Here is an 82854-nt window from a genome sequence, read left to right as displayed (position 1 = left end):
GCGCGGGGGTTTTGGGGGGGGGGGGGGGGGGGGGCGCCCCCGCGGGGGGGGGGGGGGGGGGGGGTGGGGGGGGGCCCCCCGGTTGGGGGGGGGGGGGGGGGGGGGGGCGGTGGCCCCCCCCCCCCCCCCCCCTTGCCAGGAGACGGGATACGTCGCTGACGGTGAGGTCGACATCTCGGCTACGTACCGACACTCATGAAGGTTTCGACATCGCGGCGTCTTCACTCGACCGGGGCACGCGTGTCACCAACGTACAGGGACGGGGCTTGTGTGATGTCGTGATCAATCAGATGCTCGCATGAGATCGCCGAACGAGATCAACAAAGACACAGAGTTCGAGTCCGGCCGAGGTTTGCGGAAACGGCTCCGGAGGCCGCTTGAGTCCTGGGCAACGCGGCAGGTCACGGCCCTGTGCCTGGCTGGTTAGGCGGGACGAGTCCAGGGATAGTCCAGTGACCGGTGAGTCTTGTCAGCCGAGTCCGTGCATTCGTGTGGCACTTGATCGGCTGGCCAGGCCAGGTCACTATGAGGAGCTTGGCGTGTCACGGCTGCGCAACAGACCAGACGCCCGATGCCGGCGATCGCAACTCTGTGGCTGTGCATATCGACGTCAACAGCCTCATCAATATCGGCGGCACGCTCGCGTCCGTCGCACTCGGTGCGGGGCTGACCGCCGCCATCAACTCCCGCGTGGCCGCTCGTACCGAAGCCAAGCAGGACCGAGACACCCTCGGTGCTCAGTTCGACGCCTTGGTGCTCGCCGTCGCCGGACTCCGCGCAGCGGTCGAGGCGGACCACGTCCTTTGGAGCGGATGGAAGGAGCAGGCACGCACCTTCCTCCTGGCGACGGTGACCGGTCTCGCCCCGGCTGCGTTCGTCAAGGGCTCCGACCGCCGCGAGGTCGCCGCCGCGCTCGGTGGCGCTGGCTGGTTCCTGGCCTACGAACGGCACCAATCGAGGATGGCCACGGCCGGCATAACCCCGAAGCTCGAAGCAGTCATAGCTGCCGCCGCTCCGCTTGGACGACATCCCAGCAGTGCAGTTGTCGACGCCTCCGACAGACTCGTGGCGGCCGCCTTCAGCTATCACGAGTCGCGTGACTCTCAGCACTTCGACTCAGCGGTCGCCGACTTCGGAAACGCGGTGCGCGCTGTGCTTCACCCCGCCCCGCAGCGGCGTCTCTCGCGGCGCCGGAGCGGTCAGTAATGTCGGGCCAAACTGCCGCATACGCTGATCACGAGCCCTCGAAAATGGTAGACGTATGAGGGACGCGTACCCGTGCGCCATAAGGGAAAGAACCTCGGCACGCCGCCCAGACATCGCCTCAAGGCGGACCTGTACATCTTCTCCAGTGCAGAAGGGAGCGCAGTGAAGTCGGTGAGGTGGTTCTTCGAGGAGTTCACGTTCAAGGGACTGCTGCTCATCCCGGCCGCGATCCTGGTGGTCGCTGCGTTCGCGGCTGTGGTCATGTTGGTGTCACCAGGTGACGGTCCACGGCCAACGAACTCACCCACCTCCACGAGCGACGCCCCTGCTTGGGGGTGCGCCGAAGACCCTGAGACAGGTGATGTGGGTGACTGCTGGGAGTTGAGTACACCGTAGTTCAGGTGTTGACCCTTGGCGACGTAACCGTCGAAGTCGCCTGGTACCGGCAGCAGTTCGACTGACGCGCTGCGGCGCTTGCAGAGACCATGCAGGAACGCTGCGGACGTTGTCACGCGTTACTGGTAAGGCGATATCCGAATAGCGGTAGGTCGCGCGATTTAGGAAGAAGGAATTTGTCGGCAGTGGTTGCTGCCTGATCGATACCCAAAGAGAGCTTTAAAGGGGAAGACTGTGCATCTGGTCCTGCTGGTTGGTGCAGTGTTGCTGTTAATATCGGGCATTTTCCTGCAGATGTGGTCGGTGCGGCCTGCGCGGATCGGAGCGCAATACGCGTTGCAACTCCCGGCCGTACTCCTCTATGCACTAGGAGCGGCGATGCTCCTCTTTGTATCATTTCCCGATTCGGTATCCGAAGGTCGCGCGGTTGGATTCACCCTAGGCGGGGCGGCAGGATTCGTAGGGTTCTTCATGATCTGCGCTTTCGCTTGGCTCTCCAAGACTCGAAATCTCGACATGCTTGAGAAGAAAATGGGAGAGCTCGAGAAGGAGAACAGGTCATTAAGCAGGAAAGTCTCCACCAGGAATGACCAGACTACTCACGAGACGCCTCTTCGCCACGAACGGGTACTTTATCAACTAAATGAGATGAAGCGGCGGGGAATCGGCTTTATAACCGGAGATCTAATCAGCGTAACCGGAGTTGACGTATGGGTTAACTCGGAAAATACCCGCATGGAAATGTCCCGAGTGACTGAACCGACGATCTCTGCGACAGTGCGTTTCCTAGGAGCACAGAAAGACCAGTATGGCGAAGTAGTTGCCGACGTAATCGCAGATCAACTTGCCAGTCTGATGGCAGATAAAGCGCGTGTGGCGGCTGGGCAGGTACTAGTGACCACTCCTGGCAGCATCGCCGACTCGCATGACGTGAAAAGGCTACTTCATGTAGCTGCCGTTGAGGGGGAACCGGGCCAAGGTTACCGTCCTGTGCAGAGTATCGAAAACTGCGTTAGATCTGTTCTCTCTGAAATCGATCGATTGAATCACAACGGGGAGAAGCTCCGGTCTGTAGTATTTCCCCTTCTTGGCACGGGAGGTGGAAACAGCGACTTTCCTTACACTGCCCAGGTGATGGTTACTGCCTGCGTGGACTATCTACTGAACCATCGCGGATCGGAACTCCATACGATCTACCTGCTGGCCCATACAGGCGCGCACGTGGTCGCGTGTGAGGAAGCCCTGGAAGCGGACTCCAGGCTAGCCCGACGGTGAGACTGTCCTGTCTGGCGATCTGTCGATGGCACAACGTAGCTGCAGATGTCTGTGCTTCGGCCGGACAGCAAGCGCGATGCCTGCTAGCCGGTGTCCCGCCTACATGCCCTTAGCGCTGCCTGGGACGCTACTCTCTGGGTATGCCCATCAGTGAGCATCTCCTCTTGCAGAACTTTGGCGCAGCTGCCCTTGCTGGCAATGCTGCGCTGTTCGTTGGCGCCGGTCTCTCGCGGGCAGCGGGACATGTTGACTGGAATGGCCTACTAAAAGCGCCAAGAACCACGGCAAAGATTCCCGCCTCACTTACAGACTTGCCTTTGGCCGCCCAGTACTTCGTGCAGTCGGTACCTGGAGGAAGGGAGGCGCTGGAGCAGCACATTTTGAATGAACTAGCCTCTGCTGACGCGTCGCCAACCCAGGGACATGCTGAGATTGCCAAGATCCCTGTCTCTGAGATTTGGACTACCAACTACGACTGGCTAATTGAGCAGTCAACGCCGGACGTCCGTGTGATTGCCAAGGACGACGACTTGCTCGAGCGCTCCGTTGGCGGGATGCGAGTCACAAAGATGCACGGCAGTCTGGTGCCGGGACCACCTGTACGTTGGGCATCCCTGCCGGTTATCACGCGCAAAGACTATGAACAGTACGAATACACGCACCCGCGAATTTGGGCGTCCCTTACTGCAACGTACCTGACTCGCTCGATCCTATTCCTAGGTTTTAGTTTCACGGATCCCAACGTAGAAGTGTTGCTTCGGCTGGCAAGAACGCGTGTGAACCTTGGAGCACCAGAACACTTCACTGTTCTCAAGCGTCCCACGAACCGAAGCGAGTTGGCGCTCTACGGACATCAGGTGGCTGATCTTGAGAAGTCGGGCGTGGCGGTTGTGGAGATTGAAGACTTCGCCGACCTCAACCCTTTGCTAAGCCGGTTGGCTCAGAGGACCCGAGACTCGTGGCTGTTCGTTTCTGGAAGTGCCACCGATGAACTAGAACGGCACAAACATGACGAGCTCCTTGGCTATGAATTGGTGGAGTCAGCAGTTGAGGTGGTTTCTCTTGCTGGTCAGGCAGGCATGAACGTGTCGTTTGCTCTGGGGCGAACCCTCAAGGCGGAGGGACGATATGATCCTGCGCGTATGCGTTTCTTTTTCCGTCAGCGAGATAGTGCTGTGCCCGAGTTGCCGCAACGTATGGGGACGGCTACTTTTACAGAGTTTAAAGTGGAGAGACTCCGAGAGGAAGTTATCTCGAATTGTCGGGCATTGGTCATCCTTGGCGGGGGAGAGCGCACGAAGATCGAGGCACAGTGTGCCGCCGCGTACAAGGTTCCGGTAATCCCGATCGCGGCTTCCGGGGGAGCGGCGCGAGCTATCTGGGAAGAACTTTCGACAGATGCTTCTTACGTGGGTTCGGCGAACAGCCTCTTCACGCAAACTGACTGGAACCTGCTCGCTGATTCGGACTCTAGGGTTGCCATTAGGGCGGCCAAGCGCATGATTTTGCATGCGATGTTCTTGGGGGACTTGTCAGATCCTAGTGGTAGTGTGGGCGCATGATGGAATTCTCCGCCGCGCAGGCATTTCTGATGGCTGCTTCAGAAGTAGTTCCCGCTGACGCACGTGATCTTTCCTCTCTTCTTCAAGAGTATCCTTCACTGGAAGCATTTTCTGATTCCGAGATCCTGCCGGCCGGTCGGCTCGGATATCTTGCTGAGTATGTAAAGAATAGCGTTGATGGGCATAGGGTCGCTTTCTGGGAGCGGAGGCTGCGTGAACTAGCGGTCACGAATCCGTCTGTTCGTATGCTAACGGTTCTAGACACTGATTACCCACGAAACCTCAAGGCCGCATATGACAAGCCACCATTTATCTTCACTCGTGGAACTGTTCTTGCAGCAGATCAAAGTGCCGTGGCGATCGTTGGAAGTCGTCGCACGTCGCCTAGCGTTATAACCGCGGCCGCCACCATCGCGTCGGAGCTAGCCTCGAATGGGCAAACCGTGGTATCTGGACTGGCTCTCGGAGTCGATGCCGCAGCGCACGAGGGAGCCCTCGCAGGAAAAGGCCGGACCGTCGCAGTGCTTGGGCACGGGATTGATCAGGTACAGCCGGCCAGTAACCGGAGGCTGGCGGAAGCAGTGGCGGCGAACGGGTCCTTGATCTCCCAGTTTCGGCCGTTTTCTCCGCCGACATCGAGTAGCTTCCCTCTCCGGAACGCTGTGATCAGCGCTCTGGCGAAGGTAAGCCTGATCATGGATGCAGCGAAGAGAAGCGGCACACGTTCTGAAGCGGACGCGTCCCTTAGGCAGGGCCGACCAGTACTGCTCTGGGCACCCGCACTAGCTGATCAAGAATGGGCTCAGGATTTCGCCAGACAGGACAACGTGTCCATGGTAGAAAGTTGCGATGAAGTTATCGCGGCTATCGGGGGTGGCAACAATGGCGAACAGCTCGAGTTTCCAGAATGATGCGAACGACGAAGACATCGCGCACCATCTAGTGCAGCCTTCGATGGGGGGAGCCGGTGTCTGCCCGTATTGTCGGAGCTGGGCTAACTTGGCTAGCGGTGAATGCCACAACTGTCGGGACGTGAAGGTCGCACTTGGTGAGATTTGGCAGGTGCTTCCTATTTCCCTTTATGTGAAGCCTTCGGAGCTTCGCGATTGGCTTAAGTTCTACAAACCGAGCGGCGGGGATAGATACGACCCGTCCTATGGAATCAAGCTGACTCAAATTCTCGCAAGATTCTTCGATGCGCAAATGTCTAACATCGAGGCTACCTGGGGCCCTATCGATGGTATTTGCGTAGTCCCTTCAACGAAAGGCGTAGTGCCGCACCCTCTTTGTCGAGTGTATGAGCGTACGAACGTCGGTCTGCCTCTAGTGGAGGTTTTGGTACGCGGTAAAGGCCCCTTGCGACACCGCTTCGCGCATCGAGATGGGTTCGACTGCACCTCTCAGGGTGCCGGACATAAAATCTTGCTGCTCGACGACGTTTACACAACTGGCGCTACAGCGCAGAGCGCTGCCTATGCCCTTAAGTCTGCCGGCTACGAGGTTCCCGGGATCCTGACGATTGCGCGACGCATCAATCCGGACTTTACTCCCCAGGTCCGTTCCCTGTGGGAGAGGTGCTCAGCTGATGAATTCGACTTCAATGGCAAATTCATCTAGAACTGGTTTCAATGGGTGCTCAAGTCGACTGATGCGGTGCGGAGTTGAGCTGACCTGCGCTGATGTGCGCGCTGCCTGTCGGCACTTGTCGACGTCGGCCACTGCCGGACGGCCCAGAGACGGCCCAGCGCTGATCCTCGCGAACCGCTCGCTTGGCCGCCGGGGCTCATCGAAGACGCAGGCGTGAACCTCAGCCGACGACAGCCAGCCACGACGCCGGGCCGGCCAACCGCCCAACATCTCTCCGGGCCACTGAAAGGGCCCGACGGCTGTCGGCGCCTTCTAGTTCCCCTGGGCCGCTATAGGAGGGTCTAGGCCCTTCAGGAGTATCCCAACAGGACGGCTGGAGCCGTCTTAGACATCCTGACTTCATGCATCTGGATCGCGCGACTGTGGCTGTGATCGTCTCCGGTGTCAGTGCTGCCATCGCCCTAGCGAGTGCCACGGCAGCTTGGGCCACGTACCGACGTGTCCGACCCAGGATCAAGGTCCGCGTGGAAAAGTCCGGTCTCGATATGCACTGGAAGCCTGACAAGGTCGCCTACTACCGATTTGGGTGAGGTTCAACAACAAGGGGACTACCCCCATCAAGGTAGAGCGCTTAATCATGGTGTGTGCCCGTAGGGCCTGGAAGTTCAAGCCACCTAAGTACCAGAAGTATCTACGGTTCGAGGCGGCATTGAAGGTGGAGGGCTTGGACGGTGAACGCCACTGGGAACGAGTGCCCGTCCCCGTGCTGTGAAGGAAGGCAAGCATCCGCTCTACGTCCGCTTCAACGCTCAGCTCTCCAACGGTGACATGGTGAAGGGGCGCCGGCGGTGGAGGTTCCCCGAGTTGCACTCTCCGCCGGACGCAGACGAACGATGGCCCGAGACGTACCGTCATCCGTGACCGTTCGAGTGCCCGCCGGGGGCATGGACTGGAACCACGATGTTCCTCAACTAGCGTTCCTGGTTTGGTACCTGGGGCGGTACCCAGCGCACCGCCTATGAACAGGGGAAGAGCTGTCGTCATCTGTCGGCGGTGGCCGCTCTCGGACGGCCCACAGGCGGCCCCGCTCACGGCCCCGAAGAGCCTCCAGCGCTAGCGGCAGGGAGCGCTAACGTTAGCGACCCTGCTAGCGCCAAGAACCGCTGTGACCAGCACGTTAGCGGTTAGCGAGCCATGTAAGCAGACTCCGGAATCGGTCCGTTAGGCGCCTCTGAGCGGGGCACCGCCGGATCGCTACTAGCGGTCGGCTCAGTCGAGGCGGGCGAAGACCACGACTTCACTGCGATTCATGAGGTTGCTGGTTCACGGATCCCATGGCGACCGCACGCGATACTCATGCTCGCCGTCATGACCGAAGTCTCGGCTACACCCGCCTTCGGGACAGAAACTGCCCCAGTTCTTGCGCTTCAATTCGGCGAAACGTGGCCCGTGATCGCAGGGTCCCTCATGCCAATAGGGCTCCAGGCAGTAGAAGACCTCGTCTTTGACGACCCTGCGGGAAAGGCAGCGTGGCGGTGTGCCGCCTGGGTTCCTCCACTCGCATGGCCCTGGATGGCCGAGCCGCAGTTTGCAGTGGTAGGTGCGCTCCTCAAGGACTTCCCGTTTCCTCTGCCACCACTTTGCATTCCGTGGATATGTCGCCAATTCTTCGACTATGCGTAGTCCTTCATTACAGCGTTCCAGGCTCAGATCGAGGGGTTTCCCGGTATGTCCACGACGCAGGCTCTTTTCATCCATGTAAATCACCGGCACGAGGAGATAAGTGATATGGTAGGCAGCCGATATTTCTACGGTAACGCCGCTGAGTCGAAGCTGCCCGCCCGGACGTCAGCCTGTGGCAGTCACCTGCGGCTGGCTCGGTTGCTGTACCTCACTGCTGTCCGGCCATCGGCTCACCTGGCTTGACCGGTCGACCACACCCGCTTCTACTGCTGTCAGCTGCTGACGTCAGAAGAGTGCGTGCCGAGCTTGCTGTAGTAGTCACGGCAGAACGCCACGAGGTCTTCCGCATGAAGCGCGCCGTACTCCTCGGGCGACATCTGCTCGACGGCCTCAATGACATGGTGAGCCGACGTCGAGCGGTACCCCATCGCGCTGTCGTTCTCCGATATCTCCACGGCCCAGTACTTCACCAACGTCGGCGACTCTTGGAAGCTCCTGTACGTGATCGAGTCGCGGAGATCCCAGTCCTTGATCGCGACGTTTAGCCCTTCAGCGAGTGCTTGGCGGCCGTAGTCGATGGCAGCGTCGAGGCTCAAGCTATAGAAGGTCAGGGGGCGGCCATTGGGCTCGCGCGGGATAGCCATACCCGCACCCTAGCGGGCTGCACGAGGTCGGCGGAGCGGCTTTGGGCTGGAGCTGCTTTGGCGCGAGTGATCATGGCCCCGTAAGCTTGCGGCGCGTCGGGCAGTCTGTGGACCTGCCCGGTAAAGCACGACGTTGGGGCCATGATCTTCGAGGCTCGCGCCAAAGTGGCTGCCTAAAGCCGTGGAGCCGACCGCCCCAGCCACGACGTACCCCTTCTCTGACGTCAGGTGGCTGATTGCTGTGCGCGCGGTCCGGGCGTCGGCCGGGCTGGAGCGGGACGAAGGCAGAAGCGCAGGCCCGGCCGGGGGCCGGGCCGCGCGCGGGGAGCGGAGCGAGCCGCCTTGAACCAGTAGAGAGACTTTGAATCATGGCTTGGGTGCTCGGTCGTGACGGCCATCGCTGGCGGGTCCGGCTCTGGCTGCCGTGTGGTGTAGAACCCTCGGTATGGGGAGTGAGCGACGAGAGCTGATGAGGGCGCTTGGGGCACGCCTTCGAGGGCTTCGCACGGAGGCCGGCCTGACGGGTGCTGTTCTGGCGCAGCGTGCCGGCGTGGGGCAACCGACCGTGTCCAAGGTGGAGAACGGACGCATGGTCCCCAGCCTCGACGTGTTGGGGCGCCTGTTGCTCGCTCTCGACCTCGACGAGTCGGCGTCTCGCGAAGTGCGGGAGCTCTTGGTAGCGGTGGAAGCTGCACCTGACGCAGTAGCGGTGGAAGCTGCACCTGACGCAGTCGAGACCAACGAGGAGGTTCCCTCCGGTGCCGTCCTTGATGACGCGGTGCGGTCTGCTCGTCTGGTCCGGTCGTTCCAGTGCGTCGTTCTGCCGGCCATGCTTCAGAGCGCCGAGTACGCCCGGCACGTCTTCGCCAGTGCGCCGTACTCGACGCCGGAAGCCGTCGGTCGCGCTGTCGCTGCTCGTGTCGAGCGGCAGAGCCTCTTGTACGAGCCGGGCCGTGAGTCGGTGTTCGTGTTGACCGAAGCGGTGTTGCGAACCTGGCCGGGGGATCCTTCGCTCATGCTCGCCCAGTTTGACCGGCTGCTCGCTGTCGAGAGTCTGAGCACTGTGCGCCTTGGGGTGATCCCGTGGCGGCGCGCGGTGCCGGTCATGCCTCGGCACGGGTTCACCTTGTGCGACCGGCGGGCGGTCGTTGTGGAAGCCTTCCGCGGTGAGCGAGTCGTCGAGGACTCCGACGAGGTTGCCGCGTACGAGGAGACCTTCCGGCGCTTCGAGGAGGCGGCCGTCTTCGGCCGCGAGGCACGCGAGCTCCTGGTTCGTGTGATGCGGGAGTTCCAGGAGTTGGAGGACTCCACCACTCATTAGAGGAATAATTCCTCAAGATGCCTGGCCTGTCGGTCGCGCGTGGGAATACTCTGCTCGCTGAGTCGTCTAGCCCCCTAGACGAGGAGGAGTGTTTTTTCATGCCCAAAAGCTGGTGCCGGATGTTCCCCGGCTTGACCTGGCAGGTTGCCCAGGCCCGTCACTTCGTCGCCGCGCTGCTGGAGGACGAGACCGCAGAGCTGGTCGACGACGCCGTCCTGGTCGTCGGCGAGCTGGCGGCCAACGCCGTCAAGCACACGCGGAGCGGCTGGTACCGAGGATGGTTCCTCGTGCTCGTCCACTTCGCGGATGACCTGGTTCGTATCGAGGTCGTCGACCAGGGTGGCGACGAGGAACCTATGGTTCGCAGCGTCATCAGGCACGTGGAAGAGGACGGCCGTGGGCTGATGCTGATTGCGGCCTGCGCCAAGAACTGGGGTGTGAAGGACCGACCTTCGGGTGCCCGCTGCGTCTGGGCCGAGCTGGTGCGGACTGGTTCGTGATGGGTGGCTTTCCCGCGGTGATCGGTGGCGGCCTCGCGGGCAGTGGGGGGTGAGCCCCCGGGGAGTGCCTGGGCGTCGGGCCGGCTTCTACGTGATCGGGGTTCATTCAGGCAGGCGACTCCCGCCCATTCCGTCTAGGGCCCTAGACTCCTGGTTACTTCTAGGAGGTGTGGTCATGTCGGACGAGTTGCAGCGGATCATGGCGATCGATGATCCGTACCTGCTCCTGCGTGAGGTCACGACACGGTTGGCCGACGCGCAGCAGGAGGTGACCGAACTCGCCCGGCTCCGCCGTCGTGTCGTTCAGGACCTCCACTCGCAGGGGTTGTCGTACGCGCAGATCGCCGAGAAGGCCGGCCTGAGTCGCGGGCGGATTCACCAGATCCGTCACACGGGCCCGGCGCCCGAGGGTGCGTTCCTCGGTGCGGGCGCCGTCACGGTCGTGACTCCGCTGCGGTGGGACGACCAGAAGAAGCGCCCGGTCGTCGCCATGGCGGACGTGAACTCCGGCAGGCGGCTCGAAGAGCTAGCCAAGTCGTACGGGCTCGACGTCAGCTCTGGCCACGTCCTGGTGAGCGGTGAGGTCGACCTCAACCGTGACGGCCTGGTCGTCGTCTGCGGACCGGGCATGTCCCAGACCATGAGTGACCTCTACGCGCAGGATCCCGTCCTCAGCTGGGAACATCCCGAGAACGAACCGTGGGCGCTGCTGGACCGACGTACCGGCACGGCCTACCGCGCGGGAGCGGACACCGAGCAGCAGCGCCCGCACGATGTCGGATACCTCGGCAGGCTGCCCCGCCCGGACGGCAACGGCTCCGTGCTCGCGATCGCCGGTATCCACACCGCAGGCTCCCTCGGCGTCGTCCAGCTGCTTGCCTCGGACCTGAACACGCTCTGGGGCCAGGTGGGCGAGCATCACTTCTCCACGCTCGTAAGCGTCGAGTACGACCCTGAGACGGACGAGCCTCAGTCCGTGGAACTGCTCACCCCGATCTACCGGCACGACGAGGAGACGACGGCGTGAACGTCGCTCTCGCCTCGCTGTCCGCAGAACCTGGACAGGCGAACGAGGACTTCGCCGCCGCCGCTTCCGGGGTGGCTGTACTGCTGGACGGGGCCGGCGTCGCTGGGGCAGATACCGGGTGCACGCACGGCATCGCCTGGTTCTCCTCAACGCTGGGGGGATTGCTGCTGAGCACCATCACCGCACACCCTGCCCGGCCGCTCGCCGACTGCCTGGCCGACTCGATCCGGGCTGTTCGGTCCTTGCACGAGGACAGCTGCGATCTGTCCTATCGCGCGAGTCCAACCAGCACGGTGGTCGCCGTCCGGGCCGGCGCGGAAGCTCTGGAATACCTAGTGCTCGGCGATTCGACGCTTCTCCTCGCCGACCCGGACGGGAAGACAACCGCGATCACAGACCAGCGCCTGGACGAGGTCGGGAAACGACTTCGCGGTCCGGTCGACGAACTGCCTACCGGCTCACCCGAGCATGCCGCCGCCTTGGCCGACTACCGCGACGCTCTGACGGGGCTCCGTAACCGACCTGGCGGCTTCTGGATCGCCGGACCCGATCCGCGAGCAGCCGGTCACGCCCTCACCGGGACTGTTCCAGTGGCGTCGCTGGCGTCTGCCACGCTGCTCAGCGACGGTGCGACACGGCTCGTCGACTCCTTCGACCTGGACACCTGGGAAGGAACGCTGACTGTTCTCGGTTCATCCGGGCCGGCTGAACTCATCCGCCGCGTACGGGCGGCAGAGCTCGACGACCCCGATGGCCGGCGCTGGCCCCGCGGCAAAGCACAGGATGACGCCACGGTGCTGCACTGGACGTTGTCGTAGCGCTCGGCCGCTATTGCTTGGGCTGGGTGCTCTCCCGCGACTCGCTGATCAGCACTCCGTCGAGTGGTTGGAACGGTGGCAGCCCCAGTCTTCGCCGACATGCGGCGATCCGTTCCAGAGCCCAGGACTGGACTGCGTTCCTGTCCTGAACGATCTGCTGGAGCTCCCGCACCGATCGTTGAGCGTCGTCCATCCACGGGGCGACAGGCTCCTCCTTGAGCGCTGCCGCGAACCGATCCTGCGCCACGGGGGCATCGCCCATGAGTGCCGCAGCGACTCCGGCATGCCATGACTCCCAGAACCATCCGAGCCTGACCGGCTGGGCGATCAAGTGATTCGCTACGGCCTGCAAGTCAGCGAACCTACTGCGGAGCTCCTGCACTTGTGCCCCAGCGCGTGAGGCAAGGTGCTCTGCTTCTCGAGAGAACTGCTCATCGTTGCGGTAGTGCTCGGTCGCTCCCACCCGCTCGCTGACGTTGAACGTGAAGTGGTCCGAGTCTTGCCATAGCCACATGGCCCCGACGTGCAGTCCGCTGCCCTGACTCCATTGAGGCGAGGGGAACTCGACGAACCCCAGCCACCAGCCATGATCGTCTAGCCACAGGCGAGAGCGGCCATGCTGGCGAAGTCCAAGGGGTCGGAGTCGAGCCTTAGCGGCCGCAGCCACGAGCCGCGATGCGGGAGAGGTGGACGCCATGACGGCATTCTCCTCGCCGGTCGTTGCGATCCGCCATGACCCAACCATCTCGTATACCCCCCTAGACAGTTGACGGTCTGTCGGCCTACTGTGGTCGTCAACCCCCCTAGACAGTTAGGGCGGGCCACTCCTCTGCTGTCTAGGGGGGTATTCAGGCCCACGCGGTGTGGCTTGGCCGCACCGCCAACTAAGTGAGGTTCAAGAAATGCGTGTCATCCCCGTAGACGTCTCGGCCGCGACGCTCCTCGTCACCAAGCTGCCCGAGGTCAAGGTGAAGGACCGCCAGACCGGTGAGATCGCCATCGACCCGGTGACCAGCGACCGGCTCATGGTGCTGGAGCTGGTGTTCATCGCGGCGGGCGGTTCGGACATGATCAAGGTCACCGTTCCCGAGAAGGGCATCGGTGAGGGCCTGGTGATGGGAGCTCCGGTCATCTTGCCCGGCCTCATCGCCCGGCCGTGGGAGAGCGAGTTCGGTGGGCGGATGCGTCACGGCATCGCCTACCGCGCGGACGCGGTCATGGTCAACGCCCCGGCTCCGGTGCAGGGCTGAACGCCATGACCGACATCGTCTGGACGCTGACCCTGTGCCTGCTGGCACTCGCCGCCCTGCTGGTCCTGCGCCGCCGCGCACCGGTCGCGTTCTGGTGGCTGGTCGGCTACCCGTTCGTCGCGCTGCGCGTGCTCACCACCTACCGGGCCACGATGGACGCGTGCGGCCTGACGGTCCCGGCGTCGGCCGTCCGTCGGGCCACGGCCCGGATGATTGGGCGGGAGGCGGCCCCCGTCCCGCCTCGGCGGTCGCTGCCGTGGCCGACCGGGTCTGGGCTCGTGATGCGGCTGCGCATGGCGACCGGGCAGGCTCCCGAGGACTTCATGGCCTCGGCCGACCGGCTGCGCCATGCCTGGGCCGCACACGCCGTGCACATCCGTCCGACCAAGCCGGGCTGGCTCGAACTGCGCCTGATCGGCTGGGATGTTCTCTCCGACGTGCAGCCCGCTCGGCGGTGGAAGCAGCGCGGGCCGCTCATCCTTCCGCTGGCGCTTCGTGACGACGGACGGTGGCACGTAAGGGACTTCCGCGCCGTGCCGCATGAACTCATCCTCGGCGCGACGCAGTCCGGCAAGTCCGTGTACCTGCGGAACCTGGTGTGCGGCCTGGCCCGGCAACGGGTCGTGCTCGTCGGGGTCGACTGCAAATGGGGTGTGGAACTGGCTCCGTTCGCACCCCGGTTGTCGGCGCTCGCCGACACTCCGGACCGGGCGAACGAACTCCTTGACGTCCTGCTGGAAGAGATGGAGGCACGGTTCCGTCTGATCGGTCTGTCGTCTGCTGCGGGCCCGGATGCTGTCCTCACCTCGGACGTGTGGGGGCTGCCGGACGAGGTACGGCCGGTGCCGGTCGTGGTCGTCGTGGACGAGGTCGCCGAACTCTTCCTCGCCGCGAACCGCGACGACGAGAAGCGCCGTGACGCCATGGTCACCAAGCTGATCCGCATCGCCCAGCTCGGCCGTGCGGCCGGCATCTATCTCGAAGTGTGCGGGCAGCGCTTCGGCTCCGAGCTGGGTAAGGGCGCGACCATGCTCCGCGCACAGCTCACCGGCCGCATCTGCCACCGCGTCAATGACGAGTCCTCGGCGAACATGGCGCTCGCCGACATCTCCCCGGAAGCGGCGCTCGCCGCCACCTCCATCCCGGCCGAACGGCCCGGCGTCGCGATCGTCGGCGACTCCTCCGGCGGTTGGTCCCGAGCCCGCTCACCGCACCTGTCCCTCGACGAGGCGGCGGCCATCTGCCGTGACACGGCCGCACTTGTGCCTGAATTGCCCCGCCTCGACTCCTTCCGGCCCATCGTCGCCGTGGAGTCCTCCAAGGCGTTCGCCCCGGCCGGCGTGCCTACCGCCCGCCCGGTGACCGAGTAGCCGCACCACCCTCCCCACGGTCGGCGTGACCGCCTCGCGCCAACTCCTTACCCCTCCCATGCCTCGAACAGGAAGGAACCCGAGCCGATGCGCGCCCAGTTGGCCCGTGTGGACGCTGTGATCGTCCAAGCCGTGATCGCGGGTGCCCTGTCCTTCTCGCACCTTCACGACCTTGCCGACGCGGCCGGACAGGGCGGCTGGAAGGCGTGGGCCTATCCCGTCTCCGTCGATCTGCTGCTGGTTGCCGCCTGGCGCCGGATGCGCGAACAGCAGCGCGCCGGGCAACCGGCCGGGGGGCCGCGGCTGTGGTTCCTGATCGCCCTGGCCGCATCCCTCGGGGCCAACATTGCCACTGCCGGGCTCCTCGACTTGGACGACGTCCCCGCGTCGCTCCGCGTCGTGGTGGCCGGCTGGCCCGCCGTCGCCTTCTTCGGCGGAACCCTGCTCGCCCACACACCACGCACCCTGGACGCACCGACGGCCACGGCTACGCCTGAGACGGACACCGAACCGGCCCACGTTACGGCTGCGGTCGACGCGCCCGAACGTGACGCGTTTCCGGCCCTGGTCACCAGCCCGGAGCTCGATCCGGAGTCAGTCGCAAGCCCCGAACCGGTCGCGGCTGTCCCCGTCCCGACGCCCGCCCCGGCCGTCACCCTCCCGCCCGCCCTCATCGACCGCGCCCAGGCCCTGGCCGAGCAACACCGCGCCACGACCGGCCTCGTCGCCGACCCCGACGCCGTCCGCGCCCGCCTCGGCTTGCCTCCGTCCATGACGGCCGCTGTCGCCGCCCACCTCTGAGAAGGGACGAACACCGTGAACCCGCGCTTCCGCAACGTCCGCCGCGTCGGCCCCGTACAGGTCGCCTCCTACATCGCCCGCGGCCGCAACCGCCACCTCGCCGCCTGCACCGCGCCCCGCTGCGACTTCTCCACCGAGTACGACAGCCGCGCCGCCGCCGAACTCGCCGCCCGCACCCACCGCTGCAAGGCCTGACAGGAGACCGCTGCCATGACCGTCCCGCTCTGGTTCGCCGTGCTCGTCGTCGCCGTCCTCGGCATCCAGCTCGCCCGCCCGCCGTGGTGGCTGGTCGCCCTGCTTCTCCTCGGCGGCTACCTCGTCGCTAACAGCGTCCTCGCCCCCGCCGTCGCCACGCTCCTCGACTGACCACGAAGGGACCGCCCGTGTTCACGCCCAAGTACCCCCGCCCGGACACCGCACCGATCCCCACCAGCACGACCACGGCGACCTCCGCCCCGTCGGCCTACCAGCCCACCGCCTACGCGCCCGCCCCGGTACAGGCGGCTCCCGTCTCCAACCGGCCGACGGTCCAACTCACCCCGGGCAGCGTGCTCACCCTCGCCGCCGGCGGGGGAGCCCTGGTCCTGGTCGTCGGCGCGGTCCTCGTCTCGATGCTGCTCGCCGTCGCGATCACAGCGGCTTCCGTGGCCGTCTGTGCGGTCGTCATCCGCTCGATCCTCAAGAGCGACCGGCGCTGACCCCATCTGTGCAGCGTCCCGGCTTGCCCACACTGTCTAGCCCACTGGACAAGCCGGGATGTCCATCCCGAACTTCCGCCCCTTCAAGGAGGAACCCACACATGCGTCCCGAGGCTCCCGCCGGAGCCGTCCGCCAACTGGCAGCCCTCGCCCAGTACGGCGACCTCAGTACCTACGCACACCAGGTTCAGCGGCTCGGCGGCTGTGAGCGGCCCGTACGGATGGAGGGCCACCGCCTCGACGTCCACGCGGCGACCGGTGAAATCGTCCGGGAACTCTTCGACCGCGACCTTCCCGCCGGACAGCTCCTCATCCGGTGCAACAACCGCCGTGCGACCCGCTGCGCGGCCTGCGCCGAGGTCTACCGCAAGGACACGTTCCACCTCGTCACGGCCGGCCTCAGCGGTGGCAAGGGCATCGGCCCGGACGTTGCCCAACACCCCCGCGTCTTCGCCACCTTCACCGCTCCGTCCTTCGGGCCCGTCCACAACCGGCCCGGCGGCGGTCGCTGCCGCTGTGGACGCCTTCACCCGGACGACGACCCCGCCCTCGGCACCCCGCTGAACCCGGAGCGCTACGACTACCGCGACGCCGTCCTCTGGAACGCGCACGCCGGTGCCCTCTGGGCCCGCTTCACCACCTACCTACGTCAACAGCTCGCCTCCCGCGCGGGCATCGGCCGCTCTGAGCTTCGCCATTGCCTCAAGGTGTCGTACGCCAAGGTGGCCGAGTACCAGCGGCGCGGAGCCGTCCACTTTCACGCTGTGATCCGTCTCGATGGTCCGGACGGTGCCGAGGACTCCCCGCCCGTCTGGGCGACGACAGAGCTCCTCAGCGATGCGATCCGCTCTGCTGCACGTCTCGCCGAGACGCCGGGTCCGGTCCTCGACGGCCGCGCCCACACCTTCCGCTTCGGCGAACAGCTCGACATCCGCCCTATCCGCTCGGCGGACTTCACCGGCCCAACCGACCTCAGCAGCCGGGCCGTAGCCGCCTACATCGCCAAGTACGCCACCAAGGGCGCCGAGACTGCGGGAACCCTGGACCGCACCATCCGCAACCCCATCACCGACCTGATCGGCACCGACGTCACCGACCACGCCCGGCAAATGATCCTCACCTGCTGGCACCTCGGAGGACTGCCCGAACTCGAAGAACTCCGGCTGCGCAAGTGGGCCCACATGCTCGGCTTCCGCGGTCACTTCTCCACCAAGTCCCGCGCGTACTCCGTCACCCTGGGCGCCCTTCGCCAGGAACGTGCAGACCACAACGAAGCACTCACCCGCGAACGCGCCGCCCTGGCCGGCCACCCTCTCCCGGACCCGGACACCGTCCTCGTCCTCTCGCACTGGCGCTTCGCCGGTACCGGCCTCACCAAGGCAGAAGCCCTGTTCGCCGCCTCGCGCCCTGCCCCTCACGACGTAGAAGGAGAGCCCGACCATGCGTGATGACGAACTGCTCACCGTCGCCGAGGTGATGGGCCGTCTCAAGCTCGGCCGGTCCACCATCTACGACCTGATCCGTACGCGGCGGCTGCCCTCGGTCACCATCGGCCGTTGCCGACGCATTCCGGCGTCCGCCCTGCGGCACTTCATCGCTGACGAGATGGAGCGTGCCGCCTGATGGCTCTGCGTCGTAGCCGCGGTGATGGTGGCCTGCATTGGGACGAAAAGAGACAGCGTTGGATCGCCACGGCGAACCTCGGTTTCGACCCGAGCGGGAAGCGGATCGTCAAGCGGGGGAGTGGCAAGACTAAGACCGAGGCGAAGAACAAGCTCAAGGAGGTACTGCGGGACCACGAAGACGGCCTCGCCATCGCGCCGACCAACTACACGGTCAAGGACGCGGTGAATGACTGGCTCGCCTACGGCCTGGCGGGCCTCGACCCCAGCACCCTCGCAACGACCACGCTCCTGAGCGAGAAGCACGTCATCCCGTCACTGGGCGCTCGCAAGCTCCGCGACCTCAGCGCGGAGGACGTAGACCGCTGGCTGGCCACCAAGGCGAAGACGCTCAGCACTCGCACCCTCCAGTCGATCCACTCGTACCTGAACCGCGCGGTGAAACGAGCCATGGCGCGAGACAAAGTGAAGCGGAACGTCGTCGAGCTGTGCTCGGTACCCCAGGGTCGAGCCGGGCGGCCGTCCAAGGCGCTCACCTTCGCCCAGGCCGATGCCGTGCTCAAGGGAGCCGAGGGCACCTCGATGCATGCGTACATCGTCCTTGCGCTGCTGACCGGGGCCCGGACCGAGGAACTCCGGGCGCTCACCTGGGATCACGTCTTCCTCAAGGGCAAGCCGGATGCCGACCCGCCGCAGCCTCCACACATCGCCGTGTGGCGCTCCGTCCGCAAAGGCGGCGACACCAAGACCCGGAAGTCCCGGCGCACGCTCGCTCTGCCGGCGCGCTGCGTCGATGCTCTGTGGCAGCAATTCGAAGATCAGGGCTGGGATCGGCTCGCCGCTGACGAGAAGTGGGAGGAACACGGGCTCGTCTTCTCCTCGGCCGTGGGCAAGCCGCTCGACGCCGCCAACGTCCGCCGCGCCTTCCGCCAGGCGCTCAAGGACGTCGACGGGATCGACGCCGACGAGTGGACGCCGCGGGAGCTCCGGCACAGCTTCGTGTCTCTGCTGTCCGACCGTGGCGTCCCGCTGGAGGTGATTTCGCGGCTCGTCGGGCACTCTGGGACAGCTGTGACGGAGGAGGTCTACCGGAAGCAGATCCGGCCCGTCATCGAGACCGGGGCCGTCGCCATGGACGGTATCTTCGGCGCCGATCCGCGGCGGCCGTAGCTGCTGTAGTCACGCAGTCGAGCACTCAGGAATCGATAGTCACGCAGTTAGACACGCAGCAACGCCAGAGGGCCCTTACCGATTCGGTAAGGGCCCTCTGATCTGCAATTCAGCTGTCGGGGTGGCGGGATTTGAACCCACGACCTCTTCGTCCCGAACGAAGCGCGCTGCCAAGCTGCGCTACACCCCGATGTCGCTGCTTGTCCTGCTTGTCGCGGCGACGTCGTTTACTTTAGCCCACTGGTGGCTGGAGACGAAATCCGGTTTTGGCCCGGTGAGTGATCGGGTTAGGGCGGACGTGGTCGAGGGCTACGAGGGCGACCGCGAGGGCGTAGAAGGCCAGCCCGAGCAGGAGGGCGTTGGCCAGGGTGTGCTTGTAGCCGTGGGCCTCGGCGTCGAGGAACGGGTAGAGATAGCGGCCCGGCGTGCCGGCGGTGATCACTTGGGCGCGGGCCAGGGAGAACGCCAGGTAGGCGACGGGGTAGAGCATCCATGTCGCGGCCCGGCGCAGGCGCATCTGGCCCGGCGCCGTCAAGAGCAGCCAGTCGAGGACGGCGGCCACCGGTGTCACCGTGTGCAGGAGGTGGCCGGCGACCGCGTGCCAGCCCGTGGGGGCGGTGTTGGTGTGGGTCACCGAGAAGGGGACGGACGCGTCGGCCAGGAGCAGGTGGTACACCAGGCCGGTGATCACGACGTAGAGGAGCGCCGCCCCCGTCAGGGCCGCGGGGAGCGGTCGGCGGGCGGCCCATGCGCGGCGGGCGGACAGCAGCGTGACCAGGGCCAGCAGGATGTTGCTCTGGATCGCGAAGTGGCTCAGTACCCGCAGCGGGCTGCCGAGCAGGAAGGCGAGGGTCACGCCCGCCGCGGCCGTGCCGGCCAGCAGCAGGCGGAGCGTGGCGGCCAGGGGGCGGCGCACGGGGGCGACCACCGCCGAGGCGGGGACGGAGGAAAGCAGGAGCGCGTGGGTCCGCGGAATCGCAGGCAGATCCGGGAGGTCCCTGGGTATCGGCGCGGTCATGTCCTCACGCTAGGCAAGCGTGACGAAACGGGCGATATGGGTGGGCCGTTCGGGGGACCCGCTGAACAGTCGAGGGGTGGTGCCGGGCGCCCCCTCCAGGCTCCAGAGGGGGCCGGCCGTCTCGGTCAGCCAGTCAGCCGGTCAGCCAGTCAGTCATTCACCCAGTCACGCGTCGCACGTTCGGCGGCCCGCCCGGGTGCCGGCGCGGCCCGCCCCGGGATGTATCCGTCACGCCCGGGGAGGGGAGGCCGGCGTACGGGCGTACTTCCTACGTACTTCCTACTGCTTCTCCACCAGCGTGAGGAGCGTCACCTCCGGCGGGCAGGCGAACCTGATCGGGGTGTAGCGGCTGGCACCGCAGCCCGCGGAGACGTGCAGGTAGGAGGTGCGGCCCTCGGCCGTGTGGGTCGACAGGCCCTTCACGCGGTCCGTGTCGAGGTCGCAGTTGGTGACCAGGGCTCCGTAGAAGGGGATGCACACCTGGCCGCCGTGGGTGTGGCCGGCCAGGATCAGGGGGTAGCCGTCGGCCGCGAAGGGGTCCAGGGCCCGCAGGTACGGGGCGTGCACCACGCCCATCGAGAAGTCGGCCGACGCGGACGGGCCGCCGGCCACCCGGGCGTAGCGGTCGCGCTTGATGTGGGGGTCGTCCAGGCCCGTCAGCTCCACGGACGCGCCCTCGATCTTCAGCGTGCCCCGGGTGTTCGTCAGGTTCAGCCAGCCCGCGGCGTCGAAACCGTCCCGCAGGTCCTCCCACGGGTTGTGGACGACGTTCGTCGCGGGCGGGTTGCCGTTCAGCCCGTGACGGCCCTGGGTCTTCTCGAGGAGGTAGCGGGCGGGGTTGCGCAGCCTGGGCCCGTAGTAGTCGTTGGAGCCGAAGACGTACGCGCCCGGGAACTCCATCAGGGGGCCGAGCGCGTCCAGGGTCTCCGGGACGCCCTCGGGGTCGGACAGGTTGTCGCCCGTGTTGATCACGAAGTCGGGGCGCAGGCCGGCCAGCGAGCGCAGCCAGCGCTGCTTCTTGCGCTGGCCGCCGACCATGTGGATGTCGGAGACGTGCAGCACACGCAGGGGACGCATTCCGGCAGGCAGGACGGGGACGGTGACCCGTCGGAGGCGGAAGGAGCGGGCTTCGAAACCCGCCGCGTACGCCAGACCGGCGGCGCCGGCCGCAGCAAGGGACAGAGGTACTCCGTATCGCGCGCGCATACGTCCATCGTGTCAGACGCCGCCAACCCCCTTCGCCCTGCCGCCCGTTTAATGGGCGGGCGGAGGGACGTCCGCACCTGCGACAATCGGACCCATGACCACGCTCAAGTCGAAGCTGCACGATGACCTCAACGCCGCCATCAAGGAGCGCGACGAGCTCCGCTCCTCGACGCTGCGGCTGACGCTCGCCGCGATCACCAAGGAAGAGGTCGCGGGCAAGGAGAAGCGGGAGCTCTCCGACGACGAGGTCCTCAAGGTGATCACCAAGGAGGCGAAGAAGCGGCGCGAGGCCGCGGACGCCTTCGCGCAGGGTGGTCGCGCCGAGTCGGCCGAGCGGGAGAAGGCGGAGGGCGAGCTCCTCGCCACGTACCTGCCCAAGCAGCTGAGCGACGAGGAGCTGGACGGCATCGTCGCCCAGGCCGTCTCGGAGGCGAGGGCGGGTGGCGCCGAGGGGCCGCGGGCCATGGGCGCCGTCATGAAGATCGTGAACCCGAAGGTGGCCGGTCTGGCGGAGGGCGGCCGGGTCGCCGCCGCCGTCAAGAAGCACCTCGCGGGCTGACGCCTCGCCCAGCCCTCCGGCGGTCTGCCGGGGGCCGCTGTTCAGAGCGCGCGTCCCCTAGGTGCCGTCGGGCGGAAGGTCCCGTGACACGACGAACGGTCCCTGCCCCCCCTGCGAGGGGGGGCAGGGACCGTTCGTCGTGTCCGTCAGCCTTGGGGCCGATCAGCCGCGGCGGCCGCCGTTGCCGTTTCCGTTGGTCTGGCCTCGGAAGAAGCCGCCGCCGCCGTCGCCGGCGGTCGAGTTGCCGCCGTTGGTGTTTCCGCCGTTGGTGAGCAGGCCGCTGAGGAAGCCGCCGTCGTCTCCGTTGCCGCCGTCGTCTCCGGTTCCGCCGGCGGCGTTTCCGTCGCCCTTGCCCTTGTCCTTGTCGCGGTTCTTGTCGGGCGGGTTCGGGATGCTGACGAGGTTGAACTGGCCGGAGTCCTTGCCCTCCAGGGCGCCGGTCATGGCGTCGCGCCAGATCGGGCCGGGGGTGTCGCCGCCGTAGACCTGGTCGTGGAAGCGGCCGCCGATCCAGATGTTCGTCATCTTGACCTTCTGGGTGGCGCTGCCGACCCAGACGGCGCCGGAGAGCTTCGGCGTGTAGCCGACGAACCAGGCGTTCTTGCGGGCGTCCGTCGTACCCGTCTTACCGGCGTTGTCGCGGCCGTCCAGGCCGGCCTGCTGTCCGGTGCCGGAGTCGACCACACCGCTCAGCAGGGTGTTGACGGTGTCCGCGGTCTTCTCGGACATGGCCCGGGCACAGGTGGACTTCGGGACCTCGAGCGACTTCTTCGTGCCGCCCACGATCTGGGTGATCGACTCGATGGCGACGGGGCTGCAGTACATGCCGCGGGAGGCGAAGGCGGCGTAGGCGGTGGCCATCGTCAGGGGGGAGATGCCCTTGGAGCCGAGCGCGATGGCGGGGACCTCGGGCAGCTTGTCGCCGTTGCCCTGGACGACGTGCAGCGCGTCGGTCATCTTCACCACGGGGCACAGACCGATGTCGGAGATCATCTGCACGAAGTAGGTGTTGACCGAGAGTTCCATGGCCTTGCGCAGCTGGAAGGGGCCCTTCTCGGACTCGCTCTCGTTCTCCAGCTTCTCGTTGTTCGTGTTGACCCACGGCTTGCTGCCGCAGGTCTGCACCGGGCTCGGGTACTGCATCTGGTACGGCGACGAGTACTCCTGGTTCGGCGGCCGGCCCTCCTCCAGCGCGGCCGCGGCCACGAACGGCTTGAAGGTCGATCCGGTCGGGAAGCCGAAGTTCGAGCCGCCCATGGAGGAGCCGACGGAGTAGTTGTACTCGGTCTCGTTCTTGCCGTAGCCGTAGGGCTTCGACTGGCCCATGCCGAGGATCTTGCCGGTGCCGGGCTCGACGAGCGTGGCGGCCCCCGCGACCTTGTCCGACTTGTAGACGTGGTCCTTGAGGGAGGCCTGGACGGACTTCTGGGCCTGCGGTTCGAGGGTGGTGCGGATGGTGAGGCCGCCCTGGTTCCAGACCTTCGCCCGCTGCTCCTTGGTCTTGCCGAAGACCGGGTCGCTGAGGAAGACGCGCTCGACGTACTTGCAGAAGAAGCTCGCGCCCTGGACGGCGGTGATGCAGCCGTTCTTCGGCTTCTTGACCTTCAGGCCCAGCGGGGTCTTCTGCGCCTCGGCCGCCTCGGCCTGCGAGATGTCGCCGACCTCGGCCATGCGCGCCAGCACGGTGTTGCGGCGCTTGGTGGCCTCGGCCTCGTCGTTGACCGGGTCGTAGCGGCTGGGCGACTGGACGATGCCGGCCAGCAGGGCCGCCTGCGGCAGGGTGAGGGACCTGGCGTGCGTGGAGAAGTAGCGCTGCGAGGCCGCCTCGACGCCGTAGGCCTGCTCACCGAAGAACGTGATGTTCAGGTAGTTCTCGAGGATCTTCTTCTTGCTGAGCTCTTCCTCGAGCTGGATCGCGTACTTCAGTTCCTTGATCTTGCGGCCGAGGGTCTGCTGCGTGGCCTGGGCGACCTTCGTCGGGTCGTCGCCGGCCTCCTCGATGGCCACGTTCTTCACGAGCTGCTGGGTGAGCGTGGAGGCGCCCTGGGCGACTCCGCTGCTCTGCACGTTCTTGTTGAGCGCGCGCAGGACGCCCTTGAGGTCGACCGCGCCGTGCTCGTAGAAGCGGGAGTCCTCGATCGCGACGATCGCCTTCTGCATGAAGGGCGAGATGTTCTTCAGGTCGACGACCGTGCGGTCACGGGAGTAGACCGTGGCGATCTGGCCGCCCTCGGAGTCGAGGATCGTGGTGCGCTGGCTCAGCGGCGGCGTCTTGAGGTTGACCGGGAGTTCGTCGAACGACTCCACCGATCCCTTCGCGGCCAGGCCCAGCACACCGAACGCGGGCAGGGCGATACCGGCCAGCACCGCTCCCGCGAGCACACTGACACCGAGGAACTTGGCGGCCTGCTGCGTTGGCGACAGACCACCGCCCGAGCGCTTCTTTGGCATGGGGGCAGCCTACGTTCTGATTCGCCGGACACACGTCAATGCCTTGGCCTAAGCTGCTCTCAACTGTCACAGCAGCAGGGCTACGTATCAATACGTCCGGCGACCCCGAATCGTTCCGGATGTTCCCCGGAATCTTTGGTGGGGGCGTGTCCGAATCCGCCTTGTGTGTCACTCGGCGTCCGTTGTGACTCAGCTGAACTGTCCCGTTCGTCGGGTACATCACATATGTCGCGGGCTCACTCCCCCGGGTGATCTGCCGCTTACCCATAGTCCGTTCGGGCCATTCAAGATTGGGCCCGAAGGGGGTGTTGCGCTGTGCCCACCTTCCGTAACGTCCTCAACTGGCGGCGGTGAATATGCCGCTGCCGCCGTGGGGGAGCCTCGATTCGGGAGAGGACGGCGCCGGTATGGGCTGGGTAACCGACTGGAGTGCGCAGGCCGCCTGCCGCACTACCGATCCGGATGAACTGTTCGTTCAGGGAGCAGCGCAGAACAGGGCCAAGGCGGTGTGCACCGGATGCCCGGTACGCACCGAATGTCTGGCGGACGCGCTCGACAACCGCGTCGAGTTCGGCGTGTGGGGAGGCATGACGGAGCGCGAGCGCCGCGCACTGCTGCGCAGGCGTCCGACGGTGACCTCCTGGCGCCGGCTGCTGGAGACGGCGCGTTCGGAGTACGAGCGGGGAGCGGGCATCCTGCCGCTCGACGACGACCAGATGTACGAGAACTACGCGGCGGTGGGCTGAGCACAGCCCCCGCCTCAGGCGCCGGCGGTGTCGGCGGTGCCGGGCAGCTCCGGCCGTTCGGTCGCGAGCCGATCGCCGATGTCCCGCAGACCCGCCAGGTCGTGCACGTCCCCGGGCAGTGCGGCCACCTCGGTCACCGCCACCTCGGGGTGCAGCGCGGTGAAGCGGTCGCGCGTGCGCTGCTCGCGGGAGAGCAGGTGCATGCGTTCCGCGTGCAGTCTCAACAGGCTGGCGGTGAGGTCGTCCACGGCCCGGTCCGCCTCGGCCTCCGCCGTGCCGTCGGAGGCCGCCGACGTCGGCCCGTCGAGGCCCGTCGGCGTCGTCGGCCGGTCCGCGTGGGTGTCCGTGGCGCCGGTGCCGGTCGAGTCCTCGCCGCCGTCCGTGGTCGTGTCGGTGGCCGGGTCCGCGTCGGTGGGGGCGCCGCGATCCGGGCCGGGTGCGGGTGATCCTGAACTGCCGTGCGTGTCGGGAGAGTTACGAAGTCCAGCCTTCCCGGCGTCCTGATCCACAATGCCGGGCTCTTCAAGATTTTCCGCGGCGGCCAGCGCCCGCTCGGCGGACAGCTGGGCGGCGCCGCTGCCGTGGACGCGGTTGAGCACCAGACCGGCCAGCGGCATGTCCTCGGCGGCCAGCCGCTGCACGAAGTAGGCGGCCTCCCGCAGCGCGTCCCGCTCGGGAGCCGCCACCACCAGGAACGCCGTGCCGGGCGCCTGGAGCAGCTTGTACGTGGCGTCCGCGCGCGTGCGGAAGCCGCCGAACATCGAGTCCATCGCCGCCACGAACGTCTGCACGTCCTTCAGCAGCTGGCCGCCGAGCAGTTTGCCCAGCGCGCCCGTCATCATCGACATCCCGACGTTCAGGAACTTCATCCCCGCACGCCCGCCGACCTTCGCCGGCGCGAGCAGGACGCGGATCAGCTTGCCGTCCAGGAACGAGCCGAGCCGCTTGGGCGCGTCCAGGAAGTCCAGCGCCGAACGCGACGGCGGGGTGTCGACGACGATCAGGTCCCACTCGTCCCGCGCGCGGAGCTGCCCGAGCTTCTCCATCGCCATGTACTCCTGCGTGCCCGCGAATCCCGCCGAGAGGGACTGGTAGAACGGGTTCCCCAGGATCGCCGCGGCCCGGTCCGGGTCGGCGTGCGCCTCGACGATCTCGTCGAAGGTGCGCTTCATGTCGAGCATCATCGCGTGCAGTTCGCCGTCCCCCTCGACGCCCTTCACCCGGCGCGGGGTGTTGTCCAGCGAGTCGATGCCCATCGACTGCGCGAGCCGGCGCGCGGGGTCGATGGTGAGGACGACGACCTTGCGGCCGCGCTCGGCCGCCCGGAGCCCCAGGGCCGCCGCCGTCGTCGTCTTGCCGACGCCGCCCGAGCCGCAGCACACCACGATGCGGGTCGTCGGGTCGTCGAGCAGCGGGTCGAGTTCCAGCACGGGCGCGGGGGAGAGCCGGCGCCGGGCGCCTGCCTGGTCGTGGGTCCGGTCCGCACTCATGCGATCCCCTGCTTCCGCAGTTCCGTGGCGAGCTGGTACAGGCCCGCGAGGTCCATGCCCTCGGCGAGCAACGGCAGTTCGTGCGTCGGCAGGTCCAGCTCGCCCAGGACCGCGCGCTGCTCGTGCTCCAGCGCGTACCGCTCCGCGTACTCCTCGGCCTGCTTCAGGAGCGGGTCCACCAGCCGCTCGGCGCGCCCGCCGCGCCGCGCCCCGCCCAGCCCGGCCGTGGACAACGACCGGGCGACAGAAGAACGCGTCACCGTCCGTACGAGTTCCAGGCCGTCCTCGTCCAGCACCTCGGGGCGCACCATGTTGACGATGACCCGCCCCACCGGCAGTTTCGCCGCCCGCAGCTCGGCGATGCCGTCGGCGGTCTCCTGGACGGGCATCTCCTCCAGCAGCGTCACCAGGTGCACGGCCGTCTCCGGCGACTTCAGCACCCGCATCACGGCCTGCGCCTGATTGTGTATCGGGCCGATCCTGGCCAGCCCGGCGACCTCGTCGTTGACGTTCAGGAAGCGGGTGACGCGCCCCGTGGGCGGGGCGTCCATGACGACGTAGTCGTACACGAACCGCCCGTTCTTGTCCTTGCGCCGTACCGCCTCGCAGGCCTTGCCGGTGAGGAGCACGTCCCTCAGTCCCGGCGCGATCGTGGTCGCGAAGTCGATGGCGCCGAGCTTCTTCAGGGCCCGTCCGGCGCCTCCCAGCTTGTAGAACATCTGGAGGTAGTCCAGAAGGGCCAGTTCGGGGTCTATGGCGAGGGCGTACACCTCCCCGCCGCCCGACGCTACGGCGATCTTGCGTTCCTCATAGGGCAGCGCCTCTGTCTCGAAGAGCTGCGCGATGCCCTGCCGGCCCTCCACCTCGACGAGAAGCGTGCGCTTCCCCGCCGTGGCGAGGGCCAGCGCGAGGGCCGCGGCGACCGTCGTCTTGCCGGTCCCGCCCTTGCCGCTGACGACCTGGAGCCTGCTCACGCCTTCGAGCGTAACCAGTCGGCGCCCGGGGCGACCGGGAGGCTGTGGACAACGGGGGCGGCAATCGGCCACATGGCCTGGGGAACGGCCCCTCCCGCGGCAGCGGATAAAGTCGCCCCCATGACCAAGTGGGAATACGCAACCGTGCCGCTGCTCGTCCACGCGACGAAGCAGATTCTGGACACCTGGGGCGAGGACGGCTGGGAGCTCGTCCAGGTCGTGCCCGGGCCGAACAACCCGGAGCAGCTCGTCGCGTACCTGAAGCGGGCGAAGGCGTGAGCGCGGTCGAGGCGAGGCTCGCCGAGCTGGGACTGACCCTGCCGGCGGTCGTGCCGCCGCTGGCGGCCTACCAGCCCGCCGTGCAGTCCGGCCCTTATGTGTACACGGCCGGTCAGCTGCCCATGGTGGACGGCAAGCTGCCGGTCACCGGCAAGGTCGGCGCCGAGGTCACCCCGGAGGAGGCCAAGGAGCTGGCCCGCACCTGCGCGCTGAACGCCCTGGCCGCCGTCAAGTCGGTCGCGGGCGACCTGGACCGCGTCGCGCGCGTGGTGAAGGTCGTCGGCTTCGTGGCGTCGGCCGCGGACTTCACCGGCCAGCCCGCCGTCCTCAACGGCGCGAGCGAGCTGCTGGGCGAGGTCTTCGGCGACAAGGGCGTGCACGCGCGCAGCGCGGTGGGCGTGGCGGTGCTGCCGCTGGACGCGCCGGTGGAGGTCGAGATCCAGGTGGAACTCGCGCCGTAGCGGTACCGGCGGCCCCGACCGGCGCACCTCGGTCGACCGCGGTGTGCTGCGGGCCGCGGAGCGCTGCGGAGAGGCGTGGCGAGCCCCGGGAGCGTCGGAGGATCCGTGGAGGCGTTCCGGGGCCCTCCAGTGGCCACGGGGGGCCTTCGCGCACCGTCACGCGGGTCCCGTGGACGTGCCCTGACCTCGGGTACCTCTCGAACATTCGCGCGCCACGGGATAGCCTCGCGCCCATGGCGAATGGGCAGTGGTTCCCCCAGGACTGGCCGGAACGCATCCGCGCGCTGGCCGACGGCACGCTCACCCCGGTCACCCCGAAGCGTGCGGCCACGGTCATGCTCCTGAAGGACACCGAGAGCGGCCCCGTCGTCCACATGCTGCGCCGACGCGCCTCCATGGCCTTCGCCGCGGGCGCCTACGCCTATCCCGGGGGCGGTGTCGACCCGCGCGACGACGACCGGCACGTCCGCTGGGCCGGCCCCACGCGCGCGTGGTGGGCCGAGCGCCTGGGCGTCGATGAGACGGCGGCCCAGGCGATCGTCTGCGCCGCCGTGCGCGAGACGTACGAGGAGGCCGGTGTCCTGCTCGCGGGGCCGACGGCGAACTCCGTGGTCAGCGACATCACGGGCGCCGACTGGGAGGCGGACCGGGCCGCGGTGGCCGCCCGCGACCTGTCCTTCGCCGAGTTCCTCGACCGGCGCGGTCTGGTGCTGCGCTCCGACCTTCTCGGGGCCTGGACGCGCTGGATCACTCCCGAGTTCGAGTCGCGGCGCTACGACACCTGGTTCTTCGTGGCCGCGCTCCCCGAGGGGCAGCGCACCCGCAACGCCTCCACGGAGGCCGACCGCACGGTGTGGATCCGTCCGACGGACGCGGCGGCCGCGTACGACCGGGGCGAGCTGCTGATGATGCCGCCGACCGTCGCGACGCTGCGCCGGCTCGTCCCGTACGCCACGGCGGCGCAGGCGCTCGCCGCTGCCCCCGACCGCGATCTGAGCCCGGTCCTCGCGCAGGCCCGCCTGGAGGACGGCGTGGTCGTGCTGTCCTGGCCGGGGCACGACGAGTTCACCAAGCACATTCCGGCCGCCGCACCGGGGGGAGACCCCGCGTGACGACCGCCCCGAGCATCCCCGCCGTCCCGGACCGGCGGCGGGCTGCTCCGTCCCGCCCGACGACGGTCCGACGACGCCGGATGGAAGGCCCTTCCGCATGACCGACGCAGCCGCCCTCCCCGGCCAGCCGCGAGGCGGAGTCCTCTCGGGCCCCGCCACCGCGCGCGCGGTCAACGTCCTCGCGCCGAACGCGTCCGCGATGACCCTCGACGGCACGAACACCTGGATCGTCTCCGAGCCGGACTCCGAGCTGGCGGTCGTGATCGATCCGGGCCCGCTGGACGAGCGCCACCTGCGCGCGGTCGTCGACACCGCCGAGCGGGCCGGCAAGCGCGTCGCCCTGACCCTGCTGACGCACGGCCACCCCGACCACGCCGAGGGCGCCGTCCGCTTCGCCGGGCTGACCGGCACCAAGGTGCGGGCCCTGGACCCGGCCGTGCGGCTCGGCGAGGAGGGCCTGGCCGCCGGGGACGTGGTCGAGGTGGGCGGGCTGGAGCTGCGGGTCGTGCCGACGCCGGGGCACACCGCCGACTCCCTGTGCTTCCACCTCCCGGCCGACCGGGCCGTCCTGACGGGCGACACGATCCTGGGCCGCGGCACGACCGTCGTCGCGCATCCCGACGGCCGCCTGGGCGATTACCTGGACTCCCTGCGGCGGCTGAGGTCCCTCACGGTCGACGACGGCGTCCACACGGTCCTGCCGGGCCACGGGCCGGTCCTGGAGGACGCCCAGGGCGCCGTGGAGTTCTATCTCGCCCACCGCGCCCACCGGCTCGCCCAGGTCGAGACGGCCGTCGAGAACGGCCGCCGCGAGCCCGCCGACGTCGTCGCGCACGTGTACGCCGACGTCGACCGCTCACTGTGGCCGGCCGCGGAACTGTCGGTGCGCGCGCAATTGGAGTACCTGACGGAGCACGGGCTCATCTAAAGGGCGTTGCACAAGGCTCTGCCGTCGGGGAGCCTCTGCTTTCGCGCTAGCCGTAGCCGTGTCCGACCCCGGCCACCGGGCTAGGCGTCCTCGGGTCTGGGGGCCTTCACGCCGTGCACGCGCGCGTACTCGCCGGCGAGCCAGGGGCCGAGGTCGTCCACGTAGGACGAGAGGACGGCGTGGTCGCCCCGCGGCTCGTAGCCGAGGCGGGCCGCCGCGCGCACCTGTTCCGCACGCGTGGGGTAGTACGCGCCGAACGCGTCCGCCATCTCGTGCAGGTCGCTGGTCCAGCCGTTCCAGCGGGGCATGACGAGGGTGAACGCCGTGCGCACCAGGTGCCGGGACATGAACCGCACCAGAGGCCGCAGGGCCGCCTCCGAGCCGTCCGTGGAAGCGATGCGCTCGCGCCAGCGCGGCAGGAACAGGGCGAGGTCGCCGTTGGTCTCGCGGGCGAGCAGCCGGTCGGGGCGGTAGCGGGGCAGGTGCCGGGCGAGGTCCTCGCCGAGAAGCGGGGTGCACAGGCAGGCGACGAAGAACCCGAGGTCGTGCCGCTCCAGATCGCTCAGCAGCCGGTCGCGGCCGAAGAGCAGCGTGCCGCCGCCGTCGATCTGCGGGAACCGCTCGTCGAGGGCGCGGACCAGGGCCCGTCCCGCGGCCCGGTCCGCCTCGGTGGGCTCCTCGTGCAGCGCGATCAGCAGGTCGACGTCGCTGCGTCCCACGCGCGCGGTGCCGCGCGGGATCGACCCGTTGACGTACGCACTGTGCAGCCGGGACCCGAAGACGCCCGGGATCCGGTCCCGGGCGTCTTCGACGACCGGCCGGAACTCGTGGGTCACGCGCGCGAGGGAGCCCTCGCGGACGATGTGCCCCTGGGCGTCGAGGCCTCGGGAGGAAACCGCGTCGGACATGAGGATGCGGGTCCGGTCGCCGGGTGGACGACGGCCGCTAGCGCGACCGCTTGGCCAGCCGCTCCACGTCCAGCAGGATGACGGCGCGCGCCTCCAGACGGAGCCAGCCGCGCTGGGCGAAGTCGGCCAGCGCCTTGTTCACGGTCTCGCGCGAGGCGCCGACGAGCTGTGCCAGCTCCTCCTGCGTGAGGTCGTGGACGACGTGGATGCCTTCCTCGGACTGCACGCCGAAGCGGCGGGAGAGGTCCAGCAGCGCGCGGGCCACACGGCCGGGGACGTCCGAGAAGACCAGGTCGGACATGGCGTCGTTGGTCTTGCGCAGGCGCCGGGCGACGGCGCGCAGCAGGGCGGTGGCCACCTCGGGGCGGGCGTTCAGCCAGGGCTGGAGGTCGCCGTGGCCGAGGCCGAGGAGCTTGACCTCGGTGAGGGCGGTGGCGGTGGCCGTCCGCGGGCCCGGGTCGAAGAGCGACAGCTCGCCGATCAGCTCGCTGGGGCCCACCACGGCCAGCATGTTCTCCCGGCCGTCCGGGGAGGTGCGGTGGAGCTTGACCTTGCCCTCGGTGACGACGTAGAGCCGGTCGCCGGGGTCGCCTTCGTGGAACAGGGAGTCGCCACGGGCCAGGGTCACCTCGCTCATGGAGGCGCGCAGCTCGGCGGCCTGCTCGTCGTCGAGGGCCGCGAAGAGCGGGTTGCGCCGCAGGACGTCGTCCACGAGTTCTCTCCTTGTCGACCTGCTCAGGGGATCTTGCTCCCCGCGTACCAGGGGTCCGTGTTCCCCGTTTTGCCGGGCGGTCCAAACAGTGTGATCTGTCACAAGGATGCCGCACACATGTCCTGGGGTAAGCGGCAGGGGTCCAATTGGGGGCCGATCTTCAGGGTCCGGGGCGGATGTCCGTGCCGGGCTCTAGGCTGGCCGGGTGTCCAAAACGCCGGTGAGAGCACAGGCCGAGGGGGCTGCGCTGGTGGTTGCACGTCGCGTTTCCGCTGTGGGCGAACATGGCTCCGGTGGTGGTAGGAAAACGGCAAAGGTGACAAACGAGATGCCTGCGAAGAAAGCGGCCGACAGCGGGAATCCGGACGCCGGTCGGCCCGCGTCCGAGGAGATCGCCGGCCGGCCCGCGGTCACGAGGGCCGCCGCGAAGAAAGCCGCCGTCAAGAAGGTCGCTGTCAAGAAGGCTGCCGCCAAGAAGACCGCCGTCAAGAAGACCGGCGCGGACAAGACCGCCACCGAAGAGGACGTCGTCGGGAAGTCGGCAGCGGTCGAGGCGGGCGGCGGCAAGCCGGAGTCGCGCACCGCTCTCGTGCGCCGCGCCCGCCGCATCAACCGCGAACTCGCCGAGATCTATCCCTACGCCCACCCCGAGCTGGACTTCGAGAACCCGTTCCAGCTGGTCATCGCCACCGTGCTGTCCGCCCAGACCACCGACCTGCGGGTGAACCAGACGACCCCCGCCCTGTTCGCCGCGTATCCCACCCCCGAGGACCTGGCGGCCGCGGACCCGGAGCGGGTCGAGGAGATTTTGCGCCCCACCGGGTTCTTCCGGGCCAAGACCAAGTCGGTGATAGGCCTCTCCAAGGCCCTCGTGGAGGAGTTCGGCGGCGAGGTCCCCGGCCGGCTGGAAGACCTGGTGAAGCTGCCGGGAGTCGGCCGCAAGACCGCCTTCGTCGTACTGGGCAACGCTTTCGGCCGGCCCGGAATCACCGTGGACACCCACTTCCAGCGGCTCGTGCGGCGCTGGCGCTGGACCGAGCAGAGCGAGCCCGACAAGATCGAGGCCGACGTCGGCGCGCTGTTCCCCAAGAGCGAGTGGACGATGCTCTCGCACCACGTGATCTTCCACGGCCGCCGCATCTGCCACGCCCGCAAGCCGGCCTGCGGCGCCTGCCCGATCGCCCCGCTCTGCCCGGCCTACGGCGAGGGCGAGACGGACCCCGAGAAGGCGAAGAAGCTGCTGAAGTACGAGAAGGGCGGCTTCCCCGGCCAGCGTCTGAACCCGCCCCGGTCCTACCTGGAAGCGGGCGGCCGCCCCGCGCCGCCGCTGGGTGCCGGATGACGGCAGGACGGCCGGCCGCGGGAGCGGACGCCGGGCGGCTCGCGGAACGATCTGCCGGTGTCCGGGCGTTGTACCCGGCAGAACGGGGGGTGGTGTGAGGATGACGCGCACGAGCGGTACCCAGGGCGGTCCGGTGACTCTCAGCAAGGAGGGCCTGCCCGCCTGGCTGGACCCGGTGGTGCACGCGGTGGAGACGGTGCGGCCGCGTCAGCTCAGCCGATTCCTGCCGCCGGAGAACGGCGCGGGGCGCCAGTCGGCCGTCCTGATCCTGTTCGGCGAGGGCGAGCGCGGCCCCGAGATGCTGCTCATGGAGCGGGCGACCTCCCTGCGCTCGCACGCCGGTCAGCCCTCCTTCCCGGGCGGCGCCCTGGACCCGGTGGACGGCGACCCGCACGGCGACGGGCCGCTCAGGGCGGCTCTGCGCGAGGCCGAGGAGGAGACGGGCCTCGATCCCTCCGGCGTCCAGCTCTTCGGCGTGCTGCCCAAGCTGTACATCCCGGTCAGCGAGTTCGTCGTCACGCCGGTCCTGGGCTGGTGGCGCGAGCCGAGCCCGGTCGGCGTCGTCGATCCCGGAGAGACGGCGCGGGTGTTCACGGTGCCCGTGGCGGATCTCACGAATCCGGCCAACCGGGCCACGACGGTGCATCCCAGCGGCCACCGCGGCCCGGCATTCCTGGTCGAATCCGCACTTGTGTGGGGGTTCACGGCCGGTGTCATCGACCGTCTGCTGCACTTCGCGGGCTGGGAGGTCCCCTGGGACCGGGAGAAGCAGGTCCCGCTGGACTGGCGGTCATGACAGGGTGATCCCCGTGAATGTGCTGGACATCCTGTTGCTGGTCGCGGCCCTCTGGTTCGCGGTCGTGGGCTACCGCCAGGGCTTCGTCGTCGGCATCCTGTCGGTGATCGGCTTTCTGGGCGGCGGCCTCGTCGCCGTCTACCTGCTGCCCGTGGCCTGGGACGCTCTGACCGAGAACTCCGAGGTGAGCACCACGGCCGCGGTCGTCGCGGTCATCGTCGTGATCGTGTGCGCCTCGGTGGGCCAGGCCCTCACCACCCACCTCGGCAACAAGCTGCGCCGGTTCATCACCTGGTCACCGGCCCGCGCGCTGGACGCCACGGGCGGCGCGCTCGTCAACGTGGTCGCCATGCTGCTGGTCGCCTGGCTGATCGGGTCCGCCCTCGCCGGCACCACGCTGCCGACGCTGGGCAAGGAAGTGCGCAGCTCCAACGTGCTGCAGGGCGTGTCCAGGGCGCTGCCCGCACAGGCCGACACCTGGTTCGCCGACTTCTCCTCCGTGCTGGCGCAGAACGGCTTCCCGCAGGTGTTCAGCCCGTTCTCCAACGAGCCGATCACCGACGTCCAGCCGCCCGACCCCGCCCTGGCCGAGAGCCCGGTGGCCAGCCGCGCGCGGCGCTCCATCGTCAAGGTCATGGGCACCGCGGAGAGCTGCGGCAAGGTTCTGGAGGGCACCGGCTTCGTGTTCGGCGAGCGGCGCGTCATGACCAACGCGCACGTCGTCGGCGGTGTCGACGAGCCGACCGTCCAGATAGGCGGCGAGGGCCGCAAGTACGACGCGACGGTCGTCCTGTACGACTGGAAGCGGGACATCGCCGTCCTCGACGTGCCGGAACTCGACGCGCCCGTGCTTCAGTTCTCCACCGACGACGCGGCGAGCGGCGACAGCGCGATCGTGGCCGGCTTCCCCGAGAACGGGTCGTACGACGTGCGGGCCGCGCGGGTGCGCGGTCGCATCACCGCCAACGGCCCGGACATCTACCACCGCGGCACCGTGCGCCGTGACGTGTACTCGCTGTACGCGACGGTCCGTCAGGGCAACTCCGGAGGCCCGCTGCTCACCGCCGACGGCAAGGTGTACGGCGTGGTCTTCGCGAAGTCCCTCGACGACGCCGAGACGGGCTACGCGCTGACCGCCGACGAGATCCGTCAGGACGTCACCTCCGGCCGGAGCGCCGGCCAGCAGGTGGACAGCGACAGCTGCGCCCTCTGAGGGCATGCGCGTCCAGTGAGGGACAGCTGGCCCTCCGAGGGTCCGACGGCCGCTGGGCCGTCGCGGTGCGGCTCGGTCGCTGGGCCGTCGTCCTGCGGACGGGCGCGGTCACCGGGTCCTCGGCGGATCAGCCGTGTCCGTTGGGCCGTCCGGGGGATCGGGCGGGCTCTCCGGGCCGTCCGGCGGGTCAGCCTCGTGGGTGACGCAGGCGGACCGACACCCAGCGGGCCCGGCGACGCAGGATGCGCGGAATGCCCACGCGCAGATCGGTACCCGGCAGCTGCGGGTTCGCGGCACCTCGCTGGTGGGTGCTCAGGCCACTGGCCGAGCGGCGGGTGCGTCCTGCGTCACTGTAGTCGTGCGTCCAGCCCATACCCGGACGTCTGCCCCTGGCCCAAGGTCGATAACCGCCTCCGGGGCCGCCAATTGGCCTATGCGTCGGGCATTTGGCCGTTCGTCGTACAGGCGTCCTGGTCCGGATACCGGGCGCGATCGATCTGTCACCGATCGGGTTCGGGGTCCTTCAGCCAATTGACCAGTTCGGTGGAGAAGGCGACCGGATCCTCCTCGTGCGGGAAGTGTCCGAGACCGTCGAACAACCGCCAGCGGTACGGCGCTTCGACGTACTCGCCGGAGCCGGCCGCACTGCGGGTGCGCATCACCGGATCGAGGGAACCGTGCAGATGCAGTGTGGGCACCCGCACGGGCCGCTTCATACGCCGGTAGAACTGGACGCCGTCCGGACGCGCCAGGGAGCGGACCAGCCAGCGGTACGGCTCCACGGCGCAGTGCGCGGTGGACGGGATGCACATCGCGCGCCGGTACGCCTCCACCGCCTCGTCCTCCGGCAGCGTCGGCCCCGACCAGTCGCGGATCAGCCGGCCCACCAGCTCGCCACCGTCCGCGGTCAGCCGGCGCTCGGGGATCCACGGCCGCTGGAAGCCCCAGATGTGGGAACTCGCGGAAGTCTGCCGGACGTCGGCGAGCATCGCCGACCGCCAGCGCCGGGGATGGGGCATGGAGGCGACGGCGAGCCGCCGGACGAGCTTGGGACGCATCACGGCCGCCGTCCACGCCAGGTAGCCGCCGAGGTCGTGGCCGACCAGCGCGGCGTCCGGCTCGCCCAGGGAGCGGATCACGCCCGTGATGTCGAGGGCGAGGTTGGCCGGGTCGTACCCGCGGGGTGTGCGGTCGCTGCCGCCCACACCCCGCAGGTCCATCGCGACGGCCCGGAAGCCCGCGTCGGCCAGGGCCACCAGTTGGTGGCGCCAGGTCCACCAGAACTGCGGGAAGCCGTGGACGAGCATGACCAGCGGCCCGTCGCCGGCCTCCGCGATGTGGAACCGCGCGCCGTTTGCGGCGACCTCGCGGTGGGTGACCGGCATGCCGAAGACGGCGTCCGGCCGTACGACCGAAGCCGGCTGGGCCGCAGGGGTGATGCCGTCGGGGTCCGTCATGACGATGAGCGTGCCACAGCCTCGATGGCCTTCGGACCACTGTCCTGTGCCAGCTCGGGCCTCGGGTGCGGCTTGGCGTTCTGCAGGACGCCCGCCGACTCCTTCATGGACGCGGCGACCTTCTGCGGACCCTTGCTCTTCTGCGCCTTCTTCGCGAAGACCACGCCGATCAGCACCAGGAGGAGCGCGACCAGCACGTTCGCCGCGAAGGACAGCAGGAAGCAGATCGCGAGGTTCCAGTCGCTCCAGGTCCGGATGCCGTACGCCAGGGCGAAGTTCAGCATCGGCAGCGAGAACAGCAGCACCGCGCCGGCCACCGAGAAGGCGCCGCCGCTCACCGCGCCGCGCTTGACGTCCTGCTTCAGCTGGGCCTTCGCCAGCGCGATCTCGTCGTGCACCAGCGCCGACAACTCGGTCGTCGCCGAGGCGAACAGCTGGCCGATGCTGCGTTCGGCGCCGACCGGGCTGCCGTCGGGTGCGCTCATCGCGTTCTCCCTCTCCTGCTGCACTGTGTTTCCGACTTCTTTTGTACCGTCTCGTCAGATCATGCCGGACGGTCGTCGTCCTCGCCTGCCCCGCCCGGTACTTCGGCAAGCCCGTGGCGCGCGTCGTCGTCCTCGTGGGCGAGCCGGCGGGTGATCTCCGCGGCGGTCCGGCGGTGCTCCGCCGCCTTGGCCTCGTAGATGTCCGCCATGCGCAGGTGGTACGACGGGTCGTCCTGCTCGTAGACGTCCGGGATGCCGTCGAGGTCCTCGTCGCGCTCCTCGTTCTCGCACATCCGGCGGTACTTGGCGTTGCGCAGCTTCAGCAGGACCGTCGCCAGGCTCGCCGCGATCACCGATCCCAGCAGGACGGCGGCCTTGGCCTCGTCGGTGAGGACCGTGTCGCCCTCGAAGGCCAGCTCGCCGATCAGCAGCGAGACGGTGAATCCAATGCCGGCCAGCGACGCGACGGCGAAGACGTCGGCCCAGGCGAGGTCCTCGCTGAGCGAGGCACGGGTGAATCGCGCGGTAAGCCAGGTGCCGCCGAAGATGCCGATCGTCTTGCCGACGACGAGACCGAGAACGACGCCCAGCGTCTCCGGTTTGCCGAAGACGTCCGCGAGGGCCGGCCCTGAGATCGTCACACCGGCACTGAACAGGGCGAACAGCGGGACCGCGAGACCGGCGGAGAACGGTCGCACGAGATGCTCGATGCGCTCGCCGGGTGAGTGCTCCTCGCCCTCGCGGGTCGTGCAGCGCAGCATCAGGCCCATCGCGACGCCGGCGATCGTGGCGTGCACGCCGCTGTTGTACATCAGCGCCCAGATCACGAGCGCGAGCGGCAGATAGACGTACCAGCCGCGCACGTTCCAGCGCAGCAGGAGCCAGAACACGACGAGCCCGGCGACCGCTCCGGCCAGGGCCGCGAAGTCGATGCTGCTCGTGAAGAACACCGCGATGATCAGGATGGCGAACAGGTCGTCGACGACGGCGAGGGTGAGCAGGAAGGCGCGCAGGGCGCTCGGCAGGGATGTGCCGATGACGGCGAGCACGGCCAGGGCGAACGCGATGTCGGTGGCCGTGGGCACGGCCCATCCGGCCAGGGATCCGCCCTCGGTGAGGTTGGTGAGCGTGTAGACCAGCGCCGGCACGGCCATGCCGCACAACGCGGCCACCACGGGGAGCGCGGCCGCCCGCGGGTCCTTGAGGTCGCCGGCGACGAGTTCGCGTTTCAGCTCGATGCCGGCGACGAAGAAGAACACGGCGAGCAGACCGTCGGCTGCCCAGTGGGCGACGGACAGGTGCAGCCCGATGGCCCCGGGGCCCAGGTGGAAGTCGCTGACGTTCTCGTAGCTGTCGTGCAGCGCGGGCACGTTCGCCCAGATCAGCGCCGTGACGGCGGCGAAGAGCAGCAGCACGCCGCCCACGGTCTCGGTGCGCAGCGCCTCCGCGACGAAACTCCGCTCGGGAAGGGAGAGCCGTCCGAGGACACGACGGGGGCTTGGGGTGCGGGGCGCGGTCACGGGGGCGACCTCCGGTCGGTGGGCAGGACGGAGCGACTTGCCGACCAGACTTCCCGGCGCACCATGAGGGTCACGTTGTTTTGTTTACTTTACCTAAAAAGCAGCCCGGGGCATCGGGCGGCATCCGGCGCCTCTCGCGGCATCGGTGCCTCTCACGGCAGGCGCACTCCCACGGTAGGCGTACCTCCCACGGTAGGCACAAAGAGGCCGCGGTGCTGCTTCGCGCGGGGCGCTGCCTCCGAGGCGTCCTGGCCCCCGCGGAGCGCTGCCTCCGAGGTCTCCTGTCCGTCCGTCCGTCCTGTCGTCCCCTGTCCCGCGGAGCGCTGTCTAGTTCCGCTGGTGTCGCGCCGTGCCGTGGTGCCTTGCGATGCCTGTGCGGCCCGCAGGGACGCCTCACGGCTCGGGCCGCCCGCCGTGTGCGGGGCCGGGTTCGGGTTCGGGGGCCGGGGCCGGGCTGTGAGGCCCGGCCCCGGACATCCGTCCCGTAGGGGAGGGGCAGCCCCGCGGGGATCAGTCCCGCACGGGGCAACCCCGGCACTGTTCAGTGCCGCGGACGTCGGTTCCGCAGGGGTCAGTCCTCGCTCGGGGCCGCCGGCAGCTTCGCCTGGATGAGGTCCATGACCGTGGAGTCGGTCAGGGTCGTGACGTCGCCCAGCTGACGGTTTTCCGCCACGTCGCGCAGCAGGCGCCGCATGATCTTGCCGGAGCGGGTCTTCGGCAGCTCGGCGACCGGCAGGATCCGCTGCGGTTTGGCGATCGGGCCGAGCGTGGCCGCGACATGGTTGCGCAGATCGGCGACGAGATGTTCGTCCTCGGCGTTCGCCGTGCCGCGCAGGATGACGAAGGCGACGATGGCCTGCCCGGTCGTCTCGTCCGCCGCGCCCACGACGGCCGCCTCGGCGACGGAGGGGTGGGACACGAGCGCCGACTCGACCTCCGTGGTGGAGATGTTGTGGCCGGACACGAGCATGACGTCGTCGACCCGCCCGAGGAGCCAGATGTCCCCGTCGTCGTCCTTCTTCGCGCCGTCGCCGGCGAAGTACTTGCCCTCGAAGCGCGCCCAGTACGTGTCGAGGAACCTCTGGTCGTCGCCCCAGATGGTGCGCAGCATCGACGGCCACGGCTCGGTGAGGACCAGGTAGCCACCGCCGCCGTCGGGCACCTCGTTGGCCTCGTCGTCCACGACGGTCGCGCAGATGCCGGGCAGCGGCGTCTGCGCGGAACCCGGCTTCGTCGCCGTCACGCCCGGCAGCGGCGAGATCATCATCGCGCCGGTCTCGGTCTGCCACCAGGTGTCCACGACGGGCGTCCGGTCGGCGCCGATGTGCTTGCGGTACCAGATCCAGGCCTCGGGGTTGATCGGCTCACCGACCGAGCCCAGCACGCGCAGACTGCTGAGGTCGAACTTCGCGGGGATGTCGTCGCCCCACTTCATGAACGTGCGGATGGCGGTCGGCGCCGTGTACAGGATCGTCACCCCGTACTTCTGCACGATCTCCCAGAAGCGGCCCTGGTGCGGGGTGTCCGGGGTGCCCTCGTACATGACCTGCGTCGCGCCGTTGGCCAGCGGTCCGTAGACGATGTACGAGTGCCCGGTGACCCAGCCGACGTCGGCCGTGCACCAGTACACGTCGGTCTCCGGCTTGAGGTCGAAGACCGCGTGATGCGTGTAGGCGGTCTGCGTCAGATAGCCGCCGGACGTGTGCAGGATGCCCTTCGGCTTCCCCGTGGTGCCCGAGGTGTAGAGGATGAACAGCGGGTGCTCGGCGTCGAACGCCTCGGGGGTGTGCTCGGTCGGCTGACGGTCCACCACCTCGTGCCACCACACGTCGCGGCCCTCGGTCCAGGCGACGTCCTGGCCGGTGCGCCGCACGACCAGCACATGCCGGACGTAGTCCGCGCGCCTGAGCGCGTCGTCGACGGCCGGCTTGAGCGCGGACGGCTTGCCGCGCCGGTATCCGCCGTCGGACGTGATGACGACCTTGGCGTCCGCGTCCTGGATGCGGGTGGCCAGCGCGTCCGCCGAGAAGCCGCCGAAGACGACGGAGTGAGCGGCGCCGATGCGCGCGCAGGCCAGCATCGCGATCGCCGTCTCCGGGATCATCGGCATGTAGACCGCGACCCGGTCGCCCTTCTGGACGCCCAGCTCCAGCAGCGCGTTGGCCGCCTTCGACACCTCGTCCTTGAGCTCGGCGTAGGTGATGGCGCGGCTGTCGCCCGGCTCGCCCTCGAAGTGGATGGCGACGCGCTCCCCGTGCCCGGCCTCCACATGGCGGTCGACGCAGTTGTAGGCGACGTTGAGCTCGCCGTCCTTGAACCACTTCGCGAAGGGCGGGTTCGACCAGTCCAGCGTCTCCGTGGGCTCCTTGGCCCAGCTCAGCCGGCGGGCCTGTTCGGCCCAGAAGCCGAGCCGGTCAGCCTTGGCCTGCTCGTACGCCTCCGCCGTGACGTTGGCGTCGGCCGCCAGGTCGGCGGGCGGCGCGAACCTGCGCTCTTCCTTGAGCAGGTTGGAAAGTGAAGGAGACTCGCTCATACGCCACTCTCCTCCCTCAGCAGGGTGGCCAGGCTCTCGTTGCTCACGACATCTCCCTTTCGAAGGGTGTCCGTGTCCGTTGTGTCCCAGGCCACAGCTCATCAGACCCAGGGGCCCGGTGACAAGGGCCGCCGACAGATTGGTTTAGACCTCTGTGGGCCACGGCGGTCATCCGTACCCACGGACGCCGGGTGAACCGAGTTCAGCCGGTGTGACGCCTCTCACCTCCCATGACGAAGCCAACCCCGCCGCCCTCGCCCCGCCTTCGCCCCGTCCGCGCCCGCCTTCGCTCCGTTCTCGCTTTGCCCCTGCCCGTCCTCGCCCGTCACCGACGGCGCACCGCGGTGCCGGGGCCCGGGGGCACGTCTGCCTGCGCGCAGAGGCCGGGCGGCACGTCCACCGGGCACGGGGGAGCAGGGACGACGGACATGTCCCTGCGTGTCCCCGCGCTCGGCCGTGCAGGGACGACGGACATGTCCCTGCGTGTTCCCGCGCTCGGCCGTGGTGGACGTGCCCCGAACACCGGGCTCAGGCGGACACGTCCACCGACCCCACGTGGTCGAACACCCCGCCGTGCTCGGCCTCCCCGCCGCTCTCGCTGCCGCCGCCGTTCCGCGAGGGCTCGGTGAGCAGGTACGTCTGGGCCTCGCCCACGTGGAAGTACAGGCCGTGCAGCTCCAGCGCGCCGCTGCGCAGTGCCCGGGCCACCGACTCGTGGGCCCGCAGATGCTCCAACTGCTGGACCACGTTGGTGAGACAGAGCTGCTCGACCGCGTCGGCGGGGGCGCGTCCGGCCAGCCGGGCCGGTGGGCGGTCACCGTCGCTCGCCCGCTCCAGGCTCGGCAGCCCGTGCCGCAGCCACCGTCTCAGCGGGGTCACCGCCTCCCCGGGGCGGGCGCTGAGCAGCGCCTGCATGGCCCCGCAGCCTGAGTGTCCGCAGACCGTGATGGACCGCACCTCCAGGATGTCCACGGCGTATTCGATCGCGGCGGCCACCGAGTCGTCCCCGCTCTCCTCGCCGGGCAACGGCACCAGGTTGCCCACATTGCGCACCACGAACAGGTCGCCGGGACCACTGGAGGTGATCATCGAGGTGACCAGTCGCGAATCGGCGCAGGTGAGGAAGAGTTGAGTGGGCCGTTGACCCTCCCGTGCCAGCCGGGCCAGCTCACCCCGTACCAGTGGGGCCGTGTTCCGCTGGAACGTACTGATGCCGCGCACCAGTTGCTGCCCGCTCGGTTCGAGTACCCGTGCCGCCCGTACCGTCCGTGTCGAGCGTGAATCGTGTGGAGCGTGGGGCGCGGGCGCCGTCTGAGCCGCTTGTGTCGCCCGTGCAGCCTCCATGACCGGTTGAGACGCAGACGCCGATTCGGTGCGCTCGTTCGGCTCGGCCGACCACGCGGGCGGTGCGGTACGACCGGCCTGCGAGGCCGCTGTCGCCTGCGAGACCTCGGGTGCATGCGCAGCCTGCATGCCCTGCGTGGTGCCTGTGGCCCGGGCGGTCTGTGAGATCTGGGCGAGCCGTGTGGCCTCTGCCGTCGCTCTGTTCTCCTTCCCCCGTGCGGGTGCCGTCGCCGCGGCACCGGGTGGCGTCGCAGCCCATACGTCCGTCGTGCTGGCGGCATCCGGACCTGTGAGGTTCGCCGGTTCCGCCGGGTTCACCGGGTCCGCCGTCTGTGCCGAGGCGCCCGTTCCCGCTGTCGGCGCCGGCCACTTCGCAGCGCTGCCGTCCCTCGGTGTTCGGGTGGTCGTGCTCGTTGTTGCTGTTGTCGTGGTCGTTGTCGGGGGCACCTCGCACTGGTGGTTGCGCCATGGCGTCCAGGGGCGGCAGCGGCAGTCGGCGATCGGGACCTCACCGGCTCGAGCCGGCTCGGCGCCCGCGGGAACGGGGCCGAAGGCGCTGGGCCGGACGTGCCCTTCGGTCTCCGCGCCGTCGTGCGCTCCGGGGCCGGTGTCGGCTGTCGGGTCGAGTCCTGTGCGGGGGCGGCGGCCGGTCAGCTCGGCCGTGCCGCCCTGCGCGGTGTGGGTCTTCTGCCAGTCCTGCAGGGCCTCGTAGGCGGCGTGATCCATGAAGGAGCCGTCCAACTCGACCACGGCGTGCGTGTGGTGAGGAACGAGGTGCAGGGTGCGGCTGAGCCGTGGCACGGCGAGGAACGTCAGCTGACCTCTCACATGTACGTGATGGACTCCTTCCTTCTCGTGGTGGGTGATGCGCGTGCGGGTGAGGCGGTGGAGGGCGACGGCCACGGCGACGGCGACGCCGATCAGTACGCCTTCCAGGACGCCCAGGCACACCACGCCGAGGGTGGTGACGGCGTAGACGAGCACCTCTCGGTGGCGCGTCACCGTGCGAATGTGGTGCAGCGACACCATCTGGATGCCGACGGCCATCACCAGGGCGGCGAGTGAGGCGAGCGGGATGAGATCCAGGATCGGGACCATCAGGAGCGCGGCGACTACTACGAGAACGCCGTGCAGCATCGTGGAGTTCCGGCTCACGGCGCCGGCTCGCACATTCGCCGAACTGCGCACGGCCACGCCCGCTACGGGCAGCCCGCCGAGCGCACCGGAGACGATGTTGGCCGCGCCCTGCCCGAGCAACTCGCGGTCCAGGTCGGAGCGGCCGATCCGGAGGGCGCGGGAGCCCGTCGGGACGGGGCGGCCGGCGATCAGTTTGTCCACGGCCACCGCGCCGAGCAGTGACTGCACGCTGCACACCAGCGTGGTGGTGAGGACGGCCGCGGCGAGCCCGAGCGCCGGTCCGTCGGGCAGCCCGGCCAGGGCGTGACTGCTCCAGGACGGCAGGTCGACCCTGGGCAGGGTGAGGCCGGTGAGGGTGGCGACGGCGGTGGCGCCGGTGACGGCCACGAGTGCGGCGGGCACCTTCTGCACCAGACGGCCGACCCGGCCGGGGATGCGCGGCCACAGCAGCAGCAGGGCCAGGGTCAGCATGCTCACGGCGACGGCCGCGGGCTGCAGCCGGGCCAACTGGGCCGGAAGCGCGCGGAGGTTGTCGAGGACCGAGCTCTGAGGTGTGCCGCCGAGGACGATGTGCAGTTGGGCCACGGCGATGGTGATGCCGATGCCGGCGAGCATGCCGTGCACGACGGCGGGGCTGACGGCGAGCGCGGTACGTGCCACGCGCAGGCAGCCGAGGCCCAGTTGTGCCAGTCCGGCGAGGACGGTGATGGCGCACGTCGTCCGCCAGCCGTAGCGGTGGATGAGGTCGGCCGTGACGACGGTCAGACCCGCCGCGGGGCCGCTGACCTGGAGGGGCGAGCCGCCGACCCGGCCGGCGACGATCCCGCCCACGGCCGCGGCGACGAGGCCGGCCTGGAGGGGTGCGCCGGTGGCGAGGGCGATGCCCAGGGACAGGGGCAGTGCGATCAGGAAGACGGCGATGGAGGCGGATACGTCGGCGCTGTCGACGCGGAAGCGGCGGCGCGGGGGTGGTGGGGGGCTGTGGGACTGGTGGACGCCTTCGGCGGGCGTCGGGCGGTCGGTGCGGGTGGGGACGCAGGCGGACATGTTCCCGTCTCCTCCGGGGCGGCGCGGTCGCGGAACTGGTGTCCCCCGGGTGTGGCGGGGGTGGTCGCGGCCGTGGGTCACGGCGTGCAGCGGCGGGATGAAAAAATCAACGCTCGGTAAACGAATCGTAATGCAGAGTAAAGGCCAAGTCTGCATTTTCCTGGCAAATGGGGCAGTCGATCACCCGAAAGAGCGAAGTGAGCTTTTTGTCGGCTTGTCGTATTAATTCCTTTTCGGCCCTCGTGCGACCTTGGCCGCGCCGTCGGCTCGTGTCGGCGCGTCACCCGAGAACGCCCTCGTCGGCGTTGGTCGAGAGAAGGAAGAAGGTGGGCGGAAGATGGCCGCCACCCAGAGGATCGCCGTCGGCACCGCGGTCGCCGCGGCTGTCGCCGTGTCACTCGCCGGTTGTGGGACGGGAGCCCACGACTCCAACGGCTCCGCGGAAGGCGCGTCGGGCGCGCACAAGGCGAAGCCGGCCCCGGCGCCGAAGAGCGTCGTCCGACTGATCGGCGACGGCTCAACCGCGTACACGGGAACGCAACCCCACCTGCCGCAGCCCGAGCGGCTCAAGCCGGGCCAGAAGCCCCCGCAGTTCGTGGTCTTCTCGTGGGACGGCGCCGGCGAGGACAGCCAGAAGCTGTTCTCGCACTTCCGCAAGGTGGCCAAGGCCAACAACGCGACGATGACGTACTTCCTCAGCGGCGTGTACATGCTGCCGCGGGAGAAGGCGGAGCTCTACAGACCGCCGCAGCACTCGCGCGGCAGCTCCGACATCGGCTTCAACGACGAGCAGGGCATCGCCGACACCGTGAAGCAGCTGCGCCTGGCGTGGCTGGAAGGCAACGAGATCGGAACCCACTTCAACGGCCACTTCTGCGGAAAGACCGGGGTGGGCGCCTGGTCGGTCGACGAGTGGAAGGACGAGATCGCCCAGGCCAAGCAGTTCGTGAAGACGTGGAAAACGAACACTGGCCTCAATAAGGCGGCTCCCCTGCCCTTCGACTACGACAAGGAGCTCGTCGGCGCCCGCACGCCCTGCCTTGAGGGGCAGAAGAACTTCATGGAGGCCGCCCGTCAACTGGGCTTCCGCTATGACACGAGCGGCGTCGACAACCAGGTCTGGCCGGCCAGGAAGTCGGGTCTGTGGGACCTGTCGATGCAGCTCGTGCCGTTCCCCGGGCACAAGTACGAACAGCTCACCATGGACTACAACTTCATGGTCAACCAGTCCGGGACCGCCACTCAGGGCGACCCGGACAAGTTCGCGTTCTGGGGGGACCAGATGCGCGACGGCCTGCTCAAGGGCTTCCACCGGGCCTATGACGGAAACCGGGCGCCGTTGATCATCGGCAACCACTTCGAGTCCTGGAACGGCGGCACCTACATGCGTGCCGTCGAGGAGGTCGTCGAGCACGTCTGCAACAAGCCCGACGTCCGCTGTGTGTCGTTCCGGCAGCTGTCGGACTGGCTCGACGCCCAGGATCCGCAGACGCTGGCGAAGCTGCGCACGCTGGACGTCGGCGAAGCCCCGAAGCAGGGCTGGGCGTCCTTCCTCGCCGACGGCCCGGCACCCGCCCCCAAGGGCGTCCCCGGAGCGCCGGCGGTCAGGCAGTGACGGCGAACGTCCGACCCGGCCGCATCCCGGCCGTCACACGGAGGCCGTGACGCCCTCCCCCAGGACGAAGCCGGGGTCGACCTGCGCCGCCAGATCGGCCCCGGTGCGTTCGTTGCCCCACGACTCGGCGTTCTTCAGGTGGAAGTGCACCATCTGCCGCGTGTACCGCCCCCAGTCGCGCCTGTCGTAGGCCGAGTCGACGGTCGTCCGCAGCAGGCTCAGGGCCTCCCGGTTCGCGTTCTCCAGGAGTTCGAACCGGGGCGGCCGGCCCTTCTCCATGGCGCGCACCCAGTCCGAGTGCCCGAAGGTCACGAGCAGGTCGTCGCCGACCTCGGACCGCAGGAAGTCGAGGTCGTCCGGGCCCTGCACCTTGTTGCCGACGACCTTCAGCTCGACGCCGAAGTCGCGGGCGTACTCCTTGTACTGGCGATAGACGGAGACCCCCTTCCGGGTCGGCTCGGCGACGAGGAACGTCATGTCGAAGCGGGTGAACATGCCGGAGGCGAAGGAGTCCGAGCCGGCGGTCATGTCGACCACGACGTACTCGTCAGGCCCGTCCACCAGGTGGTTCAGGCACAGCTCCACCGCTCCGGTCTTGGAGTGGTAGCAGGAGACCCCCAGGTCGGCGTCCGTGAAGGGGCCCGTGACCATCAAACGGACGGCGTTCCCGTCGAGTTCCACCGGCCGGGCGCACGCGTCGTACACCGGGTTGTCCTCGCACACCCGCAGCAGCCGGGAGCCCTCGCCGGGCGGCGTGGTTTTGATCATCGTCTCGGCGGACGTGACACGTGGGTTCGAGCCGCGCAGATAGTCCTTGATCAGCGGCAGCCGGTCGCCCATCGCGGGCAGGGTCGCGGCCTGCGCCTCGTCGAGGCCGAGCGCGGGGCCCAGATGCTGGTTGATGTCCGCGTCGATCGCGATCACGGGCGCACCGCAGGCCGCGAGGTGGCGGATGAACAGGGAGGACAGGGTGGTCTTGCCACTGCCGCCCTTCCCGACGAAAGCAGTTTTCATGTTCACCAAGAGTAGTGCTCGCATAGCCGTACGTGATGGGTGGGCGTGAAGAAGACCACTCCTTCGTGGGGTCCGGGCGCGGGTTGCGTAATGTCGTACTCATGAGTACGACAGGCGCGTCCGCCGATCCGCTCGCGGTCCTGGGCTCGTTGCCCGGTGTGCCGGAGTCCGTGGAGTCCGTGCGCAAGGCCGTGGACCGGGTCTACGGGCACCGGGTCATGCGTCGGCGCAGCACCGCGGTCACCTCCGAGGCGGCCCTGCGCGGTGCGCGCGGGTCGGCCGCGCTGTCCGGGGCCGACTGGGCGCTGGAGGAGGTGCGTCGGCGCAGCGACTTCGGCGTCGACGGTGAGGCGCGGGTCATGGGGGCCGCCCTGCGGCTGACGGCCGAGGCGGGCCAGTTGCTGTCCATCTGGCGGCAGTCGCCGCTGCGGGTGCTGGCACGACTGCACCTGATCGCCGCGGCGAGCGACGGCGACGACGTCGGACGTCCCCGGCAGGCCGGTGAAGCCGTCGACGAGCCCATGGTCGAGCTGCCCTTGCCCACGGCCGACGAGGTCGCCGGCCGGCTGGAGGGACTGTCCGAGCTGATCATCGCGGGCGGCTCCGCGCCCGCTCTGGTGACGGCCGCCGTCGTCCACGGAGAGCTCCTGGCTCTGCGGCCCTTCACCTCGTACAACGGCTTGGTCGCGAGGGCCGCCGAACGCATCGTCCTGGTCGGCAGCGGCCTCGATCCCAAGTCGGTGTGCCCGGCGGAGGTGGGTCACGCCGAGCTGGGGCGGGCCGCCTATCGTGCGGCTCTGGACGGCTATGCGTCGGGTACCCCCGACGGGATGGCGGGGTGGATCGCCCACTGCGGCAGGGCTGTCGAACTGGGCGCCCGGGAGTCGACGGCGGTGTGCGAGGCCCTGCAGCGCGGCGCGGCGTAGCCACCCACACGCGCGGGGCGCGCGGAAGCCACCCACACGCGTGGGGTGCGCCGACGTTCACGGCCATGGGGGTGCTCGGGCGTCGCTCTGCGCTCGAAGGCGTCGGCACCCTGCGGGGTGGCGTTCAGTCGGAGCGCGGGAGTGCGCGGCACGAGAAAAGCCCCCGTGCGGGGGCCCGGTGCATTGGCAGTCGAAAAGGGTTGCGGCGGTACGAGTCATCGTACCGCCGCTGGCATGCCCACCCGGTTACCAAGCGTCCTCGATGTATTGCCCATCAGGTCGGGAACTTTGCCCGTCACCTGGTGCGGCTGGCCCGTAATCGACGGGTCGACGTCGCGTGGGTGCCCGGTGGTCATGCGCGGTCCGTGGGGCCAAATGCGTTGTTAAGGTGATCCTCGCGGATGTCCTTGGTCTCGCGGGCCGTTAAGTCCTTTGTACTCCAGGTCCCGGACAAGCGGAAGTGCTGGCACCCGTTCTTTGCTTTTGCGTCCGAATGTGGGCTGAAGGTGCGCGGCGCGCGGACGGTGCCGGACGACGGTCGGCGAGCGCGTACGCGGCAAGGTCGGACGGGCGCACGCGGCCTCGGCGGACGCGCCTAGGCGGCTTCGGCATCGTCGGACAGTCGTGCGACCTGGGTCAGACGGTCGCCGCCCGCCGCCGGTTCGCGTACCAGACGAGGCCCGCCGTCGCGGCCGCCGCCCCTATCGCCGCCGCCGCGACGAGCGCCGGGCGGGGCGGGACGGAGAACGACGGAATCCGCTGCTTCAGGCGCACCGGCCGATGGAAGTCCAGGATCGGCCACCCGCGTGCCACGGCCTCGCGGCGCAGGGCCCGGTCGGGGTTCACGGCGTGCGGATGCCCCACCTCTTCCAGCATCGGCAGGTCGGTCGCCGAGTCGCTGTAGGCATAACAGCGCGAGAGGTCGTAACCCTCGGACTCAGCGAGTTCCCTCACGGCCTCCGCCTTCGTCGGGCCGTACGCGTAGTAGCCCACCTCGCCGGTGAAGCAGCCGTCCTCGCCGACGACCATGCGGGTGGCGACCACCCGGTCCGCGCCGAGCAGTTCGCCGATCGGCTCGACCACCTCGGCGCCCGACGTCGACACGATGACGACGTCGCGGCCGGCCGTGTGGTGCTCCTCGATCAGGGAGGCCGCTTCGTCGTAGATCAGCGGGTCGATCAGGTCATGAAGCGTCTCCGCGACGATCTCCTTCACCTGCTGCACGTTCCAGCCGCGGACGAGAGCGGACAGGTACTCGCGAGTCCGCTCCATCTGGTCGTGGTCCATACCGCCCACGAGGAACACGAACTGGGCGTATGCGGTCCGCAAGGCAGCCCGACGGTTGATCAGGCCGCCTTGGTAGAAGGACTTGCCGAAGGTGAGCGTGCTCGACTTCGCAATGACCGTCTTGTCCAGGTCAAAGAAGGCCGCTGTGCGGGGCAGGGAGTGGTTTTCCACAACCAAGAGCATAGGGGCAGCCCATTCGGCGTAAGGTGGGCGCGTGGGTTTGCCTGAGAGGCCTCTCGGGTACACCATGGAAGTCACGGATCGTTCGCGACCGTGCTAACCCGGTCCGGCTCCTCCCCCCCCGAGTCGGCCGTGGAGACGACCCCCGCTCTCCCCCCCGGCGGGGGTCGTCGCATGTCCGGGTGGGTTTTCCACCCTGTCCGCGAACGGTGCGTGGCGAAGAGGCGGCCTGTGGCCGCCTCTTTCGCATACCTACCCACGACTACCGTGAGTAGTCATCGGACTGCTCTGCGGAAGTCGCACACGAGATGGCGCAGGTCTCACCGGTTCGGGTGACAGCGCTATTCACAAGTGCCTACTCGTCCACAGTTATCCACCAAGATCCACACGATTTCCGGGTTCGCTGCACCGTGATTCCCGGACGTCCGCACGAGCCGACTTCACATGAACGGTTCCGTTTGGCGGCGTCCGCGGTCGGTTTCCGCCGGCCGTTCATATGGAGGCCGCGTGCCGGTTCTCCTCTCGTTCAGGAATCGCGGGGCCGCAGTGACTGGGCGACCCGCAGTGAAGGGGGTCGAAATCGTGACCGGAGCCGTCACACAAGATCTGCCGCCCACCGCCGGAGGGCGGCCCGGCAGGCCACTGATCGTCACGGAGGACGTGGACCTCCTCGACGACCTGCTGCGCCTGTGCGCCGCCGCCGGCGCCACACCGGAAGTGCACCACTCGGTGCCGGAACAGCGGGGCAGCTGGGAGAGCGCGCCACTCGTCCTGGTCGGTGACGACGTGGCTCGCCGCGTCCGATGGGCCGCCCGCCGTCGCGGAGTGGTCCTCGTCGGACGCGACCAGGACGACTCGGGGGTGTGGCAACGGGCCGTCGAGATCGGTGCCGACCACGTCCTGATGCTGCCTGACGGCGAACAGTGGCTCGTCGACCGCATCGCCGACGTGGCCGAGGGGGTCGGACGGCCCGCGCTCACCGTCGGGGTGATCGGCGGCCGGGGCGGCGCCGGAGCGTCCACGCTCGCGTGCGCCCTGGCCGTCACCTCCGCGCGTGAGGGACTGCGCACCCTCCTCGTGGACGCCGACCCGCTCGGCGGCGGACTCGACGTACTCCTCGGCGGTGAAAGCGCCGAAGGCCTGCGCTGGCCCGCGTTCGCCGCCTCCCGCGGCCGGGTCGGCGGTGGCGCGCTGGAGGAGTCGCTGCCCCGGCTGCACTCGCTGCGGGTGCTCAGCTGGGACCGGGGCGACTGCGTCGCCGTCGCACCCCAGGCCGTACGCGCGGTGCTCGCGGCAGCCCGGCGCCGGGGCGGCACCGTCGTCGTCGACCTGCCCCGCCGCATCGACGACGGCGTCGCCGAAGTGCTGGCCCAGCTCGACCTGGCGCTCCTCGTCGTCCCGGCCGAACTGCGGGCCATCGCCGCGGGCAGCCGCGTGGCCTCCGCCGTCGGCATGGTCGTGCGCGACCTGCGGGTCGCCGTCCGCGGCCCCTACGCGCCCGGACTCGACGACAACGAGGTGGCCGCACTGCTCGGGCTGCCCCTCGCCGGCGAGGTGCCCGTCGAGGCGGGGCTGCTGCGCCCTGACGGCGGCAAGGCGCCGCCGGGCGCGATCGCGCGCGGGCCCCTCGCCCGCTTCTGCAAGGAGTTCTGGGAGAAGGCGCTGACCGAGGCGGGGGCGGCATGAGCACGCCGTCCGGCCTCCGGCGGACGCGGGGCAGCACCGGGAGCCTGCTCGACGGCGTACGGCAGTGGCTCGCCGAGAGCGGGGCCGAACCGACTCCCGCGCGCGTGGCGCAGGCACTGCGGGAACAGGGGCGGGTCCTCGGGGACGCGGAAGTCCTGGGCGCGGCCGCGCAACTGCGGTCCGAACTGATCGGCAGCGGCCCGCTGGAACCACTGCTGGCAGATCCGTGGGTCACCGACGTGCTGGTCTCGGGCCCGGACCGGGTCTGGGTCGACCGGGGCGGGGGCCTCGAGCTGACCGGCGTCTCCTTCCCTGACGCGACCGCCGTGCGCCGCCTCGCACAGCGCCTGGCTGCCGTGGCCGGGCGGCGCCTGGACGATGCCCGGCCCTGGGTCGACGCACGCCTTCCCGACGGGACACGACTGCACGCCGTGCTCCCCCCGGTCGCCGTCGGCTGCACCTGCCTGTCGCTGCGGGTCGTACGGCCCCGCGCCTTCACGCTCGACGAACTGGTGGCCGCGGGCACGGTGCCCCCCGGCGGGGACCGCGTGCTGCGGGCCCTGGTGCGGGCGCGGCTGTCCTTCCTGATCAGCGGCGGCACCGGCAGCGGCAAGACGACCTTGCTGAGCGCCCTTCTCGGCATGGTCGGGCCGGGCGAGCGGATCGTGCTGGCGGAGGACTCGGCGGAGCTGCGCCCCGACCACCCGCACGTGGTGCGCCTGGAGACCAGACCCGCCAACCAGGAGGGAGCCGGACTCGTCACGCTGGAGGACCTGGTTCGCCAGGCCTTGAGGATGCGGCCGGACCGGCTCGCCGTGGGCGAGGTCCGCGGCCCCGAGGTCGTTCATCTACTCGCCGCCTTGAACACCGGCCACGAAGGCGGCTGCGGCACGGTCCACGCCAATGCCGCCGCGGACGTACCCGCCCGGCTGGAGGCGCTCGGGACCGCGGCCGGGCTCGACCGGGCCGCGCTGCACAGCCAGTTGGCGGCAGCTCTCTCGGTGGTCCTGCACCTGGTGCGCGACCCGGCCGGGCGGCGGCGGATCGACGAAGTGCACGTGCTGGAACGGGATCCGTCCGGCCTGGTGCGCACCGTCCCGGCGCTCCGGTGGCGGGCGGACGCCTTCGTCCACGAGCGGGGATGGGAGCGCCTCTACGAGCTGCTGCGAAGCCACGAGAACGACGGGAGCCGAGAGGCCGAGGAGAAGCACGAAACCGACGGGAGCGAAGGGGTGCAGGAGGAGCAGGAATTCGCACGGAGTCGAGAGGACGGAGGGATCAAGCACATCGCACAGGGCGCAGCGGCAGAGAGCGCAGAGATCGAAGAGATCGAAGAGGGCGCAGTGGTCCGGGAGATCGGGGAGAGCGGTGGGCGGGGAGGTCGGGATGGGTGAAATGCCGATGGCGGCGGCCGTGGCGTGCGCAGGGGCGGCGGCCTGGTTGCTGGGCGGACCGCACACCGGAGCCAGGCGCGCGCGGTTGCTCCTCGCCGGCGGCGCGTCGGTAGGCAGCCCGCCCCCGTCCTGGGAGCAGCTGAACCATGAGCTGCGACGACTGCGAGCGCGATGGCGCCCCGAGTGGTGGGCGCCGGTCGCCGGAGTGGTCCTGGCCGCGCTGGGCGGCTCCGTGCTGCCGGTCGTCGCGGGGGCGGCCGGGGTGCCGCTGCTGCGCAGGGCGCGGCGTGCGGCGGAGGAACGGCGGACACGGGAACGCCGGGGGGACGCGGTCATCGCGCTGTGCGCGGCACTCGCCGGGGAGGTCCTGGCCGGACGGCAGCCCGGAGAGGCGTTGCAGCGGGCCGCGCGCGAATCGGCGGGGCTCGGCGCGGCGCAACCGTCGGTGCTGGCGGCCGCCCGGTTCGGCGGAGACGTGCCCGACGCTCTCACCGTCGCCGCACGGCAGCCCGGGGCGGAAGGGCTGCTGGGACTCGCGGCGTGCTGGCGGGTGGCCGTGGACCGCGGCGCCGGCCTCGCGGCGGGACTCGATCGCCTTGAGGAGGCGCTGCGTGCGGAACGGGATCAACGAGCCGATCTACGGGCCCAGCTGTCCGGGCCCCGGGCCACGGTCGTGATGCTCGCCGGTCTGCCCGCCCTCGGCCTCCTGCTGGGCGCCACGCTCGGCGCGGACCCCCTGCATGTCCTGCTGCACAGCGGAGCGGGGCTGGGCTGTCTGCTCGTCGGCGGCGCGCTGGAGGCGACGGGCGCTTGGTGGGCCTTGCGCATCGTGCGCACTGCGGAGTCGACGTGACGGGCGGAGTGGGCGCAACTGCGAGAGGGACGCGATGTGGGACCGACGGTGCGGAAGGAGGCGGCGCGGCATGGGCGGAGAAGTTGTCCACAGGCTGGGGGTGACGGTGGTGATCGTGATGGCCCTCTGGTGGCTGGGACGCCGGCTGAAGGGCGTGAGCGACAGGCGCAGTGCGCGACGGCGCGTGGCTGAGGTGCTGGGACGGGAACGCCGGTCGGCAGGACGGTCGTTCACGGGAAGGGAGGCCGCGCTGCGGTGGCTTCCCGAGGTCTCGGTGGCGGGCGCCGGATGGCTCCTGGCCGGCGGCGTGAGCGGTCTCGTCCTGGGACTGGCGGCCGCGGTGGCGCTGGGGCGATGGCGTCGCAGGCAGTTGGCGTCGGCAGCGGTGAGCGATGCGGACGTCCGGCATGCCGCCCGGCAACTCCCTCTCGCCGCGGACTTGCTGGCGGCGTGCATCGCCGCGGGCGCGGGACCGGTGGTGGCGGCACAGGCGGTGGGGGAGGCGCTCGGCGGTCCCGTCGGGGAAGGGCTCGCGCGCGGAGCCGCCGAGGTCCGGCTGGGCGGTGAACCGGCGACCGCCTGGCGGAAGTTGTCCTCGATGCCGGGAGCTGCTCCGTTGGCGGCCCTGCTGGAGAGGGCCGATGTCTCCGGTCTGCCGGCGGCCGGGCCGGTCGCCCGCCTCGCCGCCGACACCCGCGCCGAGTGGGCGCGTGCCGCGACGGCGAGAGCCCGGCGTGCGGCGGTCATGGTCACCGCGCCCGTGGGGCTGTGCTTCCTGCCCGCCTTCATCGCGGTCGGCGTGCTCCCCATCGTGATCGGGCTCGCGGGCGGCGCGATGGGAGGGGGTGAGCCGTGACAGCCGGGTGAGCGACGCGACAGGAAAGAGCGAGAAACGCGCCTGTGGCGCGATGACGAGTGAACGACCTGACGACCAGAGAACAACTACTGGACCGAACCTCACGGGGGTTGAGATGTACAAGGCGGTACGGGCGCGGCTGTGCGCCCTGAAGTGCAGGGCGCGTGGGGCGCGCAAGGACGCGGGGATGGTGACGTCCGAGTACGCGATGGGGATCGTGGCCGCCGTCGGCTTCGCGGTGCTTCTCCATCAGGTGGTGACGAGCGAGGGCGTGTCCGCTCAACTGACGGCCCTGGTACGGCAGGCGCTCAGTGCGGGCGCGTGAGTGTGCGTCGGCGCCGGTGCGTGTGAACGTGCCGACGCCGGTGCCGGGATCACCGACAGCGGTGCCGGCGCTGGTACCGGTGCCTGTGCCGGCAGGAAGGCGGCCTCGGCTTCGGCTACGGCTTCGGAGGCGGCCGGGAGGAGGCGGGCCCGGGAGCGGAGGCCGCCGGGCGCTCGCCGGCGACGGGGGGTTCGTGACGGCGGAGGCCGCGGTCGTGCTGCCGGTCCTGGTGGCGTTCGCGTTGGCGCTGGTCTGGGGCTTGCTCGTGATGTCCGCCCAGATCAGGTGCGTGGACGCGGCCCGGGCCGGCGCCCGGGCCGCCGCCCGGCAGGATCCGGTCGACGCCGTTCTCGCGGTGGCACGGGCGACGGCGCCGCGCGGGGCGGATGTGACGGTCGGACGGGAAGGAGACCAGGTCCGCGTGGTGGTGGTGGCGAAGCCGCCCGTACTGCGAGGGCTGCCCTTCGAGGTGCGCGAGGAGGCCGTGGCGGCGGCAGAGGAGGCCCCGGCGACGGCGAACGACGACCTCGGGGGGACCCGAGGACCGTCCCCGGCGGCCGCGGCCGGGAGTTCCGCGGAGGGCGCAGCGAAGGCGGGCGGGGGCTCTGGCGCGGGCGCAGCGGGGACGGGCGTCGACTCCGGCGTGGGTACAGCGGGCCAGGGTGCCGGCTCCAGGGCGGGTCCGGGTGAGGCCCCGGGAGTGGCTGCCGTTACGGCTGGAGGTTCGGGCGCGGGGGCGGGGCCGTGAGCGCGCGGCGCTTCGGCCGGGGGCGGGGGGACGCGGATCGTGGCTCCGCCACGGTCTGGAGCATCGGGGCGATGGCGGTGCTGTGTGTGGTGTTCGGGGCCGTGCTCGCGCTCGGGCAGGCCGTAGCGGTCCGCCATCGTGCCGCGGGCGGTGCCGATCTCGCCGCGCTCGCCGCAGCCGAGCACTGGTCGGACGGTGTCGCGCAGGCCTGCGCCCGGGCCGAGCGGGTGGCACGGGCACAGGGTGCGCGGGTGGTGCGCTGCGCGGTCGTCCGTGACGTCTCCGATGTGACCGTGGCGTCCGGACGGGGGTTGTTCTCGGCCGAGATGAGGGCGCGAGCGGGCCCGCCGGATCCGGCGCTCCCCCCGGCCGCGTCGGCGCAGCTCGCTTTCGCCTCTCCTACGCCTCCGGCCCCGTCGCCGCCGTCGCCGTCGCTTCCGAGGTCCCGGCCGCTCCCGGAGTCCTGGATGCCTTCGAGGTCCTGGTCGGTCCCGAGGACACCGAAGTCGCCGACGACTCCGACGTCTCTTTCACCGACTGCTCCACAGTCCCCGGCGCCTCCTCCGCTTCCTTCGCTTCCTGTGCCGCCTCCGCCTCCTGCGCGGCCTGTGCTGCCCGCGCCTCCCGGGCCTCCTCCGACTTCTCCCCGGGAGCCTCCCGCAGGAGTTCCGTGAGGAGTCGTACCGCGCCCCTCTTGTGCAGCGGATCGTTGCCGTTGCCGCACTTGGGGGACTGGATGCAGGACGGGCAGCCGGCGTCGCACTCGCAGGAGGCGATCGCCTGGCGGGTGGCGGTCAGCCACGCGCGGGCCGTGTGGAAGGCGCGCTCGGAGAAGCCCGCGCCGCCGGGATGGCCGTCGTAGACGAAGACGGTCGGCAGCAGCGTGTCGGGGTGGAGGGGCACCGACACCCCGCCGATGTCCCAGCGGTCACAGGTCGCGAAGAGGGGCAGCATGCCGATCGAGGCGTGCTCGGCGGCGTGCAGGGCGCCGCCGAGGATCTCGGGGTTGATCCGGGCGGCGTCGAGCTGGTCCTCGGTGACCGTCCACCACACGGCGCGTGTGCGCAGCGTACGAGGAGGGAGGTCGAGCTTCGACTCGCCCAGGACTTCACCGGTGATGACCCGTCGGCGCAGGAAGGACACGACCTGGTTGGTGACTTCGACAGAGCCGTAGCACAACCGGCCCTGTCCCCAGGGGACTTCGACGTCGGTCTCCAGGACCGAGATCGAGGTCGTGTCGCGGGCGACCGTCGAGTAGGGCGGGTCGGCCTGCTCGACGAGGGCGACGGAGTCCTCCAGGTCCAGGGACCGCACGAGGTAGGTGCGGCCCTGGTGGAGGTGGACCGCGCCCTCGTGGACGGTGGTGTGGGAAGAGCCCGCGTCGACCGTGCCGAGAAGCCGGCCGGTGCCGGACTCGACGACCTGGACGGGCCGGCCGCCCCCGCCGCGGATGTCCGCGAGGTCGGCGGCCCGCTCCCGGCGGGTCCAGTGCCAGGCCCTGGTCCGGCGGCGCAGCAGCTTCGCGGCCTCCAGTTGCGGAAGCAGGGGCTCGGCCTCGGGGCCGAACAGGCCCAGGTCGTCCTCGGTCAGCGGGAGCTCCGCCGCCGCCGCGCACAGGTGCGGGGCGAGGACGTAGGGGTTGTCGGGGTCGAGGACGGTGGATTCCACCGGGCGGTCGAACAGGGCCTCCGGGTGGTGGACGAGGAAGGTGTCCAGGGGGTCGTCGCGGGCGATGAGGACGGCGAGCGCGCCTTGGCCGGCGCGGCCCGCCCGGCCGGCCTGCTGCCACAGGGAGGCGCGGGTGCCGGGGTAGCCGGCGATGAGGACGGCGTCGAGCCCGGAGACGTCGATGCCGAGTTCCAGGGCGGTGGTCGCGGCCAGGCCGAGGAGCTCGCCCGAGTGCAGGGCCTGCTCCAGGGCACGCCGTTCCTCGGGCAGGTAGCCGCCGCGGTAGGCCGCGACACGCCGGGCCAGCGAACGGTCGACCTCGGCGAGTCGTTCCTGCGCGATCACCGAGATCAGTTCGGCCCCGCGCCGGGAGCGGACGAAGGCGACGGTGCGCACGCCCTGGACGGCGAGGTCGGTCAGCAGATCGGCCGTCTCCGCGGTGGAGGTACGCCGGACGGGTGCACCTTTCTCGCCGACCATGTCGGTGAGCGGCGGCTCCCACAGGGCGAACACCAGTTCACCGCGCGGTGAGGCGTCGTCGGCGACCTCGACCACCGGGAGGCCGGTCAGGCGGCCCGCCGCGACGGCGGGGTCGGCGGCCGTCGCGGAGGCCAGCAGGAAGACGGGGGAGGCGCCGTAGCGGGCGCACAGGCGGCGCAGGCGGCGCAGCACCTGGGCGACGTGGGACCCGAACACGCCACGGTAGGTGTGGCACTCGTCGATCACGACGTACTTCAACGACTTGAGGAAGGAGGCCCAGCGGGGGTGGGACGGAAGTATGCCCCGGTGCAGCATGTCGGGGTTGGTGAGGACGTAGTTGGCGTACTGGCGGATCCACTCCCGTTCCTCGAACGGCGTGTCGCCGTCGTACACGGCCGGCCGAACGGCGTTGCCGAGAGGTTGTGAAAGTTCCTTCACCGAACGGCACTGGTCCGCTGCCAGGGCCTTCGTGGGGGCCAGGTACAGGGTGGTGGCCCCGCGGCCGTTGGGGGCCTCGGAGCCGTCCAGGAGGGTGGAGAGGACCGGTACGAGGTACGCCAGGGACTTGCCGGAGGCGGTGCCGGTGGCGACGACCACGCTGTCGCCGTCCAGGGCGTGCTCGGCGACCCGGGCCTGATGCGCCCAGGGGTGCTCGATGCCGCAGGCCTGCACGGCCGCGATCACCTCGGAGCGAATCCGGTCGGGCCAGACTGCATGGCGGCCCGCGCGCGGGGGCAAGTGCTCCGTATGAGTGATGCGCGACGCCCGGCTCGGTCCCGGGGCGAGCCGGTCCAGGACCTCGCCCGGAGACAGGCGGGGCGCGGCCTCGGACGAGGGTCGATCGGATCGGTGATTCTTGGCCATCGGCAACGAGTGTGTCACTGGCGTGACGGACAATGGAGCCAAGGCGTCGTGCACGCCTGCCGGTAAGTGATTGAATGCCATCGCGGCTGGCGTACCGTCCCGGGGGCTCCTGCCCAGGTGTTCCGAGGGACGACCGCTCGATAGCAAGGTGCTGGAGGATCCGTGGACCTGTCCCTGTCGACCCGTACCGTCGGCGATCGTACGGTCGTCGAGGTCGGTGGCGAAATCGACGTATATACCGCGCCCAAGTTGCGCGAGCAGCTGGTCGAGCTGGTGAACGACGGGAATTTCCACCTCGTCGTCGACATGGAGGGCGTGGACTTCCTCGACTCCACCGGGCTCGGCGTGCTGGTCGGCGGACTGAAGCGGGTGCGTGCCCATGAGGGCTCGCTCCGGCTGGTCTGCAACCAGGAGCGTATTTTGAAGATCTTCCGCATCACCGGTCTGACCAAGGTGTTCCCGATTCACACCTCGGTCGACGAAGCGGTCGCTGCCACCGACTGACCACCTCGTCCCGGGTCGCCGCTTGCGGCCCGGGCGCGGTCGGTCGACCAACGAAGGGGGTCCGGGCCGAGGCGGCCCGGCCCCCTGACAGCACGCCCGTAGTTCCGAGGGGGACGTATGGCCACCGTTGAACTCCGCTTCAGCGCGCTGCCCGAGCACGTCAGGACCGCCCGGCTGGTGGCGGCAGCGGTGGCGCGCAGGGCCGGAGTGGACGAGGCCGTCCTGGACGAGGTCAGACTCGCCGTCGGCGAGGCCTGTACCCGCGCCGTCGGACTGCACCAGAGCGTCGGCATCACCGCCCCCGTCAAGGTCCAGCTGATCGAGGAGGAGAAGCAGTTCTCCATCGAGGTCGGCGACGAGGCGCCCCGTTCGGCGCCCGGCGACCGCGCGCCCGGTTCCGGCGGGGACGTGGAGGCCGAGGAGGACGAGATGGGCCTCGCGGTCATCAGCGGCCTGGTCGACGACGTGGAGGTCACCGCCGGAGAGCACGGCGGCTGGATCCGCATGACCTGGCCTCGGGCCTCGGCGGCGGCCACACCCGTCTGAGCCGTCCACGCGGAGCACGCCGACCACACGGTCTTCTCACCCGAAGGGCCCCACTCAGGTGGGGCCCTTCGGCATGCGGTCCACTCAGGTGAGGTCTTTCCGCATACGGCCCCACCTGGTGGGCCTTCGCCGTGCGGGCCTCACTCGGTCGGGGCCTCCCGGTTCCGGTAGTCCGGCCCACCCCGGTGGGGTCCCCCGGCATGCGCGCACCGGGGGTCTCGGGCATGCTGACATTGGTCTCAAGAAGTGAATCATGGGACGCCGGGTCATGAGGTGGCGAAAATCGACCGCAATTCGTGAAGCAATTCACGATCAATGCCCTGAAGGCATTACTTGACGAAAAGGCGAATTTCGTTTCCCACGCTCTGTTTTGATCAGGTTCCGGTACCTACAATCCGTCCACATCTTGAGCTCAGCCCAAGCGTCAAGGAGGACGAATGGCGGGGCTTCACACCTCTCATCCGTTGGACCACCCCACAACTCTCGCAGCGGCGGAACTGACCGACGGCAATCGCCTGCTCGTGGTCGTCATCGCGGTCGTGGCGCTCGCCGCGCTCGTGGTCGCGGGCGTACTGCTGCGCCAGGTGCTCGCGGCCGGCGAGGGCACCGACAGCATGAAGAAGATCGCTGCGGCGGTCCAGGAAGGCGCCAACGCCTATCTGGCCCGGCAACTGCGCACGCTCGGCGTATTCGCCGTCGTCGTGTTCTTCCTGCTCATGCTGCTGCCCGCGGACGACTGGAATCAGCGGGCCGGCCGGTCGATCTTCTTCCTGATCGGCGCCGCGTTCTCGGCCGCCACCGGCTATATCGGCATGTGGCTCGCCGTACGCAGTAATGTGCGCGTCGCCGCGGCGGCCCGGGAAGCGACTCCGGGGGAAGGAGAACCCGAAAAGGATCTCACCGCCGTCTCGCACAAGGCCATGAAGATCGCCTTCCGCACGGGCGGCGTAGTCGGCATGTTCACAGTGGGGCTCGGCCTGCTCGGGGCCGCCTGCGTGGTGCTGGTGTACGCGGCCGACGCGCCGAAGGTCCTGGAGGGATTCGGTCTCGGCGCCGCCCTCATCGCCATGTTCATGAGGGTCGGCGGCGGTATCTTCACCAAGGCCGCCGACGTCGGCGCCGACCTGGTCGGCAAGGTGGAGCAGGGCATTCCGGAGGACGACCCGCGCAATGCCGCGACCATCGCCGACAACGTGGGCGACAACGTCGGCGACTGCGCCGGCATGGCGGCGGACCTCTTCGAGTCGTACGCCGTCACCCTGGTGGCCGCGCTGATCCTCGGCAAAGCGGCCTTCGGCGACGCCGGACTCGCCTTCCCGCTGCTCGTCCCCGCGATCGGCGTGCTCACGGCCATGGTCGGGATCTTCGCGGTCGCCCCGCGCCGCGCCGACCGCAGCGGCATGTCCGCGATCAACCGGGGTTTCTTCATCTCCGCGGTGATCTCGCTCGTGCTGGTCGCCGTGGCCGTCTTCGTCTACCTCCCCGGCACGTACGCGGACCTGGAGGGCGTCACCGACGCCGCTGTCCAGGGCAAGGACGGCGACCCCCGTGTGCTCGCCCTGGTCGCCGTGGCGATCGGCATCCTCCTGGCAGCGGTCATCCAGCAGCTGACCGGCTACTTCACCGAGACCTCCCGCCGCCCGGTGCGCGACATCGGCAAGTCGTCGCTGACCGGCCCCGCGACGGTCGTCCTGGCCGGCATCTCGGTCGGACTCGAATCGGCCGTCTACACCGCCCTGCTGATCGGCCTGAGCGTCTACGGGGCGTTCCTGCTCGGCGGCACGTCGATCATGCTGGCGCTTTTCGCGGTGGCGCTGGCCGGCACCGGGCTGCTCACCACGGTCGGCGTGATCGTGGCGATGGACACCTTCGGGCCGGTCTCCGACAACGCGCAGGGCATCGCCGAGATGTCCGGCGACGTCGAGGGCGCGGGCGCGCAGGTGCTCACCAACCTCGACGCCGTCGGCAACACGACCAAGGCCATCACCAAGGGCATCGCCATCGCCACCGCGGTCCTGGCCGCGTCGGCGCTCTTCGGGTCCTACCGGGACGCGATCACGACCGGCGCGCAGGACGTCGGCGAGGCGCTGTCCGGAGCGGGCACGCCGCTGACCCTGATGATGGACATCTCGCAGCCCAACAACCTCGTCGGCCTCATCGCGGGCGCCGCGGTCGTCTTCCTGTTCTCCGGGCTGGCGATCAACGCGGTCTCCCGGTCGGCCGGTTCCGTGGTGTTCGAGGTGCGGCGGCAGTTCCGCGAGCACCCCGGGATCATGGACTACAGCGAGGAACCGGAGTACGGCAAGGTCGTCGACATCTGCACCCGCGACGCCCTGCGCGAGCTGGCCACACCAGGATTGCTCGCCGTGCTGGCGCCCGTCTTCATCGGGTTCACCCTCGGCGTCGGGGCGCTGGGCGCGTTCCTGGCGGGCGCGATCGGCACCGGCACGCTGATGGCCGTCTTCCTGGCCAACTCCGGCGGCGCGTGGGACAACGCCAAGAAGCTGGTCGAGGACGGCCACCACGGCGGCAAGGGCAGTGAGGCGCACGCCGCGACGGTGATCGGCGACACGGTCGGCGACCCGTTCAAGGACACCGCCGGTCCGGCGATCAACCCGCTGCTGAAGGTGATGAACCTGGTGGCGCTGCTCATCGCGCCCGCCGTGATCAAGTTCAGTTACGGCGACGACAAGAGCATCGGCGTGCGGATCGTGATCGCGCTCGTCGCGCTGGCCGTCATCGTGGCCGCGGTCTACGTCTCCAAGCGGCGCGGGATCGCCGTGGGGGACGAGGACAACGCGGGGACGGCGGCCAAGTCGGCGGATCCCGCGGTGGTTTCGTAGACCTGCTCACCGATGCTCGGCCCAACGGGCGGGCGGGCGGCGCGGGTTGCCGCTCCGCCCGCCCGTTGTGCGGGACGTGTGACCATGCCGTGACCCTTCTCTCTCTTGGTGCAAATGGCTTTATTCATCTGCATAGCGGACATTCGTACTGGGGTTGTCGCCGGGTTGCCGTGTATGTTCCGGGGCCGAGAGCCATGGAAGGGACCAATCCGGTGAACAAGAAGCTCGCGGCCGCACTGTCCGGCGGTGCGGTACTGGTACTGGCGCTGTCCGGATGCAGCAGCGACGACGGCGGCAACAAGGAACTCGACGCCTGGGCCAAGCAGGTCTGCGACGCCCTGCCCGCACAGGACGCGAAGGTCGACGCGGCGAACGCCGCGATCAAGCAGGCCGCCACCGACAACAACGCGCCCGCGAACGTCCAGAAGACCGACTCGCAGGCCTTCCAGGACATGTCCGACGCCTACAACGCGCTCGCCCAGGCCGTGCAGAAGGCGGGAACGCCGCCCGGAGTCGAGGGCGGCGAGAAGAAACAGAAGGACGCCGTCTCCGCGCTCACCGCCCTGTCGACCTCCTACGCCGGCCTGAAGAAGCAGGTCGACGCGCTGGACACGAAGGACCAGGCGAAGTTCGCCGACGGCCTGCAGAACATCGCCACCGACCTCGGCAAGCTCAGCAAGAGCGGCAACACCGCGCTGAAGAACCTCGAAGAGGGCGACGTCAAGAACGCCATGGCCCAGCAGGAGAGCTGCAAGAAGGTCGCCGCGTCCGCCAAGGCGGGCGCCACCTCGAGCTGACAACCGCGTCGAGCTGACAACCGCACGGCCCGAACGGCCCCGACGGCCCGTGGGCATCCGGCGGCTTCCCGTGCCTCAGGGGGAAGCCGCCGCGGTGACGACGGGAGACAATGGGACGCGTGAGCAACGCCACCCCGTCCCCCCTGCCCTCGGCCGACCGTCCCGAGGTCGCCGCCCTGCTGCGCAAGGCCCTCATCGAGGCCTCCTTCACCGCGGACGGCCTCCTCGACCTGCTCGGCGCCCCCGCCTACGCGGCCCTCGCCCGCAGCGAGACCGTGCCCGCGCTGCGCGCGACCCGCGGGGACACGCCGCTGGAGACACTCGTCCGCCTGTTCCTGCTGCAACAGCCGGTGCCGCACGCGCGCGTGGCGGAGTTCCTGCCGGTGCACGCGTGCGTGGAGAGCGGCTGGCTGGCCCCTGCGGGCCCGGACGAGGTGGCCGCGACCGTCGACGTACGCCCCTACGGCGGCCCGGACGGCGAGGACTGGTTCATCGTGTCCGACCTGGGCTGCGCGGTGGGCGGCGCCGGCGGCAGCGCGAGCGGGGGGCGGCAGGCGGACGCGGCGGTCGTCCTGGGCGTGGGAGGCGCGTCGACGACCCTCGCCGGCATCACCGTGCGCAAGCCCGTCGCCGCCGCCCTCGACCTCGGGACCGGGTCAGGCATCCAGGCGCTGCACGCCGCCCAGCACGCCACGCGCGTGACGGCGACCGACCTCAACCCGCGCGCCCTGCACATCACCGCGCTCACCCTCGCCCTGTCCGCGGCCCCGGCCGCCGACCTGCGCGAGGGCTCCCTGTTCGAGCCGCTCCGCGACGACGAGACGTACGACTTGATCGTCTCGAACCCGCCGTTCGTGATCTCCCCCGGCGCCCGGCTGACCTACCGGGACGGCGGGATGGGCGGGGACGATCTGTGCCGCTCGGTCGTTCAGGGAGCGGGGCAACGACTGAACGACGGCGGATTCGCCCAGTTCCTCGCGAACTGGCAGCACGTGGAGGGGGAGGACTGGCAGGACAGGGTCAGGTCATGGGTGCCACGCGGCTGCGACGCGTGGATCGTGCAGCGTGAGGTGCAGGACGTCACCCAGTACGCGGAACTGTGGCTGCGCGACGCCGGCGACCACCGGGGCGACCAGGCCGCGTACCAGGCGCGATACGACGCCTGGCTGGACGAGTTCGAGGCGCGCAAGGTGAAGGCCGTCGGATTCGGCTGGATCACGCTGCGCAGGACGACGGCCGCGGAGCCCGTGATCACGGTGGAGGAGTGGCCCCACCCGGTCGAACAACCGCTCGGCGACACGGTCCTGGCGCACTTCGAGCGGCTCGACCACCTGCGCACGCACGACGACGCGGCACTCCTCGCCGGACACTTCCGGCTGGCCGCGGAGGTCGTCCAGGAGCAGGTCGGACTGCCGGGCGCCGAGGACCCGGAGCACGTCGTGCTGCGGCAGAACCGCGGCATGCGCCGGGCCACCAAGGTGGACACGGTCGGCGCCGGTTTCGCGGGCGTGTGCGACGGCACGCTGAGCGCCGGCCGGATCCTCGACGCCATCGCGCAACTGGTCGGCGAGGACCCGGTGCTGCTGCGGGACCGCACTCCGGCCCAGATCCGTCTGCTGGTGGAGCAGGGCTTCCTCGAACCCGCGCAGTGACCGCGGAGCCCGCCGGCGCCGGTCCTCCCGGCATCCGGCCCCGCCCGTGTCCCGGCGTTCACCCCGGGTTCGCCCGGGCGTCGTCCGCGCGTGCCAGGCTCCCCTGTCCGAGGCGGGTCCGAAGCCCGTCCGAGACGGGTAGGGAACCGGCCTCGCGGATCCGATGCGGGTCCGGAGCGGGTGTGAGCGGGAGAACGGGAGCGGGCCGGCATGGAGAGTGCGCCGACGATCTTCGCGGGGATGGCGTTCGTCCTGTTCGCGGGCGCGCTCCTGGTGTGGACCGCCGTCCGGGTCCGGCACCGCGAACCCGTGGCCCAGGATGTGAGCCCCGTCGCATCGGCGACCCTGGCCGGCCTCGCCGCGGTCGCCGCGCTGGTCCTCGGCGTGTGGTGCTTCGCACGCCTGTGACGCCGCCGGGGGATCATGCCCGGCCACGCCGCGATCACCGTGCGGACCACCGGCGGGGCCCGATCGCGGCACGTCCGCGAGGACGGCGCCGGATCCTCGTCCGGGCGGCGTGAGCGCGGTCCCGCCGATCTCCCGCAGACAAAGGGGACGACGGGTTCCGGCCGAACGGAAAAGGGCCGGTCGGTACTCCGGGCGGCAGGAATGGCGGTAGTCGGGTTACCGTTCGAGTGGCCGTTGCGGGCTTTTCCCGTTTGACACGGGGGCGGGATGTACCGTCACACTCCGCAGCGTCCCCATGACCCGACCCCGGGAGCAAGGCCTGGGGAGGCCCCAGCGTCGATCCGGAGAGAAGAGCGAAGTTGTCCCCGACCAGCGAGACCGCACACGGCGGCCGCCGACTCGTGATCGTCGAGTCGCCTGCCAAGGCGAAGACGATCAAGGGTTATCTCGGCCCCGGCTACATCGTCGAGGCCAGCGTCGGGCACATCCGCGACCTTCCCAACGGCGCCGCGGAGGTGCCGGACCAGTACACGGGCGAGGTGCGCCGCCTCGGTGTGGACGTCGAACACGACTTCCAGCCGATCTATGTCGTCAACGCCGACAAGAGGGCGCAGGTCAAGAAGCTCAAGGACCTCCTCAAGGAGTCCGACGAACTCTTCCTCGCCACCGATGAGGACCGGGAGGGCGAGGCGATCGCCTGGCACCTCCAGGAAGTCCTCAAGCCGAAGATCCCCGTCAAGCGGATGGTCTTCCACGAGATCACCAAGGACGCGATCCGGGCCGCCGTCGCCAACCCGCGCCAGCTCAACCAGAAGCTCGTCGACGCCCAGGAGACCCGCCGCATCCTCGACCGCCTCTACGGCTACGAGGTCTCGCCGGTCCTGTGGAAGAAGGTCATGCCGCGCCTGTCGGCCGGCCGTGTCCAGTCCGTCGCCACCCGTCTCGTCGTCGAGAGGGAACGTGAGCGCATCGCGTTTCGTTCTGCTGAGTACTGGGACCTGACGGGCACCTTCGCGACCGGCCGCGCGGGAGACTCGTCGGACCCGTCGTCGCTGGTCGCCCGCCTGCAGGCCGTCGACGGCAGGCGCGTCGCGCAGGGCCGCGACTTCGACTCCCTGGGACAACTCAAGAGCGCGAACACCCTCCACCTCGACGAGGCGAACGCCCGCGCCCTGGCCGCCGCCCTGGAGAACACGCGGTTCGCCGTGCGCTCCGTCGAGTCCAAGCCGTACCGGCGCTCGCCGTACGCCCCGTTCCGTACGACGACGCTGCAGCAGGAGGCCAGCCGCAAGCTCGGCTTCGGCGCCAAGGCCACCATGCAGGTCGCGCAGAAGCTGTACGAGAACGGCTTCATCACGTACATGCGAACCGACTCCACGACGCTGAGCGACACCGCCGTGTCCGCGGCTCGTGCCCAGGTCACGCAGCTGTACGGGGCCGACTACCTGCCGGCACAGCCGCGCACGTACGCCGGGAAGGTCAAGAACGCGCAGGAGGCGCACGAGGCGATCCGCCCCTCCGGCGACCGTTTCCGCACGCCTGCCGAGACGGGCCTCAGCGGCGACCAGTTCAGGCTCTACGAGCTGATCTGGAAGCGCACGGTCGCCTCCCAGATGAAGGACGCCACCGGCAACAGCGTGACGGTGAAGATCGCCGGCACGGCGGCCGACGGCCGGGACGCCGAATTCAGCGCCTCCGGCAAGACCATCACCTTCCACGGCTTCCTGAAGGCGTACGTCGAGGGCGCCGACGACCCGAACGCCGAGCTGGACGACCGCGAGCGCCGCCTGCCCCAGGTGAACGAGGGCGACGCCCTCTCCGCCGAGGAGATCACGGTCGACGGGCACGCCACGAAGCCCCCGGCCCGCTACACCGAGGCCAGCCTCGTCAAGGAGCTCGAAGAGCGCGAGATCGGCCGCCCGTCGACGTACGCGTCGATCATCGGCACGATCCTCGACCGCGGCTACGTCTTCAAGAAGGGCACGGCACTCGTCCCGTCCTTCCTGTCGTTCGCCGTGGTCAACCTGCTGGAGAAGCACTTCGGCCGGCTCGTCGACTACGACTTCACCGCCAGGATGGAGGACGACCTCGACCGCATCGCCCGCGGTGAGGCGCGTGCCGTCCCGTGGCTGAAGCGGTTCTACTTCGGCGAGGGGACCGGCACGGTCGAGGGCGGCGCCGCCGACGCCGGCAACGGCGACGGCGACCACCTCGGCGGCCTCAAGGAGCTGGTGACCGACCTCGGCGCGATCGACGCGCGCGAAGTGTCCTCGTTCCCCGTGGGCGACGGCATCGTGCTGCGCGTGGGCCGCTACGGCCCCTACATCGAGCGCGGCGAGAAGGACTCCGAAGGCCACCAGCGCGCGGACATCCCCGAGGACCTCGCGCCCGACGAGCTGTCCGTCGAGCTCGCCGAGGAACTGCTCGCCAAGCCGAGCGGCGACTTCGAGCTGGGCGCCGACCCGGAGTCCGGCCACCAGATCATCGCCAGGGACGGCCGCTACGGCCCGTACGTCACCGAGGTGCTCCCCGAAGGCACGCCGAAGACCGGCAAGAACGCCGTGAAGCCGCGCACGGCCTCGCTGTTCAAGTCGATGTCCCTGGACACGGTGACGCTGGCGGACGCCCTCAAGCTGATGTCGCTGCCGCGTGTCGTCGGCACGGACGCCGAGGGCGTGGAGATCACCGCGCAGAACGGCCGCTACGGCCCGTACCTGAAGAAGGGCACGGACTCGCGCTCGCTGCAGACCGAGGACCAGCTCTTCACGATCACGCTCGAAGAGGCGCTGGAGATCTACTCCCAGCCCAAGCAGCGCGGCCGGGCCGCCGCCAAGCCGCCGCTGAAGGAGCTGGGCACCGACCCGGTCAGCGAGAAGCCGGTCGTGGTCAAGGACGGCCGCTTCGGGCCGTACGTGACCGACGGGGAGACCAACGCGACCCTGCGCTCCGGCGACAGCGTCGAGGAGATCACCCCGGAGCGCGGCTACGAGCTGCTCGCCGAGAAGCGCGCCAAGGCGCCCGCCAAGAAGACGGCCAAGAAGGCGCCCGCGAAGAAGGCGACGGCCAAGAAGGCGTCCCCGGCGAAGAAGACGGCCGCCAAGAAGACCACCGCGAAGACGACGACGGCCGCCAAGAAGACGACCACCGTCAAGAAGACGACCGCGAAGAAGGCGACGGCCTCCCCGTCGACCTCCTCGGAGGACTGACGGCCCGACGGGTCCCAGGACCGGTCACCGTTTCTCCACGGCAGGTTCGCGAAACCAACGCCCCGGCATCACTTTGGTGTCGGGGCGGTCGTACGTGCGGACGCGGGCCCCGGGGTGTCAGCCGCGGCCGATAGGCTGAAAGCATGACGCGAGCCGAGCAGCCAACGGCCCACCACCCGGCCCCGGACGACGCCCTGGTGGCCGACTCCCGCGAGCGCGCCGTGCGCGCCCTGCTGCGCGAACCGCAGCTCAAGCGCCTCTGGAGCGCGCAGTTGGTGGGCGGAGTCGCAGACGCTCTCGCCCTCCTGGTCTTCGTCCTCCTCGTCCTCCAGGCGGCCATCGCCGAAGGCTCCTTCGGCGGCGGCTACCGAGGCGTGGCGTTCGCAGTGGCGATCGTCTTCGGGGTGCGGATCCTGGCCACCCTCCTCTTCGGCGCGGTCCTGCTGGGCCCGCTGACGGCGCTGACGGCCCCCGAAGGCCCACTCGACCGCCGGTGGACCATGGTCGGTGCGGACGGACTGCGCGCCCTGCTGCTGATCGTCGCCCCCCTGTGGATCGACTGGACGCCCGACGACGCACTCGCCCTGCTGCTCGTCACGGTCTTCGTGACGGGCGTCGCCGAACGTTTCTGGACGGTCGCCCGCGAGAGTGCGGCGCCCGCCCTGCTGCCCGCCCCGCCCCCGGAGGGCGCGACCGTACGACCGCTGCCCGACCACATGGACGCCCTGCGCCGCCTCTCGCTGCGCACCGGCTTCCTGACCATCCCGCTCGGCGCGGCCACCCTGGTGGTCGCCGCCCTGTTCAACAACCTTCTGGGCACCGGGATCGCCTGGTTCGACCAGCACCAGGCGGCCCTCGCCTCGTACGTCGCCGGCGGGCTCTTCGCCGGATGCCTGTCGATCGTGACCTTCCTGGAGCTGCCGGCCGTGCGCACCCCGCGCCCGCGGTCGCCGCTCGAAGGCCTGCGCCGCCCCCGCACCGCCACCGGTGTCGACTCGGGCCGCACGGGCGTGATCCCGCTGCTGGTGCTCGCCTGCGCCGCCGTCGCGGGCGCGATCTCCGCGTCCGTCGCCGTGGCCGTCCTGCACGCCAAGGACCTGGGCGGCGGCCCGGTGCTCTACGGACTCCTCGTGCTCGGGCTGACCGGCGGAGTCGTCGTCGGCGTCCGCACGGCGCCCAAGGTGCTGGTGTCGCTGTCGCGGCGCCGCCTGCTCGCGCTCGCCATCGCCTTCACCGGCTTGGCGCTCCTCGCCGCCGGACTCGTCCCGGACGTCACCAGCGTGCTGCTGGTCGTGGTCCTCGCGGGCGTCGGCGCGGGCGTCGCCGCCAACACCGGGCACGCCCTTCTCGACCAGGAGACCGAGGACCACCGCCGCACGCGCACGACCGAGCACCTGCACGCCGTCGTACGGGTCCTCGTGGCCCTGGGCGCGGTGCTCGCCCCGCTGGTCGCGGCGCTCATCGGGCCGCACCGGCTGGAGAACGGCAAGTTCGTCTTCGCGCACGGCGGGGCGGCCTTCACGCTGATGCTGGTCGGCGCCCTGCTGCTCCCGGTGGCCGCCCTGGTCCTCGCCAAGGTCGACGACCGCTCCGGCGTCCCCCTCAGGAAGGACCTGCGGGACGCACTGATGGGCGGCGACGACCCGGTGACGGCGCCCGCCGCGAACGGCTTCTTCATCGCCCTGGAGGGCGGCGACGGCGCCGGCAAGTCCACCCAGGCCGAGGCGCTCGCCGAGTGGATCAGGGCCAAGGGCCACGAGGTCGTCCTCACGCGTGAGCCGGGGGCCACGCCCGTCGGCAAGCGGCTGCGCTCGATCCTGCTGGACGTCTCCAGCGCCGGCCTCTCGCACCGCGCGGAAGCCCTGCTGTACGCGGCGGACCGCGCCGAGCACGTCGACACGGTCGTGCGGCCCGCCCTGGAGCGCGGCGCCGTGGTGATCACCGACCGGTACGTCGACTCGTCCGTGGCTTACCAGGGCGCGGGCCGCGACCTGTCCCCGACCGAGATCGCACGGATCTCGCGCTGGGCGACGGACGGACTGGTGCCCCACCTGACGGTCCTGCTGGACGTCTCCCCGGAGGCCGCCCGCGAGCGGTTCACGGAGGCCCCCGACCGTCTGGAGTCGGAGCCCGCGGAGTTCCACGCGCGCGTGCGCGCCGGTTTCCTCACGCTCGCCGCCGCCGACCCCGGCCGCTACCTCGTCGTCGACGCGGCGCAGGAGCCCGAGGCCGTCACCACCGTCGTCCGGCACCGGCTCGACCAGCTGCTGCCCCTGTCCGAGGCCGAGATCAAGGCCCAGGAGGAGGCGCGCAGGAAGGCCGAGGAGGAGGCCCGCCGCAAGGCCGAGGAAGAGGCGGCCCGCAAGGCCGAGGAGGAGCGCCTGGAGCGTGAGCGCCAGGAGCAGCTCGCCAAGCTGCGCGCCGAGGAGGAGGAGCGCAAGCGGCGCGAGCTGGAGGAGGCGCAGCGGCGCGAGGCCGAACGGCAGGCAGAAGAGGCGCGGCTGCGGGCCGAGGAGGCACGCAAGCGCGCCGAGGAGGAGCGGGCCCGTCTCCTCGCGGAGGAGAAGGCCCGCGCCGAGGAGGAGACCCGCCGAAAGGCGGAGGAGGAACGCCGGCGCAAGCAGGCCGAGGAAGAGGCCCGGCTGCGCGCCGAGGCCGAGAGCCGTCGGCTGGAGAAGCAGCGCAAGGCCGAGGAGGCGCTGCTGCGGGCCGAGGAGGCACGGCGAGCGGCGGAGCAGGCGGCCGCCGCCGCGCAGGTCGGCCCGAAGCCGGCGCGTTCCGCTCCGCCCGCGGGGCCGGCGGTCCCGCCGGAGGCGGCGACCGTGCCCACGCCGGTCGTCACGCCGACGAACGCGTCGGGCGGCCCGGTGGACGAGACGGCGGTGCTGCCGCCGGTCCCGTCGGACCGGACGGACCGGACGGACAAGGAGCCCGAGCGGCCCTCCCGCCCGTCCGCCGGGTCCTCCGCGAAGCGGTCACCCGCCGGGGGAAGGGACGCCGGGGTGACGGACGCGGAGGTCACGGCCGAGCTGCCGCAGCCGCCGCGGCCCGCGCCGGCCGTTCCCACGGACGACGAGACGGCGGTCCTGCCTCCGGTGCGCGGCGGGCAGGGCCGGAGCGGCCCGACCGACCGGCGCCTGCCCGGTCCCGAGGAGGAGACGGCCGTCCTGCCTCCGGTGCGGGACGACAGCCCCTCGGACCGGGTCCCGCCGGGCTACTTCCGCGACGAGCGCGACGACCGAGACGCCCGCGACGCGCGGGGCGGAGTCCGGCCGGACGGCACCGACGACCGCACCCGTGAGCTCCCGCAGCTCGACGAGGAGGGCGAGCCCCGGCACCGGCCGCGTCCGGACTGGGCCGAGGAGACCCCGCTCGACGATCTGCCGACCCTCGCGGACGAACTCCTGGGACCGCACCGGGACGACGACGGACCCTCCGAGGGCCGGGGCGGCCGGGGCCGGCGCCGCTGAACACGCCCCACTCCGCTGAACGCGCCCGCCGCTGAGGCGAGGAGGAGCGGCCCGACGACCGGGCCGCTCGCGCCTGAACCCGGCGGCTTGGCGGCCCTCCGTGGCCGAGGCCGGCGGGATGGCCGAGGCTGACGGGACTGACCGGACCGACGGGACTGGCGGGACTGGCGGACCCGATTGTCAGTGGCTGACCGCACAATGGAAGCCACGGAGCGAAACGTGACGAAAGGGCGGGGCGACGCATGACCGTGTGGGACGACCTCATCGGCCAGGAGAGGGTGAGCGAGCAGCTGACCGCCGCCGCCCGGGACGCCGACGCGCTCGTCACCGCGGCCGCCGCCCGCACCGCCCCGCCGGAGGCGTCGAAGATGACGCACGCCTGGCTGTTCACCGGCCCGCCCGGCGGCGGTCGGACCCAGGTGGCGCGGGCCTTCGCGGCCGCCTTGCAGTGCGTGAGCCCCGACCGGGCGCTCGGCGGCGTCCCGGGCTGCGGGTTCTGCGACGGCTGTCATACGGCGCTGATCGGCACCCACGCCGACGTCACCACCGTCGCGGCCGTGGGCGCGCAGATCCTCGCGGACGACATGCGCGACACCGTCCGCAAGTCGTACACCTCGCCCGCCACGGGCCGCTGGCAGATCATCCTCGTCGAGGACGCCGAGCGGCTCAACGAGAAGTCCGCCAACGCCGTCCTGAAGGCGGTGGAGGAGCCCGCGCCCCGCACGGTCTGGCTGCTGTGCGCGCCCTCCCTGGAGGACGTGCTGCCCACGATCCGCTCCCGCTGCCGGCACCTGAACCTGCGCACGCCCTCGGTCGAGGCGGTCGCCGACATGCTCGTACGCCGGGAGGGCGTCGAGCCGGCCGTCGCCGCGGCCGCCGCCCGGGCCACCCAGGGCCATGTCGACCGGGCCCGGCGCCTCGCCACCGACCCCGCCGCGCGCGAGCGGCGTGCGGCCGTGCTGAAACTGCCCCTGCGCGTGGACGACGTCGGCAACTGCCTCAGAGCCGCGCAGGAGCTGGTCGACGCTGCCGCCGAGGACGCCAAGCAGCTCGCGGAGGAGACGGACGGCAAGGAGACCGAGGAACTGAAGGCGGCGATGGGAGCGGTCCAGGGCGGCCGGATGCCGCGCGGCACCGCGGGCGTGATGAAGGACCTGGAGGACAAGCAGAAGCGCCGCAGAACGCGGACACAGCGCGACAGTCTCGACGTCGCGCTCACCGACCTGACGGCCTTCTACCGCGACGTCCTCGCGCTCCAGCTGGGCTCCCGCGTCGCGATCGCCAACGCGGACGCCGAAGAGGCGCTGCAACGGCTCGCCCGCGGCAGCAGCCCGGAATCGACCCTGCGCCGGATCGACGCCATCGCCGCGTGCAGAGAGGCCCTGGACCGCAACGTCGCTCCGCTGCTGGCGGTCGAGGCGATGACGATGGCACTGAGAGCGGGCTAGGTTCGTCGACCGAGGGTTGACGGGGTCCCTCGTCCGTGGCAGTTGGCGGACGCAGGGCGTTCATCCCGTCGCACAGAGTTACGCTCGCTGAATGCACATCAGGCGCTCCCTCCGCAGGTCCCGTGCCGGCGTCACGCTGCTCTCCCTCGCCGCGCTGCTCCTCTCCGGCTGCTCCGCGAACGAGCCGGCCAGCTCCGCGGGCTCCGCGGCGGTTGCTGCGCTGGCCGCGCTGCCGCGGGCCACGCCGTCGGCGCTCTCCCCGTACTACGGGCAGAAACTGAACTGGCGCGACTGCGGTGTCCCCGGCTTCCAGTGCGCCACCATGAAGGCGCCGCTCGACTACGCGAAGCCGGGCGCGGGGGACATCCGGCTCGCCGTCGCCCGCAAGAAGGCGACGGGCCCGGGCAAGCGGCTCGGCTCGCTGCAGGTGAACCCGGGCGGCCCGGGCGGCTCGGCGGTGGGCTACCTCCAGCAGTACGCCGGCATCGGCTACCCCGCCGAGGTCCGCGCCCGCTACGACATGGTCGCCGTCGACCCGCGGGGCGTGGCCCGCAGCGAACCCGTCGAGTGCCTGAACGGGCGGGCGATGGACGCGTACACGCAGACCGACACCACCCCCGACGACCAGCGGGAGAAGACCCGGCTCGTCGACGCCTTCAAGAAGTTCGCGGAGGGCTGCGGAGCGCACGCGCCCAAGCTGCTGCGGCACGTCTCCACCGTGGAAGCGGCCCGGGACATGGACATCCTGCGCGCGATCCTGGGTGACCGGAGGCTGACATACGTGGGGGCGTCGTACGGCACGTTCCTCGGCGCCACGTACGCGGGCCTGTTCCCGAACCGGGTGGGCCGGCTCGTCCTGGACGGAGCGATGGACCCGTCGCTGCCCGCCCGCAGGCTGAACCTGGACCAGACGGCGGGCTTCGAGACGGCGTTCCAGTCGTTCGCGAAGGACTGTGTGCGGCAGGCCGACTGCCCGCTCGGCGGGAAGGGCGCGAAGCCGGCCCAGGTCGGCGCCGGCCTGAAGGCGTTCTTCCGCAGGCTCGACGCGCACCCGATCCCCACCGGCGACGCGGGCGGCCGCAAACTCGGCGAGGCCCTCGCCACCACCGGCGTGATCGCGGCGATGTACGACGAGAGCACCTGGGAGCAACTGCGCGAGGCGCTGACCTCGGCGATCAAGGAGAACGACGGCGCGGGGCTGCTCGCCCTCTCCGACAGCTACTACGAGCGCGACCCGCGAGGACGGTACGCCAATCTGATGTCCGCCAACGCGGCCGTCAACTGCCTGGACCTCCCGGCGGCGTTCGACACCCCGGAGCAGGTCGAGAAGGCGCTGCCGTCGTTCGAGAAGGCGTCCCCGGTCTTCGGGAAGGGCCTCGCCTGGGCCTCCCTCAGCTGCGCGTACTGGCCGGTCGCACCGACGGGAGCGCCGCACCGCATCCAGGCCAAGGGCGCCGCGCCCATCGTCGTCGTCGGCACCACCCGCGACCCGGCCACGCCCTACCCATGGGCACGCTCCCTTGCGAGCCAGCTCGCCTCCGGTCGCCTCCTCACCTACGACGGCGACGGCCACACCGCCTACGGCCGCGGCAGCGCGTGCATCGACTCCGCGATCAACGCCTACCTCCTCCGCGGAACCCCTCCGGCGAAGGGAAAGCGCTGCTCATAGGCCCCCCGGCCGGCCTCCCACCCCCGCACCCCGGGCTGGTTCGGAGCACCCCTGGAAACTGTGTAGACTTACCGACGTTGCTGATCGCACCATGGTGCGGACAGCGCGCCGCCTTAGCTCAGATGGCCAGAGCAACGCACTCGTAATGCGTAGGTCTCGGGTTCGAATCCCGAAGGCGGCTCTGCCGAAGCCTCAGGACTCACTCGCCGTGACCTGGGGCTTTTGCTTTTACCGGATGCGGCGGCGGCGCTGAGCGCGGGCCGCGCGGCTGTCCCTAGTCTCAGTTCTAGTCTCAGTTGTGGGCTCAGGCGTCGGTTCCGGGGCGGGCAGGAAGGTGTCTCCCATGCGACGCATGGCGTCCTTCGAAAGATGTGAGCGGCCCTTGACGTAGCGGCGCGTCTGACTGATCTGCGTGTGCCGAAGGATCTCCATGATGGTCGGCATGTCCACCCCCAGCTCGTTCAGAATCGTGCCCGCTGTGTGGCGGCTCCCGTCGTAGAGGCGACGGTCGCCGATGCCCGCTTCCGCCAGTAGTTCCTTGAACTCCTCCCAGTCGTCGCGGGGGTCGATGGGTCGGCCATCGGGTCGGGTGAACACGGCGTGGTTCTCTTGCCAGAGTTCGCCGGCCGCCACTCGTAGTTCGTCCTGCTGTGCCTTGTGCGCGATCAGGTAGGGGATGAACGCGGGCGGGATCGGTACGGGGTTCGTGCTCTTCCTGGTCTTGGGGCGAGTGAAGGTCAGACCTCCGCCCTTGCGGTCCGGGCAGGTACTCGCATGCTTGACGCAGGACTGGGTGCAGGGCTTCGGGCAACCGCGTTTGTAGCCCTTGTGCGTCACGCAGTTCGGCGGACAGGGCTCGAAGCGGTGCAGACGCGCTCCGCAGGCGTGTGCGTCAATGCAGCCGTGCCGCCACGTGAGCCGCTGTAGCTGCCACCTGGGGTGGAACAGCTCGGCGGAGAGGTCGACGTACGGCCACCGCAGTCCCAGGGTCTCGCCCTGCCGGAACCCCATGCCGACCCCGACGATCCACCGCATGAACGTGGGCCGCTTGGCCGCCGCTTGCAGGAACGCCTTCGCTTCTTCCTGGGTGAACGGGTTCGTCTCGGTCTCGTCGATGCTGGGCGGGTCGACCAGCGTGGCGACGTTCTCGCCGATCATCCGGCGGCGGTGGGCAATCTTCAGGGCCCTCGACAGGATGCGGTGCACCTTGACCACGTGGGACGGCGCGCGCCCGGCATCGAGCATGGCCCGGTACATCTGCTCAAGGTGCTCCGGGGCGAGCTTGTCGATGCGGTGCTTCCCGATGCCGGGAACGATGTCGTTGCGGGTCTTGGACCAGTAGTCGTCCAGGGACCGGGGCTTGAGCTTCAAGCTCGCGATATCGGTCAGGTAGGTCTCCATCCACTGTCCGACCGTGGGCTTACGGCCCGCCTTGGTCGCACGTCCCTCGTCACGGAGCTTCTCCAGTTCACGGACCTTGCGGCGCACTGCGGGTTCGGTGCGGGCCATGCGGTGGCGGCGGTCGGGGCTTCCATCGGCCAGTACGCCCATGGTCACGCGACCATGCCACCAGCCGTCATCGCCGAAGTAGATGGTGGATTCCAGGTTCGACTTGCGGGGGCTCATGTGGCTCTCCAAGAACGAGGCGGCCCCGGACACTTCGTCCGGGGCCGCCTTGATTGGGCGTGAGTCAGAGGCTGTCGACGTAGGCCTTGAGGACGGCCACCTTGATGCGGCGGCAGCGCCCCTGCTTCACAAAGGCCAGGACGCCGTCAGCCATGAGTTCGTAGACAGTGGACCGCCCCAGCCGAAGAGCCTCGGCGGCTTCTTCCGGGGTGTAGAGAAGGGGTTCAACGGGGCGCACGGCGGTGCTCATGCTGTTTGCCTCCTCGGCGTGTGCTGATGGCAGGGCCGCAACCGCTGACAGAACTGACAGAACCTTGCCGGTAGGTCGTTGACCTGCGGCTTTGATGCGTTCTGGATCTTTGACAGAACTGAATTAATTGCTGACAGAACCTCGCCGGGGGAGGTTCTGTCACAGGACGCCCGGAGAGGTCGCGGGGGTTCTGTCGAGTTTTAATTGGGTTCTGTCAAAACCGCGATCATGATGATTAGTGCTGGTCAGCGGCTGGGCGGGGGGTTGTGTCAGTTCTGTCGGCGGTCTGGGGGTTCTGTCAGGCCCCGCGCGTGATGCGCGGGTGGGTCTCGTAGCGCGGCGAGGGTGGCCGGCCGCCGCGACCGGTGCGCGGGGGCGGTGGCTGCTGGCGGATCCACCCGTGTTCTTCGAGCAGGGCAAGGGCGGGGTCCAGGTCGCCGATGGCGGGGAACTCTGCCCGACGCAGCGTCCGGAACAGTTCCCGCTTGGTGAACTGTGCGGGGTTGCTGGAGACGAGCTGGGCGAGGACGGTCACCGCGGATTCGTGGGCGGGGTCGGCGCTCATGACGCTGAATACGTCCAGGGCATGCGCGGTGAAGTAGTCGCCCAGTTCGGTGGCGGCGGCCATGGTGGATGCCTCGATGGGCTTATGCCACCCGTCCTCGGGGTGAGTGGCGAGGTGCAGGAGCCCGGCGATGCGGGCCACGGCGCCATCTCGCTTGGACGCCCATTTCACGATCGGCGCGAAACTCCCATCCGGACCGAGACGCGATTCGGTGACTTTCTGGAAGGCCAGGAGTACGGCGTCGGCTTCCGGGGTGAGTTGGATGAGGGCGGGGTCGGTCCAGTCCGCCAGGGCGAGTGTCAGACCCGCCAGGTATTTGGCGTAGGTGGCGGCCACCTGCTCGTCCAGCAGGGCCGGGGTCAGACTGCGAGAGCCGACCAGGGACACAGGCTTGGAGTAGAGAAAGCGGGCGAGGAGCCCGCGCCCGTCAGCTCCGTCGATGCGGCTGAGTGCGTCCAGGACTTCCGGCTGCACTGCCAGGCCGATGGTGACTGCCGGGGAGTCGACGTGCTGGGCGCTGCGGCCCTGCCGGTTGACCCTGAGCATGTCCCCCGCGTGGCCCTTGAGGAACATCCCCATGTTGGGCTTGCCCGTGTAGCGCCCGGCGATGATGTCGAACAGCTCTCCCTCGGCGCTCAGGCAGGAGATGCGTCCGCCCTGCTCGTCCAGAAGAGTCCCGACGTTTTCCGGTGTCACGTCATCCGCGACGAGTTGCGGTTCGGCGGGAACCCTCATCTTGTCCGCGTCCTGGACCAGTTGGACGGCTTCGGCGGTCAGAGTGTCGCGGTGTTCGGGCTCCGCGTTGGCCGCCTTGCCGGCGGCCTTCTCGGCCGCGGACTTGGCCAGCCTCGCCAGGGTCTCCGCCTCCGCCCTTACAGGTCCGGAGAGTTCGATCAGGGCCTTCTCCGCATCGAGCAGTGGCTTGACCATGAGGTCGAAGACGGCGGACTTGCGGTTGCCGGGGGGCAGGGCGATGGCGGTGTAGATGTTCACTGGCTCACGCCAGTGACCGCGTACGCACACCTTGACCCGTCCGCCGGCGGCGGTGGCGAGGACCGCAAGGGCCAGGCATCCGGCGAGGTCCGCCGGGGTCTGGGTCTCCTCAGCAACACCGCGCACCATGCCGGCCAGCCAGGCTGGCAGGACATCCACGGGGAAGGCCGGGAGCGGCGGGCGAGTACGGAGAGGGACGGGTTCGTCCCAGGCGGGGCCGGTGATCTGCTCGGGTTCGATGTGCTCGAACCCTTCCCACAGATCTGCGCCTGCGTCGTTGGTGGTCATGCGGCGGCCCTGCCTTCCGAAGCGGGGTTCAACAGTGAGCATGAGGTGCGGTGTTCTCCGTGAGCGGCGATCAGTTGCAGGACGGCGGCACGGCCGATGGCGTGGCGCTCATAGCCGCAGGTGCACCTGGAACGGGCGGACGGGGTGACGCTCCAGGACGGCGGCGCGACGATGTCGAGCCAGGCCACGGGGCGGCGCCCGTCGTCCCTGCGCGGGTCAGGGCGAACAGCAATGGGGACGCCTTCGGCGACACCCTTCGGCTCGCCCGCGGCCGGCGTGTCCACAGGCTGTGGAGCGGCGGCCGGCCGGCGGGTGCTGGTGGGGAGGCTCTTAGTAGGCGGTGGTGTGGTCATGTCGCTCGCCTGCCGGTTGTGTTGCGGGCGATGGACCAGTCCAGTCCGCGGGTGATGACGTCGTCGTAGTAGCGCTGCGACTGCGTGGCGTTGGCCGATGCCGCCCTACTAAGAGCCTCCTCGACCTCCCCCCGGTCGAGGTCGCCGGACGCGATGAGCCGGCCGAGGGCTCGCGCGGCCCGCAGCAGCACTGCGTTGCGGGTGCCGTCCGCGGCATGCGCCACATTGGCGGCCTCCCCCCGCAGTGCAGCCGCGGCGTAGCCGCTCGCGCGGGTCGTGAGTGACAGGGAAGCGGCCTGTGTGGGGCGCTGAGGGGGCTTCAGGGCGTCGTGCAGCCACGCGGGCAGGACGGCGGGCGGGCGGTCGTCGAGCACGGTGTATGCGCCGTCGGGGGTGGCGCTGCCCGCGGCGACGACGTAGCCGCCCCAGCCCCGTGTGTCGATCTTCTTGGCGAGTCGTCCGGCGGTGTTGTGCAGACGGACTCCGGGGGGCTGGGTGAAGTACAGGTGTTCGCCGCCGCGCGCGGTCCGCACCCGGTAGGTGTCTGGGACGGCCTGTCCGGCGCGCTCGCAGAGCGCTTGGAAGTTGACGACGCCGTCAGGCGTTCCTTTCGGCTCTTGGGGCTTGAGGGTGTCGAGGTCGACCACGAGCAGCCCGGACGGGCCGGTCGCGATGCCGACGTTGTAGGGCTGCTGCGTCCACGCCGCGACCAACAGGTCCCGGTCGGTGGTAGCGCGCTCCTCCGGCGTCTTGTGCCCGTCAGCGCAGCGGCCGGTGCCGGGGCAGTGCTTCTGCGCGTGGCCGGCCGGGCGCTTGTCCCGGTGGCGCAGCGGGATGACGTGCCAGTCCCGTTGTACCGCCTCTAACGCGCAGGCGAGCAGGGCCAGCCGGGAGGCGTCGGTGCCCGGGATACGGCTCATGCCGCGGCCCTCCCGTCCAGCCGCACGGCTGCCCCGGCTCCGAGGAGCAGGCCGTAGGCATGATGGGCTTGTTGGGGGACGACGCCGTTGCCGAGGATCTTGAGCTGTTCCTTGCGGGGGATGCCCGGCACGGCGGTGACCCACCCTTGGGGCAGGCCCATCATCCATTCGACGAACGCCGGGGACAGGCGGCGGTTACCGCGAGTTCCGGGCTCGGTGGGGCAGGGGGCCGGACGGCTGGTGATGTGCTCCCACCGCCGGATCGCAGGGCCGAAGTCGACGCCGTTGTGCCCGGTCCAACGCGGGTCGAGGCGCACGGCCTGACCGGGCAGGTAGTAGGTCCCGTGGCTGTTGTGTGCGCCGGTGCTGCCGTAGGGGCCGTCCGACGCCTTCGGGGTGGGCAGCAGCCTCAGACGTCGAGCGGCGGTGCCGGGAACTTCGTGACGGCTGTGCGCAGGTTCAACCCACCCTTGCGGTTCGGCGAGGTGCCGGGCCCGCCAGTGCCGTCCGAGGTGGTCGGGGTCGGCATCAGCGGGATGGGCGACTGCGAACCAGCGGTCGCGCTCGTGCGGGGCGCCGACTTCGGCGTCACCAGCTCGTAGACATGTCCATCGCGCGTCATACCCGAGCGCGGCCAGGTCCGCGGCGACGACGTCCAACCCCCGCGAGCGGAGCGCCGCCACGTTTTCCAGGAAGACGAGGCGCGGTCGAACGACGCCCACAGCCTCAGCGACATTTTTCCAGACCCGCGACCACTGGCCATTGATCCCATCCCTTCGTCCGGCGTTGGAGATATTGCGGCAGGGGAAGCCGGCGGCGATGACGTCCGGGCGGTGCAGCTCCCTGACCTGGTGCCAGTCCACGGCCGTGATGTCCCCGAGGTTGGGCGTGTCCGGGTGGTGTGCGGTGAACACGGAGGCGGCGTGCGGGTCGTTGTCGGCGAATGCGACCGGTGCGCCGCCCATCCCGGCATGGATCGCTTGTTCGAGTCCGCCGTAGCCGGCGCACAGCGCCACGATCCGGGGCGGCGAGCCGTGGGGTCGCCTCATGTCGGTGGGTTGGGTCATGCTGGGAGACCTCCAACAGGTCTGTTGCGGACTGGTTGGCAAGGGCGGCCCCGGATTCTTTGGCGAGATGCGGGGGCCGCCCTTGGCGTAGCTAGTGGCTCTTGCCGCGGGCGAGCTTCAACGTGATGCCGCCGACGCCGATGGGTCCGGCGGCACCCGCGATGACGGTGAAGGTGTGGACGGCGGCGTCCATCAGGAAGCAGAGGGCGGCAACCAGTCCCCAGCCGCCGGCGACGGTCGCGCCCGCGATCGCGAACGGCAGCAGTAACCGCCGCCACTCGATGCTGGCCGGGGGCCGGTCGTTGACGACGAACACGACCGGCTGACCGGTCGCCTGTGCGCGCTGGTAGACGTCGGCGGGGATGTGCGGGGCGATGGTGCCGGGCGGGTTGGGCTGGTTCATCGGTGCTCCCCTCGGGGTATGCCGCGGGCCCGCGGCCAAGGTGTGGCGCGGACCCGCGGGGTAGCGACTTGCCATGCAGGGTCACAGTGAGTGACTGATCTAGTGGGGCGTAGTGGGTAGTGGGTAGTGGGGTCCCCAGTGGGGGATGCCAGTTCAGCGCCCCTACGTGCCCCACTAAGGGCTTCAGGTAGTGGTCGGTTCCTAAGTACCGACCACTACCCAGTAGCGCTGTGTGATGGCGTTCAGGCGTGGTCGGGGTGGACGTAGACCGAGTGCGGTCCGTTGTCGCGGTAGACCAACTGGCCCCGTTCCACGGCGGCCTGGAGAGCGGAGCGGACGGTCTTGCGGTCCTTGCCCGCCAGTTCGGCGACCGCGGACGGCTTCATGCCCTCCGCGCCGGTCGCCTTGATCGCTTCCAGCACCTTGGGCAGCCATACCGGGCCCTGCTCCCGAGCCCGGCGCAGCGCGGACAGGTCCAGACCCTCCCCGGCGGCCGGCGGAGCCTGCTCCCCGGCCGTGTGCGGGTCGGCGGCGGTGGCGAACTGCGCGTCGATCTCCTCCCGGAACCGCCGCAGCATCGCGTCCTGTTCCGATCCCTGCCCGGCCTGCGGCCCGCGCAGGGCGGACAGGTTCAGCCCACCCTCGGCGGACTCCGACGGGCCTGCGTCCGCGCCATCGTCCAGGGTGAGGTCGCGCATCCAGGCGGTGCGGTCGGTGTCCCACCGTCGTGCGTAGGCGGGCCCGGCCGCTCGGGCGGAGATGTCGTCCAGGCGGGGGTGTCGGTCGGAGGTGGCGGCAGTGATCTCCCGGATCTGGTTCGGGAGGATTCGCCAGGCCTTGAACAGCGCGGCCGGCGACTCCGGGGTGCCCATGAACCCGGCCCCCTTGTAGGGGGCTTGCTCGACGCGCAGTCCGCGGCGGCCGGGGAACATCTTGCCCAGGTCCATGCCCTCGGTCTCACCGCCGGTCAGGGCGACACGCACCTTGCCCTCGCGGCGGATCATCAGGTTGCCCAGCACGCTGCCGGTGGCTCCGAGGGCGGTGAGGACGGTGCGGATGCCCATGGCGCGCAGCATCCGGATCACTTCGAGGATCTTCTTCGCGAGTTCCTTCATCTGCCGGTCGGTGCTGACCAGGATCTCGGCACCCTCGTCGATGACGAGCAGGATCTGAGGGATCTTCGCGCTGATCGGCAGGAGGTCGGTGTTCGCCTTGGACAGCAGGTCCTGATACGCCTTCTTGCGATGCAGCCCGACATCCAACGCGGCATCCAGCATCAGGACGGCTTCCTCGAGGGAGGAG

At 69.8% G+C, this 82854-nt stretch carries 68 protein-coding genes, 2 tRNA genes and 2 pseudogenes (1 of these 72 only partly in view); 47 read left to right on the top strand and 25 right to left on the bottom strand.

The features are described from left to right. Positions 1 to 597 precede the first annotated feature (597 nt). The 5 genes from ACGFSH_RS11525 (at position 598) to ACGFSH_RS11505 (ending at position 6056) form a co-directional block, all read left to right on the top strand. Positions 598 to 1206 carry a hypothetical protein gene (locus ACGFSH_RS11525; RefSeq protein ID WP_393347278.1) on the top strand — a complete coding sequence of 203 codons (609 nt, stop codon included), beginning with the start codon at positions 598 to 600 and terminating at the stop codon, positions 1204 to 1206. 630 nt (positions 1207 to 1836) lie between these two features. After that, entirely contained in the window at positions 1837 to 2877 is a 1041-nt protein-coding gene (locus tag ACGFSH_RS11520) for a macro domain-containing protein (protein WP_393347276.1), read from the top strand. 140 nt (positions 2878 to 3017) lie between these two features. Beyond that, entirely contained in the window at positions 3018 to 4439 is a 1422-nt protein-coding gene (locus ACGFSH_RS11515; RefSeq protein ID WP_393347274.1) for an SIR2 family protein, read from the top strand. Further along, entirely contained in the window at positions 4436 to 5350 is a 915-nt protein-coding gene (locus ACGFSH_RS11510; protein ID WP_393347272.1) for a DNA-processing protein DprA, read from the top strand. The genes ACGFSH_RS11515 and ACGFSH_RS11510 overlap by 4 nt, the downstream gene beginning before the upstream one ends. 121 nt (positions 5351 to 5471) lie before the next feature. After that, positions 5472 to 6056: a ComF family protein gene (locus ACGFSH_RS11505; protein ID WP_393347270.1), complete on the top strand. Its 585-nt coding sequence runs from the start codon at positions 5472 to 5474 to the stop codon at positions 6054 to 6056. Between the two features lie 1925 nt (positions 6057 to 7981). Here the strand turns inward: ACGFSH_RS11505 and ACGFSH_RS11500 are convergent. Further along, on the bottom strand, positions 7982 to 8353 hold the full coding sequence (locus ACGFSH_RS11500) for a hypothetical protein (RefSeq protein WP_393347268.1): 372 nt from the start codon (positions 8351 to 8353) through the stop codon (positions 7982 to 7984). Between the two features lie 445 nt (positions 8354 to 8798). On the opposite strand from ACGFSH_RS11500, the gene ACGFSH_RS11495 reads away from it, so the two are divergent. The 13 genes from ACGFSH_RS11495 (at position 8799) to xerC (ending at position 18930) form a co-directional block, all read left to right on the top strand. Next, a complete protein-coding gene (locus ACGFSH_RS11495; protein ID WP_393347266.1) occupies positions 8799 to 9674 on the top strand; it encodes a helix-turn-helix domain-containing protein in 876 nt (291 codons plus the stop codon). Between the two features lie 98 nt (positions 9675 to 9772). Further along, positions 9773 to 10174 (top strand): ATP-binding protein, encoded by a 402-nt coding sequence (locus ACGFSH_RS11490; protein ID WP_393347264.1) that lies wholly within the window; start codon positions 9773 to 9775, stop codon positions 10172 to 10174. 175 nt (positions 10175 to 10349) lie between these two features. Next, on the top strand, positions 10350 to 11201 hold the full coding sequence (locus tag ACGFSH_RS11485) for a sigma factor-like helix-turn-helix DNA-binding protein (RefSeq protein WP_393347262.1): 852 nt from the start codon (positions 10350 to 10352) through the stop codon (positions 11199 to 11201). Beyond that, positions 11198 to 12019 (top strand): integrase, encoded by an 822-nt coding sequence (locus tag ACGFSH_RS11480; RefSeq protein ID WP_393347260.1) that lies wholly within the window; start codon positions 11198 to 11200, stop codon positions 12017 to 12019. Before ACGFSH_RS11485 ends, ACGFSH_RS11480 begins: the two co-directional genes overlap by 4 nt. 902 nt (positions 12020 to 12921) lie before the next feature. Then, entirely contained in the window at positions 12922 to 13269 is a 348-nt protein-coding gene (locus ACGFSH_RS11475) for a hypothetical protein (RefSeq protein ID WP_393347258.1), read from the top strand. Positions 13270 to 13274: 5 nt separating this feature from the next. Beyond that, positions 13275 to 14639 (top strand): FtsK/SpoIIIE domain-containing protein, encoded by a 1365-nt coding sequence (locus tag ACGFSH_RS11470; RefSeq protein ID WP_393347256.1) that lies wholly within the window; start codon positions 13275 to 13277, stop codon positions 14637 to 14639. A gap of 87 nt (positions 14640 to 14726) precedes the next feature. Beyond that, the gene (locus tag ACGFSH_RS11465) at positions 14727 to 15440 is read left to right on the top strand and encodes a DUF2637 domain-containing protein (RefSeq protein WP_393347254.1); all 714 of its coding nucleotides are present in this window, start codon (positions 14727 to 14729) and stop codon (positions 15438 to 15440) included. Positions 15441 to 15455: 15 nt separating this feature from the next. After that, entirely contained in the window at positions 15456 to 15635 is a 180-nt protein-coding gene (locus ACGFSH_RS11460; protein WP_359126702.1) for a mobile element transfer protein, read from the top strand. Between the two features lie 15 nt (positions 15636 to 15650). Next, positions 15651 to 15806: a hypothetical protein gene (locus ACGFSH_RS11455; RefSeq protein ID WP_167467581.1), complete on the top strand. Its 156-nt coding sequence runs from the start codon at positions 15651 to 15653 to the stop codon at positions 15804 to 15806. Positions 15807 to 15823: 17 nt separating this feature from the next. Then, the gene (locus ACGFSH_RS11450) at positions 15824 to 16138 is read left to right on the top strand and encodes a SpdD protein (RefSeq protein ID WP_393347252.1); all 315 of its coding nucleotides are present in this window, start codon (positions 15824 to 15826) and stop codon (positions 16136 to 16138) included. 101 nt (positions 16139 to 16239) lie between these two features. Further along, positions 16240 to 17586: a replication initiator gene (locus ACGFSH_RS11445; RefSeq protein WP_393347250.1), complete on the top strand. Its 1347-nt coding sequence runs from the start codon at positions 16240 to 16242 to the stop codon at positions 17584 to 17586. Further along, complete coding sequence (locus ACGFSH_RS11440) at positions 17579 to 17761, top strand: helix-turn-helix domain-containing protein (protein ID WP_359165586.1); 183 nt, start codon at positions 17579 to 17581, stop codon at positions 17759 to 17761. The genes ACGFSH_RS11445 and ACGFSH_RS11440 overlap by 8 nt, the downstream gene beginning before the upstream one ends. After that, positions 17761 to 18930, top strand: coding sequence for a tyrosine recombinase XerC (xerC, locus tag ACGFSH_RS11435; protein ID WP_393347246.1), 1170 nt, complete (start codon positions 17761 to 17763; stop codon positions 18928 to 18930). The genes ACGFSH_RS11440 and xerC overlap by 1 nt, the downstream gene beginning before the upstream one ends. A 116-nt stretch (positions 18931 to 19046) precedes the next feature. Here xerC and ACGFSH_RS11430 read toward each other — a convergent pair. The 3 genes from ACGFSH_RS11430 to ACGFSH_RS11420 form a co-directional block, all read right to left on the bottom strand. After that, positions 19047 to 19120: transfer RNA gene (locus tag ACGFSH_RS11430), tRNA-Pro, on the bottom strand. A gap of 42 nt (positions 19121 to 19162) precedes the next feature. Next, positions 19163 to 19948: a Pr6Pr family membrane protein gene (locus ACGFSH_RS11425; protein WP_393347244.1), complete on the bottom strand. Its 786-nt coding sequence runs from the start codon at positions 19946 to 19948 to the stop codon at positions 19163 to 19165. A 279-nt stretch (positions 19949 to 20227) separates the two neighbouring features. Then, positions 20228 to 21154, bottom strand: a complete 927-nt coding sequence (locus tag ACGFSH_RS11420) for a metallophosphoesterase (RefSeq protein ID WP_393347242.1) — start codon at positions 21152 to 21154, stop codon at positions 20228 to 20230. Positions 21155 to 21248: 94 nt separating this feature from the next. Here ACGFSH_RS11420 and ACGFSH_RS11415 point away from each other — a divergent pair, with 94 nt between their 5' ends. Then, complete coding sequence (locus ACGFSH_RS11415) at positions 21249 to 21713, top strand: GatB/YqeY domain-containing protein (protein ID WP_393347240.1); 465 nt, start codon at positions 21249 to 21251, stop codon at positions 21711 to 21713. Between the two features lie 162 nt (positions 21714 to 21875). Here ACGFSH_RS11415 and ACGFSH_RS11410 read toward each other — a convergent pair whose 3' ends face one another. After that, positions 21876 to 24164, bottom strand: a complete 2289-nt coding sequence (locus ACGFSH_RS11410) for a transglycosylase domain-containing protein (RefSeq protein WP_393347238.1) — start codon at positions 24162 to 24164, stop codon at positions 21876 to 21878. Positions 24165 to 24571: 407 nt separating this feature from the next. On the opposite strand from ACGFSH_RS11410, the gene wblA reads away from it, so the two are divergent. After that, on the top strand, positions 24572 to 24910 hold the full coding sequence (gene wblA / locus ACGFSH_RS11405) for a transcriptional regulator WblA (protein ID WP_069768403.1): 339 nt from the start codon (positions 24572 to 24574) through the stop codon (positions 24908 to 24910). A 14-nt stretch (positions 24911 to 24924) separates the two neighbouring features. Here the strand turns inward: wblA and ACGFSH_RS11400 are convergent, their stop codons facing one another. Both ACGFSH_RS11400 and ACGFSH_RS11395 read right to left on the bottom strand, forming a co-directional pair. Then, positions 24925 to 26400, bottom strand: coding sequence for an ArsA family ATPase (locus ACGFSH_RS11400; protein ID WP_393347235.1), 1476 nt, complete (start codon positions 26398 to 26400; stop codon positions 24925 to 24927). Further along, positions 26397 to 27374 carry an ArsA-related P-loop ATPase gene (locus ACGFSH_RS11395; protein ID WP_393347234.1) on the bottom strand — a complete coding sequence of 326 codons (978 nt, stop codon included), beginning with the start codon at positions 27372 to 27374 and terminating at the stop codon, positions 26397 to 26399. The genes ACGFSH_RS11400 and ACGFSH_RS11395 overlap by 4 nt, the downstream gene beginning before the upstream one ends. A gap of 120 nt (positions 27375 to 27494) precedes the next feature. Here ACGFSH_RS11395 and ACGFSH_RS11390 point away from each other — a divergent pair, with 120 nt between their 5' ends. The 4 genes from ACGFSH_RS11390 (at position 27495) to ACGFSH_RS11375 (ending at position 30154) form a co-directional block, all read left to right on the top strand. Beyond that, a complete protein-coding gene (locus ACGFSH_RS11390) occupies positions 27495 to 27653 on the top strand; it encodes a DUF4177 domain-containing protein (RefSeq protein WP_020129281.1) in 159 nt (52 codons plus the stop codon). Continuing rightward, a complete protein-coding gene (locus ACGFSH_RS11385) occupies positions 27650 to 28114 on the top strand; it encodes a RidA family protein (RefSeq protein ID WP_393347232.1) in 465 nt (154 codons plus the stop codon). The genes ACGFSH_RS11390 and ACGFSH_RS11385 overlap by 4 nt, the downstream gene beginning before the upstream one ends. 233 nt (positions 28115 to 28347) lie before the next feature. Then, positions 28348 to 29226, top strand: coding sequence for an NUDIX hydrolase (locus ACGFSH_RS11380; RefSeq protein ID WP_393347230.1), 879 nt, complete (start codon positions 28348 to 28350; stop codon positions 29224 to 29226). 97 nt (positions 29227 to 29323) lie between these two features. Continuing rightward, positions 29324 to 30154, top strand: coding sequence for an MBL fold metallo-hydrolase (locus ACGFSH_RS11375; RefSeq protein ID WP_393347228.1), 831 nt, complete (start codon positions 29324 to 29326; stop codon positions 30152 to 30154). Positions 30155 to 30234: 80 nt separating this feature from the next. Here ACGFSH_RS11375 and ACGFSH_RS11370 read toward each other — a convergent pair whose 3' ends face one another. Together ACGFSH_RS11370 and ACGFSH_RS11365 are read right to left on the bottom strand one after the other, a co-directional pair. Next, positions 30235 to 31062, bottom strand: coding sequence for a nucleotidyltransferase (locus ACGFSH_RS11370; RefSeq protein WP_393347226.1), 828 nt, complete (start codon positions 31060 to 31062; stop codon positions 30235 to 30237). Between the two features lie 37 nt (positions 31063 to 31099). Continuing rightward, positions 31100 to 31774 carry a Crp/Fnr family transcriptional regulator gene (locus tag ACGFSH_RS11365; protein WP_020129286.1) on the bottom strand — a complete coding sequence of 225 codons (675 nt, stop codon included), beginning with the start codon at positions 31772 to 31774 and terminating at the stop codon, positions 31100 to 31102. A gap of 328 nt (positions 31775 to 32102) precedes the next feature. Here ACGFSH_RS11365 and nth point away from each other — a divergent pair, with 328 nt between their 5' ends. The 3 genes from nth (at position 32103) to ACGFSH_RS11350 (ending at position 35125) form a co-directional block, all read left to right on the top strand. Further along, on the top strand, positions 32103 to 33116 hold the full coding sequence (gene nth / locus ACGFSH_RS11360; protein WP_393347224.1) for an endonuclease III: 1014 nt from the start codon (positions 32103 to 32105) through the stop codon (positions 33114 to 33116). Between the two features lie 100 nt (positions 33117 to 33216). Beyond that, entirely contained in the window at positions 33217 to 33912 is a 696-nt protein-coding gene (locus tag ACGFSH_RS11355; protein ID WP_393347222.1) for an NUDIX hydrolase, read from the top strand. Positions 33913 to 33925: 13 nt separating this feature from the next. Continuing rightward, positions 33926 to 35125, top strand: a complete 1200-nt coding sequence (locus ACGFSH_RS11350) for a MarP family serine protease (protein ID WP_393347220.1) — start codon at positions 33926 to 33928, stop codon at positions 35123 to 35125. A 187-nt stretch (positions 35126 to 35312) separates the two neighbouring features. On the opposite strand, the gene ACGFSH_RS11345 is transcribed toward ACGFSH_RS11350, so the two are convergent. The 6 genes from ACGFSH_RS11345 to ACGFSH_RS11320 form a co-directional block, all read right to left on the bottom strand. Continuing rightward, complete coding sequence (locus ACGFSH_RS11345; protein ID WP_329412236.1) at positions 35313 to 35498, bottom strand: hypothetical protein; 186 nt, start codon at positions 35496 to 35498, stop codon at positions 35313 to 35315. 127 nt (positions 35499 to 35625) lie between these two features. Beyond that, positions 35626 to 36582, bottom strand: a complete 957-nt coding sequence (locus ACGFSH_RS11340; RefSeq protein WP_393347218.1) for an alpha/beta fold hydrolase — start codon at positions 36580 to 36582, stop codon at positions 35626 to 35628. Continuing rightward, positions 36579 to 37067, bottom strand: coding sequence for a phage holin family protein (locus tag ACGFSH_RS11335; RefSeq protein ID WP_393347216.1), 489 nt, complete (start codon positions 37065 to 37067; stop codon positions 36579 to 36581). Before ACGFSH_RS11335 ends, ACGFSH_RS11340 begins: the two co-directional genes overlap by 4 nt. A gap of 59 nt (positions 37068 to 37126) precedes the next feature. Beyond that, positions 37127 to 38587, bottom strand: a complete 1461-nt coding sequence (gene nhaA / locus ACGFSH_RS11330) for a Na+/H+ antiporter NhaA (RefSeq protein WP_393347214.1) — start codon at positions 38585 to 38587, stop codon at positions 37127 to 37129. A 571-nt stretch (positions 38588 to 39158) separates the two neighbouring features. Then, on the bottom strand, positions 39159 to 41120 hold the full coding sequence (gene acs / locus ACGFSH_RS11325; RefSeq protein ID WP_393347213.1) for an acetate--CoA ligase: 1962 nt from the start codon (positions 41118 to 41120) through the stop codon (positions 39159 to 39161). A 528-nt stretch (positions 41121 to 41648) separates the two neighbouring features. Then, positions 41649 to 44648: a SulP family inorganic anion transporter gene (locus ACGFSH_RS11320; protein WP_393347212.1), complete on the bottom strand. Its 3000-nt coding sequence runs from the start codon at positions 44646 to 44648 to the stop codon at positions 41649 to 41651. Positions 44649 to 44985: 337 nt separating this feature from the next. On the opposite strand from ACGFSH_RS11320, the gene ACGFSH_RS11315 reads away from it, so the two are divergent. After that, positions 44986 to 46263 (top strand): hypothetical protein, encoded by a 1278-nt coding sequence (locus ACGFSH_RS11315; RefSeq protein ID WP_393347210.1) that lies wholly within the window; start codon positions 44986 to 44988, stop codon positions 46261 to 46263. 33 nt (positions 46264 to 46296) lie between these two features. Here ACGFSH_RS11315 and ACGFSH_RS11310 read toward each other — a convergent pair whose 3' ends face one another. Continuing rightward, positions 46297 to 47277, bottom strand: a complete 981-nt coding sequence (locus ACGFSH_RS11310) for an ATP-binding protein (protein WP_393347208.1) — start codon at positions 47275 to 47277, stop codon at positions 46297 to 46299. 101 nt (positions 47278 to 47378) lie between these two features. Here ACGFSH_RS11310 and ACGFSH_RS11305 point away from each other — a divergent pair, with 101 nt between their 5' ends. Then, positions 47379 to 48203 (top strand): oxidoreductase, encoded by an 825-nt coding sequence (locus tag ACGFSH_RS11305; protein ID WP_393347206.1) that lies wholly within the window; start codon positions 47379 to 47381, stop codon positions 48201 to 48203. Positions 48204 to 48839: 636 nt separating this feature from the next. Here ACGFSH_RS11305 and ACGFSH_RS11300 read toward each other — a convergent pair. Further along, positions 48840 to 49673, bottom strand: coding sequence for an HAD family hydrolase (locus tag ACGFSH_RS11300; protein WP_329412255.1), 834 nt, complete (start codon positions 49671 to 49673; stop codon positions 48840 to 48842). 579 nt (positions 49674 to 50252) lie between these two features. Here ACGFSH_RS11300 and ssd point away from each other — a divergent pair. The 7 genes and pseudogenes from ssd to ACGFSH_RS11265 all read left to right on the top strand — a co-directional run. Beyond that, positions 50253 to 51356 (top strand): septum site-determining protein Ssd, encoded by a 1104-nt coding sequence (gene ssd, locus ACGFSH_RS11295; protein ID WP_393347204.1) that lies wholly within the window; start codon positions 50253 to 50255, stop codon positions 51354 to 51356. After that, positions 51353 to 52750 (top strand): TadA family conjugal transfer-associated ATPase, encoded by a 1398-nt coding sequence (locus tag ACGFSH_RS11290; protein WP_393347202.1) that lies wholly within the window; start codon positions 51353 to 51355, stop codon positions 52748 to 52750. Before ssd ends, ACGFSH_RS11290 begins: the two co-directional genes overlap by 4 nt. A gap of 1 nt (position 52751) precedes the next feature. Continuing rightward, on the top strand, positions 52752 to 53603 hold the full coding sequence (locus ACGFSH_RS11285; RefSeq protein WP_393348090.1) for a type II secretion system F family protein: 852 nt from the start codon (positions 52752 to 52754) through the stop codon (positions 53601 to 53603). A 70-nt stretch (positions 53604 to 53673) separates the two neighbouring features. Continuing rightward, positions 53674 to 54459: a type II secretion system F family protein gene (locus ACGFSH_RS11280; RefSeq protein WP_393347201.1), complete on the top strand. Its 786-nt coding sequence runs from the start codon at positions 53674 to 53676 to the stop codon at positions 54457 to 54459. A 115-nt stretch (positions 54460 to 54574) separates the two neighbouring features. Beyond that, the gene (locus ACGFSH_RS11275) at positions 54575 to 54784 is read left to right on the top strand and encodes a DUF4244 domain-containing protein (RefSeq protein ID WP_393347199.1); all 210 of its coding nucleotides are present in this window, start codon (positions 54575 to 54577) and stop codon (positions 54782 to 54784) included. 193 nt (positions 54785 to 54977) lie between these two features. Further along, a pseudogene (locus ACGFSH_RS11270) lies at positions 54978 to 55286 on the top strand (TadE family type IV pilus minor pilin); the annotation flags it as partial. Positions 55287 to 55528: 242 nt separating this feature from the next. After that, positions 55529 to 55867 (top strand): annotated as a pseudogene (locus ACGFSH_RS11265) (Rv3654c family TadE-like protein); the annotation flags it as partial. A 64-nt stretch (positions 55868 to 55931) separates the two neighbouring features. On the opposite strand, the gene ACGFSH_RS11260 reads toward ACGFSH_RS11265, so the two are convergent. Continuing rightward, positions 55932 to 58625 (bottom strand): DEAD/DEAH box helicase, encoded by a 2694-nt coding sequence (locus ACGFSH_RS11260; RefSeq protein ID WP_393347197.1) that lies wholly within the window; start codon positions 58623 to 58625, stop codon positions 55932 to 55934. A gap of 81 nt (positions 58626 to 58706) precedes the next feature. On the opposite strand from ACGFSH_RS11260, the gene bldG reads away from it, so the two are divergent. The 11 genes from bldG to ACGFSH_RS11205 all read left to right on the top strand — a co-directional run bounded on the left by bldG (position 58707) and on the right by ACGFSH_RS11205 (position 75268). Continuing rightward, complete coding sequence (bldG, locus tag ACGFSH_RS11255) at positions 58707 to 59048, top strand: anti-sigma factor antagonist BldG (protein ID WP_009189842.1); 342 nt, start codon at positions 58707 to 58709, stop codon at positions 59046 to 59048. A gap of 117 nt (positions 59049 to 59165) precedes the next feature. Then, positions 59166 to 59594, top strand: coding sequence for an ATP-binding protein (locus tag ACGFSH_RS11250; RefSeq protein WP_393347195.1), 429 nt, complete (start codon positions 59166 to 59168; stop codon positions 59592 to 59594). A gap of 437 nt (positions 59595 to 60031) precedes the next feature. Then, positions 60032 to 62437: a sodium-translocating pyrophosphatase gene (locus ACGFSH_RS11245; protein ID WP_393347193.1), complete on the top strand. Its 2406-nt coding sequence runs from the start codon at positions 60032 to 60034 to the stop codon at positions 62435 to 62437. A 194-nt stretch (positions 62438 to 62631) separates the two neighbouring features. Continuing rightward, positions 62632 to 63234: a small secreted protein gene (locus tag ACGFSH_RS11240; RefSeq protein WP_329412270.1), complete on the top strand. Its 603-nt coding sequence runs from the start codon at positions 62632 to 62634 to the stop codon at positions 63232 to 63234. Between the two features lie 110 nt (positions 63235 to 63344). Further along, entirely contained in the window at positions 63345 to 64886 is a 1542-nt protein-coding gene (locus ACGFSH_RS11235) for a methyltransferase (RefSeq protein ID WP_393347192.1), read from the top strand. A gap of 210 nt (positions 64887 to 65096) precedes the next feature. Then, positions 65097 to 65294 (top strand): hypothetical protein, encoded by a 198-nt coding sequence (locus tag ACGFSH_RS11230; RefSeq protein WP_393347190.1) that lies wholly within the window; start codon positions 65097 to 65099, stop codon positions 65292 to 65294. A gap of 359 nt (positions 65295 to 65653) precedes the next feature. Further along, entirely contained in the window at positions 65654 to 68500 is a 2847-nt protein-coding gene (gene topA, locus ACGFSH_RS11225; protein ID WP_393347188.1) for a type I DNA topoisomerase, read from the top strand. Positions 68501 to 68643: 143 nt separating this feature from the next. Further along, positions 68644 to 71970 (top strand): dTMP kinase, encoded by a 3327-nt coding sequence (gene tmk / locus ACGFSH_RS11220; RefSeq protein WP_393347187.1) that lies wholly within the window; start codon positions 68644 to 68646, stop codon positions 71968 to 71970. A gap of 242 nt (positions 71971 to 72212) precedes the next feature. Beyond that, entirely contained in the window at positions 72213 to 73418 is a 1206-nt protein-coding gene (locus ACGFSH_RS11215) for a DNA polymerase III subunit delta' (RefSeq protein ID WP_393347185.1), read from the top strand. Between the two features lie 91 nt (positions 73419 to 73509). After that, a complete protein-coding gene (locus ACGFSH_RS11210) occupies positions 73510 to 75087 on the top strand; it encodes an alpha/beta hydrolase (protein ID WP_393347183.1) in 1578 nt (525 codons plus the stop codon). A gap of 107 nt (positions 75088 to 75194) precedes the next feature. Continuing rightward, positions 75195 to 75268, top strand: a tRNA-Thr gene (locus ACGFSH_RS11205). A 47-nt stretch (positions 75269 to 75315) separates the two neighbouring features. On the opposite strand, the gene ACGFSH_RS11200 is transcribed toward ACGFSH_RS11205, so the two are convergent. From ACGFSH_RS11200 to ACGFSH_RS11170, 7 genes are all read right to left on the bottom strand, one after another. Continuing rightward, complete coding sequence (locus ACGFSH_RS11200) at positions 75316 to 76713, bottom strand: tyrosine-type recombinase/integrase (RefSeq protein WP_393347181.1); 1398 nt, start codon at positions 76711 to 76713, stop codon at positions 75316 to 75318. 64 nt (positions 76714 to 76777) lie between these two features. Further along, entirely contained in the window at positions 76778 to 76963 is a 186-nt protein-coding gene (locus tag ACGFSH_RS11195; RefSeq protein WP_190171268.1) for a helix-turn-helix domain-containing protein, read from the bottom strand. Between the two features lie 298 nt (positions 76964 to 77261). Beyond that, positions 77262 to 78809 (bottom strand): YfjI family protein, encoded by a 1548-nt coding sequence (locus tag ACGFSH_RS11190; protein WP_393347179.1) that lies wholly within the window; start codon positions 78807 to 78809, stop codon positions 77262 to 77264. A 349-nt stretch (positions 78810 to 79158) separates the two neighbouring features. Beyond that, positions 79159 to 80082 carry a bifunctional DNA primase/polymerase gene (locus ACGFSH_RS11185; RefSeq protein WP_393347177.1) on the bottom strand — a complete coding sequence of 308 codons (924 nt, stop codon included), beginning with the start codon at positions 80080 to 80082 and terminating at the stop codon, positions 79159 to 79161. Beyond that, positions 80079 to 81149 (bottom strand): DNA cytosine methyltransferase, encoded by a 1071-nt coding sequence (locus ACGFSH_RS11180; RefSeq protein WP_393347175.1) that lies wholly within the window; start codon positions 81147 to 81149, stop codon positions 80079 to 80081. The genes ACGFSH_RS11185 and ACGFSH_RS11180 overlap by 4 nt, the downstream gene beginning before the upstream one ends. A 91-nt stretch (positions 81150 to 81240) precedes the next feature. Further along, positions 81241 to 81552 (bottom strand): hypothetical protein, encoded by a 312-nt coding sequence (locus ACGFSH_RS11175; protein ID WP_393347173.1) that lies wholly within the window; start codon positions 81550 to 81552, stop codon positions 81241 to 81243. A 242-nt stretch (positions 81553 to 81794) separates the two neighbouring features. Beyond that, a protein-coding gene (locus tag ACGFSH_RS11170; protein ID WP_393347171.1) for a hypothetical protein crosses the window boundary here: on the bottom strand, positions 81795 to 82854 show its 3' portion. 1037 nt of this gene lie beyond the right edge of the window; 1060 of the gene's 2097 nt are visible here — the last part of the coding sequence; the start codon falls outside the window, past its right edge — the gene reads right to left on this strand; it ends in the stop codon at positions 81795 to 81797.

The sequence above is a fragment of the Streptomyces sp. NPDC048481 genome (assembly GCF_043200075.1).
In the GTDB taxonomy this organism is placed as follows: Bacteria; Actinomycetota; Actinomycetes; order Streptomycetales; family Streptomycetaceae; genus Streptomyces.
The sequence above is the reverse complement of the archived record's forward strand: the minus strand, read 5'-3'. Positions and strand labels throughout refer to the sequence as shown.

What these genes read in the sequence shown, in the direction of transcription:
- ACGFSH_RS11515 (WP_393347274.1), top strand. Translation starts at nt 3,018, where the DNA reads ATGCCCATCAGTGAGCATCTCCTCTTGCAGAACTTTGGCGCAGCTGCC.
- ACGFSH_RS11510 (WP_393347272.1), top strand. Translation starts at nt 4,436, where the DNA reads ATGATGGAATTCTCCGCCGCGCAGGCATTTCTGATGGCTGCTTCAGAA.
- ACGFSH_RS11500 (WP_393347268.1), bottom strand. Translation starts at nt 8,353, where the DNA reads ATGGCTATCCCGCGCGAGCCCAATGGCCGCCCCCTGACCTTCTATAGC.
- ACGFSH_RS11495 (WP_393347266.1), top strand. Translation starts at nt 8,799, where the DNA reads ATGGGGAGTGAGCGACGAGAGCTGATGAGGGCGCTTGGGGCACGCCTT.
- ACGFSH_RS11490 (WP_393347264.1), top strand. Translation starts at nt 9,773, where the DNA reads ATGCCCAAAAGCTGGTGCCGGATGTTCCCCGGCTTGACCTGGCAGGTT.
- ACGFSH_RS11485 (WP_393347262.1), top strand. Translation starts at nt 10,350, where the DNA reads ATGTCGGACGAGTTGCAGCGGATCATGGCGATCGATGATCCGTACCTG.
- ACGFSH_RS11475 (WP_393347258.1), top strand. Translation starts at nt 12,922, where the DNA reads ATGCGTGTCATCCCCGTAGACGTCTCGGCCGCGACGCTCCTCGTCACC.
- ACGFSH_RS11470 (WP_393347256.1), top strand. Translation starts at nt 13,275, where the DNA reads ATGACCGACATCGTCTGGACGCTGACCCTGTGCCTGCTGGCACTCGCC.
- ACGFSH_RS11465 (WP_393347254.1), top strand. Translation starts at nt 14,727, where the DNA reads ATGCGCGCCCAGTTGGCCCGTGTGGACGCTGTGATCGTCCAAGCCGTG.
- ACGFSH_RS11455 (WP_167467581.1), top strand. Translation starts at nt 15,651, where the DNA reads ATGACCGTCCCGCTCTGGTTCGCCGTGCTCGTCGTCGCCGTCCTCGGC.
- ACGFSH_RS11445 (WP_393347250.1), top strand. Translation starts at nt 16,240, where the DNA reads ATGCGTCCCGAGGCTCCCGCCGGAGCCGTCCGCCAACTGGCAGCCCTC.
- ACGFSH_RS11440 (WP_359165586.1), top strand. Translation starts at nt 17,579, where the DNA reads ATGCGTGATGACGAACTGCTCACCGTCGCCGAGGTGATGGGCCGTCTC.
- xerC (WP_393347246.1), top strand. Translation starts at nt 17,761, where the DNA reads ATGGCTCTGCGTCGTAGCCGCGGTGATGGTGGCCTGCATTGGGACGAA.
- ACGFSH_RS11425 (WP_393347244.1), bottom strand. Translation starts at nt 19,948, where the DNA reads ATGACCGCGCCGATACCCAGGGACCTCCCGGATCTGCCTGCGATTCCG.
- ACGFSH_RS11420 (WP_393347242.1), bottom strand. Translation starts at nt 21,154, where the DNA reads ATGCGCGCGCGATACGGAGTACCTCTGTCCCTTGCTGCGGCCGGCGCC.
- ACGFSH_RS11415 (WP_393347240.1), top strand. Translation starts at nt 21,249, where the DNA reads ATGACCACGCTCAAGTCGAAGCTGCACGATGACCTCAACGCCGCCATC.
- ACGFSH_RS11410 (WP_393347238.1), bottom strand. Translation starts at nt 24,164, where the DNA reads ATGCCAAAGAAGCGCTCGGGCGGTGGTCTGTCGCCAACGCAGCAGGCC.
- wblA (WP_069768403.1), top strand. Translation starts at nt 24,572, where the DNA reads ATGGGCTGGGTAACCGACTGGAGTGCGCAGGCCGCCTGCCGCACTACC.
- ACGFSH_RS11400 (WP_393347235.1), bottom strand. Translation starts at nt 26,400, where the DNA reads ATGAGTGCGGACCGGACCCACGACCAGGCAGGCGCCCGGCGCCGGCTC.
- ACGFSH_RS11390 (WP_020129281.1), top strand. Translation starts at nt 27,495, where the DNA reads ATGACCAAGTGGGAATACGCAACCGTGCCGCTGCTCGTCCACGCGACG.
- ACGFSH_RS11380 (WP_393347230.1), top strand. Translation starts at nt 28,348, where the DNA reads ATGGCGAATGGGCAGTGGTTCCCCCAGGACTGGCCGGAACGCATCCGC.
- ACGFSH_RS11375 (WP_393347228.1), top strand. Translation starts at nt 29,324, where the DNA reads ATGACCGACGCAGCCGCCCTCCCCGGCCAGCCGCGAGGCGGAGTCCTC.
- ACGFSH_RS11370 (WP_393347226.1), bottom strand. Translation starts at nt 31,062, where the DNA reads ATGTCCGACGCGGTTTCCTCCCGAGGCCTCGACGCCCAGGGGCACATC.
- nth (WP_393347224.1), top strand. Translation starts at nt 32,103, where the DNA reads ATGCCTGCGAAGAAAGCGGCCGACAGCGGGAATCCGGACGCCGGTCGG.
- ACGFSH_RS11355 (WP_393347222.1), top strand. Translation starts at nt 33,217, where the DNA reads ATGACGCGCACGAGCGGTACCCAGGGCGGTCCGGTGACTCTCAGCAAG.
- ACGFSH_RS11345 (WP_329412236.1), bottom strand. Translation starts at nt 35,498, where the DNA reads ATGGGCTGGACGCACGACTACAGTGACGCAGGACGCACCCGCCGCTCG.
- ACGFSH_RS11340 (WP_393347218.1), bottom strand. Translation starts at nt 36,582, where the DNA reads ATGACGGACCCCGACGGCATCACCCCTGCGGCCCAGCCGGCTTCGGTC.
- ACGFSH_RS11335 (WP_393347216.1), bottom strand. Translation starts at nt 37,067, where the DNA reads ATGAGCGCACCCGACGGCAGCCCGGTCGGCGCCGAACGCAGCATCGGC.
- acs (WP_393347213.1), bottom strand. Translation starts at nt 41,120, where the DNA reads ATGAGCGAGTCTCCTTCACTTTCCAACCTGCTCAAGGAAGAGCGCAGG.
- ACGFSH_RS11320 (WP_393347212.1), bottom strand. Translation starts at nt 44,648, where the DNA reads ATGTCCGCCTGCGTCCCCACCCGCACCGACCGCCCGACGCCCGCCGAA.
- ACGFSH_RS11315 (WP_393347210.1), top strand. Translation starts at nt 44,986, where the DNA reads ATGGCCGCCACCCAGAGGATCGCCGTCGGCACCGCGGTCGCCGCGGCT.
- ACGFSH_RS11310 (WP_393347208.1), bottom strand. Translation starts at nt 47,277, where the DNA reads ATGAAAACTGCTTTCGTCGGGAAGGGCGGCAGTGGCAAGACCACCCTG.
- ACGFSH_RS11305 (WP_393347206.1), top strand. Translation starts at nt 47,379, where the DNA reads ATGAGTACGACAGGCGCGTCCGCCGATCCGCTCGCGGTCCTGGGCTCG.
- ACGFSH_RS11300 (WP_329412255.1), bottom strand. Translation starts at nt 49,673, where the DNA reads ATGCTCTTGGTTGTGGAAAACCACTCCCTGCCCCGCACAGCGGCCTTC.
- ACGFSH_RS11290 (WP_393347202.1), top strand. Translation starts at nt 51,353, where the DNA reads ATGAGCACGCCGTCCGGCCTCCGGCGGACGCGGGGCAGCACCGGGAGC.
- ACGFSH_RS11285 (WP_393348090.1), top strand. Translation starts at nt 52,752, where the DNA reads ATGCCGATGGCGGCGGCCGTGGCGTGCGCAGGGGCGGCGGCCTGGTTG.
- ACGFSH_RS11280 (WP_393347201.1), top strand. Translation starts at nt 53,674, where the DNA reads ATGGGCGGAGAAGTTGTCCACAGGCTGGGGGTGACGGTGGTGATCGTG.
- ACGFSH_RS11275 (WP_393347199.1), top strand. Translation starts at nt 54,575, where the DNA reads ATGTACAAGGCGGTACGGGCGCGGCTGTGCGCCCTGAAGTGCAGGGCG.
- ACGFSH_RS11260 (WP_393347197.1), bottom strand. Translation starts at nt 58,625, where the DNA reads ATGGCATTCAATCACTTACCGGCAGGCGTGCACGACGCCTTGGCTCCA.
- ACGFSH_RS11250 (WP_393347195.1), top strand. Translation starts at nt 59,166, where the DNA reads ATGGCCACCGTTGAACTCCGCTTCAGCGCGCTGCCCGAGCACGTCAGG.
- ACGFSH_RS11245 (WP_393347193.1), top strand. Translation starts at nt 60,032, where the DNA reads ATGGCGGGGCTTCACACCTCTCATCCGTTGGACCACCCCACAACTCTC.
- ACGFSH_RS11240 (WP_329412270.1), top strand. Translation starts at nt 62,632, where the DNA reads ATGGAAGGGACCAATCCGGTGAACAAGAAGCTCGCGGCCGCACTGTCC.
- ACGFSH_RS11235 (WP_393347192.1), top strand. Translation starts at nt 63,345, where the DNA reads ATGGGACGCGTGAGCAACGCCACCCCGTCCCCCCTGCCCTCGGCCGAC.
- ACGFSH_RS11230 (WP_393347190.1), top strand. Translation starts at nt 65,097, where the DNA reads ATGGAGAGTGCGCCGACGATCTTCGCGGGGATGGCGTTCGTCCTGTTC.
- tmk (WP_393347187.1), top strand. Translation starts at nt 68,644, where the DNA reads ATGACGCGAGCCGAGCAGCCAACGGCCCACCACCCGGCCCCGGACGAC.
- ACGFSH_RS11215 (WP_393347185.1), top strand. Translation starts at nt 72,213, where the DNA reads ATGACCGTGTGGGACGACCTCATCGGCCAGGAGAGGGTGAGCGAGCAG.
- ACGFSH_RS11210 (WP_393347183.1), top strand. Translation starts at nt 73,510, where the DNA reads ATGCACATCAGGCGCTCCCTCCGCAGGTCCCGTGCCGGCGTCACGCTG.
- ACGFSH_RS11200 (WP_393347181.1), bottom strand. Translation starts at nt 76,713, where the DNA reads ATGAGCCCCCGCAAGTCGAACCTGGAATCCACCATCTACTTCGGCGAT.
- ACGFSH_RS11195 (WP_190171268.1), bottom strand. Translation starts at nt 76,963, where the DNA reads ATGAGCACCGCCGTGCGCCCCGTTGAACCCCTTCTCTACACCCCGGAA.
- ACGFSH_RS11190 (WP_393347179.1), bottom strand. Translation starts at nt 78,809, where the DNA reads ATGACCACCAACGACGCAGGCGCAGATCTGTGGGAAGGGTTCGAGCAC.
- ACGFSH_RS11185 (WP_393347177.1), bottom strand. Translation starts at nt 80,082, where the DNA reads ATGAGCCGTATCCCGGGCACCGACGCCTCCCGGCTGGCCCTGCTCGCC.
- ACGFSH_RS11180 (WP_393347175.1), bottom strand. Translation starts at nt 81,149, where the DNA reads ATGACCCAACCCACCGACATGAGGCGACCCCACGGCTCGCCGCCCCGG.
- ACGFSH_RS11175 (WP_393347173.1), bottom strand. Translation starts at nt 81,552, where the DNA reads ATGAACCAGCCCAACCCGCCCGGCACCATCGCCCCGCACATCCCCGCC.